This is a genomic window from Ruegeria sp. AE4, from assembly GCF_056542185.1.
The window spans coordinates 57,672-154,646 of record NZ_JBQFZK010000007.1; the positions used below are offsets into that span (position 1 = coordinate 57,672).

Annotated in this window: 84 protein-coding genes and 2 tRNA genes (1 of these 86 cut by a window edge); 38 read left to right on the forward strand and 48 right to left on the reverse strand. The window is 55.9% G+C overall.

All coding sequences use genetic code 11. The features are described from left to right. Nucleotides 1-5: the 3' portion of a hypothetical protein gene (locus ACR0EK_RS11080; RefSeq protein WP_480773663.1), read on the forward strand. The gene continues 355 nt to the left of window position 1, outside the view; 5 of the gene's 360 nt are visible here — the last part of the coding sequence; its start codon lies beyond the left edge, outside the window; its stop codon occupies nt 3-5. A gap of 137 nt (nt 6-142) precedes the next feature. On the opposite strand, the gene ACR0EK_RS11085 is transcribed toward ACR0EK_RS11080, so the two are convergent. The 7 genes from ACR0EK_RS11085 to ACR0EK_RS11115 form a co-directional block, all read right to left on the reverse strand. Continuing rightward, on the reverse strand, nt 143-1,483 hold the full coding sequence (locus ACR0EK_RS11085; RefSeq protein ID WP_209507125.1) for a S41 family peptidase: 1,341 nt from the start codon (nt 1,481-1,483) through the stop codon (nt 143-145). Nucleotides 1,484-1,489: 6 nt separating this feature from the next. After that, nucleotides 1,490-2,620: a murein hydrolase activator EnvC family protein gene (locus ACR0EK_RS11090; RefSeq protein ID WP_480483694.1), complete on the reverse strand. Its 1,131-nt coding sequence runs from the start codon at nt 2,618-2,620 to the stop codon at nt 1,490-1,492. Next, nucleotides 2,617-4,134, reverse strand: a complete 1,518-nt coding sequence (gpmI, locus tag ACR0EK_RS11095; protein WP_480899954.1) for a 2,3-bisphosphoglycerate-independent phosphoglycerate mutase — start codon at nt 4,132-4,134, stop codon at nt 2,617-2,619. The genes ACR0EK_RS11090 and gpmI overlap by 4 nt, the downstream gene beginning before the upstream one ends. Nucleotides 4,135-4,237: 103 nt before the next feature. Next, complete coding sequence (locus ACR0EK_RS11100; RefSeq protein WP_480899952.1) at nt 4,238-5,908, reverse strand: sulfatase-like hydrolase/transferase; 1,671 nt, start codon at nt 5,906-5,908, stop codon at nt 4,238-4,240. A gap of 73 nt (nt 5,909-5,981) precedes the next feature. Next, complete coding sequence (gene nqrM, locus ACR0EK_RS11105; RefSeq protein ID WP_267366293.1) at nt 5,982-6,218, reverse strand: (Na+)-NQR maturation NqrM; 237 nt, start codon at nt 6,216-6,218, stop codon at nt 5,982-5,984. 14 nt (nt 6,219-6,232) lie between these two features. Then, a complete protein-coding gene (locus ACR0EK_RS11110; RefSeq protein WP_480899950.1) occupies nt 6,233-7,258 on the reverse strand; it encodes an FAD:protein FMN transferase in 1,026 nt (341 codons plus the stop codon). A 66-nt stretch (nt 7,259-7,324) separates the two neighbouring features. Next, nucleotides 7,325-7,510 (reverse strand): hypothetical protein, encoded by a 186-nt coding sequence (locus ACR0EK_RS11115; RefSeq protein WP_480483690.1) that lies wholly within the window; start codon nt 7,508-7,510, stop codon nt 7,325-7,327. 122 nt (nt 7,511-7,632) lie between these two features. On the opposite strand from ACR0EK_RS11115, the gene ACR0EK_RS11120 reads away from it, so the two are divergent. After that, nucleotides 7,633-8,157 (forward strand): CBS domain-containing protein, encoded by a 525-nt coding sequence (locus ACR0EK_RS11120; protein ID WP_480483689.1) that lies wholly within the window; start codon nt 7,633-7,635, stop codon nt 8,155-8,157. 2 nt (nt 8,158-8,159) lie between these two features. Here the strand turns inward: ACR0EK_RS11120 and ACR0EK_RS11125 are convergent, their stop codons facing one another. Then, nucleotides 8,160-8,924, reverse strand: a complete 765-nt coding sequence (locus ACR0EK_RS11125; protein ID WP_480899948.1) for a metallophosphoesterase family protein — start codon at nt 8,922-8,924, stop codon at nt 8,160-8,162. Between the two features lie 184 nt (nt 8,925-9,108). Here ACR0EK_RS11125 and ACR0EK_RS11130 point away from each other — a divergent pair, with 184 nt between their 5' ends. Further along, nucleotides 9,109-10,122, forward strand: a complete 1,014-nt coding sequence (locus ACR0EK_RS11130; protein WP_480899946.1) for an NAD-dependent epimerase/dehydratase family protein — start codon at nt 9,109-9,111, stop codon at nt 10,120-10,122. Nucleotides 10,123-10,176: 54 nt separating this feature from the next. Here ACR0EK_RS11130 and nqrF read toward each other — a convergent pair whose 3' ends face one another. Genes nqrF through ACR0EK_RS11160 form a run of 6 tightly spaced genes read right to left on the reverse strand, consistent with a single transcriptional unit; the run spans nt 10,177 to nt 16,040 of the window. Next, complete coding sequence (nqrF, locus tag ACR0EK_RS11135) at nt 10,177-11,400, reverse strand: NADH:ubiquinone reductase (Na(+)-transporting) subunit F (RefSeq protein WP_267365752.1); 1,224 nt, start codon at nt 11,398-11,400, stop codon at nt 10,177-10,179. Between the two features lie 13 nt (nt 11,401-11,413). Continuing rightward, on the reverse strand, nt 11,414-12,022 hold the full coding sequence (nqrE, locus tag ACR0EK_RS11140) for an NADH:ubiquinone reductase (Na(+)-transporting) subunit E (protein WP_209507136.1): 609 nt from the start codon (nt 12,020-12,022) through the stop codon (nt 11,414-11,416). Beyond that, the gene (locus tag ACR0EK_RS11145; RefSeq protein ID WP_267365754.1) at nt 12,022-12,675 is read right to left on the reverse strand and encodes an NADH:ubiquinone reductase (Na(+)-transporting) subunit D; all 654 of its coding nucleotides are present in this window, start codon (nt 12,673-12,675) and stop codon (nt 12,022-12,024) included. The genes nqrE and ACR0EK_RS11145 overlap by 1 nt, the downstream gene beginning before the upstream one ends. Continuing rightward, on the reverse strand, nt 12,675-13,490 hold the full coding sequence (locus ACR0EK_RS11150; protein ID WP_267365756.1) for a Na(+)-translocating NADH-quinone reductase subunit C: 816 nt from the start codon (nt 13,488-13,490) through the stop codon (nt 12,675-12,677). Before ACR0EK_RS11150 ends, ACR0EK_RS11145 begins: the two co-directional genes overlap by 1 nt. Beyond that, nucleotides 13,483-14,691 carry an NADH:ubiquinone reductase (Na(+)-transporting) subunit B gene (locus ACR0EK_RS11155; RefSeq protein WP_480483685.1) on the reverse strand — a complete coding sequence of 403 codons (1,209 nt, stop codon included), beginning with the start codon at nt 14,689-14,691 and terminating at the stop codon, nt 13,483-13,485. The genes ACR0EK_RS11150 and ACR0EK_RS11155 overlap by 8 nt, the downstream gene beginning before the upstream one ends. A gap of 5 nt (nt 14,692-14,696) precedes the next feature. Then, nucleotides 14,697-16,040, reverse strand: a complete 1,344-nt coding sequence (locus ACR0EK_RS11160; RefSeq protein WP_480506988.1) for a Na(+)-translocating NADH-quinone reductase subunit A — start codon at nt 16,038-16,040, stop codon at nt 14,697-14,699. Between the two features lie 296 nt (nt 16,041-16,336). Here ACR0EK_RS11160 and ACR0EK_RS11165 point away from each other — a divergent pair, with 296 nt between their 5' ends. After that, a complete protein-coding gene (locus tag ACR0EK_RS11165) occupies nt 16,337-17,452 on the forward strand; it encodes a THUMP domain-containing class I SAM-dependent RNA methyltransferase (RefSeq protein WP_480967804.1) in 1,116 nt (371 codons plus the stop codon). Between the two features lie 118 nt (nt 17,453-17,570). Continuing rightward, a tRNA-Pro gene (locus tag ACR0EK_RS11170) sits at nt 17,571-17,647 on the forward strand. A 364-nt stretch (nt 17,648-18,011) separates the two neighbouring features. On the opposite strand, the gene ACR0EK_RS11175 is transcribed toward ACR0EK_RS11170, so the two are convergent. Continuing rightward, nucleotides 18,012-18,096, reverse strand: a tRNA-Leu gene (locus ACR0EK_RS11175). An 837-nt stretch (nt 18,097-18,933) separates the two neighbouring features. Between ACR0EK_RS11175 and ACR0EK_RS11180 the strand changes: the two genes are divergently transcribed. The 13 genes from ACR0EK_RS11180 (at nt 18,934) to ACR0EK_RS11240 (ending at nt 36,034) form a co-directional block, all read left to right on the forward strand. Then, nucleotides 18,934-19,356: a hypothetical protein gene (locus ACR0EK_RS11180; RefSeq protein WP_209507691.1), complete on the forward strand. Its 423-nt coding sequence runs from the start codon at nt 18,934-18,936 to the stop codon at nt 19,354-19,356. Between the two features lie 2 nt (nt 19,357-19,358). After that, on the forward strand, nt 19,359-21,371 hold the full coding sequence (locus tag ACR0EK_RS11185; RefSeq protein WP_480870467.1) for a dynamin family protein: 2,013 nt from the start codon (nt 19,359-19,361) through the stop codon (nt 21,369-21,371). An 8-nt stretch (nt 21,372-21,379) separates the two neighbouring features. Beyond that, nucleotides 21,380-23,122 carry a dynamin family protein gene (locus ACR0EK_RS11190; protein WP_480967805.1) on the forward strand — a complete coding sequence of 581 codons (1,743 nt, stop codon included), beginning with the start codon at nt 21,380-21,382 and terminating at the stop codon, nt 23,120-23,122. 46 nt (nt 23,123-23,168) lie between these two features. Beyond that, nucleotides 23,169-23,570: a hypothetical protein gene (locus tag ACR0EK_RS11195; protein ID WP_480967806.1), complete on the forward strand. Its 402-nt coding sequence runs from the start codon at nt 23,169-23,171 to the stop codon at nt 23,568-23,570. Nucleotides 23,571-23,593: 23 nt separating this feature from the next. Further along, entirely contained in the window at nt 23,594-24,460 is an 867-nt protein-coding gene (locus ACR0EK_RS11200; RefSeq protein WP_480967807.1) for a hypothetical protein, read from the forward strand. A gap of 69 nt (nt 24,461-24,529) precedes the next feature. After that, entirely contained in the window at nt 24,530-26,572 is a 2,043-nt protein-coding gene (locus ACR0EK_RS11205) for a dynamin family protein (RefSeq protein WP_480773654.1), read from the forward strand. Continuing rightward, nucleotides 26,569-27,855: a dynamin family protein gene (locus tag ACR0EK_RS11210; protein WP_480870453.1), complete on the forward strand. Its 1,287-nt coding sequence runs from the start codon at nt 26,569-26,571 to the stop codon at nt 27,853-27,855. The genes ACR0EK_RS11205 and ACR0EK_RS11210 overlap by 4 nt, the downstream gene beginning before the upstream one ends. A gap of 340 nt (nt 27,856-28,195) precedes the next feature. Continuing rightward, a complete protein-coding gene (locus ACR0EK_RS11215; protein ID WP_480899933.1) occupies nt 28,196-30,367 on the forward strand; it encodes a serine/threonine-protein kinase in 2,172 nt (723 codons plus the stop codon). A gap of 201 nt (nt 30,368-30,568) precedes the next feature. Then, entirely contained in the window at nt 30,569-31,588 is a 1,020-nt protein-coding gene (locus ACR0EK_RS11220; RefSeq protein WP_480487406.1) for an FHA domain-containing protein, read from the forward strand. Between the two features lie 3 nt (nt 31,589-31,591). Then, nucleotides 31,592-32,374, forward strand: coding sequence for a PP2C family protein-serine/threonine phosphatase (locus tag ACR0EK_RS11225; RefSeq protein ID WP_267366226.1), 783 nt, complete (start codon nt 31,592-31,594; stop codon nt 32,372-32,374). A 21-nt stretch (nt 32,375-32,395) separates the two neighbouring features. Further along, nucleotides 32,396-33,658 carry a type 2 periplasmic-binding domain-containing protein gene (locus ACR0EK_RS11230; RefSeq protein ID WP_480483670.1) on the forward strand — a complete coding sequence of 421 codons (1,263 nt, stop codon included), beginning with the start codon at nt 32,396-32,398 and terminating at the stop codon, nt 33,656-33,658. 43 nt (nt 33,659-33,701) lie between these two features. After that, nucleotides 33,702-34,808 (forward strand): transporter substrate-binding domain-containing protein, encoded by a 1,107-nt coding sequence (locus ACR0EK_RS11235; protein WP_267366224.1) that lies wholly within the window; start codon nt 33,702-33,704, stop codon nt 34,806-34,808. Between the two features lie 191 nt (nt 34,809-34,999). Further along, nucleotides 35,000-36,034: a glycosyltransferase family 2 protein gene (locus tag ACR0EK_RS11240; protein WP_480967808.1), complete on the forward strand. Its 1,035-nt coding sequence runs from the start codon at nt 35,000-35,002 to the stop codon at nt 36,032-36,034. 395 nt (nt 36,035-36,429) lie between these two features. On the opposite strand, the gene ACR0EK_RS11245 is transcribed toward ACR0EK_RS11240, so the two are convergent. The 3 genes from ACR0EK_RS11245 to ACR0EK_RS11255 form a co-directional block, all read right to left on the reverse strand. Further along, complete coding sequence (locus tag ACR0EK_RS11245) at nt 36,430-38,643, reverse strand: NADP-dependent isocitrate dehydrogenase (RefSeq protein ID WP_480899929.1); 2,214 nt, start codon at nt 38,641-38,643, stop codon at nt 36,430-36,432. 243 nt (nt 38,644-38,886) lie between these two features. Then, the gene (locus ACR0EK_RS11250; protein WP_267364963.1) at nt 38,887-39,945 is read right to left on the reverse strand and encodes an ABC transporter ATP-binding protein; all 1,059 of its coding nucleotides are present in this window, start codon (nt 39,943-39,945) and stop codon (nt 38,887-38,889) included. Next, nucleotides 39,942-40,748 carry an IclR family transcriptional regulator gene (locus tag ACR0EK_RS11255; RefSeq protein ID WP_480900000.1) on the reverse strand — a complete coding sequence of 269 codons (807 nt, stop codon included), beginning with the start codon at nt 40,746-40,748 and terminating at the stop codon, nt 39,942-39,944. Before ACR0EK_RS11255 ends, ACR0EK_RS11250 begins: the two co-directional genes overlap by 4 nt. 140 nt (nt 40,749-40,888) lie before the next feature. Here ACR0EK_RS11255 and ACR0EK_RS11260 point away from each other — a divergent pair, with 140 nt between their 5' ends. The 10 genes from ACR0EK_RS11260 (at nt 40,889) to ACR0EK_RS11305 (ending at nt 52,154) form a co-directional block, all read left to right on the forward strand. Then, a complete protein-coding gene (locus tag ACR0EK_RS11260; RefSeq protein WP_480487399.1) occupies nt 40,889-42,148 on the forward strand; it encodes an ABC transporter substrate-binding protein in 1,260 nt (419 codons plus the stop codon). 93 nt (nt 42,149-42,241) lie between these two features. Beyond that, nucleotides 42,242-43,168, forward strand: a complete 927-nt coding sequence (locus ACR0EK_RS11265) for a carbohydrate ABC transporter permease (RefSeq protein ID WP_480483664.1) — start codon at nt 42,242-42,244, stop codon at nt 43,166-43,168. A gap of 1 nt (nt 43,169) precedes the next feature. Beyond that, nucleotides 43,170-44,018: a carbohydrate ABC transporter permease gene (locus tag ACR0EK_RS11270; protein ID WP_480483663.1), complete on the forward strand. Its 849-nt coding sequence runs from the start codon at nt 43,170-43,172 to the stop codon at nt 44,016-44,018. Next, nucleotides 44,015-45,355, forward strand: a complete 1,341-nt coding sequence (melA, locus tag ACR0EK_RS11275; RefSeq protein ID WP_480899926.1) for an alpha-galactosidase — start codon at nt 44,015-44,017, stop codon at nt 45,353-45,355. Before ACR0EK_RS11270 ends, melA begins: the two co-directional genes overlap by 4 nt. Before the next feature lie 58 nt (nt 45,356-45,413). Beyond that, nucleotides 45,414-47,120: an IlvD/Edd family dehydratase gene (locus tag ACR0EK_RS11280; RefSeq protein WP_480967809.1), complete on the forward strand. Its 1,707-nt coding sequence runs from the start codon at nt 45,414-45,416 to the stop codon at nt 47,118-47,120. Further along, the gene (locus tag ACR0EK_RS11285) at nt 47,120-47,884 is read left to right on the forward strand and encodes an SDR family NAD(P)-dependent oxidoreductase (protein WP_267364972.1); all 765 of its coding nucleotides are present in this window, start codon (nt 47,120-47,122) and stop codon (nt 47,882-47,884) included. The genes ACR0EK_RS11280 and ACR0EK_RS11285 overlap by 1 nt, the downstream gene beginning before the upstream one ends. Before the next feature lie 4 nt (nt 47,885-47,888). Then, nucleotides 47,889-48,782 (forward strand): 2-dehydro-3-deoxygalactonokinase, encoded by an 894-nt coding sequence (locus tag ACR0EK_RS11290; RefSeq protein WP_480773644.1) that lies wholly within the window; start codon nt 47,889-47,891, stop codon nt 48,780-48,782. Continuing rightward, the gene (locus ACR0EK_RS11295) at nt 48,779-49,384 is read left to right on the forward strand and encodes a 2-dehydro-3-deoxy-6-phosphogalactonate aldolase (RefSeq protein WP_480914310.1); all 606 of its coding nucleotides are present in this window, start codon (nt 48,779-48,781) and stop codon (nt 49,382-49,384) included. The genes ACR0EK_RS11290 and ACR0EK_RS11295 overlap by 4 nt, the downstream gene beginning before the upstream one ends. Continuing rightward, entirely contained in the window at nt 49,381-50,241 is an 861-nt protein-coding gene (locus ACR0EK_RS11300) for an SMP-30/gluconolactonase/LRE family protein (protein WP_480914308.1), read from the forward strand. Before ACR0EK_RS11295 ends, ACR0EK_RS11300 begins: the two co-directional genes overlap by 4 nt. Further along, nucleotides 50,238-52,154 carry a beta-galactosidase gene (locus tag ACR0EK_RS11305; RefSeq protein WP_480967810.1) on the forward strand — a complete coding sequence of 639 codons (1,917 nt, stop codon included), beginning with the start codon at nt 50,238-50,240 and terminating at the stop codon, nt 52,152-52,154. Before ACR0EK_RS11300 ends, ACR0EK_RS11305 begins: the two co-directional genes overlap by 4 nt. Nucleotides 52,155-52,197: 43 nt before the next feature. Here ACR0EK_RS11305 and ACR0EK_RS11310 read toward each other — a convergent pair whose 3' ends face one another. The 9 genes from ACR0EK_RS11310 to ACR0EK_RS11350 all read right to left on the reverse strand — a co-directional run bounded on the left by ACR0EK_RS11310 (nt 52,198) and on the right by ACR0EK_RS11350 (nt 63,136). Further along, the gene (locus ACR0EK_RS11310; protein WP_480588610.1) at nt 52,198-53,466 is read right to left on the reverse strand and encodes an ABC transporter permease; all 1,269 of its coding nucleotides are present in this window, start codon (nt 53,464-53,466) and stop codon (nt 52,198-52,200) included. Continuing rightward, nucleotides 53,463-54,383, reverse strand: coding sequence for an ABC transporter permease (locus ACR0EK_RS11315; RefSeq protein ID WP_209597330.1), 921 nt, complete (start codon nt 54,381-54,383; stop codon nt 53,463-53,465). Before ACR0EK_RS11315 ends, ACR0EK_RS11310 begins: the two co-directional genes overlap by 4 nt. A 12-nt stretch (nt 54,384-54,395) precedes the next feature. Then, nucleotides 54,396-55,508, reverse strand: coding sequence for an ABC transporter ATP-binding protein (locus tag ACR0EK_RS11320; protein ID WP_480899920.1), 1,113 nt, complete (start codon nt 55,506-55,508; stop codon nt 54,396-54,398). A gap of 116 nt (nt 55,509-55,624) precedes the next feature. Further along, nucleotides 55,625-56,749: an extracellular solute-binding protein gene (locus ACR0EK_RS11325; protein ID WP_209507630.1), complete on the reverse strand. Its 1,125-nt coding sequence runs from the start codon at nt 56,747-56,749 to the stop codon at nt 55,625-55,627. 124 nt (nt 56,750-56,873) lie between these two features. Continuing rightward, entirely contained in the window at nt 56,874-58,859 is a 1,986-nt protein-coding gene (locus ACR0EK_RS11330; protein ID WP_480773640.1) for a beta-galactosidase, read from the reverse strand. Next, nucleotides 58,856-60,502: an amino acid ABC transporter permease gene (locus ACR0EK_RS11335; protein WP_480899918.1), complete on the reverse strand. Its 1,647-nt coding sequence runs from the start codon at nt 60,500-60,502 to the stop codon at nt 58,856-58,858. The genes ACR0EK_RS11330 and ACR0EK_RS11335 overlap by 4 nt, the downstream gene beginning before the upstream one ends. 66 nt (nt 60,503-60,568) lie before the next feature. Further along, complete coding sequence (locus ACR0EK_RS11340) at nt 60,569-61,318, reverse strand: basic amino acid ABC transporter substrate-binding protein (RefSeq protein WP_480588615.1); 750 nt, start codon at nt 61,316-61,318, stop codon at nt 60,569-60,571. 22 nt (nt 61,319-61,340) lie between these two features. Further along, on the reverse strand, nt 61,341-62,387 hold the full coding sequence (locus ACR0EK_RS11345; protein WP_267367676.1) for a LacI family DNA-binding transcriptional regulator: 1,047 nt from the start codon (nt 62,385-62,387) through the stop codon (nt 61,341-61,343). Then, nucleotides 62,387-63,136, reverse strand: coding sequence for a sugar phosphate isomerase/epimerase family protein (locus tag ACR0EK_RS11350; RefSeq protein ID WP_480967811.1), 750 nt, complete (start codon nt 63,134-63,136; stop codon nt 62,387-62,389). The genes ACR0EK_RS11345 and ACR0EK_RS11350 overlap by 1 nt, the downstream gene beginning before the upstream one ends. A gap of 221 nt (nt 63,137-63,357) precedes the next feature. On the opposite strand from ACR0EK_RS11350, the gene ACR0EK_RS11355 reads away from it, so the two are divergent. Genes ACR0EK_RS11355 through ACR0EK_RS11365 form a run of 3 tightly spaced genes read left to right on the forward strand, consistent with a single transcriptional unit; the run spans nt 63,358 to nt 65,593 of the window. Continuing rightward, complete coding sequence (locus ACR0EK_RS11355; RefSeq protein WP_480967819.1) at nt 63,358-63,486, forward strand: family 1 glycosylhydrolase; 129 nt, start codon at nt 63,358-63,360, stop codon at nt 63,484-63,486. 43 nt (nt 63,487-63,529) lie between these two features. After that, complete coding sequence (locus tag ACR0EK_RS11360; RefSeq protein ID WP_480967812.1) at nt 63,530-64,627, forward strand: glucokinase; 1,098 nt, start codon at nt 63,530-63,532, stop codon at nt 64,625-64,627. Nucleotides 64,628-64,666: 39 nt separating this feature from the next. Continuing rightward, nucleotides 64,667-65,593 carry a carbohydrate kinase family protein gene (locus ACR0EK_RS11365; protein WP_480560230.1) on the forward strand — a complete coding sequence of 309 codons (927 nt, stop codon included), beginning with the start codon at nt 64,667-64,669 and terminating at the stop codon, nt 65,591-65,593. A gap of 124 nt (nt 65,594-65,717) precedes the next feature. Here ACR0EK_RS11365 and ACR0EK_RS11370 read toward each other — a convergent pair whose 3' ends face one another. The 13 genes from ACR0EK_RS11370 to hutI all read right to left on the reverse strand — a co-directional run bounded on the left by ACR0EK_RS11370 (nt 65,718) and on the right by hutI (nt 80,037). Continuing rightward, nucleotides 65,718-66,473, reverse strand: coding sequence for a methyltransferase domain-containing protein (locus ACR0EK_RS11370; protein ID WP_480773635.1), 756 nt, complete (start codon nt 66,471-66,473; stop codon nt 65,718-65,720). Continuing rightward, entirely contained in the window at nt 66,470-67,090 is a 621-nt protein-coding gene (locus tag ACR0EK_RS11375) for a pimeloyl-ACP methyl esterase BioG family protein (RefSeq protein ID WP_480773634.1), read from the reverse strand. Before ACR0EK_RS11375 ends, ACR0EK_RS11370 begins: the two co-directional genes overlap by 4 nt. Continuing rightward, complete coding sequence (bioA, locus tag ACR0EK_RS11380) at nt 67,087-68,373, reverse strand: adenosylmethionine--8-amino-7-oxononanoate transaminase (RefSeq protein ID WP_480899909.1); 1,287 nt, start codon at nt 68,371-68,373, stop codon at nt 67,087-67,089. The genes ACR0EK_RS11375 and bioA overlap by 4 nt, the downstream gene beginning before the upstream one ends. Continuing rightward, nucleotides 68,370-68,990: a dethiobiotin synthase gene (bioD, locus tag ACR0EK_RS11385; protein ID WP_480899908.1), complete on the reverse strand. Its 621-nt coding sequence runs from the start codon at nt 68,988-68,990 to the stop codon at nt 68,370-68,372. Before bioD ends, bioA begins: the two co-directional genes overlap by 4 nt. Next, the gene (locus tag ACR0EK_RS11390) at nt 68,987-70,120 is read right to left on the reverse strand and encodes an 8-amino-7-oxononanoate synthase (protein WP_480967813.1); all 1,134 of its coding nucleotides are present in this window, start codon (nt 70,118-70,120) and stop codon (nt 68,987-68,989) included. The genes bioD and ACR0EK_RS11390 overlap by 4 nt, the downstream gene beginning before the upstream one ends. Further along, nucleotides 70,117-71,097 carry a biotin synthase BioB gene (gene bioB, locus ACR0EK_RS11395; RefSeq protein ID WP_209507670.1) on the reverse strand — a complete coding sequence of 327 codons (981 nt, stop codon included), beginning with the start codon at nt 71,095-71,097 and terminating at the stop codon, nt 70,117-70,119. Before bioB ends, ACR0EK_RS11390 begins: the two co-directional genes overlap by 4 nt. Nucleotides 71,098-71,211: 114 nt before the next feature. Continuing rightward, the gene (nadC, locus tag ACR0EK_RS11400) at nt 71,212-72,060 is read right to left on the reverse strand and encodes a carboxylating nicotinate-nucleotide diphosphorylase (RefSeq protein ID WP_480870433.1); all 849 of its coding nucleotides are present in this window, start codon (nt 72,058-72,060) and stop codon (nt 71,212-71,214) included. Further along, nucleotides 72,057-73,625: an L-aspartate oxidase gene (locus tag ACR0EK_RS11405; RefSeq protein ID WP_480967814.1), complete on the reverse strand. Its 1,569-nt coding sequence runs from the start codon at nt 73,623-73,625 to the stop codon at nt 72,057-72,059. Before ACR0EK_RS11405 ends, nadC begins: the two co-directional genes overlap by 4 nt. A gap of 6 nt (nt 73,626-73,631) precedes the next feature. Further along, nucleotides 73,632-74,681, reverse strand: a complete 1,050-nt coding sequence (nadA, locus tag ACR0EK_RS11410) for a quinolinate synthase NadA (RefSeq protein WP_480967815.1) — start codon at nt 74,679-74,681, stop codon at nt 73,632-73,634. Nucleotides 74,682-74,823: 142 nt separating this feature from the next. Beyond that, complete coding sequence (hutU, locus tag ACR0EK_RS11415; protein ID WP_480899900.1) at nt 74,824-76,506, reverse strand: urocanate hydratase; 1,683 nt, start codon at nt 76,504-76,506, stop codon at nt 74,824-74,826. After that, on the reverse strand, nt 76,503-77,297 hold the full coding sequence (hutG, locus tag ACR0EK_RS11420) for an N-formylglutamate deformylase (RefSeq protein WP_480899898.1): 795 nt from the start codon (nt 77,295-77,297) through the stop codon (nt 76,503-76,505). The genes hutU and hutG overlap by 4 nt, the downstream gene beginning before the upstream one ends. Next, nucleotides 77,294-78,832, reverse strand: a complete 1,539-nt coding sequence (gene hutH, locus ACR0EK_RS11425) for a histidine ammonia-lyase (RefSeq protein ID WP_480483635.1) — start codon at nt 78,830-78,832, stop codon at nt 77,294-77,296. Before hutH ends, hutG begins: the two co-directional genes overlap by 4 nt. Further along, the gene (gene hutI, locus ACR0EK_RS11430; RefSeq protein WP_480899896.1) at nt 78,829-80,037 is read right to left on the reverse strand and encodes an imidazolonepropionase; all 1,209 of its coding nucleotides are present in this window, start codon (nt 80,035-80,037) and stop codon (nt 78,829-78,831) included. The genes hutH and hutI overlap by 4 nt, the downstream gene beginning before the upstream one ends. 82 nt (nt 80,038-80,119) lie before the next feature. On the opposite strand from hutI, the gene ACR0EK_RS11435 reads away from it, so the two are divergent. Further along, on the forward strand, nt 80,120-81,484 hold the full coding sequence (locus tag ACR0EK_RS11435; protein ID WP_480899895.1) for a formimidoylglutamate deiminase: 1,365 nt from the start codon (nt 80,120-80,122) through the stop codon (nt 81,482-81,484). Here ACR0EK_RS11435 and ACR0EK_RS11440 read toward each other — a convergent pair. After that, nucleotides 81,481-82,029: a HutD/Ves family protein gene (locus tag ACR0EK_RS11440; RefSeq protein ID WP_480899893.1), complete on the reverse strand. Its 549-nt coding sequence runs from the start codon at nt 82,027-82,029 to the stop codon at nt 81,481-81,483. The genes ACR0EK_RS11435 and ACR0EK_RS11440 overlap by 4 nt on opposite strands. A gap of 67 nt (nt 82,030-82,096) precedes the next feature. Here ACR0EK_RS11440 and ACR0EK_RS11445 point away from each other — a divergent pair, with 67 nt between their 5' ends. Then, nucleotides 82,097-82,798: a GntR family transcriptional regulator gene (locus tag ACR0EK_RS11445; RefSeq protein ID WP_480899891.1), complete on the forward strand. Its 702-nt coding sequence runs from the start codon at nt 82,097-82,099 to the stop codon at nt 82,796-82,798. 73 nt (nt 82,799-82,871) lie between these two features. On the opposite strand, the gene ACR0EK_RS11450 is transcribed toward ACR0EK_RS11445, so the two are convergent. From ACR0EK_RS11450 to ACR0EK_RS11465, 4 genes are read right to left on the reverse strand one after another with little or no spacing between them, the layout of a single operon-like run. Further along, nucleotides 82,872-83,198, reverse strand: a complete 327-nt coding sequence (locus tag ACR0EK_RS11450) for a cytochrome o ubiquinol oxidase subunit IV (RefSeq protein WP_480773624.1) — start codon at nt 83,196-83,198, stop codon at nt 82,872-82,874. Continuing rightward, nucleotides 83,191-83,823: a cytochrome c oxidase subunit 3 gene (locus ACR0EK_RS11455; protein WP_480773623.1), complete on the reverse strand. Its 633-nt coding sequence runs from the start codon at nt 83,821-83,823 to the stop codon at nt 83,191-83,193. The genes ACR0EK_RS11450 and ACR0EK_RS11455 overlap by 8 nt, the downstream gene beginning before the upstream one ends. After that, nucleotides 83,820-85,910 carry a cbb3-type cytochrome c oxidase subunit I gene (locus tag ACR0EK_RS11460; protein ID WP_480773622.1) on the reverse strand — a complete coding sequence of 697 codons (2,091 nt, stop codon included), beginning with the start codon at nt 85,908-85,910 and terminating at the stop codon, nt 83,820-83,822. Before ACR0EK_RS11460 ends, ACR0EK_RS11455 begins: the two co-directional genes overlap by 4 nt. Next, nucleotides 85,907-86,866, reverse strand: a complete 960-nt coding sequence (locus ACR0EK_RS11465; RefSeq protein WP_480483627.1) for a cytochrome ubiquinol oxidase subunit II — start codon at nt 86,864-86,866, stop codon at nt 85,907-85,909. Before ACR0EK_RS11465 ends, ACR0EK_RS11460 begins: the two co-directional genes overlap by 4 nt. A 186-nt stretch (nt 86,867-87,052) precedes the next feature. Here ACR0EK_RS11465 and ACR0EK_RS11470 point away from each other — a divergent pair, with 186 nt between their 5' ends. The 5 genes from ACR0EK_RS11470 to ACR0EK_RS11490 all read left to right on the forward strand — a co-directional run bounded on the left by ACR0EK_RS11470 (nt 87,053) and on the right by ACR0EK_RS11490 (nt 94,264). Further along, on the forward strand, nt 87,053-88,288 hold the full coding sequence (locus tag ACR0EK_RS11470) for a lytic murein transglycosylase (protein WP_480967816.1): 1,236 nt from the start codon (nt 87,053-87,055) through the stop codon (nt 88,286-88,288). 644 nt (nt 88,289-88,932) lie between these two features. Further along, entirely contained in the window at nt 88,933-89,826 is an 894-nt protein-coding gene (locus ACR0EK_RS11475; protein WP_480773620.1) for a UTP--glucose-1-phosphate uridylyltransferase, read from the forward strand. 73 nt (nt 89,827-89,899) lie between these two features. After that, nucleotides 89,900-91,339 (forward strand): mannose-1-phosphate guanylyltransferase/mannose-6-phosphate isomerase, encoded by a 1,440-nt coding sequence (locus ACR0EK_RS11480; protein WP_480870405.1) that lies wholly within the window; start codon nt 89,900-89,902, stop codon nt 91,337-91,339. Nucleotides 91,340-91,513: 174 nt separating this feature from the next. Further along, nucleotides 91,514-92,578 (forward strand): DUF2793 domain-containing protein, encoded by a 1,065-nt coding sequence (locus tag ACR0EK_RS11485; protein ID WP_480870534.1) that lies wholly within the window; start codon nt 91,514-91,516, stop codon nt 92,576-92,578. Nucleotides 92,579-92,959: 381 nt separating this feature from the next. Further along, complete coding sequence (locus ACR0EK_RS11490; RefSeq protein WP_480773617.1) at nt 92,960-94,264, forward strand: UDP-glucose dehydrogenase family protein; 1,305 nt, start codon at nt 92,960-92,962, stop codon at nt 94,262-94,264. A gap of 42 nt (nt 94,265-94,306) precedes the next feature. Here the strand turns inward: ACR0EK_RS11490 and ACR0EK_RS11495 are convergent, their stop codons facing one another. Genes ACR0EK_RS11495 through ACR0EK_RS11505 form a run of 3 tightly spaced genes read right to left on the reverse strand, consistent with a single transcriptional unit; the run spans nt 94,307 to nt 96,688 of the window. After that, the gene (locus ACR0EK_RS11495) at nt 94,307-95,383 is read right to left on the reverse strand and encodes a helix-turn-helix domain-containing protein (protein WP_480899887.1); all 1,077 of its coding nucleotides are present in this window, start codon (nt 95,381-95,383) and stop codon (nt 94,307-94,309) included. Nucleotides 95,384-95,429: 46 nt separating this feature from the next. Continuing rightward, nucleotides 95,430-96,167, reverse strand: a complete 738-nt coding sequence (locus ACR0EK_RS11500) for an anti-sigma factor (protein ID WP_480914267.1) — start codon at nt 96,165-96,167, stop codon at nt 95,430-95,432. Beyond that, nucleotides 96,164-96,688 carry an RNA polymerase sigma factor gene (locus ACR0EK_RS11505; protein WP_480833199.1) on the reverse strand — a complete coding sequence of 175 codons (525 nt, stop codon included), beginning with the start codon at nt 96,686-96,688 and terminating at the stop codon, nt 96,164-96,166. Before ACR0EK_RS11505 ends, ACR0EK_RS11500 begins: the two co-directional genes overlap by 4 nt. Between the last annotated feature and the right edge of the window lie 287 nt (nt 96,689-96,975).

Sequence of the window (96,975 nt, forward strand, 5' to 3'; positions counted from 1 at the left end):
GCTGAAACGCTTGCGAAATCGGATCATCCATTCGGTTATGCGCACTCTGCGCGGCGCCTTCGGATTGCGCTGCTGGATGATGAAATGAAATCTCGCGAGACAGAAAGAAAAGGGCCGCGTTGTACGCGACCCATTGGTTTGGTTATTGGGACGGCCCGTGCGGGGTGAACGCTGACAAGCCTTTGAGGATGTCTATGGCATATGCCAGTTGATAATCCTCTTTCCTCAGCTCAGCGGTTGCTTCGGCCCTTGCACGATCTTCCTCGATCTGGCGGATTTCATCCTCGCTCAGGCTGTCATTGTTCAGACTGCCGCGCAGGTCAGCTTCGGACCGGGTACGCCCGTTGCTCTCTTCTTCTTCTTCTGCAGGTGCAGGGCGAGGCTGTTCAACAATGATGTCCGGGCTGACGCCAAGGGCCTGGATTGATCGTCCTGATGGCGTGTAATAGCGCGATGTGGTCAGGCGCATAGCGCCGTCGCCGCGCAGCGGCATGACCGTCTGCACGGATCCTTTGCCAAAGCTCTTGGTGCCCACAACGATAGCGCGGCGATGATCCTGCAATGCACCGGCCACAATCTCGGATGCCGAGGCCGAGCCGCCATTGATCAGCACCACAATTGGCTTGCCTTCAGCCAGATCCCCGGGGGTGGCGTTGAACCGCTCACCCTCATTCGGGTCGCGGCCGCGCGTGGAAACAATTTCGCCTTCGTTCAGGAACGCATCCGAGACTTTGATCGCCTGAGTCAACAGGCCGCCTGGGTTGTTGCGCAGGTCCAGAACAAAACCGTTCACCTTGTCGATGCCACCCGCTTCGGCAATCTGTTCCTGCAATCCTTCCTGCAGGTTCGGGAAGGTCTGGTCGTTGAACGTGGTTACACGCAGCACGACACTGGTGCCTTCGGTCCGTGCGCGCACAGCGGTCAACTTGATTGTATCACGGATAATAGTGACATCGAAGGGATCAGGCTCACCCTCGCGTACGACGGTGATGATAATTTCGGATCCGACCGGGCCGCGCATCAGGTCAACCGCTTTGTCCAGCGTCAGGCCCAGAATACTTTCGCCGTCCACATGGGTAATGAAATCCCCGGCTTCGATTCCGGCTGCGTCGGCGGGGGTATCGTCAATAGGTGAGACGACTTTGACAAAGCCTTCTTCCTGCGTGACTTCGATACCCAACCCACCAAACTCACCCCGGGTCTGCACGCGCATCTGTTCGGCGTCGTCAGGAGAAAGATAACTCGAATGCGGATCAAGCGATGTCAACATGCCGTCAATGGCCGCCTCGATCAGTTCTTCGGGCTCAACCTCTTCGACATACTGGGCGCGAATACGTTCGAAAATGTCGCCGAACAAATCCAGCTGTTCATAGACGCTTGCCTTGTTCTCGGCCTCCTGCGCCAGCAGGGGTCCTGCGATCTGAGTTGTTGCAAGAATTCCTGCCACAGTTCCAGCCAGACCGGCCACCACAAATTTCTTCATACGCGTTTATCCATCCTTGTCGGTCCGAAACCACGATTCCGGGTCCACGGGGCGATTGTCTTCTCTTACCTCTATATAGAGCGTTTCTGAGCGGTCAGTTCCAGTGCCATCACTGCTTGTTGACAAAATTGCGCCGATTTCCGGCATTTCACCGGGCATCAGACCAACTGGTGTGCCCTCTGGGATCACCTGACCGGTCCGGCCATAGACCTCCTGCAAACCGGAAAATACGAACAAAAGTCCCGATTGAGGTTCAAGTATTATCAGGTTCCCCAGGTCCAGCAGCGGCCCGCGATAGCGAATTGTCGCAGCGGTTGGCGATGTGACCAAGGCGCGCGGGCGTGTCCCCACGATCAGGCCGGGGCGCGTGACACCAGCGGCGTCCGTTTCACCGGCCTTGTGCAGCAAGATGCCCTGTACCGGCATTGATATCCGGCCTTTCCTGTCCAAGACGCTGGCATTGCTGTCGAGGATCTCTCCCTCCGAGATCTCGGACAGACCACTTGCAAAACCATCCAGTGTTTCGGTCGACGAGATCAGAATGGCCGTACGTACCGGGTCTTCCACGAAACGGCGGGGCAAATCCGTGCGGTCGGCGATTGCCTCGCTCAGACGGGTGCGGGCCGCCTGAACGCCCGTCAGACCCTCTGTCAAAGTTTCCGAGGCCTTTTGCTGCAAGACACGCAATGTCTGCACTTCATTTAGGTCCTGCGCCAGTTCCTGCGCGCTGGCGTTCAGGCCGGGGGTGACCTCGGACAGCATAATACCCGCGCGGGCAGCCCCCAACGGGCCGGCGGGATGTAACATCAAAACGGGTGGTTCAGTCGTTTCAATGGTTTGCAGAACACCGAGCAATCGCCGGATTTCCTTTTCGCGCGTCCGCAAGTCGGCACTCAGTTGCGCCTCGCGGGTAGCCGCTTGGCGCAATCCCACCCGCATCGCACCCAACCCGGCCTCATAGGCATGGATCGTCTCCGTAAGAGCATTGACCCGGTCCCGGGCACTTTCGGCTTCGGATAACGCGATGGACGCCTGTTCGAGCATCTGCGCTGCATCCAAAGCAGCCTTGGAAGCGTCTGGCTGGGCCAGCGCCGGCAAGGCCAAAAACAGACACACTGCCAGAGCAGCCGGTTTCATGACAGCAGGCTTTCCCCGGTCATTTCCGGGGGTTTAGGCAAACCCATCAGTTCAAGCAGGGTCGGGGCAAGATCGGACAAACGTCCTTGGCGCAATACAGCACCTTCTGGCCCGCCAACCAGCGCTACGGGAACAGGATTAAGCGTATGGGCCGTATGCGGGCCGCCGGTCACAGGATCAACCATGACTTCGCAATTGCCGTGATCGGCCGTGATAATCATCGCCCCCTTGACCTTTTCAAGAGCCGCAATGACTTGCGCCAACCCCTGATCGACGGCTTCACATGCTTTGATTGCGGCATTCAGATCACCTGTATGACCAACCATATCGGGGTTGGCATAATTTGTAACAATCAGGTCATACCCGCCTTCGATGGCTTCGATAAACTTCGCCGTAACCTCTGCGGATGACATTTCGGGCTGTAGATCGTAGGTCACCACTTTCGGCGAGCTCGGCATAAAGCGGTCCTCACCTAGTTCGGGCGTCTCCTTACCGCCATTCAAAAAGAACGTAACATGCGGGTACTTCTCGGTTTCCGCCAGTCGGAACTGACGGAGCCCTTGTTTGGCGACCCATTCGCCCAGCGTATTTACAAGCGTGCGCCTTGGAAAAACCGTGGTCATGTAAGCATTATGCCCGTCAGAGTACTCGACCATGCCCAGCAGTGCTGAAAGCTTCGGGCGCGGTCCTGTCGCGAACTCGGAAAATCCGGGCTCTCCGATGGCGCGCAGGATTTCACGTGCACGGTCAGCGCGGAAGTTCAGGCAAAAGAAACCGTCGCCATCATGAATACCGTCATATCCCGTCAATACGGTTGGTGTGACAAACTCGTCAGATTCGGACTGGTTATAGGCGTGATCAACCGCGCCATGGGCGCTGCTGGCTGTTCGGCCCTGCCCGTTGACCATTGCAGCATACGCTTCACTGACACGCTCCCAGCGATTGTCGCGATCCATGGCAAAGTACCGCCCGCTTACGGTGACGATGCGTGCGTTTTCGGGCAAGCGTTCTTCCAACTCAGCGATGTAAGTCAGAGCTGACCTTGGCGCGACATCACGCCCGTCCGTCACTGCGTGCAGTGCAACCGGGACACCGGCATCCGTTATGGCAGTGGCTGCGGCAAGGATATGGTTCAGATGACCATGCACCCCACCATCCGAGATCAACCCCATCAGATGTGCAGTACCGCCAACGGACTTAACACTGGCGATGAAAGCTTGCAGAGCTTCGTTTTCAAAGAATGTCCCGTCTTCAATGGAAAGGTCGATCTGGCCCAGGTCCATGGCGACCACACGCCCTGCCCCGATATTGGTGTGCCCGACCTCTGAGTTGCCCATCTGCCCGCTAGGCAGACCCACATCGGGGCCGTGGGTGATCAGGGTTGAATGCGGGCACTCAGACATGATCGCGTCAAACGTCGGCGTGTTTGCCAGATAGGGTGCGTTGGCTTTTGTGTCCTCGGACAGGCCCCAACCATCAAGAATACACAGGACTACAGGTTTGGGGGTGGCCATTGATGTACTCCATTTGCTGCTCTTGGGTCACCTTCTATCCTTTGGACTTCGACGGGTGAACCGCCTTTTGCAATGATGTACAATTATAACCAACACAGAGGTGTTAGTCCTTCAGATAGCTTTGGAAAGGGCGCGCCTTGCGATTGCGGTATTTGACTGTCAGATCCAGTGGTGCATCGTTTTCATCATAAACGCCCAGAACAACACCCCTGCCCCGGCTTTTGGTGCGCATTTCAATCAATTGCTGCTCGGACCGGGTCGTGCGCTGTGACGCCCGCCGCGTCCAGGCGAACAGGTGCTCGTACATTTCGGCGATTACACCGGCATGTTCGGCGCTGTCACCCAGATCGTTCAACTCATCGGGGTCGTTTTCCAGATCGAACAGGATTGGCCGGTACCCACCTTCACAATGGATCAGTTTCCATTTCTTACTTGCGACCATGAACATCACCGCATCGCGGACCGACATGTCCAAAACATTTGCGATTGGCGAAGCCGAGTAGTCATATTCGCAGATCACCACATCGCGTGGCAACGCGTCCACCTCCCCATAAAGGATGGGCAGCAGTGAGTGACCTTCCAGAATATGCGTCGCCACTTCCCCACCAGCCGCGTCAACAAAGGTCGGTGCAAGGTCGATGGATTCTACAAGCGCATCGCTGACAGTGCCACGTATCGCATCCGCCTCGGGCGACGGGTCATAAATGATCAACGGCACTCTGGTTGAGGCATCGTGGAAAAAGGTCTTTTCCCCCATCCAGTGATCGCCCAAAAAATCACCGTGGTCTGATGTCAACACGATCATCGTGTTTTCCATCCGCCCGGTTCTCTCCATCCAGTCCAACAGGCGGCCCATCTGATCATCGGCTTGCTTGATCAGCCCCATATAGGCCGGGATAACCGCCTCACGCACATCCTGCCGCGAGAAGGTCTGGCCGATCTTTGTGTCCATGAAGGCTTTGAGCACGGGATGCGCATTCTGACGTTCCGCCTCGGATCGCACCACAGGCAATACATGTTCCGGCCCATACATCGAGGCGTATGGGTCCGGTACGATGTACGGCCAATGCGGCTTGATAAAGCTCAGATGACAGCACCACGGGCCATCATGCGTTTCCATGAACTCGATCCCGCGCCCGGTCAGATAGGGCGTTTCGCTGTCTTCCTCGGCAATATTCGCGGCTTCGGGTGAATTCTTCAGAAACCAGCCAGACAGAACGTTCCCATCCGCATCCAGTCCGGAATTGGCAAAGTCATGCCAGGGATTGTCACTCTCATACCCCTTTGCTTTCAGGAACTTGTTGTATTCCTTTGCCCCGTCCGGGTCATAATACCCATCCGGACCTTCGGGCAGCATACCGTCATCCCGTTCATATACGTCAAACCCACATTCGGCGACGCGCGCACCTATCAAGCTGTCAGGTTCCAGACCAAGCCGCGCCATCCCTTCGGCGTCTGCACGCATATGGGTTTTGCCGACCAGCCAGCAATCCATCCCCGCCTTACGCAGGTGATCACCCATCGTTATCTCGCCGACTTTCAACGGAATTCCGTTCCACGACGCGCCGTGAGAATGCACATAGCGCCCTGTGTAGGTGGACATGCGAGAGCTGCCGCAGATCGGTGATTGGATATAGGCGCGGTTGAAGCGCACGCCTTTGGCAGCCAGACGATCGATATTTGGAGTATGCAGATGTGGATGGCCGTAGCAGCTCAGATAATCCCAGCGCAGCTGGTCGAACATGATGAACAGGATGTTTTTTGCCTTGGCCAAGTTGACGCCCTTCCCCAAAAGTCACGAGGGCCTAGTTAGCCCCTTCTGTCCGCAGAACGAAGCAAAACCTGCGTCAGGCCTGACGGTCCATTTGTTCCAGCATCTTCTTGGCGCGTTTACATTGCAGCTTGTCGCGCAGTGGGCTGTCGGGGTCGATGTCTTTTTGGCAGACAACGCATTTGTCAGCGCCCGAGATCGCGTTTAGACCACCGCAGCTGCCTTTGATGGTCTTTCCCATCAGCATGACACCCAATGACATGCCCACCATGACGAGAGCGAGAAGAATGAAGGCCAGAATAAAGGTACTCATCTCAGCTCCAACAGTCAGTTCAATCCCAGCGCGTCTTTGAACGCCGCACTATGGGCAGTGATATAGGCATCTTCGCCGCCTGTCACATCCCGCGAGATGAAATACACGGCAAGTTTATGTTTCTCCGCCAAAGCAAGACCTTTTTCCTGACCCAAGGCCAGCATGGCTGTTGCCCAGGCATCGGCCATCATCGCGTTTTCGGCCAGCACGGTGACCGAAGTGGTGCGGTGCGTGATCGGGCGGCCTGTTGTCGGATCGATGATATGCGAATAGCGCACACCATCTTTTTCAAAGAAGTTCCTGTAATCGCCCGAGCTGGCCATACCCCGGTCATCCAGAGAAACGATCAACTGGATAGTTTGCGAACCCGTTTCAGGTTTTTCGATGCCAATGAGCCACGCTTCGCCCTTGTCATTCTTACCCTTGGTCACAAGATCGCCGCCGATTTCAACCAGATAGTTTTCGATGCCAGCGGCCTGCAAGGTTTCCGCAACAGCGTCAATTCCATAACCTTTTGCAATCGCCGAAAGGTTAATGCCCACACTGGCGTTTGACTTGGCAAGCGTGCCAGCATCTGTATCGAGCTTCAGCAGGCGGCCCTGACCTACACCGCTCAGCGCGGTGTTGATATCGGCATCCGATGGCACCGGGTCCTCGGGTTTGCGTGGGCCAAAACCCCAAAGTTCGATCAAAGGGCCGAGGGTTACGTCGAAAATGCCACCGGATTTTGCGTGCACTTCGTTCGCCGCCGAAAGAACCAGCGCAAATTCGTCGGAAATAGGCATTGGATCTGTGCTGGACGACGCGGAAAAAACGGAAACCTCGGAGTTCGGATCCCAGTTGGACATCTTGGCATTCACGGCTGCCAGCTTTTCACTGACAGCAGAAGCCAGTGCGTCTTCGTCAAGGTCTTCGCCAATTGCGGTGATTTTGTAGGTCGTGCCCATTGTCTCACCAGACAGACGGACCACTTCGGGTTCCTTGTCAAAAAGACAGCCTGAAAGAAGGGTGAAAAAGGCCAGCACGGGTAAAAGACGCATTGGGCTATCTCCGGGACATTCTGTGCCCGGCATATGCCAGCGGTCCCCGCCAGAGTCAAATTGGCATTACAGTTTCAGCGGAAGGAAACCCAACAGCAAAAGACCAGTTCCGGCCGGAATACCAAACAACCACGCGCGTTTGCGCCACCCGGGCTGCTGTTGCTTCCACGCCATGCGAAAGTTGTGACCGCACACGACAGCCGCAAAGAAGATCAGCGCGGCAACCGGGGGCGTAAGATAGAGTTCATTCAAAGGCTTAAGCTCCCTTTGCTGACCTGCGTTCGGCCAACTCGTGCAATTGTACCCTATACAGGTCGTTTAGCTGCGCTAAGGTGAAAGGGAAAGACTTTGCAAGAACCAAAAGGAGATTGCCCATGGCTCCAACCTCTTACCAGTCGCCGTCGCGCGGTGACAAGGCTGACAAGACAACCTACAGCCAATCAGCGGAATCAAACCTGTCGCATTCGCAGACGACCGTGGCCAAGTTGCTTGAGGGTAAAGGGGATGCGGTGTTTTCGGTGCGGCCTAATGATACCATCCATTCGGTGGTGAACACGCTCAAGGAAAAGCGGATTGGCGCTGTTCTGGTGACAGATCAGAACGGGGCATTGCAAGGGATCTTGTCGGAACGCGACATCGTGCGTCGCATGGCCGATACGCCCGGACAGACCCTGCCACAGTCGGTCGAAGACCTGATGACCAGGGATGTAAAGGCCTGTACGCCCGAGGATACGCTGAATGACGTGCTGAAAACCATGACCGAAGGGCGTTTCCGCCATATGCCGGTTCTGCGTGATGGCAATTTGTGCGGTGTCATCACTATCGGTGACGTGGTGCATTTCCGTCTGAGGGAATTGGAGTATGAAGCGCTTCGCATGAAGCAGATGATCGTAGGATAGTTTCAACCGGTTGAAAAAAACCTGACACTGCCGCCGTTTATTTCAGCGGCAGTTAATCTGCCTGAGGCAAAGGCACCTGTATCGATCGACACAACCCGGTTTCTAATCTGGGGGTGGCTTACAATAGTATGACCGTGAACAACCCATTGCGCGTCGCTGCGTGCAAGCCGTGGAAACATCGGATGACCCCAAAGACAGATCTGGCGATCCTGGGATTGAATGGATTGCCGCGGATCAAGTGCCGCGTGGACAAAGGTGACGTTGCCGCTGGTCCAGGTCAGCGGCAGATTTTCAAGCCAGTCCAGCAAGCTGTCGCCCATCTTGTGCCGCAGACGCTCTGCCAGTTCAGGCAGATGCTTGCCACTGTCCAACTCGTCGGGACATTCGAGACCGAAAGATGCCAAAGTTTCCGCTCCGCCGTTATGAAACCAAAGCCTGGCGTATCGTTCCGGGTCGTTTACAAACTGCAGCAGCATCTCTTCGTGATTGCCAAGCAGGCATTGAACCCGCCCGTCTGACGCCTCACTCAGGTGATGCAAATGCCGCAGTACCTGCGCGCTGTATGCCCCCCGATCGATGTAATCGCCCAGAAAGACCAGTGGGCTTTGATCGTCGAGTCGTGGCAAAACCGCCTGAAGCAAATCAAGACGGCCGTGAATATCACCGACAGCTGTCACCTTTTCCGCGGGTGCCACGTCGCATGGCATCGCATTGGTGCTTTCCTTCGCCGCGGATTGGAACCGCCGTCTGATCCAGTCTTTTATCATGGCATTTGATCCCTACCCGCCCTGCGTAGTGGTCGCAATCAACAACTGTTTGAGTAGGCAAGGTGTTGACCACGAGCCTTAGATTGTCCGATATGGCCCGCAGGATGTTCGCAAGCAGTTGATCTGATGATAGGATCAACGCCTTTCGATCAGCGATGAATTTGCAGTGAGTTCTGAGGGTTTTATGAAACGAGTTTTGATTACAGGTTCTGCCGGGTTCATCGGATTCCATCTGGCCAAATTGCTTCTGGCAGAAGGGTTTCAGGTACATGGCTATGACGGGATGACCGACTACTATGATGTAACCCTGAAACAGCGTCGACATCAGATACTGCTTCAAACCCCGGGATTTACGGCAACTGAAGACCGTTTGGAAAACTTTGACCGTCTTGTGCAGGTCGCTGAGGAGTTTCAGCCCGATGTCATCGTCCATCTGGCCGCGCAGGCAGGCGTGCGGCACAGCCTTGAATATCCTCGCAGCTATATCGAGTCGAACGTTGTGGGCACGTTCAATGTGATGGAAATCGCGCGTCAACATAAAGTGGAACATCTTTTGATGGCGTCGACCTCATCAATCTACGGTGCAAACGAGGACATGCCGTTCATCGAAACAGAAAAAGCCGACACCCAACTGACGATCTACTCCGCCACTAAGAAGGCGAATGAGGCGATGGGGCATTCCTATGCCCATCTGTGGGATTTGCCGACCACCATGTTTCGATTTTTTACCGTTTACGGCACTTGGGGGCGCCCCGATCTGGCCTATTTCAAATTCGTCGCTGCGATACTGGATGGCAGACCAATCGACATCTACAATCATGGCGACATGTATCGCGACTTCACGCATGTAGAAGACCTTGTGCGTGGGATCAGGTTGCTGATCGATGTTCCGCCGGTCCGCCCAACCAGCCGCGCGGATATCGAAGATGGTGACAGCTTGTCGCCCGTTGCACCGTACCGCATCGTCAACATTGGCAACGGAGACAAGGTGCGTCTGATGGATTTCATAGAAGCCATCGAAGAGGCTGTTGGCCAGAAAGCGGTCAAAAACTTTATGCCAATGCAGATGGGCGATGTTCATGCCACCTGGGCTGACAATCAGCTGTTGCAGCGGCTGACGAATTATCGCCCGCAGACCGACCTGAAGGACGGTATCGCACAGTTCGTCGCCTGGTATCGGGACTATTACGGAAAATAGGTCGATCTGGCGCCGGAATGAAAAAACCGGCGCACTCAGCGCCGGTTACTTTAGTTACCCGCCAAAATCGTCGAGCATGATGTCTTCGCGATCCACGCCCAGATCCAGCAGCATGTTGATAACCGACTGGTTCATGATTGGCGGCCCACACATGTAGTATTCACAATCCTCGGGTGCCGGGTGGTTCTTGAGGTACTCTTCGAACAGAACGTTGTGGATGAAGCCGGTATAGCCTTTCCATTCATCCTCGGGTTGGGCATCCGACAGAGCGACATGCCATTCAAAATTGTCGAACTCTTCCGCCAGTTGGTCGAAATCCTCGACAAAGAACATCTCTTTCTTGGACCGCGCACCGTACCAGAAACTGATCTTGCGGTCGCGGTTCTCAAGGCGTTTGAGCTGGTCAAAGATGTGGCTGCGCATCGGTGCCATACCGGCGCCACCACCGATGAAGACCATTTCCTTCTTGGTTTCACGTGCGAAAAACTCGCCAAATGGACCCGAGATTGTGACTTTGTCGCCCGGCTTCAGGTTGAAGATGTAGGACGACATCTGTCCCGCCGGAATTCCTTCTGAGCCCGGAGGCGGTGAAGCAACCCGGACGTTAAGCATGATCATGCCCTTTTCATCCGGATAGTTGGCCATCGAATAGGCGCGCTCGATAGGTTCGTTCACAACTGACTCGTATTGCCACAGATTGAAGCGATCCCAATCCTCGCGATATTCTTCCTGCACGTCGAAATCAGTGTATTTCAACTGATGAGCGGGCGCTTCGATCTGGATGTAGCCCCCGGCGCGGAAATTCACGTCCTCACCTTCGGGCAGGTCTAGGGTAAGGGCCTTGATAAAGGTCGCGACATTATCGTTCGAGCGGACGGTGCATTCCCATTTCTTGACGCCGAAGACCTCTTCTGGAACTTCGATTTCCATGTCCTGCTTGACCGCCACCTGACAGGACAGACGGTCGCCACAGGAGGCTTCGCGCTTTGTTATATGGCTTTCTTCGGTCGGCAGGATCGAACCACCACCCGAATGCACTTTCACGCGACACTGGGCACAGGTACCACCACCACCGCAGGCTGACGGAACAAACAGTTTTTCGGCCGCCAATGTTTGCAGCAGTTTGCCACCCGCCGGAACCGAGATAGTCTTTTCACCATTGATGGTAATGTTGACGTTGCCGGTCGACACCAGCTTGGAACGTGCAGCCATAATGATGGCCACCAGCGCCAGAACGATCAGGGTGAATAGGACAACGCCGAGCGAAAAGGTTTCCATTCTCACGCCCCCCTTACAGTTTCACGCCCGAGAAGGACATAAAGGCCATCGCCATCAGTCCGGCGGTGATAAAGGTGATGCCCAGCCCCTGAAGCCCGTCCGGCACATCCGAGTATTTCAGCTTTTCGCGCACGCCTGCCATCGCAGTGATTGCCAGCGCCCAGCCGAAACCGGATGAGATGCCATAGGTGGTCGCCTCGGCAAAATTATAGTCGCGTTCGACCATGAACAGCGAACCACCCAGAATGGCACAGTTCACAGTGATCAAAGGCAGGAAGATCCCCAGCGCGTTGTAGAGCGGCGGGAAATACTTATCGAGAATCATTTCGAGGATCTGAACCATCGCTGCGATCACGCCGATATAGGAAATCAGCCCGAGAAAGGTCAGATCCACATCCGGGAACCCGGCCCATGCCAATGCGCCCGGTTTCAGCAGGAAGGACAACAACAGGTTGTTGGCGGGCACGGTGATGGCCTGCACCACCATGACTGATATTCCCAGCCCGATGGCAGTCGAAATCTTTTTCGACACGGCGATGAAGGTACACATGCCAAGGAAAAAGCTGAGCGCAAGGTTTTCGATAAAGACGGCCTTCACGGCCAGAGAGATAAGCCCTTCCATCAGTGCGCCTCTACCTGCTGGATTTTGTATTCACGTTCTTCAACCTGGTTCGGCTTCCACGTGCGGAAAGCCCAGATCAGCAGGCCGATCACGAAGAACGCCGAAGGTGGCAGCAGCAACAGGCCGTTGGGCACGTACCAACCGCCATTGTTGACCGTTTGCAGGATTGTCACGCCGAACAGGCTGCCCGATCCAAACAACTCCCGGATGATGCCCACCAGCATCAGGATCAGGCCATAACCCATGCCGTTACCCAAACCGTCGATGAACGAGGCCACCGGGGGGTTCTTCATGGCGAATGCTTCGGCACGGCCCATTACGATGCAGTTGGTGATGATCAGGCCGACAAACACCGACAGCGTCTTGGAAATCTGAAAGGCATAAGCCTTGAGTATCTGATCCACCAGAATCACGAGCGAGGCGATGATCACCATCTGCACGATGATCCGGATCGAGCCCGGGATCTGGTTGCGCAGCATCGAGATGAACATCGACGAAAACGCCGTCACCGACGTCACCGCTATGGCCATGACAAAGGCCACTTGCAGTGATGAGGTTACAGCCAGTGCCGAACAGATTCCCAGCACCTGCAAGGTGATCGGGTTGTTGTCGACAAGGGGGTCGACCAGCAGCTCTTTCTTGGTCTGCGACATCAGATCTCTCCTGCTTGCAACTTGGCCAGGAACGGCGCGTAACCCGCATCGCCCATCCAGAATTTCACAAGGTTGTCGACCCCGCGCGATGTCAGGGTCGCGCCCGCCAGCGCATCTACGAAAAACTCGGGCCCGGCCGCTGGTTGTGACTTGGCGACGGTGATCTGCAAGGCGCCCGCGTCATCATGCAGTTTCTTGCCGTTCCACAACGCCTTCCAACGCGGGTTGTCCACCTCGGCACCCAGACCAGGCGTTTCACCATGCTGATAGAATTGCAGGCCGAAAATGTCGTTGCCGTTCTTTTCCAGCGCGATGAAGCCATAAAGCGTGGACCACAACCCATAGCCATGCAGCGGCAGGATCACCTTGTCCAACGCTCCGCTGTCGTCGCGCAGCAGATAGATGACCCGATACTTTGCCTTGCGACCAATGCCTGCGGGGTCATCGTCAAGGGCAACACTTAATTCCGGATCACCGGCAGCGGCCAGATCGTCAAAGGTGGCTGGGTCGAACTGATCGTCCGCAAATTCGCCCGTCGCCAGATCCAGAACATGCGGCTCGAACGCGGCAAAGGCCTGGCTGACATCAATGCCGGGTTCATACACCCCCGCCACCTGCAGAATGTTGACCTGCTTGTCCTTCAGCTTGTTGGCCTCCTGCACCGGGCGCAGGCTGACTGCCGCGGCCGACACGATCATCGAGGCAACGAGACAAACCGCAACAGCGATGAAGATCGTTTTGCCAACCGAATCCGGCGAGGCCGCCAGAAACCGGGCAATCGCGCCCTTGCGTTCAGGGGATTGCGTATCAGACATGGCGACGCGCCCTCCGTTTGATGTTGGCCTGAACGACAAAATAGTCGATCAGCGGTGCAAAGACGTTGCCGAACAGAATGGCCAGCATCATACCTTCGGGGAAGGCTGGGTTGATCACACGAATTAACACAACCATGACACCAATCAGTGCACCATAGATATAGCGCCCGACATTGGTGTGGCTTGCCGAGACCGGCTCGGTCACCATGAAAGCCAGACCAAAGGCGTAACCGCCCAACACGACATGCCAGTACCATGGCATTGCGAACATCGGGTTCGTCTCGGACCCGATCAGGTTCAACAGCCAGGTGAACGCAATTGTGCCCGCCAGACATCCCAAAATCAGCCGATAGTTGGCAATCTTGGTGATCAGCAGGAAGGCCAGACCGATCAGGCAGGCCAGAGTCGAGGTTTCCCCGATACTGCCCTGAATGGTGCCGTAAAACGCGCTCCACCAGGTGATACCGTCAGCGGCCAGTGCCTGGTAGCCTTCGGCAGCCGACACAGCCAGAGCCGTCGCCCCGGAAAACCCGTCAACCGGGGTCCAGACTGCATCGCCCGACATCTGCGCGGGATAGGCGAAATACAAAAACGCCCGCCCCACCAAGGCAGGGTTGAGGAAGTTCTTACCAGTGCCGCCGAATACCTCTTTGCCGATGACAACACCAAAGATAATACCCAGGGCAACCTGCCACAGAGGCGTGGTTGCAGGCATGATCAGGGCGTAAAGCATCGAAGTGACAAGAAAGCCTTCATTCACCTCATGCCCGCGGACGGTTGCGAAAATGACTTCGAAAATACCGCCTGCCACCAACGTGACAATATAGATCGGCAGGAAGTACATAAGCCCGTGCATGACATTGGCAAAAATACTGTCCGGATTCAACGAGATGCCAAGAACCTGAAGAATTGCAATCCGCCAACCAGTTGCAGACTCTGGGCCAAGCGCGGCAATGGCCGAATTTGCCTGATAACCGGTGTTCCACATTCCCCACAGGATGCAAGGAATAGTGGCAATCACGACATATGTCATGATGCGCTTCATATCCACGTAAGACCGCGCATGAGGAGCAACGGTGGTTACGGTTTTCGGAGTGTAGATGAAGCTTTCCACCATCTCGTAGATCGGAAAAAGCTTCTCGTACTTGCCGCCCTTGGTAAAGTTCGGCTCGATCCGGTCAAAGAAGTTACGCAATCCCATTCGGATCAGCCCTCCTTTTCAATCTTTTTCAGGCAGTCGCGCAGCGCCAGCCCGTATTCATATTTCGCCGGACAGGCAAAGCCCACAAGGCCCAGATCCTCTTCGTCCAGCTCAAGCGCTCCCAGTGCCTGAGCCGTATCCGTATCCATCACCAGCAACGCCCGAAGCAATTGTGTGGGCAGGTAATCCTGCGGCATCAACTCCTCGAACACGCCTGTTGGCACCATTGCACGGCGGCCACCGTTCAGGTTGGACGTGAAAGCATAGAGTTTCCTGGAAAAGGCCGAGCCCAATACCGGCTGGACGGAATACTTGGAAGGCATTGGTCGGATCCAACCCATCGGAATCTGATCGTGATCCTCTCGGATGATACAGATCTGACGGGCAAACCGCCCCAGATATGCGGTCGGTCCGTCGGCATGTTGACCCGACAGGATCGAACCCGAGATAATGCGGGGCGTTCCGTCCACACTTACCTCACCTCGTGTCAAGTCGTCCGTGGACGCGCCCATCACGGTGCGGATCAAACGCGGCTGACGCGCACCGGGCCCGGTCAAGGCGATCACAACACTCGGATCCAGACGCCCGGTCTGCATCAGGCGGCCAATCGCGATGGTGTCCTGATAACCGATAGTCCAGACTTGCTTTTCCCCCGAAATCGGTTCGAGGAAGTGAATATGCGTTCCTGCCAGGCCCGATGGATGTGGACCGGAAAACGCCACGGCCTCGACACCGGCGACATCCGCGCCGGGGATCGTGTCACCTTGTTTCTGGCAAATATAAGTCTTGCCTTCGGTTAGCTTGCTGACTGCCGCCAACCCAGCAGCAAAGGCCTCGGGCGCTTCGGCAATGATCGTGGCGGCATCAGCCGCCAAAGGGTCACTGTCCATGGCGGTCACGAAAATCGCGTTCGGCTTGGCACCGGGTTCCGGCATTTTCGAATAAGGCCTCGTGCGGAATGAGGTCCATAGACCAGCGACGCACAGTTTTGCAGTCACGCCTTCGGCGCTGTGCGCATCGCCCACGCTCGAAAAATCCAAGCCCGTGTCATTGGCGTCGGACACTTCGATGACGACGCTCTGCAACACCCTGCGGGCACCCCGGTTGATGGCAACAATCTTGCCTGTCACCGGTGCAACCATCATCGCGTCAGGCGCATCTTTGTGACAAAAGAGCGGCGTACCCCGCTCGACACTATCACCTTCCTGCACCAGCATCTTTGGCTTCAGGCCAATGTAATCCCCACCCAGAACGCCAACGGTCGAGTATTCCGGACCCGGATGAATGGTTTGGTCGGGAGCGCCTTCCACTGGCAGGTCCAACCCTTTTTTAAGTTTGAAAGTTTGCATGCCGCTACGTTCTTCCAAGCCTCTTTCCTGCGCCAGCCCTGCCGACACCCTTTAGGGGTCATGCAATAACGCGGTTTTTTCCGGTGCCCATCGCAAAAGCGTCGAAACGGGTCCAAATTCCGCAGGCGTATTTCTGATCACGGACCCTTTACGCGCGGATGCCCGCAAACGCAAACCTGTTACCGCCGAAAGTTAAGATCAAACTGCAAAATCTTGGAGTTTTCCCTCAAGATGGCCAAAAATTCGGGTCAAAATTGCGTGTCGCGCCCGCTGAACTTCCAGTGTAAGCAACCGGAATGAAAAAAGACACAGACTTCGAAATCTTTCTGATTGCCACCCCGGGCCTTGAAGCCCCCCTCTGCGCCGAGGCGCAGTCCAACGGGTTCGCTCAGGTCAAGACGATTCCAGGGGGTGTCATTTGCCGTGGTTCGTGGTCCGAGGTCTGGCGCGCCAACCTGACCTTACGCGGTGCAAACAAGGTTCTGGTTCGTCTGGGCAGTTTTCCTGCCGTGCATCTAGCCCAATTGGACAAACGTGCGCGCAAATTCCCGTGGGGCGAGTTCCTGCGCTCCGATGTTCCGGTCAAAGTCGAGGCCACCAGCCGCAAATCCAGAATATATCATGCCGGTGCCGCACGGCAGAGAGTTGAACAAGCGATATCCGAAACTCTGGGCGCTCCGATATCATCCGACGCCGATGTCAGGATCTTGCTGAGAATCGAAAAGGACATCTGTACATTTTCCATCGACAGTTCTGGAGAGCTTTTGCACAAGCGTGGTCATAAAGAAGCAATTGCCAAAGCGCCAATGCGCGAAACGATGGCAGCCATGTTTCTGCGTGACTGCGGATTTAGCGGCAATGAACCGGTGTTGGACCCGATGTGCGGTTCGGGTACTTTCGTGATCGAAGCCGCCGAGATTGCCCTGGGGCTGCGCCCTGGTCGGTCCCGCAGCTTTGCGTTTGAAAACCTTGCGAGCTTCGACCCTGACCGCTGGCAAGACATGCGCGGTGATCCCAAGGTCGCAGAGTGTTTTCTCACCTTCTGCGGCTCAGACCGCAACGCCGGGGCAATCGAAGCCGCAACAGCCAATGCCGAGAGAGCACGGGTAAGCGCCAATACGCGATTTCAACAGCTTTCCGTCAGTGACATCAAACCCCCTGCGGGACCCGCCGGGCTGGTCATTGTGAACCCTCCCTACGGAGCGCGAATTGGAGATGAAAAGCGTCTGCGCTCTGTCTACGGAGCCTTGGGTAAATCTTTGATGAGCCGGTTTCAAGGATGGCGTGTCGGGATTGTGACCAGCGCTCCGGCTTTGGCTCGGGCGACCCGCCTGCCTTTGCTGGCGCCCGGTCCGGTCGTAGACCACGGAGGCACCAAGATCCGTCTGTACAAAACGGATCCGCTGCCATGAGAGTCGCGTGACCTGTTTAGCCCGTCCGTTGTCGATCCAAAGACGGAAGATTAGGATGATCGCTTCTCAAAATCCTCTTGCGCATCGGCAAAGCCGCGTATAGATCACCCGCCACGGTCGGAGTGTAGCTCAGCCTGGTAGAGCACTGTCTTCGGGAGGCAGGGGCCGGAGGTTCGAATCCTCTCACTCCGACCAGTAAAACAAGGCGCCCAAGGGCGCCTTTGTTGTTTGCAGCAGCTCGCCCGAAACAGTATCCACAGCATTTCTGGCACTGGATGTGCTTACTTCGATCTCAATCTTCATCCATAATCCACGGCAGCAATATCTCGTATCTTCCTATCATTGATCCCAGCGGCCTTCTTAACCTCTTCCGGACTTATGGGCCGATAAGGAAAGCCCTATTCATCAGTGGAAAAGATAAGCACCGTTGAGTGCGCTAGAGATGTGCGATTGGATCGAAGACAGGGAAACCAGCAGCGATTGAACTTGGGGAACAATTGCGGGCAAAACCTAACTGAACAATAGATGCTAATATCTTCAAAACTTTAGTTGATCAAAGTGGTGCGGGTGGAGGGACTTGAACCCCCACGCCTTGCGGCGCCAGAACCTAAATCTGGTGCGTCTACCAATTTCGCCACACCCGCAACTCAGCGCCGCAGCGCTGGAATGAAGCGGTCAATAACAAAGCTTGCTTCCGAGCGCGAGAGGTAAAATACACGTATCGCCAAGTTTGTAGATCCTCTGATGAGATATTGAGCAACCACGGTACCTCATGAAAATGTATAGCCCTAAGAGACTTGTCAGTGGAAAACTGATGGGAACATCAGTGGCCGTGAAACCCGATATCCTGAGGGACAAAGACCACGCAAGTTTGGAAGAGCTGTTCATTCCTGCCGAAGTTTAGATTTCGGCCAAGTTAGCCTGCGAAATATCTCGTTTACGTTGACCAAAGGCCAAAAAGACAAGCTGACAGCCTGTTGCTAGATCACCAATAGCGAATATAGAAATCATCCTTCACTGCCCTCACATGCTCATAATTGAATCCTTGGGACGAAGCGCGGGATTACCCACCCCGACACCCCAGGAAACGCATCTGCGACCCTTTCCAACTCAGAGAGAGACTTCAGGTTTCTGAAATAACAAGAATGGCTTACTCGGCTGTGGTGCCCTTCACGGCCACACAGATTATCGAATGACCTGTACCGTCAAGTGCAAGCAATTGTGTTCCGCCGGTCCCCGCTCGGTTTCACACTGTAGGTGCCGAGTGGCGCTTGCGTCATAGGCATTCCCGCGCAGGTTGAGGCATTCTCAAGAGCGCTCCACCACAAAGCTGCCACATTTCAAACGCCAAAAAATCTTATTCACGTCAAAATAAGACCGCCTTGAAGGGTCTTGTTGTTTAGCAGGAGTTAATGAGTCTTTTTTGCCACTTTGGCGCCGGTACGAGTTTCCTGCTCAACTCCAGTACAAGGTTTACTGCTGTGACCGATCTGAATCCCTCCGCTACTGCCGAGCAAGAGGCTGTCTTCTTTGCTCGCGAAAGCTTTCTTGGCGAACTCAAGATCCTGAACCGGGACCACCCGAACACGGGCTTTGGGATTTCGCTCCGAACCCATTCCGGAGACCACTACCTGCTGGCCAATGCGCGTATGCCATTGCCCGCGGTCAAATCCGAAGGTTTCCCGACCGGACGCCGCGTTGCGTGCCTTGAAAACGGCGATCGCTTCAGCTCGATCGAAGTGCTGGCTGACGCCAAGGCTTACGAAACCATCAGCCCGCGCGCCGAGGCTGACATTCTGGGCAACGCTTTGGACCTGATCGCACGTATCGACACGCTGACAGGAATTCCAACGGGCCGTCCTTCGCATGAACCCCGCATCGCAGCTACGGGAACCGGAGGTTAAGCATGGCGCGCAATGATCACCTGTTGTCTGTAGGCAACGAAGCTCTGGCGCCAATGACTTCGGCAATGTCATCACTGACGGCGCAGATTGATCAATTGACTGAGGTGGCTGATGCGCGCTCCTCGGCACGTCTGGCAACACTCAAGACCCGGATGGAAAACTTCACCGCCAGCATCACCATGGTCGGTCAGGTAAAAGCGGGCAAATCATCGATTGTAAACATTCTTGCGGGGCGCCCATCTTTGCTTCCGTCGGATGTGAACCCGTGGACGTCGGTCGTCACAACCCTGAACATCAACACGCGTCCACCGGGCGATACCAAGGCCAAGTTCACCTTCTTTGAGCAGGAAGAATGGGACAATCTGATGGTCGGGGGTGGCCGGTTGGGCGAATTGGCCAACCGTGCCGGTGCAGATGACGAGATGGAGGACATTCGCCGTCAGATCGGCGAGATGAAAGCAAAGTCGGAAGAGCGTCTTGGAAAGCACTTCGATCTGATACTTGGCCAAAGCCACCAATACGATCACTTCGATGAAGAACTGATCCAAAGGTATGTCTGCCTGGGCGATGAGGACGACCCGGATATCAATCCAAAAACAGGCCGGTTCGCAGATGTGACCAAGTCGGCCGAGTTGTACATGGATATCCCTCAGTACCCGATTGCGCTGAAGCTTTGTGATACGCCGGGTGTCAACGATACCTTCATGGTGCGTGAACAGATTACCCTGCGCAGCCTGCGCGGGTCCGAAGTCTGTGTTGTGGTGCTTGCCGCAAGCCAGGCCCTGACCACCATGGACATGGCCTTGATGCGGATCATCGCCCAATTTGAGAACCGCCAGATTGTCCTGTTTGTGAACCGGATTGACGAGTTGTCAGACCCGGTCAATCAAGTCCCCGAAATCCGCGACCGGATTCTGGACACTCTGAAACAGAACAACATCGACGCAAAGACAAGTGTCGTGTTCGGCAGTGCCTTGTGGGCCGAGGCAGCACTGACCGGGAACCCCGAGATTCTGAACGAGGAATCCCGCGAAGCACTCAATACATTTTACCTCGCTGCCGGGTTCGGTGATCAGGCCCCCTCGCTGGATAAAATCTGGGCATTGTCCGGTTTGCCTGACCTGCTGCTGGCGATAAACGAGCGTATTGCAGAAGGTGCCGGAGCGCGGCTGATGGATCGGGTTCGCCATCGCGCCCGCAACATCGCCAGCCAGATTCGTGCCACCGCCGTGGCAAAGACTCTGTCAGAGGGTGAAGGCGTTGCGCGTGATCTTGACGGTGTTTCTCCGGAAGATGCAATTGCGAAAGTTTCTGCTGAATATGAAAAGAAAGCAGCCGAACTGACCAATGCATTACGTGACAAAGTATTGGAGCGCCTGAACTCAGCCGAGGCGAATTTTGTGAAGCGCGCCACGGATTCTCTGATCGCGCACCTTGAAAAGAATGGCGAGCAAGGCACTTGGCAATACGACCCTGCTGGATTGAGGACTTTGCAAAAAGCCGCTTATTTCAGTTTTGCCCGCGCAATGCGTAAGGATGCTGGCGCGCTCTACTCAACTGCGGCTGCAGATGTCGAAGCGTTGTATCACAAAATTCTTGGCAACCACCTGGGCGAATTCAGCATCGAAGCACCTATCGTGCCGCGCGTTCCACCACCATTGGGGATTGGCCGGACGATCGCTCTGGACCTGCAAAGTACCTGGTGGCGACGCTGGTGGCAAAAGCGCAAAGGCTTTGAAGCATACGCTGCCGATTACACACGCCTGATCGCGTCCGAGGCGAATTCGATCACCAAGGATATCGAGGAAAACCAGATTGCGGCCGTGTTGGAAAACGTCCGCGCTATTCTGGCGGATTTCATGCGGGAACAGAAGGAAACGTTGCTGAGCATCTCATCATCAGCAGACAAAAACTCCGGCCAGACCTCGGCAGCGATGGCGGGCCTGCAACCTCAGAAATCGCGAGACGAGATTCTGGGTGACATCCTGAAAGACCTAAGCAACGAAGCGGCATAAGTAGAAAAATGGCAAAAGATTCACAAACACGCTTTGTTTCACCGAAAGCATGGGAACGTATCGAGCAGTGGTCCCGCCGCAAACCGGTTTTCGCTTTGATGGGTGAATTCAGCGCTGGCAAATCCACACTGATGAACTTTTTACTGCGAACGCAAACCTTGCCAACGCAGGTTACTGCAACCCAGTTACCACCGGTCTGGTTTAGCTGGGGCAGTGAAAAACCATATATCAAGCGACATGACGGAAGCGTTGAGCCAATCGAACTGGATCAGCTTGAGACTGTTGGCGTCAACGACGCGCAGTTCATTCGTATCTTCCTTGAGGCAGACATTTTGGAAGCCGTCGATCTGATCGACACCCCCGGCATCTCGGACCCCAAAATCTCGACAGATGTCTGGCAGCGCGCAGTCGGGCAGGCAAACGGCGTCATTTGGTGCACCCATGCGACGCAAGCCTGGCGCGAAACCGAACGTGCAACGTGGGTTTCGCTGCCGGACCGCTTGCAACACAACTCGCTGCTGTTGGTGACGCGGGCGGATGCACTAAACCTTAAAGACCGTCAAAAGGTTCTGCGACGTGTCAATCGCGAAGCCGGACATCTGTTCAACCGGTCCATTTTGTTTTCCGCCCGGGATGCGATCAATGCCCGCGACAAGACTGGCGACGCCGAAATGTGGTCGCGCAGCGGTGGCGGCAAGATGATCGACAGTTTTCTGGAAATCACAGAACAGATCATGGACAATCGCGCCGATCAGCTGGCGCGGTACCAGATCGACAAAAGCCAGTCCGGCGCATTCAAGGTTCAACCACTGCGCCCCGCCCGCAAACCAGACGACCGAGAGGCACTGGCGGACGGCATCGAAGCTACTCCTTTGCGGCTGGTCAATCCGCTGGAAAACGAACAGCAACCAGAAGCCGACGATCATAATGTCGTAACAAGCTTCCCCATCCGGCCAGCCCGTGTAGAGCGACGCGTTGACGAAGGCGAACGGGTTCGGATCAACCCGGAAGACGCTGAACGGCTGCGGGCAGAAATGGTATCAGACACCGAGCAGATGCCTGAGGAAACCGATACCAGCGACGAGTTGCGTGCCTTCTTCAAGGACACCTCAAGCGATCCTCTTGAGTTGAAGAATGTCGCCGGTCTGGAAGAAGACGTGGACGAGTTCGACCTGTCCGGTGAATTCGGTGCTGCCGATAATGCTGACGACCTGCTGGGTGACGCTCCTGATGCTGAAACGGGCGACAAGCCCGTTGATGACGTGCTGACCTCGTTGAACACGACTCTGCGTGAAGCCGCGGCCGAAGCGGACGAAGTCGAAGTTTTCACGCCGGAAGTTGAATCGCGTGATGATCGGGGTATCGAAGTCTCGGTATCCTCCATTGCGGCTCTGATGGCCGCTCAGCCCGAGAACAACGCCGAGGATTACGAACCTGAGCCTGAGACAAACGGCTTGATAGAAGTCGTAGCCTCAGTCGAGGAAGACGCCCGCGATATCCGCCACGATGCGCACATCGATCTTCCAGAATCCGCAGCCGGGTCGCCGCTTAGCGCGTCGGATATGTGGCGGGAAATTACAATCAAGGAGGACCTGCCAAAGGACGCAGTCGGGCTTCAGAATGTATTCAAAGCCTTTCTTGCCGAATTTGACCAGATCGCAGTTGAATATAGTGCGAAACAGTCCAGACACCCCCCGCAAGCCATTCCAAAAACGAAAGAAAACAGCAATGCAGAATGGCATGTTTTATAAGGATGCCTTAATCAAGGCGCTGAAAAGAAGGACGATAAAGAGTTAAATGTCCATTCAGGATGCATTGAACACCGCGATTGAAACGATACCCGACTGCATTGCAGCCGGGTATATCGACATGGAGACCGGCATGCTTTTGGGCAGCAGTGTCTCTGATTCTGATTGCGCTGAATCGCTGGAGACTTTGGCAATAGCAGTGGCCAATCTGTTTCAGGGGCGGGGTGTCGCTGCATTTGAAGCGCTCTTGCACGAGGCCGGAAACACTGATGAGGAAAACGCCGGGTTTGGGGAAATCGCGATATTTTCAAAAGACCGGTTGAACATCTTTTTGCGGACCAAGGAATATCCTGATCATGTGGTCTGCTATATCTGCCGCAACAGCACGAATGTAGGGCTGGCGCTCACGAAATCGCATCTCAGTCTCAAGCCGGTTGCGGCTGCAGTCTGAACGGGACCAGAGGGGGTCACGGTATGATGGACACAGACATTCTCGACATGCTCGAAGATATCGGGCGGTCTTCGGTTGCCCGCCTGTCTCCGACGGTGATTGTCCCCGGTGAAACTGCAACCGCCCGTCGGGCGGCTGTGTTGCGTTTCATTCGCGGAACGATATTGCCCAGACGACTGGAGCTGACCGCGGCCAACGGAAGCTGCCTGAAAATCGAAGTAAACAGCTCCCGGATCACGGATGTGTTTCAGGTGCCGTCCGGGCAGATCCCAGATTTCGAAACGGAATCACGTACCGCGCTGGTCGACAAGCTGGCCCAACTGATTTCAGACATTTCAGCCGCCCCTGCCCCACTGGAACTGATGTCTGGAAAGCCAGCCTCGACGCTGGAGGCTGATGATGTTGGTATTACGCTGAGTGAGATCGAGAACGCCTGCGCCGGAATTGAGCTTTCCTCTGAGCCAATCGTGTCTGTCGTTCCGGACGTTGAAAAACCTTCAGACAACAGCCCTGCCCCGGCAGCAGGGTCGGGCAATTCGTTGGCGCAACAGTTTTTTGACGGGGCTGCACGCTTTGCCACAGGTCGTGTTCTTGTGGACAGTATGGAAAACACTGCGCTGGCTTTCGAAGGAACCTGCAAACCTTCCGAGGGAATGCACCCCAATCAAGAGATTTTGACACGTTTTGTTTCGGATCTTGCTGGTTGGAACAACGACACCCGGGACGAATTCGAAGGCCCACATCTGATCGTCATACGGCCATCGGGTGGTAAGGGTGCGGGCATGGCTGTTCTGAGCGACAACGAACAGATTGCTGTGGCCATTCATGATGCCCGCAAACTTGGTGCGGTAATCAATCTTTGGAAATCTTTGGAGGAGGCTGAGGAATGACCGCCCCCAAAGCATTCAAATTTTCGACTAATTCAATGCGTTGTTTTTTTGTAGTCAGGGTAAAGAGTAATGAGTGAAACACATCGCCGCGAGCTTATTCGCATCGCAGAAGACATGAACGGGACAAGCAATGACGAAACACGTCAGTTCATATCGCGCATCATTGGTGATCTGGGAAAACTGAAACCGTCAGTTGCCTTTGTCGGGCAGATCAAGGCAGGAAAGTCGCGCTTGATCAACGGCTTCACCGGTCAGGCAGAATACCTGCCGTCGGACGTGAACCCCTGGACGACCGTGATCACCGACATGCATTTCGGGCACCCGAACGGTCGAACCGAAGGAGCCGAGTTCCATTTCTTCGACAACTATCAGTGGCAATCACTGATCGCCGAAGGCGAAGAGTTGCGCAACATGTTCCCGGATGACGAGGACAGCTACAAGCGCGAGATGATCGAAGAGCAGGTCGAAGCCATGAAGACCCGGGCGCGTCGGCGACTGGGGGACAGTTATGAACAGCTGTTGGGTCAACATCACGATCTGGATCAACTGACATCCGATGATCTGGCGCGTTACGTGTGCGCTGGGGACGACCCCGCAGAAGATGGGACAATTGACCCCGGCAGTGATCGCGGACTTTACAGCGACATCACGCGCAAGGCCGAGGTCTATTTTGACATCGGACATTTCCCATTCCCTCTGACCGTCACCGATACGCCCGGAGTAAATGACCCCCTGCTGATCCGTGAGGAGATTTCCCGCCAGTATCTCAAAGAATCCGATTTCTTTGTGGTGGTTCTGTCAGCGCATCAGGCGTTGTCGCGTGCGGACCTGAAACTGTTCCGGCTGATGCAGGCACTGGAACTTGGACAGATCGTTGTCTTCATCAACCGTGTCGATGAATTGGGCGGCGGGGCCGAAGATGCGGCAAAAGTGCGTCTGGATGTTGTAGACGGGCTGGAAAAAGCTTTGGGTACTTCGAATATCGATGTCCTGATGGGCAGCGCACAATGGGCGCACTATGCGCTGACCGGCGATGAAACCGGTGTGAACCACGATCATATTCTGGCGTGGTTGCGGGCGCACCCGGAACAGATGCAACAATACCTGAACGGTGTGGCCGAGATCAAACGAGGGCCGGGGCCCATCAGCCGTGAGGCTGTCTTGCGGTTTGCTGCTATGATCGCGTCAGGCTTGCCGGACTTGCGCCGCCATGTCACTCAGGCTTTGACGGAGGGGCCGATAAACGAACAGCTGCGGATGGCGTGGCAGCATCTCGACAGCTTCGCGCGTGGCGATTTGGAGCGGTCCCAGGTACATCTTCGTGCCCTGAAAGATGAAGGCAGCGCGGGTGCACACACCGCTGAGGACAGCGACAAGACGCTGAGCGATCTGCGCAAACTGATTGCGGATAAATCGCAAGACATTGTCAAGGACATGGACGACGTTCTTTCAAACCTGCGTGGGGTCATGGACGACACGGTCTCTGAATCCGTCTTTGTTGTGGTGCGCGGACCTGAAGGACAATCCCCATTGCTTGCCAAAGGCGGCGCTACCGAGTTGAATTTCACCCCTTTACGCGAACACATGCGCGAGCTGGTGCAAGGCGCGTCGCAAGTGGTGCGGCAACGCATGTTGAGCGAGCTTTACGCGATCGACATGCAATGCAACGCCGCTTTGCGGGCACTGCCAGGGTGGCAGGAACCAGTCGACAATCGCATGAACACAAGTGCAGTGCGTTGGTTCCGCCCGGACACCACCGCCCTGACCCGTGGCATTACCGTTGAGCTGCGTGTAAACTGGTTGTCGCGCCTGATATCGCGCAACAGTGTTGTGACGCGGGCCGAGCGCATGATCGTGCAGGAATTCGAGTTAATTGGTGATGACCTGATCGACACAACGCGTGAAAACCTTCTGGAACGGTTGAAAACTGTTCTGGATCATTACTTGGCCCTGTTGGCAGGCCATCTTGAGCACCGTTCCGGAGCGGGTGAGTTGAATGCTCAGGCGGAAGCACAAGCTGCGTTCGAACGGGCGCGCCGTATTGCTGACGAGTTGGATGGTGTCTTTGGAACAAGCAACGTGGACGAACGACAAGCAGAGGCTGCGGAATGATTGAGTTTCCCGGAACCGAACAGGAAGTGCGCCAGCTGGAGCGTTTTCTGACAACGACAGAAAAACTGTCGTCGGACCCGAAATTGGAAGATATGCGCGCACGGGCCCTGGCCCACGCCGAGCGCCTGTCCAACGCGGTCAACATCGGTTTCGCCGGAGAGTTCGGGGCGGGCAAGTCAAGCCTTGCGAACATGCTGGCAGGGGCGGATATCCTTCCAACCGGTCCGCAGCACCTGAAGCTGCCACTTGTCATCGTTGCCTACGCGGATACGCCAGAGACGACAGTCGGCTGGTGGAACAAGGAGCCAAAGACATATTCTGGCATAGCACTGGAAAAGGCCGCTGCGGATGAGCCTGACTTTATTTCGGTTGGATTGAACACACCTGCTCTCAAAGAGATATCACTGTTCGATCTTCCCGGCTCTGGCGCATTGGATGATACATACAAACAGACACTGGACCTGCTGAAATTCGTCGACTGTGCCATCTGGTGTACCAACGGCACAAGCGCATGGCGTGAAACAGAACGGCATTTGTGGGCGCAGGTGCCGCCCGAGCTAAGAGCCAACAGCCTGCTGGCAGTTACACATGCTGATTTGCCCCCGGTGCAGGCAGCTCTGGATCGGGTACTGGCTCGATTGAACAAAGAAAAAGAAGGACTGTTTCGCGCTGTGGTCCCAATTGGCACGCCCGTCGCGGTGCGCGCCATGGCACAAGAGCCGGAACCAGATTTTGATCTTTGGGAAAACTGTGGCGGCCAAGAACTCGCGGAAAAGGTCCTTGATGCGGCGTCTGACCGGCGGCGCAGTGACCTTGACGCTGCCCGGAAGGATCTGAAGCACGAGTTTCTGCCATTCCTGGAAACATTGAATGGGCCAGAGCCGGAACCTTCCGTCAACGATGCTGCGTCAATGCAGTCAACGCTCGGGTCTGCCCTTCCGCCACTGAACAACCCCATTCTTGAAGACTGGTTGGCTGCCATTGCCAGCATTTATGAAGATCTGCGTGACACCACTGCCATTGAACCCGCAGCTTTTTTGCAAAGCTGCCAGGAAATCGTCGAAGATTTCGCGGAACGGCTGGACCAAGGTGGCGAGATCGATCCGGATGCTGACTGGATTCCGGCCGAATTCGAAAAAGCGACTGACTTGTTGTTGTTGCTTCAGTTTGAAAGCGGAGATGCGCCTTTGAAAGACGCAATCAGCATACTTGTACAGCTTGGTGACAACCTTGCATGGGCTGGCAGTACCGTCGCCGCGGCACAATCCAAAACCGGTACCTAGCACTTTCCATCAGGATTGAAGCGCTGTTCAGCGATTCGAAGGGCCGAAGAATCGGCCCTTTATTGTTTCGAATTCGTAGACCAAGAGACCGATTTGGGGTCGTCAGTTTTCATTTATTCCACCCCGTTAATCAATATATTGTGCTATTGCTTCGCACTAGCACCGTATATGCCATATTCGAAAAAACGATCCTTAGTGAAGCCATCAGGCGGCCCCATTAAAGTCAAATTTGAAACGTCTAACCGTTCTCAAGTGTCCTGCGGTTGTTTTTGGTTGTGAGTTCGTGGGCTGCCGGCCCTGTTTAATTAAGCCGCAAAATGAGTAGAACGGGCGGATTAAAATGAGCCACAACCAGGCTGTCGGTGCAACGCACGACGAACCAAAAATTGAAGGACTGCAACCGGGCGCAAAGCTGTTGCGCGGGCAGTATGAGATCCTCCGATATCTCAGCAACGGCGGATTTGGGATCACCTATTTAGCACGCGACAGCCTGGAGCGTGATGTCGTGATCAAGGAATGTTTCCCCGGTGCGTTGTGCCGTCGCAACGGGGACTTGGTTGAGCCGAACGACCCGTCCTACAAGGATGATTTGCGCGCCATTATCGACCTGTTTATTCAGGAAGCCCGCAATCATGCGCGTCTGGTGCATCCGAACATCGTCGACGTTCATCAGGTGTTCGAAGACAACGATACCGCCTATATCGCTATGGATCTGATCCGAGGTTGCGACCTGCTGGACTATGTTGAGAATCCGGAAAACGACGGTGGTCCTGACTTTATCGTGCAAGTCACGGAAAAGATGCTGTCCGCGGTGTCGTTCATCCACCAAAGCGGGATGCTGCACCGTGACATTTCACCCGATAACATCCTGATTGACGAAAACGGAAACCCGGTCCTGATCGACTTCGGTGCCGCGCGTGAGCAAGCCGCAAACAAGTCGGCCGCATTGTTGACCCTGCGCGTCATAAAAGACGGATATTCGCCGCACGAGTTTTACGTCCGTGGTGCCGAACAAGGGCCCAGCAGTGACCTCTATGTCTTGGCCGCGACTCTGTATCACGCAATCAGTGGCGAACGCCCGGTAGACGGCCAGAGCCGCCTGAATGCATTCAACAACGGGCAAGACGACCCTTATACCCCATTGGCAGGCCGCTTTGACGGATACCCCAACGGATTCCTCGAAGCAATCGACAAGGCAATGGAAGTACACGCAACGGACCGGTTGCAGACAGCCCTAGATTGGCTGCGCATGTTCCGCGGCCCTGGCGTGATGTTTGATACATTCGCCTATCGCCCGGTTTCCGTGATTGTCGGCATGGATCGCAAGGACAAGGAAGAAGAAAAGGCGCGGATCAAGGCCGAAAGTGAAAATGCCGAAGCGGTTGTGACGGCTCTGCTTGCCGGGAACTCGGACATTGTTCGCGAAAACGAAAAAAAGAATGAACCCGAGATGGCCAAGATTTCTGCAAAAGCGGAAACACCGGTCGCAGTTGATACCGTGGTTCAGAGCGGATCCGGTGGCAGCGGCAAGATGATCGCTGGTGCAGCAGTGCTTGTGGCAGCGTTGGCTGCAGGCGGTTTCTTCGTGATGTCCGGCGACAAAGGTGAAGAACAAGCTGAGGTTACGACGACGCTGCCTGAAGCAACCACACAAACTGCCGAAGCAGACCCGCCCGCGGTGGAAGAACCCGTGGCCGAAACACCTGAACCCGACGTCACGGTCGCTTCAGAGCAACAACCTGAACCAGAAGAGCCTGTCGAGCAGGCGCAAGTTGAACCTGCGGAACCAACCGCTACAGAAACAGCGTCCGAAGCTACCGAGACTGCCGGTGCCCAGGAACAACCTGCAGAACAAGAGGTTGCGGCTGTTGTGGACGAACCCAAAACCGATGCCGCTTCCGGCACTCCGGTCGAACAACAGGTATCTTTCCACCATTGGGATGTTGAAATCCCCTTCCAGACGTCCCGCCGCCGGACCGCAACAGGTGCAACAATTGCGGTAACCGGTGTGGACGCCAATCAGGACATGAGCGTTATCGGCGAATGGGTGGAACCCGGAGTTGTGATCTTTACTCTGAACGGCAACCCGGTTCGTCAGGACGTCTCTTTCGCGGCGCAAGTCCTGGACAAGCTAAGCGTCGACCCAGACGGCTTTACACGGGTTGCAGCCCGCTACCGGCCGCTTGGAAAGACCCGCGCGCAGAATGGCCTGCTGGCACTGCCTGTGCTGCGCTCGGTCGGATTGGAGAACGGTTACTCGTTCACAGTCAGCAGCTCGGGAGGTGAAGGGTGGCAAACAAAAGTAAGCTCGGTTCCAGCCGAGGCGACAGGCAGCTTGCAAAAAGGCGATGTTCTGTTGAGCGAAAGCCAGACCAACATGACATTGAATACGTCCGAAAGCCTTGATGGCATGCTGGCTGCGCTGGTTTCCGACAGTCAGCCAGAGGCAAAGCTGACCGTATTGCGCAACGGTGCTGAGGTAGCTGCGACCATGCAGTTAGCGCAGGAGTGATCTGACCGGTTCAATTTTGATCTGCCAGTGTGTGTTTACTGAGGGTGGCTTTAAGTTTGCCGCCCGGCGGGAACCGGCCCGCCGCAGAGAGTACCAGTTTCCATGTTTTCAATTGAGTGTCTCTGCGTTGTTCCACGCAGGGTTAGGTAGCAGCCCCATGGCACAAAAGGTCCGTGCCAACAATTCGAAGGTGTCGACACCATGTTCAAATACAAAAGCCCTCTGAGCCGGCTTCTCGAAGGTGCCGGCAAATCCAAAGAAGATGATGTTGCTGAAAACGCTCATGCAACTGACAGCGCGGCACCTGAAACCGAAAAGCAGGAGCCTATCGCAGACTTCAACGCGCTGCGTGCCGCACTGGCCGGTGGAAACATGACGTCTGAATCCTATGAGGAAACAGACGAGCTTATCCCTGAAGAGAAAATGCCGGAATTCGACGAAGTTGCGGCGGAGAACACGGAAGAGCCGGTTGAAGTGTCCATCTTCGTTGAAGATGCAACTGACGAGGACGACCAAGATACCAAGAACTTGATGGCCGACCCCGACGATGACGAGGATATCTCGGACGATCAAATCATCACTTTGCATGTAGCAGACGAGCTTGCCGAAACACCGGATGAAGTTGCGCCGCCTCTGGATGTAGCTGAAATGAGCGCGCCGGAAACGGTGGAAGCTGAGGTTGCAGCCCCGTCCGTGCAAGAACCGGCAGTGGTGGAAGAGGGTGCCGTACAGGCTCAACCCACGCCTGCCGCCCCAGCCGAGGACCGTCGCTCGCGGGTCAAAACAACGTTCCTTGGGTTTGAGCGTGCGGACACGCATGTTCAGGAATTGATCGAAACATCAGAACCCGTCTCAAAAACCGAAGCTGCTCAGGAAACATTCCCGGTTGGCTGGCTGGTGGTGACGGCAGGTCCCGGGCGGGGCGCCAGCATCACCCTGACCGAAGGCCTGATGCAAATCGGTCGAAACGATGACCAGGCGATCCAACTGGATTTCGGCGACACAGGCATTTCACGTTCGAACCACGCTGTTATTGCTTATGACCCGGAAGATCGGAAATGCTATCTAGGGCATGGCGGAAAGGCCAACCTTGTTCGCCTGAATGGTAAACCCGTTCTGAGCACAATCGCACTCTCCAGCGGTGATCTGATCCGCATCAGTGAAACATCAATCCGATTTATGGCCTTCTGCGATGAAGGTTTTGATTGGCGGGATTCCTGATAGATGCTGGCTACTCCGGCATATGATGTTGCGCTGATCCTGAACCAGGGTCAGCGGGAAACGCAGGAAGACGCGATTGCTGCGCGCATGTTCGACGCATCGGACGCGGGCTATATTGCGATCGCTGACGGTATGGGTGGCCACGAGGCGGGCGAAGTGGCTTCGGAAATGGTGATTGCCGCTTGGCGGAACGCGCTGGATACCGAGCTAGAAGCCGATACCTTGAATGAAGGCGCCGCAATTGACGCGCTGCCATTGGCTGCCATGCAAGCCAATGCAGCAATATCAGACCATAACGAGGCACAAGGCCAGGGTTTCAACATGGGCTCCACCTTGTTGGGTGTCCTCTTTCTGGGTCAGCGTGTGTTCAGGATTTCGATCGGAGACAGCCCCCTTTACCTGTTCCGCGAAGGCAAGTTGACACAGGTGAACGAAGACCACTCGATGGCCCCCGTGATCGACGCAAAACTGGCCGCTGGTGAGCTTTCGGAAGCTGAAGCACGGGGATTGGACAGGAACCAACTGACGTCGGTGATCATGGGGGGTGCTATTCCAAAAGTGGATTGCCCTGAAGACCCGCTGATCGTGTCTCCGGCTGATATTCTGATCCTTGGCAGCGACGGGCTTCAATATCTTAGCGACGCTGAGATTCAGGATGTTCTGCGCCTGCATCAGCAGGAGCTAGCACAAGAAATCGCCGAAGCCTTGCAACTGGCAGTGCAGGCCAAGGGCGACCCCGATCAGGACAATCTGTCGATCGCAGTCGCAAAACTTACGAGAAAATAACCAGGCAAAGCAACAGGACCCATGAGAAAACACCTATTCATATCAAGCCTTGCCCTTGCCGCCGCCACAGGCGCGGCGTCAGCGCAAGAGGCATGTTCAAACTACGAGATTCAGCGTGGCGATAGTCTGCGGGAATTGGCAATCCGAGTTTACGCGACCGAAGATTATCGGCCAATCTACGATGCTAACAGGGATGTTATCGGCACAAATCCCAATATCATTCGTGTCGGCGATGTTTTGAAGTTGCCTTGCCTGGAAGATGTCGGGCGCGCGCCCGAGTTGCCCGACACCGAAGCAGGACGCCTCGCGGCTGAAATGGCCTCAGAACTGGTAAAAGCGGCAGAAGAACGCGCGGAGAAAGCCGTGGCCGAAGCGGAAGCCCGTGTCGCGGCAGCGGAAGCTGAGGCAAAGAAGGCAAGTGAAGATGCAGTCGTCGCTGCACGGGCCGCTGCAAAAGAAGAGATTGAGGCAGCCCGCTCGGAAGCCGCCGCACTGATCAGAAATGCTAACGCTGAAACGCGCCCGGAAATTCGTGATCGTCAGTTGCTGTTGATTACCGGTGGGAACTACGCTCCGTTTACCGACGAAGCGTTGCCCAACCGGGGGCTTTACACGCATCTGGTTGAGACAGCGATGCTGCGTGCCGCTCCGGAACAAGCGTATAAAATTCAGTTTGTGAACGATTGGTCGTCGCATCTGGATCTCTTGATGCCAACACTTGCATTTGACGGCACCTTCCCCTGGTCACGCCCAAATTGCGAAGATGCAGCAGCGTTGTCGGAAAGTGACCGCAATCGTTGTGAGACCTACGATTTCTCAAACCCGTTCTATGAAGTCGTGGATACATTCTTTGCGCGCGATGGATCGGGGTACGAGCAGACGCTGACCTATGCCGACTTTGCCGGGACAACAATTTGCCGCCCGGAAGGCTGGTCGCTTTCACATATGGACGCGGTAAGTCTTTACGAACCCGTCATCAAGCTGATGCGGCCAACATCGCCTGATGATTGCTTTCATGCTGTGATGGACGGAACTGCCGATATCGTGGCAATCGAAGCGCATCTGGCAGAGGAAGCCATCGCACGACTTGGCTATAAACACCGGATTATCGAAAACCCCAACCTGGCGGCGATCAAGTCGCTTAATGTCATGACCCATAAAGATAATCCTGATGGGGAAGCGATCTTAGAGACGCTGAATCAGGGTCTAGCAATCATGCAGCAGTCAGGCGAATGGCGCGATATCGTGTCGACCGCCCTGCGTCACCAAATGGAAAATGGATAAGGCCCCGTCTGGCCTGACAAACAAAAGTCTGGAGGAAGTGGAAATGTTTAACGAGAAAATTAAGAAACTGGCGCTGTCGGCAACTGCCATCACAGCTCTGAGCGCGGGAGCCGCCGCTGCACAGGAAGCGTGCACGAACTATACCGTGCAAGATGGTGACACATTGGCAACCATCGCCATTGCCGCCTATGGCACCTCGAACTACCAGCCAATCTTCAACGCGAACAGGAACGCGATCACAAACCCGGGGGCTCTTAATCCTGGGCTGGTGCTGGCCCTGCCCTGTGAAGACGGTAGCCTGCCGAACGGCCAAAGCGCGCAGGAAATCATCGCTGCGGAAGAACAGCGCGCGGCCAGCGTAAAGCGGTCGAATGTCTATGCGCCGCCGATCAAAATGGTGGCTGGTAACGGCTGGGAACCGTTCACAACCGAAACACTGAATGGCGGCGGCATCATGACCCGTCTGGCAACGACCAGCCTTCAGCGGGCCGGAAACAGCCGTGAGTATTCAGTCAGCTTTGTCGACGACTGGAGTTCGCATCTGGATACACTGTTGCCGCTTGGTGCCTTTGATATTTCAATTGCATGGACCGTTCCTGATTGTACCAACCGTACATACGAATGGTCCCCTGAAACCGAAGCTCGCTGCACTCAATTCGTAGCTTCGGTCCCGGTTTACGATATCGTCGGCGGCTTCTTCACACTGCCGGAAAGCGAATACGCAAGCGCGACCAGTTTCAAGGACCTGGAAGGCTCGACCATTTGCCGTATGGCAGGCTGGAGCATGGTTGTTCTGGAAGAGCAGGGACTGAACCGCGAGAACACGACTGTGGTTCAGCCCAGCTCGGCCCGTGATTGCCTTGACGCTGTATTGACCGGAACCGCAGATGTTGCGGCATTCGAAGTTGATCTGTTCGCATCGACAATGAAAGACATGGGTTTGACTTCGGCTGACATCGTTGAGAACCCCTATGTGTCCACACTGTCGTCGATGAGCTTCCTTGCGCATCGCACCAACCCGTTCGCGCGCGAATACATCGCTATGATGAACAAGGGTCTGATCGAAATGCGTCAATCCGGTGAATGGTACGCGATCATCTCGGATACGCTGCGTGAGCAAAACGCAAAGTTGAACGCAGCTTCGAACTGATCCCTCGGTTCAGCTGAAACTTTGGGGCCGGTTCTTGAACCGGCCTCTTTTTGCTGAATTATCGGCGCGTTTCACTCAGATGCCAAAATTCGGCCATTTATCTGCTTCAGAAATACCTCATACGCGCAGCATCTTGGGAACAAAGCGCAATCATCCCTCGAGTGACACGTCCGAGCGAGCAAGAGTGACATATGATACAGGGTGCCTTGAATATCCGAAGTGGATCTCTGACACGGGCGTCGTGGCCGGGTTTGGAAATTGCTGTTATCTTGCCCTGTTACAATGAAGCCGTTGCCATTGGTGAAACGGTCAAGCAGTTCCGCGCCGCCCTGCCGGAGGCGGTAATTTACGTATTCGACAACAATTCCACGGACGGCTCGGCGAGAGTGGCGCAAGAAGCTGGCGCGCTGGTCTACTCTGAAACATATCAGGGCAAAGGTAACGTTGTCCGCAGGATGTTTGCTGACGTGGATGCGGATGTCTACGTCATGGCAGACGGGGATGCGACCTACGACAGTATGGCAGCACCTGAAATGATCAATCTGCTGGTCTCGCAAAACCTTGATATGGTCAATGGCGCACGGGTGAACGACGACATTCAAGCCTATCGACGGGGTCATAAGTTTGGAAACGCCTTGTTCAGCGGGCTGGTGAAATTCTTCTTTAACAGCAAAATCAACGACCTGCTGTCCGGTTATCGTATTTTCAGCAGACGCTTTGTCAAAAGCTTTCCGGCGGTTTCCAACGGGTTCGAGATTGAAACTGAACTTACAGTGCACGCGATGCAGATGCGCATGCCGATTGGAGAAGTTGAGACAAAATACGTCTCACGGCTTCCGGATTCGAACTCCAAACTGGCCACCTATTCAGATGGGTGGCGAATTCTCAAGATGATTGGCCTTTTGATCAAAGACGAAAAGCCAATCGCGTTCTTCTTGTCTTTGGCATTGTTGATATTCTTACCTTCGCTTTTCGTATTCGCATCGGTTTTCCGCGAGTTTTTGGAAACAGGGTTGGTTGACCGAATTCCGTCTTTGGTTGTCGCAGTATCCGGCTTTGTCGGAACCATGCTGTCAATCGTGTGCGCGCTGATCCTTGAGTCTCTGGCGCTTGCCCGGCGAGAGGCGCGTCGCCTGTCTTATCTGCGACACAAAGGTGTTGCGATGTACGGAACGAACAGAACAAAGTCGCCGATTGCCAACCCAGAACCCCGGCGCGTTGGCTAAAACCCAGTCTCCAGGCTTCTTCTTTGCGTAAACACAAGATTGTGTTCGTGTTCAACCATGGTTGAACTGCTTGGCTGACCGAAAATCCTGAGAACCAAAATGCAAATGACCAGCACCCCAAATGCTGGTCATTCTCTGAGTGAGTGATAAGGCCCTGAGGCATCACCAGTGAAATTCTCTGTTATCCAAGGTTTAAAGCAGTCAGCGCTGCCGTGCTATTAGGGGAATCCCGTAAGTACAAACAAATTCATTGTAAAGCATTGTAATTGCGCAATACTTTTCTCGACTCTACTTTCCGTAACAATGACCGCGATACAAAAAAGGGACCGCACAATTGTGCCGGTCCCTTTCTGCTTTTTGAACAGGCAAAGGATCACCTGTTTTGCCGTTAGCGATTAGCCGATGATTGTGTTCAACGTTGTGCTGGGCCGCATAACCGCCGCCGTTTTGGCTGGGTCCGTGTGATAGTAGCCGCCCAAATCCGCAGCTTGACCTTGAGCTGCGGCCAACTCTGACAGGATCTGCTCTTCGTTGGCGGCCAGCTCCTTGGCCAGTGACGCAAACTCGGCAGCCAGTTCCGCATCTTTGGATTGGGTGGCCAAAGCCTCTGCCCAATAGCGTGCAAACCAATAGTGGCTGTCGCGGTTGTCCGGCTGACCAACTTTTCGGCTGGGTGAGCGGTTGTTGTCCAGAATACCCTGCGTCGCTGCTTCGGCCGCCGCACCCAGAATGCCCGCTTTCTCGTTGCCTTTGCTGTCAGCAAGGAAGTTCAGCGATTCACCCAACGCACAGAACTCACCCATCGAGTCCCAGCGCAGGTGATTTTCTTCGACCAACTGCTGCACATGTTTGGGCGCCGAGCCACCGGCACCGGTTTCGAACAAACCACCGCCGTTCATTAGTTTGACAATGGAGAGCATCTTGGCCGAAGTACCCAATTCCAGGATAGGGAACAGGTCAGTCAAATAATCCCGCAGCACGTTGCCTGTAATGGCAATCGAGTCGTTACCAGCGGTGATCGTCTCCAACGACTGACGGGTCGCTTCACGCGGGGCCATGATCAGGAACTTGTCGGCCACGCCAGCAGCCTCAAGCGCCGGTTTGACATATTTGATAAGCTCCGCGTCATGGGCCCGGTTTGCGTCCAACCAGAAAATCGCTTCGGACCCGGTCAGACGCTGACGGTCCATAGCCAACTGAATCCAGTTCTCGATAGGCGCCTTTTTGACGGTGCAGGCGCGCCAGATATCGCCGGCCTCGACACTGTGGCTGTGCAACGTTTCACCATTGGCCAGAACGATGCGGATTGTACCATCGGCCGGTGCCTCGAAAGTTGTCGGGTGCGAACCGTATTCCTCGGCTTTCTGAGCCATCAGGCCCACGTTCGCCACGGCTCCGGCAGTGGACGGGTTCAACGCGCCATTGGCTTTGAAGAACTTGATCGCCTCATCATAGACGGTCGCGTAGCACCGATCTGGGATCACACAGTTGGTGTCACCTTTGGCTCCCGTCTCGTCCCAGCCTTTGCCCCCAGCACGGATCACTGCAGGCATTGAGGCATCAATGATCACATCCGATGGGACATGCAGGTTCGTGATTCCGCGGTCCGAATCCACCATATACATGGACGGCCGGTCCGCCTTGAGCGCGTTGATGGCAGCCATGATGTCGGCGTGGCCCTGTGCACGCTCCAGCAATGCACCCAGGCCTGAATTTGGGTTCACACCCAACGCATCCAGTTCCGCGCCGAATTTTTTAAACACGGGGGCCAGCCACGCTTTGACGGCATAGCCAAAGATGATCGGGTCTGAAACCTTCATCATCGTGGCTTTCATATGCAGCGAGAACATGGTCCCGTCTTTTTTGGTATCCTCAATGGCATCTGCAAGGAACGCAGACAGTGCCTTGACCGACATGAAAGTCGCGTCGGCTATGGTTCCTTCTTCCAGCGACCAGCCGTCTTTCAGAACGGTGACGTCACCATCTTTACCTACAAACTCAATTTTTGCATCGCCTGCTTGTGCTGCGGTGATGGTGGCCGAAATCTCGTTTGCATAGAAATCATTAGCCGGCATGGACGAAACTTTGGTCTTGCTGTCCGACGCCCATTCGCCCATCGAATGCGGGTTGTTCTGAGCATAGTTTTTCACCGCACGCGCCGCACGGCGGTCGCTGTTCCCTTCGCGCAGAACCGGGTTAACAGCAGAACCTTTGATCGCGTCATAACGGGCGCGGATCGCCTTTTCCTCATCCGTTGCAGGTTCTGCAGGGTAGGTCGGAATGTCGTAACCCTGCGATTGCAGTTCTTCGACGGCCGCAACCAACTGTGGAACCGAGGCAGAGATATTTGGCAGCTTGATGACATTGGCATCAGGTGTCTTCACCAGATCGCCCAAATCCGCCAGATCGTCGCTTACACGCTGATCGTCGGTAAGGTTCTCGGGGAATGCTGCCAGAATACGTCCCGCCAGAGAAATATCTTTGGTGCCAACGCGGACGCCCGCAGCAGATGCGAACTTGCGGATGATGGGCAGGAACGAAGCGCTGGCCAGCTCTGGCGCTTCGTCTACAATGGTATACAATATGTCGAAGTTCGATTTATCTGCCATATTCTTTTACCTTTTTTAAGCCTTTCGGGGCGTGCGATCCAAGAGTTGCAACCACAATTGCGTGGCGTGAGAGGGGCTAAACCACGATACAGCCCCTGGGTGACTCTGTTTTGACAGGGCTTCCCTTAAATCACGTTTGACTTGGAATCAATCGCATCTGCCCGCGCGTTTTGCCACGGGTCAGATAAAGTGTCGTGTAACTCTTGGGACGGGTAAGACTGCCCGTGGGCTGGAAGGTCGTGACTAACGATACCGTTGCCCGGTCTCTGGATCAAAAAACATCACACGATCTGGCTGTATGGCGATGCCGATCCGATCCCCGGTTCTGCTTCGTTGGTCGTCCCGTTCCTCAATGATCAACTTATCACCATTTGGCGTCCGTAGATATGAATAGGAAACGCCGCCCAAGGCTTCGGTCAGGTCCACGGTGCAAGTATCGGCCGAACGGTCAATCTGAATATGTTCGGGCCGCATGCCCAATATCACCTTGGTCCGACCGGAGGGGATAGTCGCAGAAACGGGCAACGGCTTGCCTAGCGCGGGATGGGAGACATGGCCATCCCCATAGTCACATTCCAGAAAGTTCATTGCAGGCGAACCGATGAAGCCTGCGACAAACCGGTTGTCGGGATCACGGTACAAATCCATCGGAGCCCCAACCTGTTCAACACGGCCATCCCGCAGCACGACGATCTTGTCGGCCATGGTCATGGCTTCGACCTGATCATGGGTCACATAAATCATGGTCGCGCCGATTTCCTGATGAAGGCGCGCGATCTCAACACGCATTTCCACGCGCAACTCGGCGTCCAGATTGGACAAGGGTTCGTCAAACAGGAAAACGTCGGGGCCGCGAACGATGGCACGGCCAATCGCAACCCGCTGCCGCTGACCACCCGACAGAGCCTTGGGTTTGCGTTTGAGATACTGGTCAAGCTTCAGAATGTTCGAGGCTTCCTGCACTTTTCTGGTGATCTCGGCCTTTGGGACACCGTTCATGCGAAGCCCAAAGCCCATATTCTCCGCCACGGTCATATGCGGATAAAGCGCATAGGTCTGGAACACCATCGCCACACCACGTTTGGCCGGATCCATATGGGTTACGTCCCGCGCCCCAATGTGAATCTCGCCTTCCGACGTTTCTTCCAAACCCGCGATCATCCGAAGCAATGTGGATTTGCCACATCCCGAAGGGCCAACGAAAACACAGAACTCACCATCTTCGATCTGCAAGTCGATGCCGTGAATGACTTGCGTCTGGCCGTACCGCTTGATTGCCTGATTCAGGGTTACACCTGTCATGTCGCTTGCTTCCTGTCATTGCCGAGGTCTGGTCGCGTTTCAGGGAAACGCCATGCCTGTGCCTCGGTGCTGATTTGTTCAGCCACCCGCCGCACACGAGGCACCCATGCCTCGAGTTGTTCAAAATCCATTCGTTGGGTCGAGCCGGTTACCGAGATTGCGCCCAGGACCCGACCGTTTGTTGTCAGAATGGGGCAGGCAACGCAGATAATTCCGGGTTCATGTTCTTCGTCATCAACGGCAAAACCCTTGCTGCGAATTCGATCAAGATCCGTGCGCAGGTCATTGCCGGACGTCAGAGTCTTGTCGGTAAAGCGGTGAAAACTCTGCTGCGAAATTGCCCGGTTAAGGTCACTTTCATTCAGAAAGGCAAGCATCGCCTTGCCAACACCCGTGCAATATGCCGGACCCACCTTACCCGCCTGGGAATACATCTCGATCGGTTGCGCCGCGTTGCGTTTGTCTACGTAAAGAACCTGACCTGCATCAAGCTGCGCCAAATGCACGGTCTCTCCGGTTTCCTGGCTTAGAATATCGAGAAACGGACGTGCGATAGGGGCCAGTGAGCTTTGGGTCCAGGCTGCATGCGCAAGTCGTACCAAACGCATACCCGGCGCGTAGGTTTGGCGCTCGGGGTCGTAACATAGCATTCCCTGATTGGTTAACGATTGCAAAAACCGATACAATGTTGCTTTCGGAAAATCGCTGCCGTCCAGCAACTCCGAAAATCGCACAGGGCGCTGAAATGCGGCGACCTGATCCAGCACGTCACATGCTTTGCCAATAGTTCCGTCACCTGACACGGGCGTCCGTTCTCCTCCGCTTGCCCATCGCAGTTCGCACGAGGGTCTTGACAAGACTAACCGAGTCGATGTGTAGTTTTCAATATATAAAACATAGTTTCACTATTTGAAACTTGTGTGGAAACAACAGGGAGGAAACCATGTATTCCACTTTCAAGCGCACAACCGCTGCGCTGGCACTTGGCGTTGCTATCGCGGCACCGGCGGCTGCCGACCTGACCGGAGAACTTCGGATTTTTCTGGACACGTCGAACCCGGCCCCGCGCGCAACGATGGAAGCGATGATCGAGCGGTTTGCAGCGCAGCATCCCGGCCTGGAAATTGAAACCACGGTTATCGACCGCGAGGCGTATAAGACCCAGATCCGCAACTTTCTGACGGCCGACACACCCGACGTGGCCACTTGGTACGCCGCCAACCGTATGAAACCATATGTCGAGGCCGGTCTGTTCGAAGACGTCTCGGATCTTTGGGCGGAACCTGAAATCGCCGAAAACCTGGCATCAACCAAAGGCGCGATGACCATCGACGGCAAACAATGGGGCGTGCCCTATACCTACTACCAGTGGGGCGTTTACTACCGCAAAGACATCTTTGATGAGCTGGGCCTGAGCGAACCGACCACTTGGGAAGAAGAGCTGGCAAATTGCCAGAAGATCGTCGATTCAGGTCGCGCTTGCTATACCATCGGGACCAAGTTCCTTTGGACCGCTGGCGGTTGGTTCGACTATCTGAACATGCGCACCAACGGGTTTGATTTCCACAACCAACTGGCCAATGGTGAAATCAGCTGGGAAGATGACCGGGTCAAACAGACCTTTGCCAACTGGAAGCAGCTGATCGATATGGGGGCCTTCATTGAAAACCATCAGACCTATAGCTGGCAGGAGGCTTTGCCGTTCATGGTCAATGGAGAAGCCGCCGCGTATCTGATGGGCAACTTCGCAGTCGCGCCCTTGCGTGAAGCAGGGCTGACCGATGATCAGCTGGATTTCTACCAATTCGTGTCAATCAACCCTGATGTCGAACTGGCTGAAGACGCGCCGACCGATACATTCCATATCCCGGCGAATGCCTCGAACAAAGAAGCAGCGCGTGAATTCCTGCGCTTTGTTGTCTCGTCGGATGAACAGACCGAGATCAACAACGGATCGAACCTCGGTCAGTTGCCGGTGAACGCGCAATCTTCGGTGGATGATGACAAATTCTTGCAGCAGGGCTTTTCGATGCTCTCGACCAACAGCCCCGGCGGAGTGGCTCAGTTCTGGGACCGCGACGCACCGGCTGAAATGGCCAAAGTGTCAATGGAAGGTTTCCAGGAATTCATGGTTAAACCAGACAATGTTGACCGTATTCTGGCCAAGCTGGAACGCGCGCGAGAGCGTATCTACGACAACTGATCAGGCTTGGGCCGGGCTGAAGCCCGGCCCATTTGACCCGCTTTGTAGGGCGGGCTTCAGCCCGCCTTCACCTCAAGAAAATCCGGGACACCCATGACCACTGCCGCCGACGCCCCAGAACAGGAAAGCTGGTTCCACAGAAACCAACAGCGCATCGCGCCGTGGCTATTTCTGGCTCCGGGCCTGCTGTTCTTTATGGTCTACGTGATCATTCCGGTCTTCCAATCCTTCAACCTGTCACTTTACGAGTGGGATGGGTTGGGTGCCGCCGAATATGTAGGCATGCGCAACTATGAAGATTTGTATTGGGAATGGGTTGACCGGGACGCATTCTATATCTCGCTCAAAAACAATCTGATCTGGTTGATCCTATACCTTCTGGCCATTCCGGCGGGCCTGTTCATTGCCTTGTTTCTGAACCAGACAGTCTGGGGTATCCGCCTTTACAAATCGCTGTTTTTCTTTCCATTTGTCATTTCTCAGGTTGTCGTTGGCCTCGTATTCACGTGGTTTTACGACCCGACTTTTGGTCTTCTGAATGAGCTTCTTGGCTTATTTGGAATAGGCCCCTTGAATGTGTTGGGCGACGAACGTTTGGTCACCTACGGCATCATCGTCGCGGGCCTTTGGCCGCAAACCGCCTATTGCATGATCCTCTACCTCACCGGTCTGAATGCCGTCGACCCCGAACAGATCGAAGCCGGGCGCCTGGACGGTGCCAAAGGCTTGAGAATGCTGTGGCACATCATTCTGCCGCAGTTGCGCCCGGCGACTTTCATTGCATTCGTCGTGACAATCATCGGAGCGCTGCGCAGTTTCGACCTGATCTCAATCATGACACAGGGCGGGCCGTTCGGATCCTCCCGCGTGCTGGCCTATTACATGTTCGAAGTCGCCCTATCTGAATATGGCTTCCGCATGGGGTATGGCGCGGCAATCGCTGTGGTGCTTTTCCTGATTATGCTCTGCTTCATCGCCTATTTCCTCTGGTCGATGTATCGCGAAGAAAGGGGGCACTGAGATGTTTCCCAAACCCATCGAAAAACAACCTCGCGCCGCGCAGATCACCTATCAGGCGATGCTGCCACTTGCATTGTTGCTGTGGCTGGGGCCCCTGCTGGCGGTGGCTCTGTTTTCGGTCAAACCAGCGGCGGATTTCACCAACGCCAACTATTGGGGCTTGCCATCCAGTTTTGAAGGTGCAGTCAATTACGGGCTGGTGTTCTTCAACTCGGACATGCCGCGATATTTGCTGAACTCTTTCATGATCACCATTCCTACGGTAATCGGTGCCGTTGCTCTCAGTTCCATGACCGGCTTTGCACTAGGCATCTACAAATTCAAATCGAACCTATGGATTTTCTTTATGTTCGTAGCCGGCAATTTCGTGCCATTCCAGATCCTGATGGTGCCTGTGCGCGACCTGACACTGGATTTAGGCCTCTACAACACAAAAACCGGCCTCGTCTTGTTCCACATCGCCTTCCAGACCGGCTTTTGCACATTGTTCATGCGCAACTTTATCCGGGCCCTGCCCTTTGAATTAATCGAGGCCGCGCGGGTCGAGGGTATCAGCGAATGGCGCATCTTCTGGTACGTGGTGCTGCCGTTGATGAAACCCGCAATAGCCGCACTCAGCGTGCTGATCTTTACCTTCATCTGGAACGATTACTTCTGGGCGGTCGTCCTGACACAGGGCGCGGAAAGCCAACCTGTCACGGCAGGCATCACCAGTTTCAACGCCCAGTTCCGCGCCGCCTACCAATTAATGAGCGCGGGCTCGATCGTAGCAGCGCTGCCGCCGGTTGCCATGTTCTTCCTGATGCAAAAGCACTTTATCGCGGGCCTGACCCTCGGAGCTGTAAAATGACAAAGATAACTTTCATCGGAGCGGGTTCCACGATCTTTATGCAGAACATCGTGGGGGATGCTCTGTTAACGCCTGCTCTGGCGGACAGTCATTTTGCGCTGATGGATATCGACCCCGTACGCTTGACGGAAAGCGAATCTGTAGCCCGCGCCATGATCCGTTCGGTCCGGTCAAACGCGACAGTATCCACACATGCGGATCGACGCGCGGCACTTGATGGCGCCGATTTCGTTATAACTGCCTTTCAGATTGGCGGGTACCAGCCCTGTACCGTCACTGATTTTGAGATCCCCAAACAATACGGGCTGCGCCAGACCATCGCCGATACGCTGGGCGTGGGTGGCATCATGCGGGGGCTGCGCACTGTGCCGGTCTTGTGGGACGTGGCGCATGACATGATGCAGCTATGCCCGAATGCGACATTGCTACAATACGTCAATCCGATGGCCATCAACACCTGGGCACTGGCCGAGAGATACCCATCATTGAAGCAGGTCGGTCTGTGCCACTCGGTTCAGAACACGGTGGCGGAACTGGCACATGATTTGGACCTGTCAAAAGACGACATTCGCTACAAGGTCGCGGGCGTCAATCACGTCGCCTTCTTCCTGCGGCTTGAGCATCAGGGCCATGATTTATACCCCGCCCTTCGGCAAGGTTATGTCAGCGGCAGGATCCCCAAGGCACCGCTGCTGATGCCGCGCTGCCTCAACAAGGTGCGCTACGAAGTGATGGATCACCTTGGCTTTTTCTGCACCGAAAGTTCTGAGCATTTGGCAGAATACGTGCCATGGTTCATAAAAGACGGGCGGGCGGACCTGATCGAGAAATTCTCAATCCCACTCGATGAATACCCGACCCGCTGTGTGGAACAGATGAACAACTGGAAAGAGCAGGCCAAAACCCTGACTGACGGGCGCGACATAGCCGTCACTCGCAGCCATGAGTTTGCGGCAGACATAATAAACGCAATCATCTCTGACACCGCCTACGTGGCCTATGGCAATCTGCCAAACACCGGCCAGATACCTCAGCTGCCTATGGGGGCCGCTGTCGAAACACCGTGTCTGGTTGATGCAAATGGCATTCAGCCTTCTGTCATCACAGACGTCCCACCGCAGCTGATCGCCCTTATGCGTACCCAGATCAACGTTCAGGAACTCACAGTCAGGGCATTGGTCGACCAGAACCCCGAGCATATCTATCATGCAGCCATGATGGACCCGCACACCGCCGCCGAACTGGACCTGCGCCAAATTCGAAATCTGGTGAACGACCTTCTGTCTGCCCATGCCGACTGGCTGCCAGATTGGTGCCACCCATCTCGCGCCGCTTGAATTTCACCTTTTTACAAATACTCAAATCCACCCAGACCTAAAAAAGCATCACAGAACAATGTCAAAACGCCGCTCACAGCATTGGTACGGGAAACTCGACAAGGATGGGTTCATCCATCGATCCTGGATGAAAAATCAGGGTTTTCCTGATCACGCCTTCGATGGGCGGCCAATCATCGGACTCTGCAACACATGGTCGGAGCTGACCCCTTGCAATTCCGGCCTGCGCGATCTGGCCGAAGGAGTAAAGCGCGGTGTGTGGGAGGCCGGGGGCTTTCCCGTCGAATTCCCGGTCATGTCGCTGGGCGAGACCCAGATGAAACCCACAGCCATGCTGTTTCGCAATCTGCTGGCCATGGATGTCGAAGAGTCGATCCGCGCATATGGCATTGACGGTGTGGTTCTGCTGGGCGGGTGCGACAAGACCACGCCGGGCCAATTGATGGGCGCAGCCTCGGTCGATCTGCCGTCGATCGTTGTCAGCTCCGGCCCTATGCTGAATGGAAAATATCGCGGTCAGGATATTGGCTCAGGAACCGATGTGTGGAAGTTCTCCGAGGCCGTGCGTGCCGGAGAGATGACCCTTCAGGATTTTATGAACGCGGAATCCGGGATGTCCCGCAGTGCCGGGGTTTGCATGACCATGGGGACAGCCAGCACCATGGCGTCTCTGGTCGAAGCGATGGGCATGAGCTTGCCCACCAATGCCGCCCTGCCCGCCGTTGACGCCCGCCGCATGGCCCTCGCCCATTTGACCGGCAAGCGGATTGTCGAAATGGTCGACGAAGACCTGAAACCATCGGACATTTTGACCAGGGAAGCCTTCGAGAATGCAATCCTCGCCAATGCGGCCGTTGGGGGATCGACCAATGCCGTTGTGCATCTACTGGCGCTCGCAGGTCGCGTAGGCGTTGACCTGACGCTCAAGGACTTTGAAATCGGATCAGAGATTCCCCTTCTGGTGAACTGCATGCCCTCGGGCACATACCTGATGGAAGATTTCTGTTACGCTGGCGGTGTTCCGGCTGTGTTGAGCGAACTCAAACCTTTCCTGCGACCGGCCAGAACGGTTCTGAACAAGGACATCTCGGCCCATTTCGAAGGCGCCGAATGTTTCAACCGCGATGTCATCCGCCCTTTCAACGATCCGGTGAAGCCCGCTGCTGGCCTTCGTGTTTTGCGCGGCAATCTTGCGCCCAACGGAGCCATCGTCAAACCTTCTGCCGCAACAGATGCCCTTCTTGAAACCGAGGGTGAGGCGTTCGTTTTCGAAAACATCGAAGACCTGAAAGCCAATATCGACCGGGATGATCTGCCGGTCACACCCAAAAGCATTCTGGTGCTCAAGGGATGTGGACCCAAGGGTTATCCCGGGATGCCCGAGGTAGGAAACATGCCGATTCCGGCCAGATTGGTGAAGGAAGGCGTTCGCGACATGATCCGTATCTCGGATGCCCGCATGTCCGGCACCGCCTATGGCACCGTCATCCTGCATGTCAGCCCTGAGGCACAGGCGGGTGGCACGCTGGCGTTGGTGAAAACCGGCGACCGCATCCGCGTATCTGCCAGCGCCGGCAAGCTTGAACTGTTGGTGGACGAAAAAGAATTGGACGCGCGCCGAGCCCAATGGAACCCAGACAAGCCGCATTATTCCCGCGGGTATGCCAAACTTTACGTCGATCACGTGCTGCAGGCCGATCAAGGGGCCGATCTGGATTTCCTCGTCGGCAAAGACACCCGCCTTGTGACCAGAGAGAGCCACTGATGACCCAAGCAGCGACATTTCATGACTTGAACGGGTCATCCGTCTATATCACCGGCGGAGGCTCGGGCGTGGGCGCAGCATTGACGGATGGGTTTCTGGCTCAGGGGGCCAATGTAGCTTTTATCGGCAGATCGGACGCCAGCGGTTTTGTCGAAGAGATGCGCGACAAACACGGCCGCGCACCTCTGTTCATGCAGGGTGACATGACCGACACCCAGCTTCTTCACACGACAATGGCCAAAGCCGCCAAAGCCCACGGCCCCCTGAACGTTTTGGTTAACAACGCGGCCAATGACCAACGCCATACACTTGAGGAAACCACGACCGAGTTCTGGGACTGGATGATCGAGGTAAACCTGAAAGCCTATTATTTCGCCTGTCAGGAAGCGGCCCGGCAAATGAAAGAAGGCGGCGTTATCATCAACTTCAGTTCGATCAGCTACATGATGGGCAATGCAGGCTATCCGATCTATACGACGTCAAATGCGGGCATTACAGGGATGACTCGGTCTTTGGCCCGCGAACTGGGACCAAAGAACATACGTGTGAATGCGCTGGCTCCCGGTTGGGTCTTGACGCAAAAACAACTGGATATGTGGGCGACGCCCGAAGATTTGGCCGCGCATTTGGATCGACAATGCCTGAAAGAACATTTGACGCCCGAAGACATGGTTGCACCGACATTGTTTCTTGCATCCAACGCCAGCCGGGCGATGACCGGTCAGTGTATGGCGGTTGATGGCGGCGTCGTGGTTTCAGGGTGACACAATGAATACTGACTGGATCGCCGTTGATTGGGGCACATCTCACCTGCGGGTCTGGGCCATGCAGGGGGCAACGGTTCTGGACTGCGCGCAGTCCGACAAAGGTATGGCACGTATCGGAACAGGCAGTTTCCAGACCGCCCTGTTGGACCTTGTTGAAAACTGGCTGAAGGATGGCCCCATCGATGTGATCGCCTGCGGTATGGTCGGTGCACGCCAAGGCTGGGTCGAAGCACCTTATTCTACCGTTCCGTCGCAGCCCTTGCCGCAAGTACCGGTCCGTGTTCCCAGCACAGACCCGCGCATCCGGGCCTTCGTCATACCCGGATTAAAGCAATTGACCCCGCCGGATGTGATGCGGGGCGAAGAAACACAAATCGCGGGATTTTTGGGAACTCGCCAGAACTGGGATGGTGTCCTCTGCCTTCCAGGAACCCATACGAAATGGGTTCAGGTCAGCGCAGGTGAAATCGTGAGCTTTCGGACGCTCATGACCGGAGAGCTTTTTGATTTGTTAAGTGCGCAATCTGTTCTGCGGCATTCTATAGGTGGAGGATGGGATGAAGATGCCTTTGCAGATGCTGTGGCGGATACATTGTCCAAACCCGAACAGTTGGCTGCGCGCCTGTTCGGCTTGCGGGCTGCAGACCTGCTGCACGATCAGGACAAAGACATCGCGCGCGCACGGCTGTCCGGACTGCTTATCGGTGCTGAATTGGCCGCCACTCGTCCATATTGGCTGGGCCAACAACTGGCTATCATCGGCGCAGAAGCCGTATCGCGGGTCTATGCGGCAGCGCTGAGACAACAGGGCGCTTTTGTTGAGACTGCAAACGCCACCGAAACAACCCTGGCCGGGCTGGCGCTGGCGCGCAACATGACAAGGCAAATCGCATGAGCCGCCCCATCATCGCCATTCTGCGTGGTCTGCAACCACAGGAAGCCGAGGCGGTTGGCAGAGTTATCATCGATGCAGGGATCGACCGGATCGAAGTTCCACTCAATTCGCCTGATCCGCTCGACAGCATTTCCATTCTGGCCGAAGCTTTCGAAGATCGCGCCCTGATTGGCGCTGGTACTGTATTGACGATTGATCAGGTGGACGCAGTTCGGAATGCCGGCGGCAAGCTGATCGTGTCACCCAATTATGATGCTGATGTGATCAAACAGTCTGTGGCGTTGGGGATGCAAAGCTGGCCGGGCGTTTACACGCCGACCGAAGCGTTTGCCGCTCTCAAAGCAGGGGCCACAGGATTAAAGCTGTTTCCTGGTGTCATGGCTGGCCCTTTAGGGCTCACAGCACTCCGACCCGTATTACCCAAGGAAACACGCGTCTTTGCCGTCGGCGGTGCCGGGCCTGAAAATTTCGACCAATGGATCAAAGCCGGAGCGGATGGATTCGGGATTGGATCAGCGCTGTACAAACCTGGCATGGATACAGTCGAAGTCGCAGAACGCGCGGGGCAAATCGTGGCAGCCTTTGACAAGGCGGCAGGATGAGTACGGTCTTTGACGACCGCCCATGCGCGTTGGGCGAAGGTCCGCTATGGCACCCCGCTCGGCAACAGCTTTTCTGGTTCGACATTCTCAACAAACGCATGATGACGCGCGAAGGCGAACATCAGATAAGCTGGGATTTCGATGAACATGTGTCTGCCGCAGGCTGGGTGGATCGTGACACATTGCTTTTGGCGTCAGAAACGGGTCTTTGGCAGTTTGACTTGAAGTCCGGGCATCGAGCGCTGGTCACGCCGCTTGAGGCAGACAACCTAATCACCCGCTCGAATGACGGTCGCGCTGATCCTTGGGGCGGTTTCTGGATCGGCACGATGGGCAAACAGGCTGAATCCGGGGCCGGATCAATCTATCGGTTCTGGAAAGGTACACTCAGATGTCTCGTGCCGGGTGTGACGATTTCTAATGCAATCTGTTTTGCACCGGATCGATCCGTGGCCTATTTCTGTGACACGACGGTCAGGCAGGTCAGGCGCTGGAGCTTGAATGCAGAAAGCGGATGGCCCGAAGGGGAAAGCACGGTATTTCTGGACCTACGCAAAGAAGGCCTGAACCCGGATGGTGCGGTGGTTGATGCCGACGGCAACATCTGGGTCGCGCAATGGGGGATTGGACGTGTCGCGGCCTACACGCCCGAAGGTCAATTCCTGAAGGCCATTTCCTTCGACGCGTCACATACGTCCTGCCCGGCCTTTGGTGGCGACGGCTTGGGCACGCTGTTCTGCACCTCGGCACGGCAGGGGTTGAGCAACGCAGATATTGAATCCCAACCCACCAACGGCATGACCTTTGCAATGCCAAACGCGGGGCGAGGGCAGGCAGAACACAGGATCATATTATGAAGCCGGAACTTGGTGTGTGTTACTACCCTGAACACTGGCCCGAGGCGATGTGGGCGGAAGATGCCGCGCGCATGGTGGACACTGGCATCTCGTGGGTGCGCATAGGAGAGTTCGCCTGGAGCCGGCTGGAGCCCCACCCCGGAACCCTGCAATTCGAATGGCTGGACCTTGCGGTTGAAACACTTGGCGAGGCGGGATTGAAAGTCGTGCTTGGCACACCAACAGCAACGCCACCGCGTTGGATGCTGGACAAACATCCGGACATGCTGGCTGTGGATGCACATGGAAACACACGCAAATTCGGGTCACGGCGACATTATTGCTTTAGCCACCAGGGTTATGTCGATGAATGTGTCCGTATCGCAAGGGTCCTGGGGAAGCGCTATGGTCACAACCCGTATGTGGCGGCATGGCAGATCGATAATGAGTATGGGTGCCACGACACAACCGTCAGCTATAGTACCCCGGCTCTGAACGCATTCAGGCGCTGGCTGGCTGTTCAATACAGTTCCATAGAACAGCTGAACAAGGCCTGGGGAAACGTGTTCTGGTCGATGGAGTACAGTAGCTTCGATGAGGTTGATTTACCCAATCAAACTGTAACCGAGCCTAACCCCGCTCATGTACTGGCATTCCGTCGGTTCAGTTCAGATCAGGTTGTGGCATTCAACAAAGCTCAGGTCGGTGTATTGCGACCTTTGACCGGTGCGCCGCTGTTGCATAACTACATGGGCCGTATTCTGGATTTCGACCATTTCGAGGTTGGTGCGGATCTGGATATTGCGACTTGGGACAGTTATCCGATCGGATTTCTATCGGACCGATTGGAAGATGACGAAGCCCACAAAACCGCCTTTCTTCAGCAAGGCGATCCGGACATGCAGGCGTTTCACCATGATCTTTACCGGGCAGTGGGCCGTGGCCGATGGTGGGTGATGGAACAACAACCCGGTCCGGTGAATTGGGCGCCCTATAACCCGGCACCCCTGCCCGGAATGGTACGGTTGTGGTCGCTTGAGGCTGTCGCCCACGGTGCTGAGGTTGTGAGCTACTTTCGATGGCGCCAAACCCCCTTTGCACAGGAACAGATGCACGCGGGTTTGCTGACACCGGACAATCGCCCTGCCCCTGCCTTGCACGAGGCCCGTCAGACAGCGGATGAGCTATATACATTGGGCGAGGTGCATCAGGCACCATCCAAGGTTGCCATACTGTTTGATTACCCCTCGGACTGGGCCTGGACATCGCTACCGCAAGGAGCAGGCTTTGATTATTTCCGGTTGGTCTTCTCAGCTTATCGTGCATTGCGCCGTGCGGGGTTGTCGATTGATTTCGTTTCGTCCAATGACCTGTCCGCGCATTATGCACTGATCCTTGCCCCCGGACTGGCAACGATTGACCCGGATTTGGAGCGTAGGTTAACGGACAACTCGGATCTGGCCATCCTAGGCCCGCGCAGCGGCGCAATTACCCGTGATTTCCAGATCCCCGCCGCTGGTCGACCTAGCCTGAAAGGGTTGGACTGCAACGTGGATTTGGTCGAAACACTGCCCCCCGCTGTCAACCGGACGGTCCGAGGCGGCGGCGCGGCACAGCATTGGATTGATCGCCTTTCAGGTTCAGCCGAAGAAACTCTGAGGTTTGATGACGGAGCGCCTGCGCTTATGGCAGGGGACGGGCTTTGGTATCTTGCAGGCTTCCCAAACGAAATATTATGGGATCGAGTCGTCGGCTTGGCTGCGAAAGAAACGGGATTGAGCCTGAAGCCAATGCCGCCAGGACTGCGACTGCGTGAGACAGCCGACCACATGTTCCTGATCAACTATAACGCTGAACCGGTGGTCTGGAACGGGTCGACCATCGGCGGTTGTGATGTGAAAATCCTGAAGCGCAATCTGCCCGGACAGAATTGAATCCTGTCCGGGCAGATACGTTGGTTGCCGCTTGGCACAGCGATCAGTCGCTTTTCAGGCTGTTGGGGTCAAACACCCCTCCGAAACCGCTGTTGTTGGATGGCTCACTCTCGGATTCAGAAGCACCTTCGTTGCTTTCATTCTCGCTGCCATCCAGCGAGTTCGGAGCGAAGACATTACCAAAACCGCTGTTATTCGACGGCTTTGGCGCGGTTTGGGCATCACCCTGCCCGGCTTTTTCCGCCTCCTGCTGTTTGCGGCGTTCCTCACGCTGCTTGCGCAGCTCCTGAATGCGTTGTTCTGCTTCCAGCTGCTTTTGCTCGCGAACATCGGCAATGCATTGCGCCGGACTGTAGGTCGCCGCTGTGCCAATAACGGTGATCGTTACAACCGCAAATGCGACCAACAACACGGCGGCCATGTTACCGGCAAAGAAACTTGGCAGCTTGATCTTGCCAGCCAGTTCCTCGACCGTTGCGTTCTTACGCGCCGCTGCCACCAGTTCCTGACGTTTAAGCTTGGCTTCGTTCAACAGAGCGAAGAAAACCGTCAGCGCAACGATAATGAATGCCAGCGCCGAGATCGCGGGTGTGATGCCGTAGCGGACCTTCTGAGCCAGCTCAATCGTCAGCGTCGGGTATTCACCAAAGGTGAAAGTGGTGGTGTTGTAGTTCTCGAACGAGGCCAAGAATGCCAGCACCGCCGCCGAGGCGATTGCAGGGCGCATGAAGGGCAGCAGGATCTTGCGGAAAGCCTGTGCATGGCTGGCCCCAAGATCCAGTGCCGCCTCGGTCAAGGCAACATCGTACCGTTGCAACCGCGCCACCAGCACCAGCATGCAGTAACTGGCGATGAAGGTGGATTGGCCGATCACCGTCAGGAAGATGCCGTTTGACAGAAAGCTGTCTGCACCCAGCCCCAGCATCCGGTTGATCCGGTCCCAGAAGACCAGCGTCGAGATACCAAGTACCACACCGGGGATCAGGATCGGTGCGATGATGACAGTATAGTAGGTCGCGCGAAGCTTCGGCCAGATCTGGGTCAGCATCAGCGCGCCTGCCAAACCCATCGCCACGGACAGGATCACTGTGCCGATTCCGATGATCAGCGAGTTCTTGATACCGTTCAGGATGCGCTGATCCTGAAACAGTTCGCCAAACCACTGGAATGTCAGACATTCCCATGGGCTCATTCGGGGGAAGCCGGACGAGTTGAACGCGGTGATCGACATGATCACAAGCGGGCCCAGCAGATACAGGAAGAAGATCGCCAGATAGACCCAGATGCTTATACGGAGGAAGGAATTGTTCATTTCCCGATATCCCCCATGTTCACTTTGAACAGGCGCATCATGGCCAGCACGAACAGAATACAAGTGACCAGCAGAACGATCGCGTAGGCGGCGCCCTGTGGCCAGTCGTTGTTGTCATTGAACTGCTGATAGATCAGTTGGGTGAACCACAGACTGGACGGCCCGCCCAGAATTTGCGGCGCAGCCAACGCACCGGCGGACAACATGAAGACCATGGTACAGCCCGAGCTGATCCCCGGCTTGGCATAAGGAATGACCACACGCCAATGTATCCGCCACCACGGCGCCCCAAGGTCGCGTGCTGCTTCGATCTGGTTTTTGTCCAGACTTTCAATCACGTTATACATCGGGAAAATCATCAGCAGAATGTAGGCGTATCCCAGACCCGCATAGAGCGCGATGTCATTGCGAATGAAGTCGAACGGCGTATCCCAGATGCCCAGTCCCGTGAACAACGTGTTCAACACACCTGTTTCCCCAAAGATGATGCGCAGCGCAAAGGCGCGCAGGATTTCGTTGATCCAGTAAGGGATGATCAGCATGATCGCAAAGATACGAATATGGCTACCTTCAGCCTGACCCAGGTAATAGGCAATCGGATAGCAGATGATCAGGTTGAAAACCGTCACAAAAACCGCAGCCACAAGAGTTCGGAAAAACACCCTCAGATCAACGGTGTTGTAGTCCTGACTGCCGCCTTCGGGGCCATAAATCAGATATTTGTAGTTCTCTAGCGTATATACGTCTTTGGGTCCGCCGATCTCTGGCGGCGGCAGGTTCGGACGGAACGAGAAGTCCAACATCGACAGCTGCGGAAGGATGATCAGGCCGATGGTCCAGAACAGAACCAGACCCAGGATCGCCACTCCCATGCCGGTGCCGTTGCGATTGAAGAAGTCTTTCAGAAACTGGGGCATGAGTATTTCCCCTTATTCTGCAGCCAGTTCACCCGCAGGAACGATGACGGCATTATGCGTCTTGTATTCCAACGTGATGTTCTGTCCGGTGTGGTCCTCGAAGGATTGTCCATGGTTCGGGATCGACACCTTGATCTCTTTTCCGCCTTCACCTTCGGTAAAGATATTGAAGACGTTGCCTTCGAATTCTTCGTGGTTGACCCGCGCGGTAACAAAATGGTCTCCCGAAGCCCCCTCGGGCGCAATGGCGAAAGCTTCGGGGCGAATGAACATCATCGCACTATCGCCTTCTTTCATCTTGCCTTGGTTGGCGGTCGATATCCGTGCAACCAGGTCGCCCGAACGGTTGGTCGAGATCAGCGCCTCGTTGCCCATGACCTGTTTGATCATGCCACGGAAAACGTTGTTTTCGCCGACAAATGAGGCCGCGAAAGCCGTGTTGGGATCGTTGTAGATGGTTTTACCGTCGGCAATCTGGTCAATCACACCTGCACGCATGACGGCGATATTGTCTGACATGGTCAGTGCCTCGCCCTGGTCGTGTGTGATGTAGATAAAGGTAATGCCCACACGCTGCTGTATCTCACGCAGTTCCGTTCGCATGTGCTGGCGCAGTTTGAGGTCAAGTGCCGACAAAGGTTCATCAAGAAGCAGAACATCCGGCTCGGCGCAAAGGGCGCGAGCGATGGCCACTCGCTGACGCTGACCCCCAGACAATTCGCTAGGAAGTTTGTCGCCTTGCCCCGGCAGCGCGATCATGTCCAAAAGCGCATCAGCGCGCTTGCGCCGTTCGGCGCTGCTGGCACCTTTGATTTCCATCGAGAACGTGATGTTCTCCCAGACCTTCATCAAGGGAAACAACGCCAGGTTCTGAAAGATCAGAGCAGTGGGGCGTTTGTTAGGTCCGATGCCCCGCATGTTCTTGCCGCCGATCAGAACATTGCCTTCGCTAGGCTCGAGAAAGCCGGAAACAGCCCTTAAGATCGTTGTTTTTCCGCAACCCGAGGGCCCGAGGAACGAAAAGAAATCGCCCCCGTTTATATTGACGTTTGCATCGCGCACGGCGACGAAGTCACCGAAACGGATCCACAGGTTTTCCAGATCGACTCCGACCCCTGCACTCATTTTTGGTATCTCCCTGAGGTGTGTGCTGTCACCACACCACATAGCTTTCCGTTACGCCGGAGCGGCGCACAGATTGTTGCCCCCCGCAGAACGCGAGGGGCATGGTTTCAGATCGCTTATGCGCTCTTGAACTTGTTGACGAACTCGGTCCGCGTTTCAGCATACCATGGTGCTTCGGCCGGCCACGGGTTGAGGTTGGCCAGCGAGTCGCCCGGATAGGCCTCGGCAAAGTTCTTCTTGTAGGTGTCGCCAGAATACTGGTCAGCCCCCAGAACAGGAGAGTTGTACCCGTGGCTGTCGATGGCAACACCGGCAGGTTTGGCCTGATAGGCGAAGTCGATGAAGGCATAGATCTGGTCGATATTCGCCGCACCAGATGGAATCGACATCCCGTCAACCCATGCCATCGCCCCTTCGATAGGCGCCTGATAGTGCACCGGTTCACCAGCCGATTTCAGTGCCAGTGGCGGACCGTCCCAGGTCTGACCGACAACAACACCTTCGTTCAGAAGGCCGTTCTTCTGCGTGTCGGCGTCGTTCCAGATCAGCTTGATGCGATCCTTACGTGCAATGCACCAGTCGGTGATCTGTCCCCAGACCTTGCGCATGGTTTCTTCATCGCCATATGCGGCCCAGACCGAACCCGGCTCCATCTCGCCGGAACGCTCCATGTAAAGACCAGCGCCAAGCATCATCGAATGCGCGCGGCCCATGGTCTTGCCTGCGTTTTCTTCCGACCAGACGTCGCCATAGGATGGTGCATCCCCAGCCGGCAGCCACAAGTCGGTGCGGTATGCAATACCTTCGGTGCCCCAGATATGCGGCAACCAGTGGACCCCGGCGCCGCCAAAGTTCCAAGCATCCGTACCGATTTTGGCCATGGCAGGGTTCACCAAGTCGACCGGAACCTTGTTCATGTCAAAGGGCTGCAACAGCTCCAGCGGCTCCCACTGCAACGAGCGGTTGTTGGTCGGTGAGACGATGTCAAAGCCCTGACCTTTGGTTGCCTTCATCTTGTTGATGATTTCTTCGTTTGAGCCGATCCCGGTGTAGTTCACCTTGATGCCGGTAAGGGTCTCAAACTCTTCGATAAAGCTGGGCGGCAGGTAATCCGACCACATCAGGATGTTGATTTCACCGGACGACGCCAGTGCGCTCTTGCTGTAAAGAGGCGCGGCAAGTGCAGCGGCACCCGCTCCTTTCAAAACAGTGCGTCTGGAAAGTGATGATTTGGTAACCATAGTGTTCTCCCGTTGTTGGACTCGATTTTTTTGTTTTCTATTCATAGGACTTTCTGCGCCCATCCGTCAGTCCAAAAGTGACAGTTTGCGAAAATCTTATGTCCAGTTTCGCGATTTGACACGTCTAAGCTGAATTATGAGGCGCCGCATTCTCCTGCCAAACGGTAATGTCCTTTGGATTGACCGGATCTGAACCAAGCAAAATTTGACGTGCAAGGCCAACAGGCAAAGGCTTTGAAACGTCACTGAAGTTGAACGCGTAGTAGGTCGAGCCGCGTTGGGTTATGCGCAAATCGGGATCGCAAGGCGTTGCATTTATCCCAGCCCAGTTCAGTACCTCACCGACAATCGCTTGCAAAAGCTCATTACGCGGAACCATTGCCAGATAGGTCGTGCGGTCAGAACGGATGACCGCCGGGCTGGCATCGCAATAAGCGCTCTTGAAGCGGGCCAAAACGTGCTCTTTGGTTTCGACGATTTCACGCCAGCCCGTGAATTCGAGTTGCTGACCATCGGGAAGAATCACAGCCTCCTGCGCAAGTGAAGGGAGTGATTCGACGCGCGTGACACGGATACCTGTTAACTTTGCCAGTTCGCCCGGAGCCAGATTGGAAGGAGTGTTCATCCCGGATGTCTTGCTGCCGGAACGGGCACCTATCAGTATCTTGGCTCCCGAAGCGTCAAGCTTGTCTGCAAGGTCAGCCGTCACGATCATGCTTTGCGGTAATACGATGAGGGCATAGTCGCTCAGTTCATCTTCAGGGCCAACAAAATCAAGATCGACCCCAAAACCACGAATAGCAGTGTGCCACTCGCGAAAAATCTGGACATTGGGGAAATCCCTGTCATGCGGCAGGATATCCGCCGCCCAGATCGAGGTATAATCCAGCAGCATTGCAACCCGCGCTTTTGCCCGCCTCTCGGGTGGCAAAATGGCGCGATCCTTCACGATCTGGGCCAATTCAACAGCGGCCTGATCCAGGCTGCCATCTGACCGCAATATCGCTGTATGGTATTGTTCTTGAGCAGATTTTGCCTGTCGCCACCGAAAGAACATCACGGCTTGCGCGCCATGTGCATAGGCCGCCCAGGTCCAAAGCCGAACCATCCCCTCTGCCGGAGAGGGGTTCTTATCGGCCCAATCTACCGGACCCGGCTGCTGTTCCAGAACCCACATCCGACCGCGCCCCTGACTGCGATATAAATCACAATGAAATCCCTGATAGTCCGGTGCGCCGGTGCGCAGATAACGGCGCTTTTCTTCATCCGAAAGGGAAGAGCCCAATAGGTTCCCCAGCGGGTAACTGTCGAACCCGACAATATCCAGATCAGCAGCCACGACGTGGTGATCGAACTCGAAACTGCCTGCCATAAAGTTATGGGTGATATCCCGGCCCGGCGCATATTTGCGCAGAACATCCACCTGCGTTTTGTTGAACAGCCGAACCCGCTCTGAAGAATAGCGCGCGAAATCCAGCGCGTGGGCTGGATTGGGCATGGCGACCAGCCCGTTGGGCAGTTCGATCTGACCAAACCGTGAGTAAAGCGACCCCCAGAAAACGGTTCCCCACGCGTCGTTCAATACGTTGATTGCACCATATCGTTCCTCCAACCAGTTCTGAAAACCAGTCCGCGCGGCATCGGAATAGCTGAGAACTGTATCGTGGTCGTTATACTCATTGTCGATCTGCCACGCTTGTACATACGAATTCTGACCATATCTGCGAGCGTATTCGGTTGCGATCCTTTGCGCCTCGGTCAGATAAACATCACTGGAAAAACAATAATGCCTGCGCGAACCGAACCCTCTGACCCGACCATCCGGCCCTACAGGCAGGATTTCGGGGTACTCATCGATCAACCATTTTGGGGGGGCGGCTGTTGGGGTGGACATCATGACCCGCAGACCGGCTTGCCCCAAAATCTCAATCACCTCATCCAGCCAGCCCCAGTGGAACTGACCGCGCGCGGGTTCGATCAGGCCCCAGGTGAATTCAGCAATCCGCACCCAATCCAACCCCATATCTGCCATTCGGGCGGCATCGTCTCGCCATTGCGAAGGGTTCCACTGTTCGGGGTAGTAACAAACCCCAAGTTCCAGCGCGCTCATCGTGTGTCCTTTGCTGTGCGTCGTTCGATCCACTTCAAGAAACTGGCGCAGCCGAGTGTGAGGACAACATACAGGATTGCCGCCGTGTTGAAGGGAGCAAAGGGCAGAAAGCTGGCCGCCTGAAATTCTCGCATCCTCTGGGTCATGTCGCGGACGGACAGGATTGACAGCAATGACGTGTCCTTGATCATCGCGATAAACTCATTGCCAAGCGGTGGAGTTACAATCCGCAGGGCTTGCGGCAGAACGATAAGCCGCGCCGTATGCCATCGCGACAAACCCAGAGAGCTGCCCGCTTCCAATTGGCCTTTTGGTATCGCCTCGATCCCGGACCGGAAAATTTCGGCCATATAGGCGGAATAACCAACCGAGATCGCGATAATCCCCCGTGTCATATTGGTCATATCGATACCGCCGCCGGTAACATCCTTGACTGCGCCCGCCAGCGGCAAACCGATATAAAGAATGATCACCAGCATCGGAATGCCACGTATCGTATCCACGAAAAACTCGGCCCCGACCGCAAGCGGATGCAGCTTATGCTGAGCCCCGCCGATGGTCAGTGTCAGCAACAAAAACCCGAGCACGGCAAATGCCAGGGCTGGATTGCGGTACTTGTCGGGTAGAAATCTTGTTTGCCACAGGACCGGATAACCTTGCGAATGCGCCTCCTCCGGGATAAAAGCGCCCGAGACACTGTCGACCGTTTCGATTTGTTCAAGCGCGGCAGTGGCATCGGTTGCGCTGCGAATGCGATATTGCTGACCGCCGGCCCCCTCGAACTCGCCAAACCGGATAATGTCAGCCTGCGCCTGCGGCGTGCCGCGCACAACCGCGATACGCCCCTCGGTGCTGCCCACCAGAACAAAGCTGACCTGCGGCTGCATGAAGAAAAAGGCCGAGGCTGCCAGCAATGCCAAACTGATCGAACCATAGACGACCGTAGTACGCGCCTTTGGCTTAAACGATTGCAACCCGACCCAGACCAAACCAAGAATGGCCGCGAAGACATAGGCAAAGATGGCCGCGCGGAAAGTAATGGCCACCCCGGTCGCGAACTGCCAATGAGCCATGAACATGAGATAAAACAGTACTGCGCCTGTGAGACTCTCCAACCCCAACAAGACGCGCCCGCGCCAGGGTGGCTGCAAACGTGCCGACAATAGGCAAAGCGCGACTACAGCTGCGTAAACCGCCAGGATAACCTGTAATCCCGTCTGAACCCTGGCGATCACGTCCGGAAACAGTACCCAGGTCTGATTGGACCGATCGATGAGGGGCGAGGTGTTTTCGCTGAGCGCATGAAAGAAGACCGACTCGGCAAATGGCATCAGAAGTTGCGGAGAAACAAAGCTGATGACCAAAAGCGTCGCAGCCGCCGGTAACGCGGCAAGCGCGCAGAGCCGCAACCAGCCGGGGGAGTTCTGTGAAAACCGCACGTAGCGTGCGCAAAGATATCCAAGGATCGCAACGGTTGCAATCAGCAGAAATCCAACAAAGATGGCCACCGCATCTGTGCCGATCCCCAGAATTGCGACCAGAGACCGCAAGTATTTTGAGGATGTGGCGAACAGGTAGATAATAAAGGGCGCTGCTGCGAGCAACACCAGGTTACTCGGGCGGATCGTGCTGAGGCGCGACATGGAACTTCTCCGCTATGACAAGGCCCGGCGGCACTGGCCGCCGGACCAAAAAAGGGCGCTAATGGATCAGTTGGTGCCCCAGTATTTGGCTGTCAGCTCGTCCAGCGTTCCATCCTCCTGAATGGCTTTAAGACCGGCGTTAATAGCGTCCACCGTCGGATCGCCTTCCTGAAACACGATACCCAATGGATCGGATTGCAGGCCTGTGATGCCAACAGTCAACTCGCCCGCAAATTCCTGCTCATAGGCCGCCGCCGATGTGCCATCGATGATCACGCCCTGAACGTCTGCGTTTTGAAGCGCCAGAATGGCGGCCGAGAAGTTGTCGTAAAGGCTGACATTCTCGCGCCCGACAAGCTCTTCCGCCAATTGGGCGTTGGTCGTCGCAGTTTGCGCGGCCAGTTTCTGACCACCGGCTTTGAAATCCTCAAGTGTCATGTCAGCATTATCGACCTGCAACAGAATGGCCTGGCTGACAACGATGTAAGGCTCGGAAAAGTCCATGGTTTCTTCGCGTTCCGGTGTGATCGACACGCCCGAGATAACCAGATCGAACTCGCCCTGCTGAAGGGCCGCAAAGATACCGTCCCAGGCGGTGTTTACGAAGTTGGGAACGCAATTGACCTTTGCACAGATCGCATTCATCACATCGACGTCAAAGCCCACGATCTCTCCGGTTGTTTCATCCACGGTTTCCATCGGTGGATATGTCGCATCGGTTCCGATTTTCAGAACACGACCTTCCAGGTCAGCAGCAAAAGCCGCTGGAGCCATCAGTGTCGTGAGAGTGGCAGCGGCAAGTAGGTTTTTAATCATGTTCAGTTACTCCTTTGTTGGATCAGGTGGTCTGCGCCGCATCCGGCGCCGGGGTGTCAGGTTGTCGCTCGATCAATGTGGCCCTGATCTTTTTCTGAATCTCGGACGGATCGACCCCGTCCAAAGCTTTCAACATGAACTCACCCAGCAGACGGCTTGTTTCAGCAATCGGCAAGTAATAAGTGCTGGGTGGCGGTACAAAATACTGGCTGAGCTTCAAGTCATCGTTCGAGATGACCACAACGTCCCTGCCAACCTGCACTCCGGCTTTGTCGGCAGCTGACAGCGCCCCAAGGGTTATGGCCTCATTGGCGCAGATGATGGCGCTCGGCGGTTTCGGCAACTGCATAAGCGTCGCAAATTTCTGCTGACCGGATTCCGCGGTGGTCGGGCCGGTGGAAACCAGTGCCGGATCGAACTCCACACCGCATTCTGACAGCGCATCAGCATAACCCCGGCGGCGTTGTTGCGCATAGATCAGGTCATCCGGCGGGTTTATCAAAGCGATGCGACGATGCCCCAGCGCAAGCAGCCGGGTCGTGGCATCATAGGCCGCTGCCTGACTGTCGAGGTCCACATAAGGATGCGGTTGAGGGCTGTCGCTCATGCCGTATGTGACAAAAGGAAAGCCCTGCCCCTGCAGATACGCGACGCGTTCATCATGAACCCGCGTGCCGGAAAAGATCACGCCATCAGCCTGCCCTTCCTGCACGATGGACTTCAACGTTTGCAGCGCGGCCTCGCCATCACATGCGCTGAATACACTCAGCTGATAGCGTGATCCCATTAGTGCATTGGATATTCCGGCCAGAATTCGCGTAAACTCTACACCTTCCCACTCTTCCGCCGCATCGTTCGAAACACGGACCATAACCGCGATTCGATAGGATTTATTGGTGCGCAGCTTCAGGCCATCCAGATTCACCCGATATCCCAGATCCGATGCAACTTTCTGAATCTCTTCCCGGGTTTCCCGTTTTACCGAAACGGAACCCCGCAAGGCATTCGAGACTGTGCCAACCGAATACCCGGTACTTCTGGCAATCGATTTAATCGTCGCCCGCGCCATCACCCAAACCCTGCCAGTTGTTCCGTCAAAAATGACCGACCCGTTTGCAGGGTGCGCACGTGATCATCGGTTTCGTCATGTTCGACAAACAGGTCCGTGCAGTTGGTCGAGGCAAGCGCGCGCAAGGTTGCGTTCCAGTCAACCACGCCTTCGCCCATATCGCGCCAGCGCGCGTCACCTGTTCCGCCTGCTGGATCGATATCCTTTGCATGCACGGACAGGATTCGATTGGCGTGGCGGCGGATCGCGTCCGCCGGATCCAGACCAGCCGCAACCAGCCAACCGATATCTGGCTGCCAAAAGACGTCTCCGCCGGAAAGGATCAGATCAAGAGGTGTGTCGCCAGCCTCACCGATAAGATCAAAATCATGATTGTGATACGCAAGGCTGATACCATGATCTGTCAGTTGGTTTGCCCATTTGGACAACTGGCCCGACACCGCCCTCCATCCCTCGGTAGTGTCGGGCCGCACCTGGGGCGCCAGCCAAGGCATGACAGCCACCCGGCATTCCATTAGGTTTAATACTTCGACGATATCCGTAAATCGCCCTTCAAACTCTTCCCAATCAAAATGTGCTGACCGAACATTAAGGCCTGACCCGATAATAATGCCAGCCATCTGAGCGGGGGTCAGGCCATGCAAGCCGGTGGTTTCGACATCTGAATACCCGCAGGCCGCAACCAATTGCAGTTGATCTGCAAGATCACCGCATTGCCGCACTGTGTAGAGTTGGGCAGAAACTCGCATCCCTCACCATTGAAACGTTTCAATTAGCGTGAATTACGAGCTGCACCCTTGTCAAGCGCCGTATGGATGCGATCTGTATGGCCAGCCCTGAGAAGGGGCTCCGAACCTTTGCCCAAAACCCAGATGGGGTGGGCAATCGAGCCATTTCTTTCAACCGATTTCAGATCCAAACAATGAAGGGCTATACGAGCGGGCCACCAATCTGTATCACCGAAAACGGTATGGCGAGCGCGGACCGTCTTCAGAATGATGATCGCATGGATTATCTCAACCGACACCTGGCTGCCGTAAGGGACGCTTTGGCACAAGATGTTCCGGTAAAGGGCTGTTTTGTCTGGTCACTACTGTGACAAATGCGAATGGGCCTTGGGATGTGGAAAAAGGTTTGGACTGGTGGACGTGAATTTTGAAACGCTTGAGAGAACACCCAAAGCGTCTTTCATGGCGCTCAAGTCTGCCCTTTCCGGGGGTCAGAACGTCTCTCAGCCGTTAGCGCAACCATCCAGTGCAGTGCATGAGCATTGGAATCTGGTTGCTGACATAGGGGGCACCAACACGCGGCTGGGCGTGGTAACGAACGGAGAGCTGACAGACCTGCGCAAGCGCCCAACGGGGACACTGGAAGATCTGCTGGAAGCGTTTCACGCGCTTAGGGATGAAATCGGAACAAATCCACAGGCGGTCGTGGCGGCGGGTGCGGGCCCTGTCCGGAACGGCACGATTCGGCTGACAAATGCCAATCTGGACCTGTCCGAGGCCGAATTGGCAAAGGCCACTGGTGCCAGTCATACGTTTGTAATTAATGATTTCACCGCTGCAGCGTGGTCGGTGGCAGAAGTAACCCAAAAAGACGTTGCCGTCTTGCAAGGTCACGCGACACCGCCCGCGGGCACGCGATTGGTGGTGGGCCCCGGCACAGGGCTTGGCGTGGGGGCGTTGCTGTATTCCGAGGGCCACTATCACACAGTCTCTGGCGAAGGTGGGCATGTGGGCCTGTATCCGCGTCACCGCGACGAAGTTGACATCTTTGAAGCAGCCCGCAGCATTGCGCCTGAGTGTTTTTTTGGTGACAGCCTCGCGCTGGAAGCTGAAATGTTCCTGAGCGGTACGGGCTTGCCTATCCTCTATCAGGCGATCGGGCTGGCGGCAGGCCATATGCAGACACCAACGCGCTCGGCGAAAGACATTCTGCTTGATGCCCGCGACCGTTCTGACCCCATCGCGGTACAGGCCGCTCGGATGTTCAACACCCATCTGGGGGCTTTGATGGGCGACATGGCCGTCACACTGATGCCTGCAGGCGGAGTATTTCTTGTTGGCGGTGTCGCAGAAAAGAACCGCTGGTTATTCGGTGATGAGTTCAGAGAGGCGTTCAACGGCGGTGGCCGTTTCAGCGAACTGCGCCGCTCATTGAACCTTTATGTGTCCGAGCAAGCAGAATTCGGCATCATCGGGGCGAACAATTTCTGCAAGAACGCTTTGATGCGATAGCAAGTCTTCCTGACGAAAAATTCTGAAAAGGACTACGAAATGATCCTGTGCTGTGGTGAAGCCCTGATCGACATGATTTCCGAGCCGACAGTGTCGGGCGCACAAGGATTTGTACCGCACACAGGTGGGGCGATATTGAACACGGCGGTCGCAGTCGGTCGTCTAGGTGTTTCCGTCGGAATGCTGACCGGTGTGTCGTCTGACATGTTTGGCCAACAAATTACAAAGGCGCTGAATTCAAGCCATGTTGACACGTCACATGTGATTGTCTCTAACCGCCCCACGACCCTTGCCTTTGTACAGCTTAAAGATGGTCACGCCACTTACAGCTTTGTTGATGAAAACACCGCCGGACGAATGCTGCAACCCGAGGACATGCCGGACCAGCTTACAGCCGTGTCCGCCTTGTATCTTGGGGGTATCAGCCTGGCATGTGAACCCTGCGCGGATGCTTATGCCTCCCTTCTGAATCGCCACGGAGCGGATCGCGCAGTGATGTTGGATCCGAATATCCGACCGGGCTTCATCAAGGATCAGACCCGGTATCGAACCCGTCTGAACCGCATGATTGCGCAGTCCGATATTGTGAAGGTTTCAGACGAAGATCTTGACTGGATCATCCCGGGAGCCGAACCCGAGGCGGCTAAAGCGTCTCTTTTGTTGCAGACCGGTCCGTCAGCCCTCATCGTGACCAGGGGTGGCGACGGGGCGAATGGGTACCTGGCCGACGGATCCAAGGTTTCGGTTCCTGTGAAACCTGTTCAGGTTGTCGACACAATCGGCGCGGGCGACACGTTTAACGCTGGTGTTCTGACTGAACTCAGCCGCGCAGGGCATTTGACAAAGCAAGGGCTGCGCAATCTGACCTCCGAAAGCTTGCGGGCGGCCATGGCGTTGGGCGCAACTGTTGCCGCCGTAACAGTATCACGCGCCGGGGCAGAACCGCCCTGGGCACATGAGATTTGATTGCCTGCAAAAACCCGAAAAAACGAACTGGTGACAATCGCTTCAAGGCCGAGGGCCGTGGCTGCGGAGATTGCGACCGTCTGGCAGGCTCACAAATTACGTTTGGCCACGGCAGAATAAGCACCTATCGCTTCCGGGCAATGATCCACACGGGATGATATGTCAGTGAGACCCCGCGATCCGTGCCGAACTCCTTAGCGTATTCGTTTTCGAACCGAGCCAGCGTGGACTTGGTCCATGTCCCTTGCGCCCTGCCGTTTACACCTGTTCTTCGCAAATACCTAAGTACCTCGCGGGGCGTATCGAAATAGGTTTGCCTCAGGCTTTCACCAACGGCCAATACCTGCATCGGGCCGTCGACAGCAGCGGCAAGAGCAGTCGGCGTAGTAAGTCCCGGTGCACGCGCAGTTGATCCAATCTGACTAAGCTCTTGATATTGCTGAGGGCCAAAACCCGAAACCGCCAACCACCCGCCGGGCTCCAGCGCGTCCATCGCTTTGTGAAGCAATTGCAACGGGCTTGCCATCCATTGGATCATCGAAGCCGAGGCGATCAGATCAATCCGGGAAGGCCAGTGAACTTCACGCGCATCACCGGCAATGAACGTGGCCTGTTCCGCATCCGCCGTTGCCTGAGCCTGCGGCGCGATGTCGTTCAATATGAGGTTTGGCAGGTGAAATTTTTGTCGCATCAGACGGGTCAGATGCCCTGTGCCACATCCCAGCTCGAAGACAGTTTCAAAGCGGTCCGGGACTCCGGCACGACGCAGTTCGGACACCAGCTTGCCTGCAACCCAGGCTTGTTGACTTGCCGTGTCGTGGTAGGTTTGAAAACTTCTGCTAAAGCTCCGCTGCACCCTGTCTGCCAGTTGCGCTGTCATGATACCCAACTCGCCCAACTTTGCCCCCGTAGGAATGGTACGTGCGGCCCCGCAACATGTTCGACTCGGGCCGAGGTTGAGGCCCATGCGGCATCTTGGGCCGCTGTCGGAATGATCCGGTCGTTTGTGGGTATCCACACCCTGTCAAAACCCGGATCAGGGGCAGACCCACGTTGGATCACGGCAAATAGCTCCTGTTGTGCTGCTGCGATGTCCAGTTCCGGGGGCTCGCCTAGCAACCCCGCACGGCGGCAGAACTTGGCAAAGCTGCGCTCTGAAAGCTGAGCCGCCGTTTCCTTGATCATGTCGGGCGCAATGCCACGTTCCGGGCACGCCGGGTGCAAAGTGCCGCTGATGGCGATCAAACGGTCGGGACGAAAGCCCGAGCACGCCAGCCAATGCGCAGCCGACGCGACACCAAAGGAAAAGGCCAGCATATCTATGTGATCGAAACGGGCGAGATCAGGCAGGGGATCATCGAGGCTGGTGTAACCTTCCACCAACAGGATATTCCCGCCCCCCGCAAGACCCCGGAACGGAGCATCGCCCAATGCCCATCCACCGAACACAAGGGTCAGAGTACTGTCACCTGATCGCGCCAGCCAACGGCTTTTCATTTGTGTCCCCCAACCAGAGCAAGCATCGCAGACGTTACCCTGCTCAGTTCGTCAGGTGAAATGACATAGGGGGGCATGCAATAAATATTGCGAGCGAACGGGCGCAGCCAAACACCGGTTTCCGCGGCCAATCCATGTGCGATGGAGGGGTCGACTCGCTCTTCCATCTCGATAACGCCGATTGCGCCAAGCACGCGCACATCTGCAACACCGGGCAGATTGCGCGCGGGGGCGAGTTCGGCCTTCATCTGCTGCGAGAGTGATGCAACTTCCTGCTTCCAGTTTCGCTGTTGCAACTGGTCAAGGCTCGCCACCCCTGCCGAACAAGCCAAAGGGTTGGCCATGTAGGTGGGACCGTGCATCAAAACTCCGGCCTCACTTTCCCCGATCCCGCGCGCGACAGCCTCGGTCGCGATAGTGGCGGCCAAGGTGATATGCCCACCGGTCAGCGCCTTACCAAGACACAGGATATCCGGAACCACCCCCGCGTGATCCATTGCAAACATTTCGCCGCTGCGTCCGAATCCAGTCGCGATTTCATCAAAGATCAGCAAAACGTCATGCGCATCACACAAAGCACGCGCCCCGCGCAACCATGCGGGGTGATAGAAATACATCCCACCTGCGCCCTGCACCACCGGTTCAAGGATCAGTGCGGCAATCCTGTTGCCTTTGTCGTTCAGCAACGCCTCTAGCGCCTCCAACCCGTTCTCGGAAGGGTCGTCGAACCACTCATCACCGAACTGGATGTGGGGGCGTGGCAGAAAGTGCTGGATCGACAACGCACCGCGAAACAGACCATGCATCCCGTTGACGGGATCACAAACGCTCATCGCTTTCCATGTGTCGCCATGATAGCCACCCCGGATCGTGGCAAATTCAGACCGTTCGCCCCGGCCTTTGGCAATCTGGTACTGGACTGCCATCTTCAACGCGACTTCAATCGCGACCGAGCCGCTGTCGCTGTAGAAAATGCGATCCAGGCCATCTGGCAGAAGGTCGACCAACCTGCGCCCGAGTTCCACGGCGGGTTCGTGGGTCAGACCGCCAAACATCACATGCGGCAGTGTATTCAGCTGCTTTTGCATCGCATCGATGATGGCCGGGTGCCTGTGCCCATGCACCGTACACCACCAGGACGACATTGCGTCGATCATTCTGATGCCATCAGCACGCGTCAGCCAGACACCTTCTGCCCCGGTAATCAGGTGCATCGGGCCGGGTTCAAGCACATGTGTATAAGGGTGCCACAGATGGCGCGCATCAAATTCCAACGGGGTCACAGGAACCTCCGAATGGTCGCCACATCGATTGCCGAAAATGCGCTGTTCAGGCGCTGCGGTGTCAGGTCGCTCAGAAATGGCAGGCGTCCCAGATGATGCACTTTACACATCTCGACGATGGTTTGCTCTACGTCCGGCACGGGGTCACCCACGAATGCGACGCCGACAACCTCGCAGCCAGCAGCCCGAAGCGCCATTAGGGACAATGTGGTGTGGTTGATCGTTCCCAAGGCGGTGCGCGCTACAAGAACAACCGGAGCCTGCCATCCGGCAATCACGTCCAGAAAGAAGGACTGGCGGTTCAGTGGCACCATAAGGCCCCCTGCCCCTTCGACAACCAGAGGCCCGTCCACTTTCGGAATTTCAAGACGCGAGAGGTCAATCTCAACGCCCATGTCTTCGGCAGACAGATGCGGTGAGGCGGGCATGTTCAGCCGGTACGCTTCGGGCAGGACCTCGGCACCGCTCAGCGCGCTGACGGTTTCAGTGTCTGTAACATCCTCAAGACCAGACTGAACAGGTTTCCAGTACTGGGCCTGCAACGCTGCCGCCAGACCTGCTGAAAACACGGTTTTTCCAACACCTGTGTCGGTTCCGGTAACGATCAGCGCGCTCATGCGGCCTCCGACTGACAGATTGAGATAGTTGTGAACAAGGCCGAGATATCCTGAAGGGTGACATTTCCGGTAATCGAGATGCGCAACCGGGATGTGCCTTTTGGGACAGTGGGCGGGCGGATGCCCCGAACGTCAAAACCCTGCTGCTGCAAAGTAGCCGCCATCGCCATTGTGCGCTCGTCATCTCCCAGTACAACCGGGATGATCTGGCTGTTCAACGCGGCTGCGGGCAACCCCAGTTCCCGTGCGGCGTCATGGGCATGACGCATACGTTTGTGCGCGCCTTCAACCAGGCTGACATCCTCGGCCAGTTCCCGTAGCGCAGCACGAACCAGAGAAGCGTTCAAAGGCGACGGAGCGGTCGCAAAGATGAAGGGACGAGCGCGGTTGATTAGGGTATCTATCATTACGCGCGGACCGCAGATCAGCCCACCTGAGACACCAAGCCCTTTACCACAGGTATGCAATGTCAGCAGATCAGCGTTCAGGTCATGCGCAAGCCCCCTGCCTCGTTGTCCAAAAACACAGGTGGCGTGGGCCTCATCAACAACCAAAACCGCGTCAGTTTCGCGCGCAAGTACGGACAAGTCTTCCAGCGGCGCCAGATCACCTTCCATCGAATACACGCTTTCGACGGCAATCCAGACCTGACCCGAACCGCCTGCAGATTGCCAGTCGCGCAATACGTTGCGTGCATCCGCAACATCATTGTGACGGAAGGCACGCAGGTCTGCCCGGCTGGACCGCATACCTTCATGGGCGCTCGCGTGAACCAGGGCGTCATAAAGGACCAAATCCTCAGCCGCTGGCAACGTGGAGAAGATTGCCTGATTGGCCTGGAACCCGCCTCCCATGAACAGCGCGGCCTCAGCCTCAAAGAATGCGGCCGCTTCCCGCTCCAGCGCTTCATGTTCAGGGTGGTTGCCCCGCAACAGACGTGAACCTCCCGAACCTACAGGCACACCCCGCGACAGCGCATCATGTGCCGCACGTTGTAACACTTGAGATCCGGCAAGACCCAGATAGTCATTCGACGCGAAATCCAGCCCTTGCGTCGGGATCAAGGCCCGGCGGCGGTGCCGGGCTTGAAGCGCATCAAGCATCGATTCCAGTCGGTTGACTGCTTTCATTCGGCAGCTTCCGTGCAGTTTCGCGTTTCGGCTTTTTCAGCTTGCAGGCCAAGTTTGGCAAACAGGACCGCGTCGGTGTCTTCTTCGGGGTTTTCTGCTGTCAGTAGCGTTTCGCCAACAAAGATCGAGTTGGCACCGGCGAAAAAGCACATCGCCTGCATCTCGTCACTCATGTCGCTGCGTCCGGCCGAAAGCCGCACATAGGACTTGGGCATCAGAATGCGGGCCGTTGCAATGATCCGCACAAAGTCGATCGGATCGATCGGCTCGGCGTCGGCAAGCGGGGTATCGGCCTGCGGCATCAACATATTGATCGGCACCGAGTCAGGTGGAGGCGTCATGTTGGCCAATGTCAGCAACATGTCGATACGGTCGCCAGTATGTTCACCCATCCCCAGAATGCCGCCCGAGCAAACCTTGATCCCGGCTTCCTGCACCCGGTTCATCGTATCGATCCGATCCGCAAAAGTACGGGTGGTGATGACTTCGGAGTAATAACGTTCCGAGGTGTCGATGTTGTGATTGTAATAGTCCAAACCGGCATCGCGCAGCTGCACCACCTGGGTGTCGTCGAGCATACCCAGCGTCATGCAGGTTTCCATACCCAGTTCCTTGACGCCCTCGACCATCGCGACCAGCGCATCCATGTCACGCGCCTTTGGCTCGCGCCACGCCGCCCCCATGCAAAACCGGGTCGCGCCGCCATCGCGAGCTTTCTTGGCCTCGGTAAGAACGCGCTGAACCTCGATCAGCTTCGACGCGGGCAAGGTTGATCCATTGCGGGCTGATTGCGAGCAATAGGCGCAATCCTCGGCGCAGCCACCAGTCTTGATCGACAATAGCTTCGAGGTCTGGATCTGGTTCGGATCAAAGTTTTCGCGATGCACGGTCTGCGCACGAAACAAAAGATCCATCAACGGAAGATCGTGAATAGCTTGCGCAGTTTTACGGGTCCAGCCGGAGTGTGGGATGATCATTTTATCTATAAAACTTTCTGCAGCTTGCGTTGCTGTGGATTTATTATCGATAAAACTTGAATACGCAACTGTGTTGGCGCAAACGATCATAAATCAAGCGGAAATGCCGCGCCTTCAGAAATCGAGCCCCAGATCGACGGTGCGGGCGGAATGCGTCAAGGCACCGGACGAGATGTAATCCACCCCTGTCGCCGCAATTGATGCGACCCGTTCCAACGTTACATTGCCGCTGGCTTCGGTCTTCAACCGCCCGCCCACCATGGCAACCGCTTCGCGCAGCATGTCATTGTCCATGTTGTCCAGCAGAACCACTGAAGCACCGCCAACGTCCAGCACTTCGGCAAGCTGGTCCAGTCGATCAACTTCAATCTCGACCGCCATCATGTGACTGGCCTGTGCCTTGGCGGCTTCAAGGACCTGCCGAATGCCACCTGCCGCAGCAATGTGGTTGTCCTTGATCAGGATCGCATCTGATAAGGAATAGCGGTGGTTGAAACCGCCACCGTGCAGCACGGCCTGTTTTTCCACGATGCGCAGGCCTGGCGTGGTTTTGCGCGTGCAGGTCATGCGGGCCGTAGTGCCGTTGGTCTGCTCCACAAATGCGGCTGTCATTGTGGCAATACCCGTCAGGCGTCCGGCAAAGTTCAGAGCGACGCGTTCGCCGGACAGGATCGATGCGGCAGAGCCCTTGATGGTCATCAGTGTATCACCGCGTACGCAACGCGAACCATCCTTGATCCGCACGTCAACCTCAAGCGACGGGTCCACAAGCCGGAACGCGATTGCGGCGACCTGCATCCCCGACACGACGGCGTTTTCGCGCGCGTTCAGTCTGGCAGTATAGGTTGTTTCCTGTGGGATCACGGCGCGGGTTGTCACATCACCGTAGCTTCCCAGATCCTCCATCAGCGCAGCGCGAACCATGGGTTCCAGGATCAGATCTGGCAGAATCGCATTTGTCATGACAGTTCCTCGCAGGCTTTGGCCCGAATGCTCATTGCTTCGGACAAATACATCCGGGACCGCTCTCCGGGCCCATCATTGGCTTTTGGAAAATCGGATCGCTTGTGTGCACCGCGGCTTTCTTCACGGTGCAAAGCAGCAGCAGCGATCAGGGTCGCGGTGGCACACATGTTGCAAAATGACGGGCAGGCATCGTGCTGCGCCTCCAACTGCGCAATAGTTTGCAGAGCACGGATTAGGCCCGTCCGGTCCCGGACAACACCAACGTCGCGCGTCATGGTTTCGCGCAACTCCTGGATAGCCCTTGTCGTGTCTGGAGTCACCACATGGACAAACTGCAATGTAACGGGGTCGGCATTTGACACCACCGGAACGGAAGCCCCGATGCTTTCGGCGCAGATGCGCGCAAAGACAAGCGCCTCAAGCAGCCCGTTCGAGGCCAGCCGGTTGGCGCCGTGAAGGCCGGTCGAAGATGCCTCGCCGCAGACCCAAAGCCCGTCAAGTGTCGCGCGACCGTCAGTGTCGGTGGCAATACCACCCATGTGATAATGCGCTGCCGGTGCGACCGGGATCGGTTCGTTGACCGGGTCGATACCGTTGCGCGCGCAGTATTCAGCAACTGCCGGGAACAAGTCCGTTATCTTCGAGCCCAATGCGGTGCGGGTGTCCAGCATGGGTCGGTTGCCTGCCTGCACTTCGGCAAAAATCGCACGCGCAACAATGTCTCGCGGGGCAAGTTCTGCGTCCGGGTGAACGGATAACATGAACCGGTCACCCTTATTGTTGATCAGCGTTGCCCCTTCGCCGCGCAACGCCTCGGTTGCCAGCGGAGCCGGATCTTCACCAACATCCATTGCCGTCGGATGAAACTGAACGAATTCGGCGTCAGCAATAAGCGCACCAGCACGTGCGGCCATCCCGATGACCTGCCCGCGAATGCGTGCCGGATTGGTCGTCAAGGCATACAGCCCGCCAGAGCCACCCCCGGCAAGCAATACGGCAGGCCCGCAGATCGTAACAGGCTCGGACCCTGTTTCTGATGCGTCCTGAACCGTGACACCTGTCACCCGACCGTTTGATACGTCCAGCGCCGTGGCAAGGACACCTTCCAACACCTGAACCGAGGGTGTTTCATGCACCCGTTCGATCAGGGCAGCCATGATTTCACTACCTGCCTGATCCCCCTTCACCCGTACGACACGGGCGAAGCTATGCGCCGCTTCGCGTGACAACACATAACTGCCATCCTTGGAGCGATCGAATGGTGTGCCCAATGTCGTCAGGTCAAGGATATATTGCCGAGCCTCGCGCGTGACCAGATCAGCAACGGCCGGAACGACTATTCCCGCGCCAGCCTTGACGGTGTCCAGGCTGTGGCTTTCCGGGCTGTCAGACAAATCCATTGCCGCGGCCACACCGCCTTGCGCCCATGAGGAACTTGCACCTTCACCCAAAACATCCGGCGAAATCACAACCACTGGCCGCGGCGCGAGCTTAAGTGCTGCATAAAGCGCACCAATGCCTGCCCCCACTATAATGACGCGATCCGTGGTGACTTTGGTCATTTCAGATCAAATGCCGAGCTTGCGGGACAGATCGATCATCGCCTGAACGGATTTGCGCGCCTTTTCAGCCACATCTTCGGCGACCTCGACCTGCCCTTCCATCGTGTGCAGGGCGTAGAGGATCTTTTCAAGCGTGATCTTCTTCATATACGGGCACATGTTGCATGGCCCGACAAATTCGACCTCGGGCAATTCATCGGCAATGTTGGATGCCATTGAACACTCGGTGATCAGCATCGCCTTATTCGGCTTTTCATCATGCACGTATTTGATGATGCCGCTGGTCGAGCCGGAATAGTCTGCCTCGGCCACCACATCCGGCGGGCATTCAGGATGCGCGATCAGCCGTGTTCCCGGGTTCCATTCGCGGAAGTCGCGCAGGTCCTGTGCCGTATATTGTTCGTGCACAATGCAAGAGCCGGGCCAATACACCACGTTCTTGTGGCTTTGATTGGCAACATTTTGCGCCAGGTACTGATCCGGCGTCATGATGACCGTATCACTTTCCATGGCGTTGACGATCTGAAGCGCGTTCGAAGAGGTGCAGCAGATATCCGAAGCTGCTTTGACCTCGGCAGTGGTGTTTACATAGGACACAACCGGCGCGCCGGGGTATTTGGCGCGCATTTCATCGATTCCCTCAGCGGTGATCGATTCTGCCAATGAACAACCGGCTTCCATGTCGGGCATCAGCACAGTCTTCTGAGGGCTGAGGATTTTCGATGTCTCGGCCATGAAATGAACACCGGCCTGAACGATCACATCTTCTTCGACTTCACTGGCCTTGATCGCAAGCTGCAAACTGTCCCCAACGAAATCGGACACACCGTGAAAAATCTCGGGCGTCATGTAATTGTGCCCAAGGATCACGGCATTACGCTCTTTCTTGAGCGTATTGATGGCTCGCACGTAAGGCGCGTAGATTGCCCAATCTGGTGGGCTGACCACGCGATCCATGCGGGCAAACGTGTCTTTCATCTCATTGGCCAGTGCGGCCGATGGGGCAAGGTCATAAACGTCCGAAATCACCGAGCGGACATGTGCAATATCGAGCAACGGGTAGCCACCTTTGTCAGTTGCCTTCAACCCCACGGGGTTGTTGAACGGCTTAGCCCTAGCCGAAACAGCACCGGTTCGAAACTGGAAAATGTGACGTTAGCGCTAAGGCAAACCGACAAAACAAAGGTTGGCGTGGTAATCAGCCCAAAATGCCCGGCAATCGCAGCCCATGTTCGCGAGCGCAGGCTTTCGCGTCCTCGTACCCGGCGTCCGCATGACGCCAAACGCCTGACGCGGGATCATTCCAGAGCACCCTCTCCAATCGCTTGGCGGCGGCATCGGTTCCGTCTGCGCAGATGACGACGCCTGCATGCTGACTGAACCCCATGCCAACGCCACCGCCGTGATGCAGCGAAACCCAGGTCGCACCCGAGGCCGTATTGACAAGCGCATTCAGCAGCGGCCAGTCCGAAACAGCGTCCGAACCGTCCTTCATCGCCTCGGTTTCGCGGTTGGGTGAGGCAACAGAACCACTGTCAAGATGGTCTCGGCCGATGACGACCGGAGCTTTCAATTCGCCGTTTCTAACCATCTCGTTGAACGCCAGCCCGGCCTTGTGGCGATCTCCTAGCCCGATCCAACAGATCCGCGCCGGCAGGCCCTGAAACGCAATACGCTCCTGCGCCATGTCCAACCAGTTGTGCAGATGGGTATTGTCGGGGAACAGTTCCTTCATCTTGGCGTCGGTCTTGTAGATATCTTCAGGGTCGCCGGACAACGCGCACCAGCGGAAGGGACCGATACCCCGACAAAAGAGCGGGCGAATGTAGGCGGGCACGAAGCCTGGGAAAACAAAAGCGTTCTCCAACCCCTCATCCTGAGCCACCTGTCGGATGTTGTTGCCGTAATCCAACGTCGGCACGCCCGCGCTCCAAAAGTCCACCATTGCAGCGACGTGTTGCTTCATCGAAGCACGTGCAGCCTTTTCGACCGCCTTCGGGTCACTTTCGCGCTTGTCTTTCCATTGCGCCATGGTCCAACCAAGCGGCAGGTAGCCATTTACCGGATCGTGGGCACTGGTCTGATCCGTGACAATATCGGGGCGCATCCCGCCAGCTTGCATCCGAGCGTAAATTTCCGGGAAGATTTCAGCGGCATTTCCCAACAGACCAACGGATTTCGCTTCGCCTGCCTTGGTCCAGCGATCAATCATTGCCAGCGCTTCGTCCAGCGTCTCGGCTTTTTCGTCCAGGTATTTTGTACGCAAGCGAAAGTCGATGCTGTCCGGGTTGCATTCCACGGCCAGACAACAAGCCCCTGCAAAGACAGCGGCCAGAGGCTGCGCGCCGCCCATTCCACCCAGTCCCCCGGTCAGGATCCACTTACCTGTCAGGTCACCGCCATAGTGCTGACGCCCGGCCTCGGCAAAGGTTTCATAAGTGCCCTGCACGATGCCCTGTGTACCGATATAGATCCACGAGCCAGCGGTCATCTGGCCGTACATCATCAGACCTTTCTTATCGAGCTCGTTGAAGTGGTCCCAATTGGCCCAGTGCGGCACAAGGTTCGAGTTAGCGATCAATACGCGGGGTGCATCGCTATGGGTGCGAACAATGGCAACCGGCTTGCCGGACTGGACGATCAGCGTTTCATCCTCTTCCAGATCCTTCAGGCTGGCAACGATGGTGTCAAAATCCTTCCACGTCCGCGCCGCGCGGCCAATCCCGCCATAGACCACCAGCTCATGCGGGTTTTCGGCCACGTCCGGATGCAGGTTGTTCATCATCATCCGCAATGGCGCCTCGGTCATCCAGCTTTTGGCGTTCAGTTCTGGTCCGGTGGGCGGAAAGATGTCACGGGTGTTTTTGCGAGGATCGGTCATCGGGCAAGCTCCAATGCTGTGTCATTGAGGACGTCTAGAATGTCTTTCAACCAACGGCGGAGACGGTTGGCTTTGGCGGTGTCAAAAGTCCAGGGCGGCATTTCTGAGGTCAGGTAGGTCGACTGCGCCAGCTCCATCTGGATCGCGTGAATACAGTTATCCGGATGTCCGTAGTGGCGTGTCGTCCACCCGCCTTTGAAGCGCCCGTTCAAAACGGTGCTGTAAGGGGATGAAGAGGCGAACTCATGTGCAATTGTTTCGATTTCCAATGCACAGGTCATCCCGTTATTTGTGCCAATGTTCATGTTGGGCAATACGCCGTCGAACAGAAAAGGAATGCGGCTGCGGATTGAGTGGCAATCATACAGCACAGCGATGCCATGGATCGCCTTCACCCTCTCCAGTTCGGCCAGCAAAGCGGCGTGATATGGCGCATGAAATGCGTCACGCCGTTCAATGATATCTTTTTCAGTTGGAGGGATGTCCCAGATGTCCTGCCCGTCGAAATCCGTCAGCGGCACTAGGGTCGTCGTGTTCTGTCCAGGGTAAAGGGAAGTACCGCTCGGGTCACGGTTGGCGTCGATCACATAGCGATGAAAGGTGGCCCGGACCGTGGTAGCACCGGGCAAAAGCCCGTCGTAAAGCATGTGGATGTGCCAATCCGTATCTGCCAGCGCCCGACCCTGTGCATTCAGTTTGGCATCAATCGCCGCAGGCACATAGGTGCCCGTGTGAGGCAGCCCCAAAACAATTGGACTATCGCCCTGAACTACTTCGACTGGATCAGTCATGCGCCAAGCTCCGGCATGGCGACACCAGCGCCATCGGAAATCTCACCGCTTGCAATAAGGGCCGAGGCTGCTTCGATGTCATTTGCCATGTACCTGTCATCTTCCAACGCCGGTACAACAGAACGCAGACGCGCCATGACACCTTGAAGGCTTTCACTGGTTGGCAGCGGCGCGCGATATTCAACCCCTTGCGTTGCGCACAGCAACTCGACCCCCAGGATACGTTCCAGATTGGTCACCATTTGCCCCAGCCGCCGTGCGCCATGGGCGGCCATTGACACGTGATCTTCCTGATTGGCCGAAGTCGGTGTTGAATCCGTGACGCAAGGATTGGCCAGATGCTTGTTTTCGCTCATCAGTGCGGCTGTCGTGACTTCGGCAATCATCAGGCCAGAGTTCAAACCGGGGTTGGGTGTCAAAAACGGAGGCAAATCAAAGCTGAGCACCGGATCGACGATCAGCGCGATGCGTCGCTGCGCAATCGCCCCGATCTCGGCCACTGCCAGAGCAATCATGTCGGCGGCAAACCCGACCGGTTCTGCATGAAAGTTTCCGCCTGATACGATCAACCCGGCCTCGGCCAGAACCAGAGGGTTATCGGTGGCGGCGTTGGCTTCGGTTTCCAGTGTCACCGAAGCCTGACGCAGCACATCCATCGCGGCACCAACAACCTGCGGCTGGCAGCGGATGCAGTACGGGTCCTGAACTCGCGTATCACCGTCCCGATGGCTTTCGCGAATGACCGACCCAGCCAGTAGCGCGCGCATGGTTGCGCCCGCTTCGATCTGGCCCCGGTGACCACGCAAGGCGTGAATTTCGGGCTGCAAAGGCGCGGTAGACCCCATAATCGCATCAGTTGTCAGGGCTGAAGTGACCAAAGCGCTTTGCGCCGCCCGCCAAGCGCCGAAAAGCCCCGCCAGCGCAAACGCCGTAGAAAACTGAGTGCCGTTGATCAGCGCCAGACCTTCCTTGGGGCCAAGTTCGACCGGGGTCAAACCTGCCGCTGCCAGCGCGTCGCCGCCAGACATGAGGGTGCCGCCAAACTCGGCCTCACCCTCGCCCATCATGACGGCTGCCATGTGCGACAGCGGTGCCAGATCGCCCGAAGCACCAACAGACCCCTGTGCCGGGATTACCGGTGTCACCCCTGCGCCAAGCATCGCTTCCAGCAGGTCAATCAGTTCCAGCCGCACACCCGACGCGCCACGTCCGAGGCTGAGCAGTTTGAGTGCCATCATGAGCCGCGCAACAGCACGCGGGATCGCTGGTCCGACGCCACAGCAATGGGACAGGATCAGGTTGCGTTGCAGCGTCGCGGTATCCTCGGCCGCGATCTTGACGCTTGCCAGTTTTCCAAAGCCCGTATTGACCCCGTAAACGGCGGCTTCGCCAGTCGCCGCCTCAATGATGCGAGCGTGTGCCGCGGCTATCGCAGGCCTGCAATCCGGGTCCAGCCGAACGGCGCATTCCTGGCGGAATACCTGTTCCAGCTGCGCCAGAGAGACAGCGCCGGGAGTTAACGTCAGAGTGGTCAAAATGCGCCTCCGAATATGCGGGCGTGAAGGGGATTAAAACCGATGCGGTAGGCAAGCTCGGCCGGGTGAGTGACATTCCAGACAGCCAGATCCGCCCGCAGGCCCTGAACGATCCTGCCGCAGTCTCTCAGGCCCAGTGCACGCGCGGCATTCACAGTGACACCTTTCAACGCTTCCTCGGGGGTCATTCGAAACAAGGTGCATCCCATGTTCATCGCAAGCAAAAGTGATGTCATCGGAGCCGAGCCCGGATTGCAGTCGGTCGCAAGGGCCATTGGCACGTCGTACTTGCGTAGCAAATCAATTGGCGGTTGTTGCGTCTCGCGCAGGGTGTAGAAAGCCCCGGGCAGTATCACGGCCACCGTGCCTGCCACTTCCATGGCTTTGACACCGCTTTCGTCCAGATACTCGATATGGTCGGCAGACAGCGCACCAAAGCTTGCAGCAAGTTTCGCACCACCCAGGTTGGACAGTTGTTCGGCATGCAATTTGACCGGCAGTCCTAGTTCCTTGGCAACGTCAAACAGTGGCACCAGTTGGTCGGGCAGGAAGGCAATCCCTTCGCAAAATGCGTCCACTGCATCAACCAAACCCTCGGCATGAGCCGCGCGGAGGGTCGGAATGCAAATCTCTGCAATGTACGCCTCGGGCCGGTCTTTATACTCGGCGGGCACAGCATGAGCGCCCAGAAAGCTAGTTATAATGCGCACCGGGCGGCTTTCCTGCAGGGCCCGCGCGGCGCGCAGCATGGTCAGCTCAGTTTCACGATCAAGCCCATAGCCCGATTTGACCTCGATCACCGAGACCCCTTCGGCGATCATCGCGTCCACGCGCGGCAGGGCCTGCGCAATCAAATCCTCTTTATTGGCCGCACGCGTGGCTTTCACGGTCGAAATAATACCACCGCCCGCGCGGGCCACCTCTTCATAGCTGGCACCGTTAAGGCGCATCTCGAACTCAGCCGCGCGGTGGCCGCCATGCACTACATGGGTATGGCAATCGATCAGAGCCGGCGTCACCAACCGCCCGTCCAGCGAGGTTTGAGAGAACGTCGCGCATTCTTCCGGCAACTGCGTCTTCGGACCGACCCACGCGATCCGGTCCCCACGCACGACAATCGCCGCGTCTTCGATCAATCCGTATGCATCCGCACCAACCATGGTCGCGGCGTGCAGATCTGTGAACAGATGATCGTGGGTTTGCATTCGAATCCCTCTTCGGTGCAATTCTCTCTTTTCTGGTACAGGTCTTTATGGCATATGTCTATTCATAAAACCGGAGGTAGGGATGACGGTCATTTTCGCAAAACGGGCCTTTCTGGCAGCCGGTTGGGCAGAGAATCTGCGACTCGAGATCAAGAATGGTCGCATTGCCCGACTGACACCCAATGCTGTCGCGCAAATCGGCGACACCCTTGTCGACACTCTACTGCCCGCTTTGGCCAACCTTCACAGCCATGCCTTTCAGCGCGCCATGGCGGGAATGACCGAATATCGGCTGGCTGGCCGTGACAGTTTCTGGACTTGGCGCGAACTGATGTATCGCTTCACAGCCCACCTGAACCCTGACCATATTCAGGCCATCGCCGCGCAAGTTTATGTCGAGATGCAGGAGGCCGGATACGCCTCGGTCGGTGAATTCCATTATCTGCACCACCAACCGAACGGGCAACCCTATGACAGAATTTGCGAACTCAGCGACCGGATCATGGCCGCCGCCGCCGAGACCGGAATTGGCCTGACCCATCTGCCCGTGCTCTACAGCTATGCAGGAGTTGGGGAAAAACCGCTGGAGGCGGGGCAGAGACGCTTTGGAAATGATGTGGACCGTTTTTGCGAACTTGTCGCGCAGGCGCGGGATGCGCTCGGTAGTCTTCCCGACGACTGTCGCGTCGGCATCGCGCCACACTCCTTGCGCGCCACCTGTCCGCGCGATCTGGCGCAAGTTGTGGCATCACAAAGTTCCGGTCCAATTCATATTCACATTGCCGAACAACCCAGAGAAGTTGAGGAAGTTCAGGCTGGCCTTGGCGCGCGTCCGGTCGAATGGCTGCTGGATAATGCCCCGGTTGATTCCAACTGGTGCCTGATCCATGCCACCCACATGACTGACGAAGAGACTCGCGCCATGGCCCATAGCAATGCCGTTGCCGGTCTGTGCCCGGTGACAGAAGCCAACCTGGGCGACGGGCCTTTCAACGGCCCTGTCTATCTGAGCGCAGGCGGCGCTTTTGGCGTGGGATCGGACTCCAACGTGTTGATTTCCATGACCGAAGAACTCCGCACACTCGAATACTCGCAACGACTGCGCGACCTGTCACGTAACGTGATGGTGGTCGGCGAAGGCTCGACCGGACAAACCCTTTATCGCGGCGCAGCTATGGGCGGCGCGCAGGCGCTTGGTCGCAATGCGGGGCAAATTACCGAAGGAATGCTGGCTGATCTCGTCGCCATCGACAGTCAGGCCCCTGCCCTTTGTGCACTACAGCCCCACCAGTTGCTGGATGGTTTAGTCTTTGCCGCCAAAGATAATGTCGTTACTGATCTTTGGTCCGCAGGCCGACACCAGGTTCAAAACGGGCGTCACATCCTGCGCGACAAAGTCGCGAACAACTACAAACAGGCAATAGGTGGGCTTCTTGCTGAGCTTTAGGTCCGGGTCTTATTGAAAATCACGCGAAGGATCTTAGAGCCCGCAGCCGGGCTGACCGTAACAGCGGCGTTCAGCGTCATTGCGTCTCCGGCAACCAGCTGCGTTTTGTCTGACATGTGGCCCATTCCCGAGACGACAAAGACGAACTCGCCCGCAGCCCCTTCGAATTCCTGATCATTTGCAAAAACGTTCACTACCACAACGACGATCTTTGGATCGTAGATCACATTGAGCGCACGACACGGCCCGCCCAACAGACGCGCATTCAGCGCGAGCGCTCCGTCGAACGAAACCGGCAGGAATGGTCGCACTGGTAAAACGCCACTATCGCCGAGCAAATCAAGCCCGGCGCCTTCGAAGATCGTGTGTACACGCGCCATGCCTGGAAATCGGGAAAATGGCCCATCCCGATCGATCCGGGCCACACTGATACGCCAGACGACGTGCTCGCCGACCCGCTTCGCGGCAAGTTCGGTTGTTACACCGCCACCATTGGCCCAAGGCGTAACCGCGCAATCCTGCAATCTTATAAGGTTCTGGGTCAAATTCTTTGCATCTCACCCTTAACATAGACATAATACTAATAAGTTCGAAAAAAATAGTGAGCACAATGTGAACGGGCAGAAAAACACCGGCTTCCAGGATGTCCGCGACGAAGTTTTAAATCGCATCCAGACCAGAATCTGGCCGCAAGGCAGCCTGCTGCCTACCGAACTGGAGCTTGCCGCCGAATTCGGTTGTGCTCGCGCAACTGTCAATCGCGCTCTGCGTGAACTCGCTGATCAGGGTATTGTTACACGGAAACGCAAAGGCGGCACGCGTGTGGTCACAACACCGGTCAAACAGGCCAGGCTGCCCATTGCAGTAGTCCGGCAAACCATTGAAGACATGAATGCAGAATACCGGTATGCGTTGGTCAGCCGTACGCTGATAGATTGCCCGGCATGGCTACAAGCCAAACTCGGACTGCCCGAGGGCACGCAAATTCTGCATTTGCGCTGTATGCACCATGCTGACAATCGCCCCTTCCAGTTCGAGGAGCGATGGATCAATACAGCCGCAGTACCGCACGTCATGAATGAGGACTTTCTGACCACCGGTCCAAACGAATGGTTGCTGGCCGAAGTTCCGTTTTCGAACGCCGAAATTGCCTTCTCGGCTGTTCCGGCGACCGGCCCGCTTCAGGATTTTCTTTCTGTTCCGCCCGGAACACCTTTGTTCCAGTTGGAGCGGACAACGTGGTTTCGAAAAACCCCGGTCACCTTTGTACGCATGACCTTTCATCAGGGGTATCAAATGCGGACAACCTACTGAGGCTTTTTCCGCTATTGGTGGTCCTGCCGAAAGCCAAATCTCGACCCGCCACCCCGCTTGTTTCAAATACGCACTACATCAAGTGCATGTGCATTCGGGTGGCCAAATTGCCCAGAACCCAGACGGTGCCAAGGATCATGATCATCAGAACCAGTGTCGAAAACAGCACCAGATGCAGATCTTCGCGGCTGCTGCGCCGACGGTCGATATGCAGGAAGTAGACAAGCTGCAACACAAGCTGCGCCAATCCAAGCAACCCGATGGCCAGGTAAATACCAACCGTTTCAATCCCATAAACCTGCGCTACGCCAAACATCGCCAAGGTCAGCAAAAGCGAGCCACCGTACCCGATCACATAGCGCCGACGCTCGCGACGATGCATTTCAGAGCGCTTATCCATAGGTCAGACCTCCGAAATACACGATGGTAATGATGCCAATCCAGATCAGATCGAGAAAATGCCAGAACAACGCCAGCCGCACCACGCGCGAGATAACCACATCCGTCATGCCCTTGACGCGTAGCTGGATACCCAAAACGATCAGCCAAAGGCATCCAGTCGCAACGTGCAGACCATGAAGCGGGACCAACCCAAAAAAGGCTGACAGAAAACCGCTGCGCTGCGGAATGCCGCCTTTTTCCGCCATGGCCATGAAGTCAAGCACTTCCAGCACCAGAAAACCAAGCCCCAGCACAAGAGTGACGCCAAACCACAAGACAATACGACCGCGCGGCAGATTGTACTTCAGCGCCAGCATGGCAAGACCCACTGTCAGGCTGCTGGTCAGCAGTATCAGGGTTTGCGCAAAAACACTTTTCAGATCAAACAACTCGTGCGGGCCGGGACCACCTGCCTGTGCATCGATCATTGTTATGTAAATCGCAAACATGAGGCCGAAATAAACCAGATCGCTCATCAAGAAGACCCAGAACCCAAAGGTGACAACCTCGGTCGCCTTGTGGGCACTGGCGTGATGTTCTCCAAGATTGATACCGGGATAACTGTGAGTGGGCGCGCGCTTCATGTCGCCACCTCCAGATCCGGGCGGGAAAGGCCGCGGTTTTCCGAAGAAGTTTCAGAGGCGCGATCAACCGCCGCTTCGCTGTGGACCAACGCCAACCAAGCTTCGTGATCCCTTCGCACCTCTTCCGCGGGGATGGTGAGTTCTGTACTGTCATCAAATGTCCAGATGATCACCGCAAGGATCATCAAAACCGTCATTATCGCGGCAAGCCACCAGATCCACCAGACCAGCGCAAATATCCATATGCCGCTGAGAACACACAGGACAAAGCCAATTCCCGTGTTTCGGGGCAGTTCGATATCTTCATAAGCGTCTGGTGTTGGATAGGCCGTTCCTTTTGCCTTCTGTGCCGTGAATTCATCCCGATCCGTAACCTTGGGGATGATCGCAAAGTTGTACGCGGGAGGCGGTGAAGGGATAGTCCATTCCAATGTGCGACCATCCCAGGGATCCCCAACAGGAACGCGGGTTTGGTCGCGGTCACGAATGCTGACCCATAGCTGGATCAGTACCGAGAACAATCCACAGGTAATAACTATTGCTCCGATGATGGCCACAATCATGAAAGGGTGGAAAGACGGATCGCTATAGCTGAAAGAGCGGCGTGGCATGCCCAATAGCCCGACGAAATAGAGCGGCATGAATGTCAGCAAAAACCCCCCGGTCCAGCAAAAGACAGAAACCCGGCCCCAGAATTCGTTCAGTCGGAATCCAAAGGCCTTGGGGAACCAGTAATTGTATGCCGCCAACAATCCGAACAACACGCCAGGCAATAACGCGTTGTGGAAGTGAGCCACCAAAAACAGCGTATTGTGAACCTGATAATCTACGGTTGGATTTGCCAGGATCACACCGCTCAACCCACCGATGGCAAACAGCATCAAAAATGACAACCCATAGAGCATCGGCACCGAGAACCGAATGCGTCCCCGCCACAACGTCGCCATCCAGTCATAGACTTTCACGCCGGTTGGGATGGCAATCAGCATGGTCGCAATACCAAACACCGCGTTGATCAGCGCGCTTTGACCCATGGTAAAAAAGTGGTGCAGCCAGACCGTGAACGACAACACTGCGATCGACATGGTCGCAATAACAAGCGAGTTGTAGCCATAAAGCCGTTTGGCCGAGAAGGTCGCAAACACCTCGGAATAGATGCCATAAGCAGGCAAAACCAGCAGGTAAACCTCGGGGTGGCCGAACAACCAAAACAGATTGGCATAGTTCATCATGTTGCCACCGAGGTCGTTTGTGAAAAAGTGGAAATCAAGATAGCGATCAGCGGCAAGCATCAGCGCGGCGACACCCAAAGGCGGCATAGCAAAGACGATCAGGATCGAACTGCAAATGATTGTCCAGCAATACATCGGCAGCCGCATGAACGTCATGCCCGGCGCGCGCAACTTGTAGATCGTAACGGCAAAATTGATACCCGTCAGCGAGGTGCCAATGCCCGAAACAACGATGGCCCAGATCCAGTAATCCGGTCCAACACCGGGATTGAACGCTGCGCCGGTATACGGTGGATAGGCTGTCCAGCCGCCGGTCGAAAACTCTCCAATCACCAGCGACACCATCAGCATCATGCCTGACGAAACCGTAAGGCCCAGACCAATCTGGTTTAGTCGCGGGAACGCCACATCGCGCGCGCCGATCATCAGCGGGACAATGTAATTCGCAACACCAAAGACAAAGGGAACGGCAACAAAGAAGACCATGATTGTGCCGTGAGTGCTGAAAAGCTCGGCAAAATGTTCGGCTTCGAGGAAACCGTCGCCGGGCCCGGAAGCCTGCTGCGCGCGCATGACAACGCCTTCAAGCACACCGCGCGCCAGCATCACGATGGCAAAGACGATATACATGATACCGATCTTTTTGTGATCGACGCTGGTCAGCCAATCGCGCCACAGGGGTGTCCACAGACGAAACCAGCTCAGCAATCCTACGACAACAACAACGCCAATAATCACAACAGCTGCGGCTGTATTGGCCACAATCTCATTAGTATTTGGGTTCTGGATCAACCCGGCAATCGGAAAAGCGTCCCAACTCAGACGCCCGAAGAAACCTGTCTCGGTCGGCGTCATTTTTGCGCCTCCTGCCCAAATGATGCAGTTCCAGGCTGTAGATCGATGGGCAGCGGCTGACCGCTGTGGTAGCGGCTCAGGATATTCCGGAACAGATCGTCTTTTATTGTGAAGTAGAGCGCATCATCCGGCATCCGAGATGTTCCCAAAGCGGCCTGAACTTCATCCCTGTCGGTCCGCATGGCCAGTTTCCGATACGTTGCCACATCTAGTTGGATGCTGTTGTTACGCACTTTTTCGACCCAAGCGTCGAAATCCTCATCACTCATTGCGATGGTGCGGAACTTCTGCTTGGTAAAGCCCCGTCCGTTGTACTGAGTGTTTTCACCCTGCATCACTTCCGGCGCATCCGCGACAAGATGTAACTGGGTGGTCATGCCCGGCATCGCATAAATCTGTCCGGCCAGCGCGGGTATCATAAACGACTGCATCACGGTATCGGTTGTCAGCGTCAATGCAACTTGCCGCTTTGTCGGAATTCCGAACTCTCCTACAGTGGCGACCCCAAGATCGGGGTACAGAAACAGCCACTTCCAATCCAGACCGACAACCTGAACCCGCAGCGCCGGATCTTCACCAAACGGTGCCGAATACGGGTCAAGCCGATGCGTCGCCTTCCAAAGGTAAAAAGACAGCAAGGCCACGATTATGACAGGCACACCCCACATTACAAATTCCAGCTTTGCCGAGAAATCCCAATCCGGCGCGTAGGGCGCAATGCGGTTGCTCCGGCGGCGATACCGAAACGCTATTATCGGGACCAGCACCAATACCGGGATAACGGCCAGCAGGATCAATACGGTCGCCCGAAGCAAATGCGTTTTCTGAACTGCCGCTATTGGGCCTTCCGGGTCCATAAAGCTGTCGCTGGCCAAAGCTGGTTGCGCCGAAACGATCAACAGGAGCACAACGACAAGCCTGAGCAAGGATGGATTGGACGAAATGACTTGTGCCACAGCTGACTGTCCTCTCCTCATCTCAATCCCATGCAACTATCGGCAAGCGGGTGAATTTTCTCAAGAGTTTTTCCGAACCGGGGATTGCCATCCTCAATTTTCTTTCAACTTTGGGTGTAAACGGCGACGGGTCGCGCGGCATCTTCCCGTTGACTTGCAAGGCCAGTCGGGACAGATAAATCGTCAATGCGTATTTTGCTGTTCACTCTAGGATTGATCATTCTGTCCCAGACCGCACTGGCACAGGATCGTGCAGCAATTGAACGCCAGTTTCAGTCGTGGTTGTTGGAGACGATCTGGCCGCAGGCGCAGGCCAAAGGTGTTTCGCGCAACACACTGCAACAGGCGTTTTCCGGTGTTACTCTGTACTGGGACCTGCCTGATCTGGTTCCCCCCGGACATAAACGCAAAACGCCCAAGGCGCAAAAACAAGCCGAGTTTGGATCGCCCAGCCGGTATTTCAATCCGGGGTCAATTCAGGGCGCAACGTCTATCGGGCGCAGGATGGCGAGGCAACACTCTGCGATTCTTGCGAAAGTCGAAAGCAATACAGGCGTTCCTGCTCGCATCATTCTGGCAATCTGGGGCAGAGAGAGTGGCTATGGGCAGGTGCCGATCCGCCATGATGCGTTCAGGGTTTTGTCGACCAAGGCATTCATGAGCACGCGCGCGGACTACTTCACGGCCGAGCTTATCGCGGCTCTGCAAATCGCGGAAGCAGGACCCCTGCCAGCCCGGCAAATGAAAAGCAGTTGGGCAGGCGCGTTAGGACAACCCCAATTCATGCCATCAAGCTATTTGACTTACGCCGCAGATGGCAACGGCGATGGACAGGTCGATATCTGGGGGTCATCCGATGATACAATCACATCGATTGGCAACTACCTGAAACAGCACGGCTGGCTCCCCGGGCGTGACTGGGGTTTCGAAGTGTCTGTGCCGGCAACCGTTTCATGTGCATTGGAAGGACCTGATCAGGGGCAGTCAATCCAGCAATGGGAAGCGATGGGCATAAACCGGGTCTCGGGCAAACCTTTTCCAGCCCACGAGTTGAAGGGGGCAGGTTACCTGATGATGCCGGCAGGACGATTTGGTCCTGCTTTTCTGGTCACTCCGAATTTTTACGTTTTGAAGGAATACAACAAAAGCGATCTGTATGCTTTGTTCGTCGGCCACGTCGGTGACAGAATCCAATTTGGAAGCGGCGATTTTAAAGGGCAATGGGGCAAGGTCGGCGGCTTGTACCGTTCTGATATAGCAAAAATGCAGGGCGCGCTGGAAAGCTTGGGGTACGATGTTGGAGGCGTTGACGGCTTGCCAGGTTTCAAAACCCGTCGATCCATAGGCAGATGGCAGGAAACGAAGGGTGTTGCACCCACCTGTTTTCCCGAAACCTCGATGACAACGAAACTGGTCCGATAAGGCGCCAAGCATGCGTTGAACGGTCCCTCGCGACTTGCTTGAGCATCTTATCGCCAGTCGCAACAGACCGCCGTTATCACCAATCTTTGCGGTTCTGGCCATATTGTTGCCCATTCGAAAACGGACTTGATGCGTCAGATCATGTATTTCCAAGAAGCTCGGATGTTTGCCGACGGGTTACTTGTGCACATAAGACACGTTACTTGACGCAGTTTGCGACTAAGCGAGCCGTGTTAATTTCAGTTGCACAGTCCCTGCCATCTAAATTCTTTTCGGCCGCGCAGTCCTAAACTACTCGTCATAACAAGGCGCTATGCCCATCCAAAGAAAAGTATGCAGGACTCCGTCCGGGAGTTTTTCAAGGCGACCGACGCCGCTCCAAACATATCAACTTTCCGTGAACGACAAATCGTCGTCAGATTTTTAGCACAGAGTTATAGCGGAAGGGTCTCTGGGAACTGTGGTTCAGGCCTTGTATACAGTAAACACCGGAGTCGGCTTTTGACTCATCTGGACCGAGGTGGCACGATTTGGTCAATAACGGCCGGCACACCGGGCATGATTGATTGACGCGGTTTTGAAGACTAAGAGGACATTCCGGATGTTTTCTGCTTTTCCGGCCAAGTTTTGTTTTGAGAGGCACCATGACACGCAAAGTCACCAAAGCAGTTTTTCCAGTGGCGGGAATGGGAACCCGGTTTTTGCCGGCAACCAAATCTGTTCCGAAAGAGATCATGACGTTGGTGGATCGCCCGCTGGTGCAATATGCAATCGATGAAGCGCGCGCCGCTGGTATCAAAGAGTTCATCTTTGTGACTTCTCGCGGGAAATCCGCGCTTGAAGATTACTTTGACCACAACCTTGTCCTCGAACAGGAACTAATGGCCAAGGGCAAAAACAAGCTTCTCGATATCTTGAACAAGACGAATATGGAAAGCGGCGCGATTGCCTATATCCGCCAACACAAAGCCCTGGGGTTGGGGCATGCTGTATGGTGTGCACGCCGTTTGATAGGCGATGAACCTTTCGCCGTAATGCTGCCTGACGATGTGATTGCTGCAGATAAACCATGTCTGCAACAAATGGTTGAAGCCTATGAGGAAACGGGCGGCAACATGGTGGCAACGATGGAAGTTTCACCAGAAAAGACCAGTTCGTACGGCGTGCTTGATGTCGTCGACAGTATCGGCCCGGTCATTCCGGCCAGGAGCATGGTCGAAAAGCCTGAACCATCGAAAGCGCCATCCAATCTGGCGGTTATCGGGCGCTATATTCTTCGACCTTCTGTGTTGAACAACCTGAACGCAATGAAAACCGGAAGCGGCGGTGAAATCCAACTGACTGATGCAATCGCCGAGGATATCGCATCCGGCGTGCCCGTTTTTGGCTACAAGTTCGACGGGCAGCGTTTCGATTGCGGTTCAAAATCCGGTTTTCTGCAAGCGACAGTTTCCTTTGCCCTTGCCCGTGACGACCTGCGTGATGATCTGAGCCAATATCTGAATGACATTGTGGCAACTGGAAAAGCAGCCCAGTAGCTACGGGATCTTCCATTCCACAAAAAAAGAATTGAGCAATATCGTTGGTCATCAGCAATTCAGGGGCACGTGTATGAACAGAACGGTCTATCCAGTCATCCTGTGTGGTGGTTCCGGAACGCGTTTGTGGCCCCTGTCGCGCAAAAGCTATCCCAAGCAATTCGTTCCACTTGTCGGAAAAACCAGTCTGTTACAGGATTGTGCCGACCGGATGCTTGGACCCTCGCATACGCCCTATGCCAAACCACTGGTTCTCACCAACGAAGCCTTTCGGTTTATTGTACCTGAACAGCTGACCGCTATTGGGATCGACCCCGGTCCGATTCTGATTGAGCCTGAAGGGCGAAACACGGCCCCTGCCGTACTGGCGGCTGCGTTGTACCTTGCCTCACGTGATCCGGATGCCATCATGCTGGTCGCGCCTTCAGATCATGTGCTTCCAAACAAGGCCGCTTTTCATCAGGCCGTCGCCACAGGCGTGCGAGCAATTGCCGAACGAAGCGATCTGGTGACATTTGGCATCACGCCCACTCGACCCGAAACCGGGTATGGCTACTTAAAGCTGAACGACGCCCCAGACGCGTCCGGGGGTGCAGTTCGCTTGGATCGGTTCGTGGAGAAACCGGATTTGGAAGCCGCGCAGGCGATGGTGAAAGATGGCAGTTACCTGTGGAATTCCGGCATCTTCCTGTTTGCGGTACGTGACATCGTTGCAGCATATGAAAAATACGCAAGCACCCTTGTTGCACCTGTCCAACAGGCCGTCGACAACGCAAAGACAGATTTGGGGTTCCTAAGATTGGACCCTTCGGCTTGGGCTGACGTCGATGACATCTCGATCGACTATGCGGTCATGGAAAAAGCCCCCAACCTTAGCGTGGTTCCGTATTCCGCAGGTTGGTCGGATGTTGGAAGTTGGACGGCTGTTCAAGAATTGTCAAACCCTGATGAAAACGGCATCGCGACATATGGGGAAGTAACCACAATCGACTGCCGCAACGTTCTGATACGATCAGAATCACCTGCGCAGGAAGTGGTGGCAATGGGGCTTGAGAACATTATCGCAATTGCGATGCCAGATGCTGTGCTGGTTGCTAGCATGGATAAAGCTCAGGACGTCAAGCAGGCTGTCGCTGCCTTAAAGGCTAAAGAGGCCAAACAGGCTGATACGCTTCCGGTCGATCACCGCCCCTGGGGCTGGTTTGAGAGCCTCGTGATCGGTGACAGATTTCAGGTCAAGCGAATCCATGTGCATCCTGGCGCAGCGCTCAGCCTGCAGTCCCATCACCATCGGTCCGAGCATTGGATTGTGGTTGAGGGCACCGCCAAGGTCACAATCGATGATCAGGAACGGTTGGTTAGCGAAAATCAGTCTGTCTATATCCCGCTGGGTGCCGTGCACCGGATGGAGAACCCTGGCAAAGTGCCCATGGTTTTGATCGAAGTGCAGACCGGCACCTATTTAGGCGAAGATGACATCATTCGATATGAAGACATTTATGCCCGGGACTAAGCGGCGACATAGTTCTCCATAGGCCATACTCGGGTCGGCTTGTCCCCGGGGATACTCAAGTTAACAGATTATTTCCTGTGCGGTCGGCCGGGTCAGACGGGATTGACGCGTCTTACGGCAGAGTGGCGCGCAACCGACTTTCGGACCGACAGCCACAGGAGGACCCTCGTGTCAATGACCTCACCCAGATTGCGCCTGCCTTTTCTACAACCTTCGCAGGCTCAAAAGCACGTCACCCACAACGAGGCACTGCGACAGCTTGATCTGGTCGTTCAGCTAACAGTTCAGACGACCAATGCCAGCACCCCGCCCGTTGTCCCCGAGCAGGGTGATATCCATGCTCTGGGCGTCACCCCCACCGGGGACTGGGCCGGACATGCAGGAGAGCTTGCCGCATGGCTGGACAACGCCTGGCATTTCTTGACCCCGTATGCGGGCTGGCGCGCCTGGGACGAGGCCACTGGTGAACTGAAGATCTGGAATGGGTCTGACTGGCTGCCCTTGCCCGTCAATACTCAGAACCTGAATGGTATTGGGGTGGCAACAAGTTCGGACGCTACGAATCGCTTGTCTGTCCGAAGCCCGGCAACGCTTCTGAGCCATGAGGGCGGCGGGCATCAGCTGAAGATCAACAAGGCGGGTGCCAGCGATACAGCATCGCTGGTGTTTCAGTCGAACTGGACCGGTCACGCTGAAATGGGGTTATCCGGAAGTACGGGGTTTTCAATCAAAGTGTCCCCTGACGGAGGTACCTGGACGGAAGCTCTGACTTTTGACCCCGCGACCGGAACAGCGGCTGGTGCGGCTGTTCAGGGCGATGCGACGGATACCACTTCGGGTCGCTTGATGCGTGCCGACTACGGTTATGGGCCGGGTAACCTTCTGGGGTCGGTATCAGAAGTTGGCGGTATACCAACCGGTGCGGTCATAGAGCGCGGAAGTAACACCAATGGCGAATTTACACGTTTTGCCGATGGAACCCTGATCTGCACCGCCGCGTTGCTTCCTGTCGCATGCACGGCCGCGGAAGGCGTATTGTTCGCAAGCGCTGCAATGACGTGGAACTACCCAGCGCCATTTTCCTCTGCGCCAAGCGTTAGTGGCAGCGCTGGAGCCAATAATCGTTTCATCGGGTTTGATGTGCCCGGAAACACTCAAGCCACGTGCAAAGCCCTCTCTGTAACTTCGGATACAGCGGCTTTTTCACCAAGTGTCATCGCCATAGGGCGCTGGTTCTGAGCACAGCTGCCGCCTGAACTGTGGTTCGGGCGGTTTTTTTGCGTCGTCGGTCCATTTCTATAGCAATCGCCAATTCCATTGGACCCGCCACAGCCGCCTTGCTCCGGGCGGAAAGTGGGCGGCGCAACACCGCCCGCTTAGTGGCTGTTTATTACTGGTCCATGCCCAGAATTGTATCATTTCAGCTGACAATGGACGTGATTCAACAAGTTCTGCGCAGCACGACGGATTGTAAAAACTCTGTTCCCGCGCATATTGCCTCAAAAACAACAAGAAAACATGGGAACTCAGCAACCATACCTGTAAATCATTGAAACCGGCGCCGGATTCTTCGATTGTGCCCGCGCCGTTGATAGTAATTGGTACAAAAGGATTTGGCAGATGCGCATTGCAATGATCGGCACCGGGTATGTGGGCCTTGTTTCCGGTGTGTGTTTCTCGGACTTCGGTCATGATGTGATTTGTGTTGATAAGGCTGAGCAGAAGATCGATATGCTCAAAGCCGGACAGGTGCCTATTTATGAACCGGGTCTGGACGTGCTGATGGCGCGAAACGTCGCGGCTGGCCGCCTGAGCTTCACAACCGATCTTGCAGCCGCAGTGGACGGCGCGGATGCTATCTTTATTGCAGTTGGAACGCCAACCCGGCGTGGAGACGGCCATGCGGATCTGACCTATGTGATGGCAGCGGCGGAAGAAATCGCTCAGGCTGTCACCGGGTATACTGTTATCGTCACAAAATCGACTGTTCCCGTCGGAACAAACAGAAAAGTGCAGGAGACAGTCAAGGCCGCTAACCCCCTGGCCGAATTTGACGTGGCTTCGAACCCTGAATTCCTTCGCGAAGGCGCGGCAATAGACGATTTCATGCGCCCGGACCGCGTTGTGGTCGGCGTCGAAAATGACCGCGCTGCCGAGGTGATGGCAGAAATTTACCGCCCTCTTTACCTGCGCGACTTCCCGATCCTGACCACCGATCTGGAAAGCGCCGAGATGATAAAATACGCCGCCAACGCGTTTCTAGCGACCAAAATTACCTTCATCAATGAAATCGCCGGGCTATGCGAAAAAGTTGGTGCGGATGTCAAAGAAGTATCGCGTGGCATTGGCCTTGACGGGCGAATTGGCAACAAATTCCTGCATGCAGGACCTGGCTACGGTGGTTCATGTTTTCCAAAGGATACCGCCGCGTTGGCCCGGATCGGGCAGGACCACGCGCATCCGATGCAAATCACCGAGACCGTCATCCGCGTGAATGACGAAATCAAGAAACGGATGATCGAGAAAATTCGAGACGCATGTGACGATCATGTCAACGGCAAGACCGTGACGGTTCTGGGTGTCACGTTCAAGCCCAACACGGACGATATGCGCGACGCACCTTCGCTGTCCATCGTCCCCGCCCTGATTGGTGGTGGCGCAACGGTTCGCGTTGTTGACCCTCAGGGAAAATCTGAAGGAGAAGCGCTTTTGCCGGGCGTCGAATGGTGCGACGATCCGTATATCGCCGCACAGGGCGCGGATGTTGTTGTGCTGCTGACGGAATGGAATGAGTTCCGCGCGCTGAACCTTTCCGAAATTGCAGCATCTATGAACACAGCCAGGATGGTTGACCTGCGCAACATCTACTCGAAAACTACAGCGCTGAAATCGGGGTTCGAAACCTACGTCGGTGTTGGACGCTGAAAGCGCCCGTCCATTCTTACCGTTTCGCAAGTGGTTGACGGGTCATAGTGCAGCTGTCCAAACCCGGTAACGGCCTTGGCCCGTGACTTCACGCACCAGACCTCTCCGGGTGAACAGGTCGAAATTCCGCTGAACCGCCGCGCGCGAAGAATTGGTCAAGTCTTCCGCAAGCGGGGCCGAGACCATTGGCCACGCCGCCAGAGCATCAATCAGTCGTGGTGGGGTGCGGCCGCTCATATCTTGCGTCGCGTCGCGGGCCTTGCCCTCCCAGACACTGATCCTGTCGAGGTGCAGCAAGGCCGCAAGAACCGCTTGCCCGGCGCCCTGTATCCAAGACCCCAACTTGTCCGTCGGCCCACCCGTTCCGCGCAACGCACCCGGACCAGACAACGCCAGAGGCATGAACATTGCGCCGCCCCGCCCCATCGAAGCCGCGTGACGCGCAGCGATAATTGCCGCCTCGGTGTCTTGTCCGACGCCCTGCGATATAGCTCGCCAAGCATGAAACGCGATCGCCGATTGTGTCACCGGGTGCAGCCTTTCCGCATTCTGCATGACTTCGGCCAGATCAACGATCGCTTCGGGCGTCGCATCAGAGCCCTGAGCCAGACGGTCAAGAAACGCGGTCAACCCGCTTTCCCACCCGCCACTAGCAGGGCCTGCGCCTGAGCTCAGACGGCGTACGGCCCAACCTGCCCGAAACAGCGCCTGCACGTCATCGTGGGTCGCGCCTATCCTCAGACCCGTCCACAAAGCCAGGCGGTCCACGCTGACCCGATCCCCTGTCCACCACCCCAGATCGGACGTTTCCATAAGTGCCAAACGGTGCGTCCACCCCTCAGGCCCCGAACGCAGCCGCTCGTCCAGAGCACCAAAGGTCAGGGCAAGATCAGCAAGCTCTGCCGACAGTTCTGATTGTGCCGAATGCCAATCGCGCGGATCGAATAACGGGCGCTGATCTGATCGGGGACCGGGCAGAAAGAAATCTTCCTCCACGTCCTGGTCCGGGGGCAAAAACCAGGGATCATCCTCTTCTGCCGGATCGCCGTCATAGATGCTGGCTGGGCCAAGGTCATCGACCTCGTCTTCTGGAAGGGGCATGGTTTTTTTCGACGTCATACCCGGCATTCTTCGGGCATTTGCAACAGTTCACAAGGGTTTTCCATCAGCCCGAGAATGTGCGGGTCAACACTTCCAGTTCGTTGCTTAAATCCGTGTGTGGGGAATTGCCCAACAGCATATATCCATAACCGCCCTGCTCCCACTTTGCAGTTGCCAAACCGCTCAACACCGTTTGTTGGACTTCGGTATTTGGGGCATTCGGTCCTTGGCGAATGACACAGAAGGCAAGTGGTCGACCCTGATCATCGGCAAAAACCACTTGGATCAAGGGCTTGCCTTTGAAGGAAAGAACCTGCGCCCGCTTCAGCTCCAGCCCTGGCAAGGCTTCCAGTGTTTCCTGATTCAGCGTTCGTCCCAGTTCGGCTTCGGCCATTGCAAATTGCTTGGCCAGCGACGCGTCCGAACTGTCCAGCGATGCAATCGTTTCCGGCACGTAAAGTGATTGATAGATCGCGGCCTGCTGGGCCCAGCTTAAATCTGCTGGCCGGGTGGCCCAAAATGTTACGGCGACGGCTGCAAATGCCGCGCTGGCAGCTACCGCAACAAGACGCAGAAACCCGTTATTGGCGGGCCGCGTCGTTATTTCCGGAAGGTCCACCTTCGGCGCTTCAGCGGGCAGGTTCTCAAAAACATCCCGAACAACAGGCGCAAATGGATCCAGCGCCATCAGACGATGTTCCAGCGCAGCGTCATCTTCAACCGCAGCCTCAATGGCGCGGGTCTGAGCCTCATCCAGGCTGCCTTCCAGATACGCTAGAAGCGTCTCGTCGGAAAACGTCATTTGCCACTCCGTCGCGCGGTGTCCGCTGCATCAATCTGCATCACGGTTTTAAGTTTCTGCCGGGCATTCGAAAGCCGGCTCATGATCGTGCCAATTGGAACCTCCAACAAGGCAGCGGCTTCGCGGTAACTGTACCCCTCAACGAAGACGAGCATTACCGCTTCACGCTGTGCCTCTGGCAACTGCATCACTTGAGTAAACACTTCAGCCGCGAAAATATTCGTTTCTGTATCCGGTCCCGTTGCAACCAGATCCGCTTCGGGGGTCACCGACAGCGCCTGCGCGCGCCGAACCGACCGTGAACGCAGCTCATTCAGCCAGATCGACCGGCAGATTGTCATCAACCAGCTGTCCAGTCGGTTGTGCGACGTCACCTGATGATGTCGTTCAAGCGCGCGCAAACATGTGGCCTGCAACAAATCGTCAGCTACATCCGAGGCGCCCGATAATGCCAGCGCAAACCGCCAGACACGCTTTGAATGCGTCTGAACCGCATCGCGGACGGCTTGTTCAGAAGTCATCTCAGCTCTCATCGAATGATCGCGACCTGCTTGTGTTTCTCAATCACGGACCGGACCCGCAAGGGCAGAGTTGTCATATTTAGCGGTGAAATGAAACGAAACTCCTGCGCCATGCAGTCACGTTTGCGTCTGTAATTGTTGCAGCGCCTGTTTCTGCAACCAACTTGGCGTTGGATATTGGCCGTTTGCGACGATTGTTTTGGTTGTGGGTTTGGTGGTGAGGTCTTATTTAGCGTGTTTGGATGTTGGGATGGGTTGGTCTGCCGCAGGGTAGCATCAGCCCTTTA

Excerpts from the sequence above, each read along its gene's own strand:
- bioB (WP_209507670.1), bottom strand. The coding sequence starts at position 71,097 with ATGATCATCCCACACTCCGGCTGGACCCGTAAAACTGCGCAAGCTATT.
- ACR0EK_RS11125 (WP_480899948.1), bottom strand. The coding sequence starts at position 8,924 with ATGATAAAAGACTGGATCAGACGGCGGTTCCAATCCGCGGCGAAGGAA.
- ACR0EK_RS11185 (WP_480870467.1), top strand. The coding sequence starts at position 19,359 with ATGGCGCGCAATGATCACCTGTTGTCTGTAGGCAACGAAGCTCTGGCG.
- ACR0EK_RS11495 (WP_480899887.1), bottom strand. The coding sequence starts at position 95,383 with ATGACGTCGAAAAAAACCATGCCCCTTCCAGAAGACGAGGTCGATGAC.
- ACR0EK_RS11350 (WP_480967811.1), bottom strand. The coding sequence starts at position 63,136 with ATGCGAGTTTCTGCCCAACTCTACACAGTGCGGCAATGCGGTGATCTT.
- ACR0EK_RS11500 (WP_480914267.1), bottom strand. The coding sequence starts at position 96,167 with ATGACGTTTTCCGACGAGACGCTTCTAGCGTATCTGGAAGGCAGCCTG.
- ACR0EK_RS11405 (WP_480967814.1), bottom strand. The coding sequence starts at position 73,625 with ATGACCAAAGTCACCACGGATCGCGTCATTATAGTGGGGGCAGGCATT.
- ACR0EK_RS11160 (WP_480506988.1), bottom strand. The coding sequence starts at position 16,040 with ATGCAAACTTTCAAACTTAAAAAAGGGTTGGACCTGCCAGTGGAAGGC.
- ACR0EK_RS11110 (WP_480899950.1), bottom strand. The coding sequence starts at position 7,258 with ATGCGTCTTTTACCCGTGCTGGCCTTTTTCACCCTTCTTTCAGGCTGT.
- ACR0EK_RS11450 (WP_480773624.1), bottom strand. The coding sequence starts at position 83,198 with ATGGATAAGCGCTCTGAAATGCATCGTCGCGAGCGTCGGCGCTATGTG.
- ACR0EK_RS11285 (WP_267364972.1), top strand. The coding sequence starts at position 47,120 with ATGACCCAAGCAGCGACATTTCATGACTTGAACGGGTCATCCGTCTAT.
- ACR0EK_RS11240 (WP_480967808.1), top strand. The coding sequence starts at position 35,000 with ATGATACAGGGTGCCTTGAATATCCGAAGTGGATCTCTGACACGGGCG.
- ACR0EK_RS11200 (WP_480967807.1), top strand. The coding sequence starts at position 23,594 with ATGATGGACACAGACATTCTCGACATGCTCGAAGATATCGGGCGGTCT.
- ACR0EK_RS11505 (WP_480833199.1), bottom strand. The coding sequence starts at position 96,688 with ATGACTTCTGAACAAGCCGTCCGCGATGCGGTTCAGACGCATTCAAAG.
- ACR0EK_RS11305 (WP_480967810.1), top strand. The coding sequence starts at position 50,238 with ATGAAGCCGGAACTTGGTGTGTGTTACTACCCTGAACACTGGCCCGAG.
- ACR0EK_RS11490 (WP_480773617.1), top strand. The coding sequence starts at position 92,960 with ATGCGCATTGCAATGATCGGCACCGGGTATGTGGGCCTTGTTTCCGGT.
- hutI (WP_480899896.1), bottom strand. The coding sequence starts at position 80,037 with ATGCAAACCCACGATCATCTGTTCACAGATCTGCACGCCGCGACCATG.
- ACR0EK_RS11455 (WP_480773623.1), bottom strand. The coding sequence starts at position 83,823 with ATGAAGCGCGCGCCCACTCACAGTTATCCCGGTATCAATCTTGGAGAA.
- ACR0EK_RS11205 (WP_480773654.1), top strand. The coding sequence starts at position 24,530 with ATGAGTGAAACACATCGCCGCGAGCTTATTCGCATCGCAGAAGACATG.
- ACR0EK_RS11390 (WP_480967813.1), bottom strand. The coding sequence starts at position 70,120 with ATGAAAGCAGTCAACCGACTGGAATCGATGCTTGATGCGCTTCAAGCC.
- ACR0EK_RS11325 (WP_209507630.1), bottom strand. The coding sequence starts at position 56,749 with ATGGTTACCAAATCATCACTTTCCAGACGCACTGTTTTGAAAGGAGCG.
- ACR0EK_RS11265 (WP_480483664.1), top strand. The coding sequence starts at position 42,242 with ATGACCACTGCCGCCGACGCCCCAGAACAGGAAAGCTGGTTCCACAGA.
- ACR0EK_RS11225 (WP_267366226.1), top strand. The coding sequence starts at position 31,592 with ATGCTGGCTACTCCGGCATATGATGTTGCGCTGATCCTGAACCAGGGT.
- ACR0EK_RS11355 (WP_480967819.1), top strand. The coding sequence starts at position 63,358 with ATGGCGAGCGCGGACCGTCTTCAGAATGATGATCGCATGGATTATCTC.
- ACR0EK_RS11280 (WP_480967809.1), top strand. The coding sequence starts at position 45,414 with ATGTCAAAACGCCGCTCACAGCATTGGTACGGGAAACTCGACAAGGAT.
- nqrF (WP_267365752.1), bottom strand. The coding sequence starts at position 11,400 with ATGGAAACCTTTTCGCTCGGCGTTGTCCTATTCACCCTGATCGTTCTG.
- ACR0EK_RS11235 (WP_267366224.1), top strand. The coding sequence starts at position 33,702 with ATGTTTAACGAGAAAATTAAGAAACTGGCGCTGTCGGCAACTGCCATC.
- ACR0EK_RS11150 (WP_267365756.1), bottom strand. The coding sequence starts at position 13,490 with ATGTCTGATACGCAATCCCCTGAACGCAAGGGCGCGATTGCCCGGTTT.
- ACR0EK_RS11315 (WP_209597330.1), bottom strand. The coding sequence starts at position 54,383 with ATGCCCCAGTTTCTGAAAGACTTCTTCAATCGCAACGGCACCGGCATG.
- ACR0EK_RS11165 (WP_480967804.1), top strand. The coding sequence starts at position 16,337 with ATGAAAAAAGACACAGACTTCGAAATCTTTCTGATTGCCACCCCGGGC.
- ACR0EK_RS11340 (WP_480588615.1), bottom strand. The coding sequence starts at position 61,318 with ATGATTAAAAACCTACTTGCCGCTGCCACTCTCACGACACTGATGGCT.
- nqrM (WP_267366293.1), bottom strand. The coding sequence starts at position 6,218 with ATGAGTACCTTTATTCTGGCCTTCATTCTTCTCGCTCTCGTCATGGTG.
- ACR0EK_RS11155 (WP_480483685.1), bottom strand. The coding sequence starts at position 14,691 with ATGGGATTGCGTAACTTCTTTGACCGGATCGAGCCGAACTTTACCAAG.
- ACR0EK_RS11295 (WP_480914310.1), top strand. The coding sequence starts at position 48,779 with ATGAGCCGCCCCATCATCGCCATTCTGCGTGGTCTGCAACCACAGGAA.
- melA (WP_480899926.1), top strand. The coding sequence starts at position 44,015 with ATGACAAAGATAACTTTCATCGGAGCGGGTTCCACGATCTTTATGCAG.
- ACR0EK_RS11220 (WP_480487406.1), top strand. The coding sequence starts at position 30,569 with ATGTTCAAATACAAAAGCCCTCTGAGCCGGCTTCTCGAAGGTGCCGGC.
- ACR0EK_RS11435 (WP_480899895.1), top strand. The coding sequence starts at position 80,120 with ATGACGGTCATTTTCGCAAAACGGGCCTTTCTGGCAGCCGGTTGGGCA.
- bioD (WP_480899908.1), bottom strand. The coding sequence starts at position 68,990 with ATGAGCGCGCTGATCGTTACCGGAACCGACACAGGTGTTGGAAAAACC.
- ACR0EK_RS11460 (WP_480773622.1), bottom strand. The coding sequence starts at position 85,910 with ATGACGCCGACCGAGACAGGTTTCTTCGGGCGTCTGAGTTGGGACGCT.
- ACR0EK_RS11210 (WP_480870453.1), top strand. The coding sequence starts at position 26,569 with ATGATTGAGTTTCCCGGAACCGAACAGGAAGTGCGCCAGCTGGAGCGT.
- ACR0EK_RS11090 (WP_480483694.1), bottom strand. The coding sequence starts at position 2,620 with ATGAAACCGGCTGCTCTGGCAGTGTGTCTGTTTTTGGCCTTGCCGGCG.
- hutU (WP_480899900.1), bottom strand. The coding sequence starts at position 76,506 with ATGACCGATCCTCGCAAAAACACCCGTGACATCTTTCCGCCCACCGGA.
- ACR0EK_RS11130 (WP_480899946.1), top strand. The coding sequence starts at position 9,109 with ATGAAACGAGTTTTGATTACAGGTTCTGCCGGGTTCATCGGATTCCAT.
- gpmI (WP_480899954.1), bottom strand. The coding sequence starts at position 4,134 with ATGGCCACCCCCAAACCTGTAGTCCTGTGTATTCTTGATGGTTGGGGC.
- ACR0EK_RS11330 (WP_480773640.1), bottom strand. The coding sequence starts at position 58,859 with ATGAGCGCGCTGGAACTTGGGGTTTGTTACTACCCCGAACAGTGGAAC.
- ACR0EK_RS11230 (WP_480483670.1), top strand. The coding sequence starts at position 32,396 with ATGAGAAAACACCTATTCATATCAAGCCTTGCCCTTGCCGCCGCCACA.
- ACR0EK_RS11300 (WP_480914308.1), top strand. The coding sequence starts at position 49,381 with ATGAGTACGGTCTTTGACGACCGCCCATGCGCGTTGGGCGAAGGTCCG.
- nadC (WP_480870433.1), bottom strand. The coding sequence starts at position 72,060 with ATGACAAATGCGATTCTGCCAGATCTGATCCTGGAACCCATGGTTCGC.
- ACR0EK_RS11470 (WP_480967816.1), top strand. The coding sequence starts at position 87,053 with ATGCGTATTTTGCTGTTCACTCTAGGATTGATCATTCTGTCCCAGACC.
- ACR0EK_RS11485 (WP_480870534.1), top strand. The coding sequence starts at position 91,514 with ATGACCTCACCCAGATTGCGCCTGCCTTTTCTACAACCTTCGCAGGCT.
- ACR0EK_RS11345 (WP_267367676.1), bottom strand. The coding sequence starts at position 62,387 with ATGGCGCGGGCGACGATTAAATCGATTGCCAGAAGTACCGGGTATTCG.
- ACR0EK_RS11245 (WP_480899929.1), bottom strand. The coding sequence starts at position 38,643 with ATGGCAGATAAATCGAACTTCGACATATTGTATACCATTGTAGACGAA.
- ACR0EK_RS11195 (WP_480967806.1), top strand. The coding sequence starts at position 23,169 with ATGTCCATTCAGGATGCATTGAACACCGCGATTGAAACGATACCCGAC.
- ACR0EK_RS11190 (WP_480967805.1), top strand. The coding sequence starts at position 21,380 with ATGGCAAAAGATTCACAAACACGCTTTGTTTCACCGAAAGCATGGGAA.
- ACR0EK_RS11375 (WP_480773634.1), bottom strand. The coding sequence starts at position 67,090 with ATGAAAAGCCGTTGGCTGGCGCGATCAGGTGACAGTACTCTGACCCTT.
- hutG (WP_480899898.1), bottom strand. The coding sequence starts at position 77,297 with ATGACTGATCCAGTCGAAGTAGTTCAGGGCGATAGTCCAATTGTTTTG.
- ACR0EK_RS11335 (WP_480899918.1), bottom strand. The coding sequence starts at position 60,502 with ATGTCGCGCCTCAGCACGATCCGCCCGAGTAACCTGGTGTTGCTCGCA.
- ACR0EK_RS11290 (WP_480773644.1), top strand. The coding sequence starts at position 47,889 with ATGAATACTGACTGGATCGCCGTTGATTGGGGCACATCTCACCTGCGG.
- ACR0EK_RS11310 (WP_480588610.1), bottom strand. The coding sequence starts at position 53,466 with ATGAACAATTCCTTCCTCCGTATAAGCATCTGGGTCTATCTGGCGATC.
- ACR0EK_RS11270 (WP_480483663.1), top strand. The coding sequence starts at position 43,170 with ATGTTTCCCAAACCCATCGAAAAACAACCTCGCGCCGCGCAGATCACC.
- ACR0EK_RS11480 (WP_480870405.1), top strand. The coding sequence starts at position 89,900 with ATGAACAGAACGGTCTATCCAGTCATCCTGTGTGGTGGTTCCGGAACG.
- ACR0EK_RS11320 (WP_480899920.1), bottom strand. The coding sequence starts at position 55,508 with ATGAGTGCAGGGGTCGGAGTCGATCTGGAAAACCTGTGGATCCGTTTC.
- ACR0EK_RS11370 (WP_480773635.1), bottom strand. The coding sequence starts at position 66,473 with ATGACAGCGCAACTGGCAGACAGGGTGCAGCGGAGCTTTAGCAGAAGT.
- nqrE (WP_209507136.1), bottom strand. The coding sequence starts at position 12,022 with ATGGAAGGGCTTATCTCTCTGGCCGTGAAGGCCGTCTTTATCGAAAAC.
- ACR0EK_RS11260 (WP_480487399.1), top strand. The coding sequence starts at position 40,889 with ATGTATTCCACTTTCAAGCGCACAACCGCTGCGCTGGCACTTGGCGTT.
- ACR0EK_RS11120 (WP_480483689.1), top strand. The coding sequence starts at position 7,633 with ATGGCTCCAACCTCTTACCAGTCGCCGTCGCGCGGTGACAAGGCTGAC.
- ACR0EK_RS11145 (WP_267365754.1), bottom strand. The coding sequence starts at position 12,675 with ATGTCGCAGACCAAGAAAGAGCTGCTGGTCGACCCCCTTGTCGACAAC.
- ACR0EK_RS11365 (WP_480560230.1), top strand. The coding sequence starts at position 64,667 with ATGATCCTGTGCTGTGGTGAAGCCCTGATCGACATGATTTCCGAGCCG.
- ACR0EK_RS11475 (WP_480773620.1), top strand. The coding sequence starts at position 88,933 with ATGACACGCAAAGTCACCAAAGCAGTTTTTCCAGTGGCGGGAATGGGA.
- ACR0EK_RS11085 (WP_209507125.1), bottom strand. The coding sequence starts at position 1,483 with ATGAAGAAATTTGTGGTGGCCGGTCTGGCTGGAACTGTGGCAGGAATT.
- ACR0EK_RS11215 (WP_480899933.1), top strand. The coding sequence starts at position 28,196 with ATGAGCCACAACCAGGCTGTCGGTGCAACGCACGACGAACCAAAAATT.
- ACR0EK_RS11250 (WP_267364963.1), bottom strand. The coding sequence starts at position 39,945 with ATGACAGGTGTAACCCTGAATCAGGCAATCAAGCGGTACGGCCAGACG.